Annotated in this window: 91 protein-coding genes, 9 tRNA genes and 2 rRNA genes (2 of these 102 only partly in view); 19 read left to right on the top strand and 83 right to left on the bottom strand. The window is 53.4% G+C overall.

Going from position 1 to position 115,343, the window contains the following annotated elements; all coding sequences use genetic code 11:
• The 7 genes from QMO62_RS19370 to QMO62_RS19340 form a co-directional block, all read right to left on the bottom strand.
• Nucleotides 1-234, bottom strand: the 5' portion of a protein-coding gene (locus QMO62_RS19370; protein ID WP_284643427.1) for a hypothetical protein. The gene continues 582 nt to the left of window position 1, outside the view; only the first 234 of its 816 coding nucleotides appear in the window; its start codon is at nt 232-234; its stop codon lies beyond the left edge, outside the window.
• Nucleotides 235-402: 168 nt separating this feature from the next.
• Nucleotides 403-2,181, bottom strand: coding sequence for a stalk domain-containing protein (locus QMO62_RS19365; RefSeq protein ID WP_284643426.1), 1,779 nt, complete (start codon nt 2,179-2,181; stop codon nt 403-405).
• A 176-nt stretch (nt 2,182-2,357) separates the two neighbouring features.
• The gene (locus QMO62_RS19360) at nt 2,358-2,627 is read right to left on the bottom strand and encodes an HPr family phosphocarrier protein (protein WP_010500412.1); all 270 of its coding nucleotides are present in this window, start codon (nt 2,625-2,627) and stop codon (nt 2,358-2,360) included.
• Nucleotides 2,628-2,848: 221 nt separating this feature from the next.
• Nucleotides 2,849-3,778 (bottom strand): DNA-binding protein WhiA, encoded by a 930-nt coding sequence (gene whiA, locus QMO62_RS19355; protein ID WP_284643425.1) that lies wholly within the window; start codon nt 3,776-3,778, stop codon nt 2,849-2,851.
• 6 nt (nt 3,779-3,784) lie between these two features.
• Nucleotides 3,785-4,765 (bottom strand): gluconeogenesis morphogenetic factor MgfK, encoded by a 981-nt coding sequence (gene mgfK / locus QMO62_RS19350; RefSeq protein WP_284643424.1) that lies wholly within the window; start codon nt 4,763-4,765, stop codon nt 3,785-3,787.
• Complete coding sequence (gene rapZ, locus QMO62_RS19345) at nt 4,762-5,661, bottom strand: RNase adapter RapZ (RefSeq protein ID WP_284643423.1); 900 nt, start codon at nt 5,659-5,661, stop codon at nt 4,762-4,764. The genes mgfK and rapZ overlap by 4 nt, the downstream gene beginning before the upstream one ends.
• Nucleotides 5,662-5,772: 111 nt before the next feature.
• A complete protein-coding gene (locus QMO62_RS19340; RefSeq protein ID WP_284643422.1) occupies nt 5,773-6,723 on the bottom strand; it encodes an ROK family glucokinase in 951 nt (316 codons plus the stop codon).
• A gap of 210 nt (nt 6,724-6,933) precedes the next feature.
• Here QMO62_RS19340 and QMO62_RS19335 point away from each other — a divergent pair, with 210 nt between their 5' ends.
• Nucleotides 6,934-7,107 (top strand): hypothetical protein, encoded by a 174-nt coding sequence (locus QMO62_RS19335; protein WP_284643421.1) that lies wholly within the window; start codon nt 6,934-6,936, stop codon nt 7,105-7,107.
• A gap of 80 nt (nt 7,108-7,187) precedes the next feature.
• On the opposite strand, the gene trxB is transcribed toward QMO62_RS19335, so the two are convergent.
• The 18 genes from trxB to QMO62_RS19245 all read right to left on the bottom strand — a co-directional run bounded on the left by trxB (nt 7,188) and on the right by QMO62_RS19245 (nt 25,185).
• Complete coding sequence (trxB, locus tag QMO62_RS19330) at nt 7,188-8,135, bottom strand: thioredoxin-disulfide reductase (protein ID WP_284643420.1); 948 nt, start codon at nt 8,133-8,135, stop codon at nt 7,188-7,190.
• A 90-nt stretch (nt 8,136-8,225) separates the two neighbouring features.
• Nucleotides 8,226-9,980 (bottom strand): tetratricopeptide repeat protein, encoded by a 1,755-nt coding sequence (locus QMO62_RS19325; RefSeq protein WP_284643419.1) that lies wholly within the window; start codon nt 9,978-9,980, stop codon nt 8,226-8,228.
• Nucleotides 9,981-10,131: 151 nt separating this feature from the next.
• A complete protein-coding gene (locus QMO62_RS19320; RefSeq protein ID WP_284643418.1) occupies nt 10,132-11,082 on the bottom strand; it encodes a ribose-phosphate diphosphokinase in 951 nt (316 codons plus the stop codon).
• 121 nt (nt 11,083-11,203) lie between these two features.
• Nucleotides 11,204-12,016, bottom strand: a complete 813-nt coding sequence (gene hisJ, locus QMO62_RS19315) for a histidinol-phosphatase HisJ (RefSeq protein WP_284643417.1) — start codon at nt 12,014-12,016, stop codon at nt 11,204-11,206.
• Nucleotides 12,017-12,027: 11 nt separating this feature from the next.
• A complete protein-coding gene (gene hisIE / locus QMO62_RS19310; protein ID WP_284643416.1) occupies nt 12,028-12,708 on the bottom strand; it encodes a bifunctional phosphoribosyl-AMP cyclohydrolase/phosphoribosyl-ATP diphosphatase HisIE in 681 nt (226 codons plus the stop codon).
• Nucleotides 12,705-13,463 carry an imidazole glycerol phosphate synthase subunit HisF gene (hisF, locus tag QMO62_RS19305; RefSeq protein ID WP_284643415.1) on the bottom strand — a complete coding sequence of 253 codons (759 nt, stop codon included), beginning with the start codon at nt 13,461-13,463 and terminating at the stop codon, nt 12,705-12,707. Before hisF ends, hisIE begins: the two co-directional genes overlap by 4 nt.
• Before the next feature lie 42 nt (nt 13,464-13,505).
• The gene (gene hisH, locus QMO62_RS19300; protein ID WP_284643414.1) at nt 13,506-14,129 is read right to left on the bottom strand and encodes an imidazole glycerol phosphate synthase subunit HisH; all 624 of its coding nucleotides are present in this window, start codon (nt 14,127-14,129) and stop codon (nt 13,506-13,508) included.
• 2 nt (nt 14,130-14,131) lie between these two features.
• Nucleotides 14,132-14,743, bottom strand: a complete 612-nt coding sequence (gene hisB / locus QMO62_RS19295; RefSeq protein WP_284643413.1) for an imidazoleglycerol-phosphate dehydratase HisB — start codon at nt 14,741-14,743, stop codon at nt 14,132-14,134.
• Nucleotides 14,736-16,025 (bottom strand): histidinol dehydrogenase, encoded by a 1,290-nt coding sequence (gene hisD, locus QMO62_RS19290; protein WP_284643412.1) that lies wholly within the window; start codon nt 16,023-16,025, stop codon nt 14,736-14,738. Before hisD ends, hisB begins: the two co-directional genes overlap by 8 nt.
• Nucleotides 16,026-16,055: 30 nt before the next feature.
• A complete protein-coding gene (gene hisG / locus QMO62_RS19285) occupies nt 16,056-16,706 on the bottom strand; it encodes an ATP phosphoribosyltransferase (protein WP_284643411.1) in 651 nt (216 codons plus the stop codon).
• Between the two features lie 15 nt (nt 16,707-16,721).
• A complete protein-coding gene (locus QMO62_RS19280; protein ID WP_284643410.1) occupies nt 16,722-17,924 on the bottom strand; it encodes an ATP phosphoribosyltransferase regulatory subunit in 1,203 nt (400 codons plus the stop codon).
• Nucleotides 17,925-18,433: 509 nt separating this feature from the next.
• Entirely contained in the window at nt 18,434-18,940 is a 507-nt protein-coding gene (locus tag QMO62_RS19275) for an acyltransferase (RefSeq protein WP_284643407.1), read from the bottom strand.
• Nucleotides 18,937-19,590 carry a pyrophosphatase PpaX gene (gene ppaX, locus QMO62_RS19270; RefSeq protein ID WP_284643406.1) on the bottom strand — a complete coding sequence of 218 codons (654 nt, stop codon included), beginning with the start codon at nt 19,588-19,590 and terminating at the stop codon, nt 18,937-18,939. Before ppaX ends, QMO62_RS19275 begins: the two co-directional genes overlap by 4 nt.
• 17 nt (nt 19,591-19,607) lie before the next feature.
• Entirely contained in the window at nt 19,608-20,600 is a 993-nt protein-coding gene (gene lgt, locus QMO62_RS19265; protein WP_284643404.1) for a prolipoprotein diacylglyceryl transferase, read from the bottom strand.
• 15 nt (nt 20,601-20,615) lie between these two features.
• Entirely contained in the window at nt 20,616-21,557 is a 942-nt protein-coding gene (gene hprK, locus QMO62_RS19260) for an HPr(Ser) kinase/phosphatase (protein ID WP_284643402.1), read from the bottom strand.
• 294 nt (nt 21,558-21,851) lie between these two features.
• Entirely contained in the window at nt 21,852-22,976 is a 1,125-nt protein-coding gene (locus QMO62_RS19255; protein WP_284643400.1) for an ABC transporter ATP-binding protein, read from the bottom strand.
• A gap of 90 nt (nt 22,977-23,066) precedes the next feature.
• Entirely contained in the window at nt 23,067-24,203 is a 1,137-nt protein-coding gene (locus QMO62_RS19250; protein ID WP_284643398.1) for a PucR family transcriptional regulator, read from the bottom strand.
• Nucleotides 24,204-24,333: 130 nt separating this feature from the next.
• The gene (locus QMO62_RS19245; protein ID WP_284643397.1) at nt 24,334-25,185 is read right to left on the bottom strand and encodes an NlpC/P60 family protein; all 852 of its coding nucleotides are present in this window, start codon (nt 25,183-25,185) and stop codon (nt 24,334-24,336) included.
• A 424-nt stretch (nt 25,186-25,609) separates the two neighbouring features.
• Between QMO62_RS19245 and QMO62_RS19240 the strand changes: the two genes are divergently transcribed.
• Nucleotides 25,610-26,863, top strand: a complete 1,254-nt coding sequence (locus tag QMO62_RS19240; protein WP_284644984.1) for a nickel-dependent lactate racemase family protein — start codon at nt 25,610-25,612, stop codon at nt 26,861-26,863.
• A 98-nt stretch (nt 26,864-26,961) separates the two neighbouring features.
• On the top strand, nt 26,962-27,267 hold the full coding sequence (locus tag QMO62_RS19235; protein ID WP_284643395.1) for an MTH1187 family thiamine-binding protein: 306 nt from the start codon (nt 26,962-26,964) through the stop codon (nt 27,265-27,267).
• Between the two features lie 69 nt (nt 27,268-27,336).
• Here QMO62_RS19235 and QMO62_RS19230 read toward each other — a convergent pair.
• The 15 genes from QMO62_RS19230 to QMO62_RS19160 all read right to left on the bottom strand — a co-directional run bounded on the left by QMO62_RS19230 (nt 27,337) and on the right by QMO62_RS19160 (nt 39,298).
• Nucleotides 27,337-27,409 (bottom strand) — tRNA-Lys (locus tag QMO62_RS19230).
• 9 nt (nt 27,410-27,418) lie between these two features.
• Nucleotides 27,419-27,504, bottom strand: a tRNA-Tyr gene (locus QMO62_RS19225).
• A gap of 35 nt (nt 27,505-27,539) precedes the next feature.
• Nucleotides 27,540-27,615, bottom strand: a tRNA-Phe gene (locus tag QMO62_RS19220).
• Between the two features lie 23 nt (nt 27,616-27,638).
• Nucleotides 27,639-27,715 (bottom strand) — tRNA-Asp (locus tag QMO62_RS19215).
• Nucleotides 27,716-27,733: 18 nt separating this feature from the next.
• Nucleotides 27,734-27,806 (bottom strand) — tRNA-Thr (locus QMO62_RS19210).
• A gap of 13 nt (nt 27,807-27,819) precedes the next feature.
• Nucleotides 27,820-27,895 (bottom strand) — tRNA-Val (locus QMO62_RS19205).
• A 10-nt stretch (nt 27,896-27,905) separates the two neighbouring features.
• Nucleotides 27,906-27,979: transfer RNA gene (locus QMO62_RS19200), tRNA-Met, on the bottom strand.
• Nucleotides 27,980-27,989: 10 nt separating this feature from the next.
• Nucleotides 27,990-28,077: transfer RNA gene (locus QMO62_RS19195), tRNA-Ser, on the bottom strand.
• 139 nt (nt 28,078-28,216) lie between these two features.
• A 23S ribosomal RNA gene (locus tag QMO62_RS19190) occupies nt 28,217-31,125 on the bottom strand.
• Nucleotides 31,126-31,349: 224 nt separating this feature from the next.
• Nucleotides 31,350-31,425 (bottom strand) — tRNA-Ala (locus tag QMO62_RS19185).
• Between the two features lie 99 nt (nt 31,426-31,524).
• Nucleotides 31,525-33,059, bottom strand: a 16S ribosomal RNA gene (locus QMO62_RS19180).
• The 16S and 23S rRNA genes sit together here with 9 tRNA genes alongside, the layout of an rRNA operon.
• A 373-nt stretch (nt 33,060-33,432) precedes the next feature.
• Nucleotides 33,433-35,448 (bottom strand): NAD-dependent DNA ligase LigA, encoded by a 2,016-nt coding sequence (ligA, locus tag QMO62_RS19175; RefSeq protein ID WP_284643393.1) that lies wholly within the window; start codon nt 35,446-35,448, stop codon nt 33,433-33,435.
• A 38-nt stretch (nt 35,449-35,486) separates the two neighbouring features.
• Entirely contained in the window at nt 35,487-37,802 is a 2,316-nt protein-coding gene (gene pcrA / locus QMO62_RS19170; protein ID WP_284644983.1) for a DNA helicase PcrA, read from the bottom strand.
• Between the two features lie 40 nt (nt 37,803-37,842).
• On the bottom strand, nt 37,843-38,538 hold the full coding sequence (pcrB, locus tag QMO62_RS19165) for a heptaprenylglyceryl phosphate synthase (protein WP_284643391.1): 696 nt from the start codon (nt 38,536-38,538) through the stop codon (nt 37,843-37,845).
• Nucleotides 38,539-38,707: 169 nt separating this feature from the next.
• The gene (locus QMO62_RS19160) at nt 38,708-39,298 is read right to left on the bottom strand and encodes a hypothetical protein (RefSeq protein ID WP_284643389.1); all 591 of its coding nucleotides are present in this window, start codon (nt 39,296-39,298) and stop codon (nt 38,708-38,710) included.
• Between the two features lie 126 nt (nt 39,299-39,424).
• Between QMO62_RS19160 and hlpB the strand changes: the two genes are divergently transcribed.
• Nucleotides 39,425-39,733, top strand: a complete 309-nt coding sequence (gene hlpB, locus QMO62_RS19155; protein WP_284643387.1) for an HNH nuclease-like protein HlpB — start codon at nt 39,425-39,427, stop codon at nt 39,731-39,733.
• A 57-nt stretch (nt 39,734-39,790) separates the two neighbouring features.
• Here the strand turns inward: hlpB and QMO62_RS19150 are convergent, their stop codons facing one another.
• Both QMO62_RS19150 and QMO62_RS19145 read right to left on the bottom strand, forming a co-directional pair.
• Complete coding sequence (locus QMO62_RS19150) at nt 39,791-40,918, bottom strand: spore coat protein (RefSeq protein WP_284643386.1); 1,128 nt, start codon at nt 40,916-40,918, stop codon at nt 39,791-39,793.
• Nucleotides 40,919-40,943: 25 nt separating this feature from the next.
• The gene (locus tag QMO62_RS19145; RefSeq protein WP_284643384.1) at nt 40,944-41,189 is read right to left on the bottom strand and encodes a hypothetical protein; all 246 of its coding nucleotides are present in this window, start codon (nt 41,187-41,189) and stop codon (nt 40,944-40,946) included.
• A gap of 151 nt (nt 41,190-41,340) precedes the next feature.
• Here QMO62_RS19145 and QMO62_RS19140 point away from each other — a divergent pair, with 151 nt between their 5' ends.
• Complete coding sequence (locus QMO62_RS19140) at nt 41,341-41,799, top strand: DUF4871 domain-containing protein (RefSeq protein ID WP_284643382.1); 459 nt, start codon at nt 41,341-41,343, stop codon at nt 41,797-41,799.
• A gap of 60 nt (nt 41,800-41,859) precedes the next feature.
• Here QMO62_RS19140 and QMO62_RS19135 read toward each other — a convergent pair whose 3' ends face one another.
• Both QMO62_RS19135 and QMO62_RS19130 read right to left on the bottom strand, forming a co-directional pair.
• A complete protein-coding gene (locus tag QMO62_RS19135; RefSeq protein ID WP_284643380.1) occupies nt 41,860-43,626 on the bottom strand; it encodes a glycosyltransferase family protein in 1,767 nt (588 codons plus the stop codon).
• Entirely contained in the window at nt 43,626-44,585 is a 960-nt protein-coding gene (locus tag QMO62_RS19130) for a UDP-glucuronic acid decarboxylase family protein (protein ID WP_284643379.1), read from the bottom strand. The genes QMO62_RS19135 and QMO62_RS19130 overlap by 1 nt, the downstream gene beginning before the upstream one ends.
• 157 nt (nt 44,586-44,742) lie before the next feature.
• On the opposite strand from QMO62_RS19130, the gene QMO62_RS19125 reads away from it, so the two are divergent.
• Nucleotides 44,743-47,592 (top strand): hypothetical protein, encoded by a 2,850-nt coding sequence (locus QMO62_RS19125; protein WP_284643377.1) that lies wholly within the window; start codon nt 44,743-44,745, stop codon nt 47,590-47,592.
• The gene (locus QMO62_RS19120) at nt 47,589-49,046 is read left to right on the top strand and encodes a TPR domain-containing glycosyltransferase (protein ID WP_284643375.1); all 1,458 of its coding nucleotides are present in this window, start codon (nt 47,589-47,591) and stop codon (nt 49,044-49,046) included. Before QMO62_RS19125 ends, QMO62_RS19120 begins: the two co-directional genes overlap by 4 nt.
• Before the next feature lie 59 nt (nt 49,047-49,105).
• Here the strand turns inward: QMO62_RS19120 and ilvN are convergent, their stop codons facing one another.
• Entirely contained in the window at nt 49,106-49,585 is a 480-nt protein-coding gene (ilvN, locus tag QMO62_RS19115) for an acetolactate synthase small subunit (protein ID WP_284643373.1), read from the bottom strand.
• Nucleotides 49,582-51,318, bottom strand: a complete 1,737-nt coding sequence (gene ilvB / locus QMO62_RS19110) for a biosynthetic-type acetolactate synthase large subunit (protein WP_284643372.1) — start codon at nt 51,316-51,318, stop codon at nt 49,582-49,584. Before ilvB ends, ilvN begins: the two co-directional genes overlap by 4 nt.
• A gap of 139 nt (nt 51,319-51,457) precedes the next feature.
• Here ilvB and QMO62_RS19105 point away from each other — a divergent pair, with 139 nt between their 5' ends.
• The gene (locus QMO62_RS19105) at nt 51,458-53,518 is read left to right on the top strand and encodes a LuxR C-terminal-related transcriptional regulator (RefSeq protein WP_284643370.1); all 2,061 of its coding nucleotides are present in this window, start codon (nt 51,458-51,460) and stop codon (nt 53,516-53,518) included.
• A 50-nt stretch (nt 53,519-53,568) separates the two neighbouring features.
• Here QMO62_RS19105 and QMO62_RS19100 read toward each other — a convergent pair whose 3' ends face one another.
• The 7 genes from QMO62_RS19100 to QMO62_RS19070 form a co-directional block, all read right to left on the bottom strand.
• Nucleotides 53,569-54,507, bottom strand: a complete 939-nt coding sequence (locus QMO62_RS19100; RefSeq protein WP_284643368.1) for a DUF4340 domain-containing protein — start codon at nt 54,505-54,507, stop codon at nt 53,569-53,571.
• Nucleotides 54,504-55,892 carry a GldG family protein gene (locus QMO62_RS19095; protein WP_284643366.1) on the bottom strand — a complete coding sequence of 463 codons (1,389 nt, stop codon included), beginning with the start codon at nt 55,890-55,892 and terminating at the stop codon, nt 54,504-54,506. Before QMO62_RS19095 ends, QMO62_RS19100 begins: the two co-directional genes overlap by 4 nt.
• 20 nt (nt 55,893-55,912) lie before the next feature.
• Complete coding sequence (locus QMO62_RS19090) at nt 55,913-56,626, bottom strand: ABC transporter permease subunit (protein ID WP_284643364.1); 714 nt, start codon at nt 56,624-56,626, stop codon at nt 55,913-55,915.
• Complete coding sequence (locus QMO62_RS19085) at nt 56,619-57,611, bottom strand: ABC transporter ATP-binding protein (protein ID WP_284643363.1); 993 nt, start codon at nt 57,609-57,611, stop codon at nt 56,619-56,621. Before QMO62_RS19085 ends, QMO62_RS19090 begins: the two co-directional genes overlap by 8 nt.
• Before the next feature lie 187 nt (nt 57,612-57,798).
• Nucleotides 57,799-58,452: a tetratricopeptide repeat protein gene (locus QMO62_RS19080; protein ID WP_284643361.1), complete on the bottom strand. Its 654-nt coding sequence runs from the start codon at nt 58,450-58,452 to the stop codon at nt 57,799-57,801.
• An 84-nt stretch (nt 58,453-58,536) separates the two neighbouring features.
• Complete coding sequence (locus QMO62_RS19075) at nt 58,537-61,839, bottom strand: S-layer homology domain-containing protein (RefSeq protein WP_284643359.1); 3,303 nt, start codon at nt 61,837-61,839, stop codon at nt 58,537-58,539.
• A gap of 289 nt (nt 61,840-62,128) precedes the next feature.
• On the bottom strand, nt 62,129-64,642 hold the full coding sequence (locus QMO62_RS19070) for a U32 family peptidase (protein WP_284643356.1): 2,514 nt from the start codon (nt 64,640-64,642) through the stop codon (nt 62,129-62,131).
• Between the two features lie 151 nt (nt 64,643-64,793).
• Here QMO62_RS19070 and QMO62_RS19065 point away from each other — a divergent pair, with 151 nt between their 5' ends.
• The gene (locus QMO62_RS19065) at nt 64,794-66,296 is read left to right on the top strand and encodes a GGDEF domain-containing protein (RefSeq protein WP_284643354.1); all 1,503 of its coding nucleotides are present in this window, start codon (nt 64,794-64,796) and stop codon (nt 66,294-66,296) included.
• 53 nt (nt 66,297-66,349) lie between these two features.
• Here the strand turns inward: QMO62_RS19065 and QMO62_RS19060 are convergent, their stop codons facing one another.
• Nucleotides 66,350-67,030: a hypothetical protein gene (locus QMO62_RS19060; protein WP_284643352.1), complete on the bottom strand. Its 681-nt coding sequence runs from the start codon at nt 67,028-67,030 to the stop codon at nt 66,350-66,352.
• A 191-nt stretch (nt 67,031-67,221) separates the two neighbouring features.
• Between QMO62_RS19060 and QMO62_RS19055 the strand changes: the two genes are divergently transcribed.
• The 5 genes from QMO62_RS19055 to QMO62_RS19035 all read left to right on the top strand — a co-directional run bounded on the left by QMO62_RS19055 (nt 67,222) and on the right by QMO62_RS19035 (nt 74,216).
• A complete protein-coding gene (locus QMO62_RS19055) occupies nt 67,222-70,539 on the top strand; it encodes an FG-GAP repeat domain-containing protein (protein ID WP_284643350.1) in 3,318 nt (1,105 codons plus the stop codon).
• Nucleotides 70,540-70,606: 67 nt separating this feature from the next.
• The gene (locus tag QMO62_RS19050) at nt 70,607-70,864 is read left to right on the top strand and encodes an acyl carrier protein (RefSeq protein ID WP_284643348.1); all 258 of its coding nucleotides are present in this window, start codon (nt 70,607-70,609) and stop codon (nt 70,862-70,864) included.
• 6 nt (nt 70,865-70,870) lie between these two features.
• Complete coding sequence (locus QMO62_RS19045; RefSeq protein ID WP_284643346.1) at nt 70,871-72,067, top strand: class-II aminoacyl-tRNA synthetase family protein; 1,197 nt, start codon at nt 70,871-70,873, stop codon at nt 72,065-72,067.
• Between the two features lie 22 nt (nt 72,068-72,089).
• Complete coding sequence (locus tag QMO62_RS19040; RefSeq protein ID WP_284643344.1) at nt 72,090-72,986, top strand: hypothetical protein; 897 nt, start codon at nt 72,090-72,092, stop codon at nt 72,984-72,986.
• Between the two features lie 78 nt (nt 72,987-73,064).
• Complete coding sequence (locus QMO62_RS19035) at nt 73,065-74,216, top strand: MBOAT family O-acyltransferase (RefSeq protein WP_284643342.1); 1,152 nt, start codon at nt 73,065-73,067, stop codon at nt 74,214-74,216.
• 380 nt (nt 74,217-74,596) lie between these two features.
• Here the strand turns inward: QMO62_RS19035 and QMO62_RS19030 are convergent, their stop codons facing one another.
• Complete coding sequence (locus tag QMO62_RS19030; RefSeq protein ID WP_284643340.1) at nt 74,597-74,887, bottom strand: hypothetical protein; 291 nt, start codon at nt 74,885-74,887, stop codon at nt 74,597-74,599.
• Between the two features lie 285 nt (nt 74,888-75,172).
• Here QMO62_RS19030 and QMO62_RS19025 point away from each other — a divergent pair, with 285 nt between their 5' ends.
• The gene (locus QMO62_RS19025) at nt 75,173-76,141 is read left to right on the top strand and encodes a sugar phosphate isomerase/epimerase family protein (protein WP_284643338.1); all 969 of its coding nucleotides are present in this window, start codon (nt 75,173-75,175) and stop codon (nt 76,139-76,141) included.
• Nucleotides 76,142-76,224: 83 nt separating this feature from the next.
• On the opposite strand, the gene QMO62_RS19020 is transcribed toward QMO62_RS19025, so the two are convergent.
• Complete coding sequence (locus tag QMO62_RS19020) at nt 76,225-76,431, bottom strand: DUF2759 family protein (protein ID WP_284643336.1); 207 nt, start codon at nt 76,429-76,431, stop codon at nt 76,225-76,227.
• Nucleotides 76,432-76,693: 262 nt separating this feature from the next.
• On the opposite strand from QMO62_RS19020, the gene QMO62_RS19015 reads away from it, so the two are divergent.
• Entirely contained in the window at nt 76,694-78,313 is a 1,620-nt protein-coding gene (locus QMO62_RS19015; RefSeq protein WP_284643335.1) for a nitrite/sulfite reductase, read from the top strand.
• 55 nt (nt 78,314-78,368) lie between these two features.
• On the opposite strand, the gene QMO62_RS19010 is transcribed toward QMO62_RS19015, so the two are convergent.
• The 3 genes from QMO62_RS19010 to uvrB form a co-directional block, all read right to left on the bottom strand.
• Entirely contained in the window at nt 78,369-79,298 is a 930-nt protein-coding gene (locus QMO62_RS19010; RefSeq protein ID WP_284643333.1) for an alpha/beta hydrolase, read from the bottom strand.
• 86 nt (nt 79,299-79,384) lie between these two features.
• Nucleotides 79,385-82,267, bottom strand: coding sequence for an excinuclease ABC subunit UvrA (uvrA, locus tag QMO62_RS19005; protein ID WP_284643332.1), 2,883 nt, complete (start codon nt 82,265-82,267; stop codon nt 79,385-79,387).
• A gap of 37 nt (nt 82,268-82,304) precedes the next feature.
• Nucleotides 82,305-84,299: an excinuclease ABC subunit UvrB gene (uvrB, locus tag QMO62_RS19000; protein WP_284643331.1), complete on the bottom strand. Its 1,995-nt coding sequence runs from the start codon at nt 84,297-84,299 to the stop codon at nt 82,305-82,307.
• 249 nt (nt 84,300-84,548) lie between these two features.
• Here uvrB and QMO62_RS18995 point away from each other — a divergent pair, with 249 nt between their 5' ends.
• On the top strand, nt 84,549-85,337 hold the full coding sequence (locus QMO62_RS18995; RefSeq protein ID WP_284643330.1) for a flagellar motor protein: 789 nt from the start codon (nt 84,549-84,551) through the stop codon (nt 85,335-85,337).
• On the top strand, nt 85,324-86,088 hold the full coding sequence (locus QMO62_RS18990; RefSeq protein WP_284643328.1) for a flagellar motor protein MotB: 765 nt from the start codon (nt 85,324-85,326) through the stop codon (nt 86,086-86,088). Before QMO62_RS18995 ends, QMO62_RS18990 begins: the two co-directional genes overlap by 14 nt.
• A gap of 54 nt (nt 86,089-86,142) precedes the next feature.
• Here QMO62_RS18990 and QMO62_RS18985 read toward each other — a convergent pair whose 3' ends face one another.
• From QMO62_RS18985 to ftsE, 5 genes are all read right to left on the bottom strand, one after another.
• Nucleotides 86,143-87,447, bottom strand: coding sequence for a PDZ domain-containing protein (locus tag QMO62_RS18985; RefSeq protein ID WP_284643325.1), 1,305 nt, complete (start codon nt 87,445-87,447; stop codon nt 86,143-86,145).
• A gap of 139 nt (nt 87,448-87,586) precedes the next feature.
• Nucleotides 87,587-89,035 carry a S41 family peptidase gene (locus QMO62_RS18980; protein WP_284643323.1) on the bottom strand — a complete coding sequence of 483 codons (1,449 nt, stop codon included), beginning with the start codon at nt 89,033-89,035 and terminating at the stop codon, nt 87,587-87,589.
• A 95-nt stretch (nt 89,036-89,130) separates the two neighbouring features.
• Complete coding sequence (locus tag QMO62_RS18975; protein WP_284643321.1) at nt 89,131-90,354, bottom strand: murein hydrolase activator EnvC family protein; 1,224 nt, start codon at nt 90,352-90,354, stop codon at nt 89,131-89,133.
• Between the two features lie 14 nt (nt 90,355-90,368).
• Entirely contained in the window at nt 90,369-91,286 is a 918-nt protein-coding gene (gene ftsX, locus QMO62_RS18970) for a permease-like cell division protein FtsX (protein ID WP_284644982.1), read from the bottom strand.
• Nucleotides 91,276-91,962, bottom strand: coding sequence for a cell division ATP-binding protein FtsE (gene ftsE / locus QMO62_RS18965; RefSeq protein WP_284643319.1), 687 nt, complete (start codon nt 91,960-91,962; stop codon nt 91,276-91,278). The genes ftsX and ftsE overlap by 11 nt, the downstream gene beginning before the upstream one ends.
• 343 nt (nt 91,963-92,305) lie before the next feature.
• On the opposite strand from ftsE, the gene QMO62_RS18960 reads away from it, so the two are divergent.
• Complete coding sequence (locus QMO62_RS18960; protein WP_284643318.1) at nt 92,306-93,832, top strand: VanW family protein; 1,527 nt, start codon at nt 92,306-92,308, stop codon at nt 93,830-93,832.
• A 52-nt stretch (nt 93,833-93,884) separates the two neighbouring features.
• Here QMO62_RS18960 and argH read toward each other — a convergent pair whose 3' ends face one another.
• The 19 genes from argH to QMO62_RS18865 all read right to left on the bottom strand — a co-directional run.
• Complete coding sequence (gene argH / locus QMO62_RS18955; protein ID WP_284643317.1) at nt 93,885-95,300, bottom strand: argininosuccinate lyase; 1,416 nt, start codon at nt 95,298-95,300, stop codon at nt 93,885-93,887.
• A 177-nt stretch (nt 95,301-95,477) separates the two neighbouring features.
• Complete coding sequence (locus QMO62_RS18950; protein ID WP_284643316.1) at nt 95,478-96,713, bottom strand: argininosuccinate synthase; 1,236 nt, start codon at nt 96,711-96,713, stop codon at nt 95,478-95,480.
• Nucleotides 96,714-96,749: 36 nt separating this feature from the next.
• Nucleotides 96,750-97,706: an ornithine carbamoyltransferase gene (gene argF, locus QMO62_RS18945; protein ID WP_284643314.1), complete on the bottom strand. Its 957-nt coding sequence runs from the start codon at nt 97,704-97,706 to the stop codon at nt 96,750-96,752.
• A 13-nt stretch (nt 97,707-97,719) separates the two neighbouring features.
• Nucleotides 97,720-98,910, bottom strand: a complete 1,191-nt coding sequence (gene argD / locus QMO62_RS18940; protein WP_284643312.1) for an acetylornithine transaminase — start codon at nt 98,908-98,910, stop codon at nt 97,720-97,722.
• Nucleotides 98,911-98,949: 39 nt separating this feature from the next.
• Nucleotides 98,950-99,732, bottom strand: coding sequence for an acetylglutamate kinase (argB, locus tag QMO62_RS18935; protein WP_284643310.1), 783 nt, complete (start codon nt 99,730-99,732; stop codon nt 98,950-98,952).
• A gap of 18 nt (nt 99,733-99,750) precedes the next feature.
• Nucleotides 99,751-100,971, bottom strand: a complete 1,221-nt coding sequence (gene argJ / locus QMO62_RS18930; protein WP_284643309.1) for a bifunctional glutamate N-acetyltransferase/amino-acid acetyltransferase ArgJ — start codon at nt 100,969-100,971, stop codon at nt 99,751-99,753.
• A gap of 15 nt (nt 100,972-100,986) precedes the next feature.
• On the bottom strand, nt 100,987-102,042 hold the full coding sequence (gene argC / locus QMO62_RS18925; protein WP_284643307.1) for an N-acetyl-gamma-glutamyl-phosphate reductase: 1,056 nt from the start codon (nt 102,040-102,042) through the stop codon (nt 100,987-100,989).
• A 92-nt stretch (nt 102,043-102,134) separates the two neighbouring features.
• Complete coding sequence (locus QMO62_RS18920) at nt 102,135-104,009, bottom strand: FAD-dependent oxidoreductase (protein ID WP_284643305.1); 1,875 nt, start codon at nt 104,007-104,009, stop codon at nt 102,135-102,137.
• A 142-nt stretch (nt 104,010-104,151) separates the two neighbouring features.
• On the bottom strand, nt 104,152-105,180 hold the full coding sequence (locus tag QMO62_RS18915) for a YitT family protein (protein WP_284643303.1): 1,029 nt from the start codon (nt 105,178-105,180) through the stop codon (nt 104,152-104,154).
• A gap of 125 nt (nt 105,181-105,305) precedes the next feature.
• A protein-coding gene (gene prfB / locus QMO62_RS18910; RefSeq protein WP_284643301.1) for a peptide chain release factor 2 occupies nt 105,306-106,428 on the bottom strand; the annotation gives its coding sequence in 2 pieces (ribosomal slippage) (nt 105,306-106,355 and nt 106,357-106,428; 1,122 coding nt in all).
• Between the two features lie 100 nt (nt 106,429-106,528).
• On the bottom strand, nt 106,529-109,027 hold the full coding sequence (secA, locus tag QMO62_RS18905; RefSeq protein WP_284643299.1) for a preprotein translocase subunit SecA: 2,499 nt from the start codon (nt 109,025-109,027) through the stop codon (nt 106,529-106,531).
• Nucleotides 109,028-109,216: 189 nt separating this feature from the next.
• A complete protein-coding gene (hpf, locus tag QMO62_RS18900; RefSeq protein WP_284643297.1) occupies nt 109,217-109,771 on the bottom strand; it encodes a ribosome hibernation-promoting factor, HPF/YfiA family in 555 nt (184 codons plus the stop codon).
• Between the two features lie 208 nt (nt 109,772-109,979).
• Complete coding sequence (locus QMO62_RS18895) at nt 109,980-110,177, bottom strand: cold shock domain-containing protein (protein WP_079914265.1); 198 nt, start codon at nt 110,175-110,177, stop codon at nt 109,980-109,982.
• A 291-nt stretch (nt 110,178-110,468) separates the two neighbouring features.
• Complete coding sequence (fliT, locus tag QMO62_RS18890) at nt 110,469-110,804, bottom strand: flagellar protein FliT (RefSeq protein ID WP_284643294.1); 336 nt, start codon at nt 110,802-110,804, stop codon at nt 110,469-110,471.
• On the bottom strand, nt 110,797-111,186 hold the full coding sequence (fliS, locus tag QMO62_RS18885) for a flagellar export chaperone FliS (protein WP_284643292.1): 390 nt from the start codon (nt 111,184-111,186) through the stop codon (nt 110,797-110,799). The genes fliT and fliS overlap by 8 nt, the downstream gene beginning before the upstream one ends.
• Nucleotides 111,187-111,213: 27 nt before the next feature.
• On the bottom strand, nt 111,214-112,731 hold the full coding sequence (gene fliD, locus QMO62_RS18880; RefSeq protein ID WP_284643291.1) for a flagellar filament capping protein FliD: 1,518 nt from the start codon (nt 112,729-112,731) through the stop codon (nt 111,214-111,216).
• A gap of 17 nt (nt 112,732-112,748) precedes the next feature.
• Nucleotides 112,749-113,156, bottom strand: coding sequence for a flagellar protein FlaG (locus QMO62_RS18875; protein ID WP_284643289.1), 408 nt, complete (start codon nt 113,154-113,156; stop codon nt 112,749-112,751).
• A gap of 120 nt (nt 113,157-113,276) precedes the next feature.
• Nucleotides 113,277-114,905, bottom strand: a complete 1,629-nt coding sequence (locus QMO62_RS18870) for a flagellinolysin (RefSeq protein ID WP_284643287.1) — start codon at nt 114,903-114,905, stop codon at nt 113,277-113,279.
• A gap of 34 nt (nt 114,906-114,939) precedes the next feature.
• Nucleotides 114,940-115,343: the end of a DegT/DnrJ/EryC1/StrS family aminotransferase gene (locus QMO62_RS18865; RefSeq protein ID WP_284643285.1), read on the bottom strand. It continues 703 nt past the right edge of the window; only the last 404 of its 1,107 coding nucleotides appear in the window; its start codon lies off the right edge, out of view — the gene reads right to left on this strand; it ends in the stop codon at nt 114,940-114,942.

Genomic DNA, 115,343 nt, shown 5'->3' with positions numbered 1-115,343 from the left:
AAGTCCCTGCTTTACCGACCTTGCAGCTGCTCGCTTGACCGTTTCAGCCCCTATTATACAGAGGAGCCCACCCAATACTGTAAACGTGCCCCACAGCCCGATCTCCGCCTCCTTCACCTCACCGAGCAAGTACCATGGCACGCTCGGAACGTAGAGGCTGCCGATTGCAATCGCGGAAATGCCCGCAATGCGAATCCATTTTTCCGCTGATGCTTGGATCCCGCTGTTTTCCATCCCCTAATGGCCCTCCTTATACACGTATCATCTATTCAATTGGATAACGCTTTTCAGCGCTGCAAAGTTCCGCCACCGAAGAACATTGTCAGTCGTTTATCAGCAGCATATCAGGAACGCAAAAAATCCCCTCCAGTCACGAGGACCGGAAGGGATGAAGCTTACACCTTATTCTCTTTCATCCAACGGATAAAAAATGAGATCAATCGGAAAGGCCGAACCTGCCGGAGGACTAAACTCGATGTCCAGCGATTCCTCCTTGCCTGTCGTACGGGCCAGAATCTGCATGCCGTCGAACGCGGTCATGACACCGGACTCCGGCACCAGACGGATGTCGCCGTTGATCTTGAACGGCCCTTTGAACACGCCGCCCTTCGGCAAAATCATCACCGCCATCTTCCTCGGCTTATCGGCATGGATTTTGTAGACCACGCCGTAGTTTCCTTCGTTCAGCACGTTCTGCTTGCGCATCGGGTCATAGCCGGAAACAAACGGATCTTCCTTCCCATCCCCGATGATGAGTCTTGAAGCCTTATCGAAGTTGGTCGCGTCAATCGTCCAGTTCACCTGGGATACCGGGAAGGATCCGCGCACGTGGCCGTTGAACGCCAGAAGCGGCAGCCGCTGCAGCGTATCCGATGTTACCTTATCCGTAGCTACGAAGGAGAACTGTACCTTACCGTCGGTCTCCACATCGTAGAACAGGTTCACGCCTTGCCCCGGATAAAACTCGGGAAATTGCTTGTAAGTAAATGTCTGCCCTGCCGGTACCGTCAAGCTTTCCGTCAACGGATCATTCAGCAGGAAATCCACCGTCGCCTCGCTGCCGATGAGATTCGCATAAACGGACGGCCATACCTCGCCGCGGTTCGTCGTTTTGATCGTAACGGGCTTATCCGTCATGTTTTTCGCGAGGATCGCCAGCGTTACCTTTTCCTTGGTTCCGTTAATGTGATCCGCATACAAGCGTCCCTTGCCGTTGACCTCGTCCTGATACAGAATCCCCTTCTCCGTGAATTCCTCCGGACTATCGCTGACCAGCAGCAAGCGGGATTTATCCTCCTCAACCTGCTTAGGCAGCTGCGGCAAGTCCCAGTAATGGCCGTAAAGTATACTCCAGTCGGTCTTAATGAAGCTGCCGACCGGCTTCTTATAAAGAGGGTATTCCACCTGGCTCAAGTACGTTGTATTCTCAATGACGAGATTTCGCGTATATCGTGCACTTTGATTTCCATGGCGATCCGACACGGTCAGAGTAATCGGGTACGTTCCCGGCTCGAAGTAGACATCTTTCTTATTTTCCCACTTCCAGTCCGCGATGCCCTCCGCATCCGGGTCGTAGCTCAAGTCCACATACTTGATCGTTTCCCCGATTTGGTAGGTCGATTTGGCGAAGGTAAACTTGGCCACCGGCTTGGAATTGCCGGAATTCGGATTAACAATGCCGCTAGGTGATTTCACATGGATGATCTCCACACGACGGAGCTCATCGTTGTACTCATATCTCGCACCCATGTAATCTGCGAGCCAGGTCAGCTTGATCAGCAGACGCCCGTTTGCCGTAATATGAGCGACCGAATCGAACGGCACCATGACGCCATTGATCCAAACCGATTTATTATCGCTGTCGAGCGTTATTTTCGTTCCTGGAGGCGTCATTTCGATTTGTCGGGTTGCCGCATTCCATTCCACCTTCACACCCAGGGCATCGCCCAGGAATTTGGCAGGTACGAACATTTTGTCCTGAATGATCGTCGCCGGTGCGTCCAAAGTGATTTGCGTGTTGTTGTAGAACGCCTCCGCCTTATCCACATAAAGCAGGATATGCGTAGTACCGGACGATACCGGCACCTCTTGCTCTGCGGCTCCCGCCAGCGGGGCCAGGCATAACGTGAACAGCATACCGATGATCAACAATAAGGCCAGTTCTCTTCTTAGCGGTTTCATTTCCGTTTCTCCTCTTCTCTCTACATCCTTCGTTGCCCATGCCAAAAAAACCTCACTGCACAGACAAACACGTCATCTTAGACGCATGTCATAGCAAAAAGGTTTCGTTGGGACACCGCGGAATTGAACAACCCGAGGAAAAGAAAAAGCTTCCTTGCGGAAGCAATGGGACCGGGCTATTGGTTCTCCAATTCCTCTTTACTAACCAATGTGACTAAAGCGTTTACAGCCTGCTCAGCGTCCGAACCTTCCGCACTAATGTGTACTTCTGTGCCTGTGCTGATCGCCAAACTCATAATCCCCATGATACTTTTGGCATTCACTTTCTTCTCGTCCTTTTCCACAAAGATCTCAGAAGAAAATTTGTTAGCCTCCTGAACGAAAAGCGCCGCCGGTCTGGCATGAAGACCTGTTTTCAACTTGACGACTACTGGGCGTCTCGACATGCAACCAATACCCCCTACAATCTTTATAATGCAAAATGATGAAGGACTTTCGCCCCAGATTCGATGGATCTTACCGGTCCAAGAGTGACGAACCATTCCATGTACAGACAGCTGTAATCTTGCAAAAAAAGCGATTTTTCAACCATTATATCATTTTTCGGTAGATTGCACTAGAAAAATTGAAAATTTACACAAAAAAATGAAAAACAGTGATGAACAATTTATGACCTGCGTAATTTTTCCGCCATCTCATCAATTTTGCGAAGACGGTGATTTACGCCTGATTTGCTTACTTGGCCTTTCAAGAGATCGCCGACTTCCTTGAGGTTCATATCCGGATGCTGAAGGCGAATTTCCGCGACCTCCCTCAGCTTCTCAGGTAAATTCCCAAGGCCGATTTCCTTTTGCAGCAGACGAATGTTCTCGATTTGCCGCACGGAGGCGCCGATCGTTTTGTTCAAATTCGCTGTTTCGCAGTTGACCAAACGGTTCACGGAATTGCGCATATCCTTCATAATCCGTACGTCTTCAAAACGGAGCAGCGCCTGATGAGCCCCAATCAAGTTGAGGAACTCGATGATTTTCTCGCCTTCCTTAATGTACAGCACAAAGCCCTTCTTTCGTTCAATGCAGCGGGCATTGAGATCGAATTCATTGGCCAGCTGACACAGCGCCTTGCAGTGCTCTTCATACATGGACGAAATCTCCAGATGGTACGACGAGCCCTCCGGATTATTCACCGACCCGCCCGCCAGGAAAGCGCCGCGCAAATAAGCTCTTTTGCAGCAGGTGCGGCGAATGATCTTGGACTCAATGCCGGGCGTGAACAGGAAGCCTTCCGAAACGATACTGAGCTTCGCCAAAATTTCCTGTACTTGGCTGGGTACCCGAACAATGTAGACATTGTTCTTCTTGAGACGCATCTTCTTCCGAACCAATAGCTCGGTATGCACCTTGAACTTCTTCTTCAGGAGAGAATAAATCCTGCGCGCGATCGCCGCATTCTCCGTAGAGATATCCAGAACCACACGCTGGCTTGTCAGCTGAACGCTGCCGTTCATACGAATCAGTGCCGCCAGCTCCGCATTCTCACAGCAGTTGTCCGCTTCGATCATCGTCAATTCTTTTTTCGTTTGTGCGGCGAAGGACATGGAACATCACCTCTTCTTGAACATCCAGCTCTCCACCAGCTGATAAATATGCTGACTTAGCCGCTCGGCATCGTGGCGTAAGTACGTGCGAAACAGCACCAGCTGGTCAGCAATAATTTGGTAGCTTTTGCCGGAGATTTTGTCTTCATCCACGGGTACTACTTTGGCACCCTTCTCGGCGTATCGATGCTGTACCTCTTCCGGTATTTCCCCGTTATTGATGATGACATAATCGAACAGATCATGTCCAACGTGCTCGTAGATCGCATTAATGTGATCGCTAACCGTATAATTGTCCGTCTCCCCAGGCTGGGTCATCACATTGCAGATAAACACCTTCAGGGCCTTGGACTCCACGATCGTTTGAGCAATTTCCGGAACCAGCAGGTTGGGAATAATACTGGTGTAAAGACTGCCGGGACCGACGATGATCGAATCCGCCTGCCGAAGCGCTTCCAACGCCTCAGGCAGAGGCTTCACATCCGAAGGCTCGATAAACACCCTGCGGATGACGCCTCCGGCTTTGGGAATCTTCGATTCCCCCTCCACAATCGTACCGTCCGTCATTTCCGCTTTGAGAATGATGGCATGGTTGGCAGTCGGAAGCACCTGACCCCGTACCGCGAGCACGCGGCTGAGCTCCCGCACGCCGGTCACGAAGTCCCCAGTAATATCTTTCATTGCAGCCAAAATTAGGTTACCCAAACTATGACCGGCTAATCCGTTCCCTCGATCAAAACGATATTCGAGCATCTGCCCCAGCAGCGGCTCTACCTCGGATAACGCCGTTAGCACGTTGCGGATATCCCCCGGAGGAACCATCTCAAGCTCCGAGCGCAGAATGCCGGAGCTGCCTCCGTCATCCGCCACGGTAACGATCGCCGTAATATCGACGGGCATCTTCTTGAGACCTCGAAGCATGACGGAAAGACCTGTTCCGCCGCCAATAACGACTACCTTAGGGATGTAGCTGTCAGCCGGGGTCATCTCCTCACCTCAACCCGATCCCGCTCCGAATCCCGATGCGTTACCCGGACAACCTCAGTTTCACTGTTGCCCATGACTTTCCCCAAGTATTCGGCAATCGCTACGGAGCGGTGCTTCCCTCCGGTACAGCCGATTCCTACGACAACCTGGCTCTTGCCTTCCTTCTTGTACTGCGGAACAAGGAAATGAAGCATATCCAGAAGCTTCGCCAGAAATTCCTGCGTCTCGTTCCACTTCATCACGTATTCGTATACGTCAGGATCCTGCCCTGTATTGGGGCGAAGCGTCTCTACATAATGCGGGTTCGGCAAGAAACGAACATCGAAAATCAAATCTGCATCAATCGGCACGCCGTATTTAAAGCCGAAGGAGATCACATTTATAGATATGCTGCTCGAGTCCAAATTGGTGAATCGGGAAATAATTTTCTCTTTGAGCTGCGCCGGTTTGATGCTGCTGGTGTCGATTACCTGTGTAGCCAGTCCCTTCAGCTCCTCGAGCAGCTTCCGCTCCTGTTGGATGCCTTCGAGCGGAGCCCCTGTCGGTGCAAGCGGATGCTTTCGGCGGCTTTCTTTATATCGCTGGACTAGGATCGAGTCGGTCGAATCCAGGAACAGGATTTCATACGTCAGTGTATAGTTATCCTTTAAATAGCGGAGCGATTCCGACAGCGACGTGAAAAACTCACGGCCGCGAAGGTCAATTACTAGAGCTACCTTGCCGATCCGGCCCTTGGATTGCTCTATGAGCTCTGCGAATTTCGGGATCAGCACAGGGGGCAAATTATCCACGCAGAAAAAGCCCAAATCCTCCAAGCTTTGCACCGCGATCGTCTTGCCCGCACCGGACATTCCCGTGATGATAACGAGCTTGCCTAGGGTATGCATCTCTTCCATGGCTGTAGCGGCCTCCCTTTTGCTTCCCATGCAGGAACGATTTACTATCTATACCCCTATACTGCCTACGGGCGGTTCCAACTGGAACCGCCCTGGATAGGTCTAGGTTGATTAGCCGCGCAGATTCAGGCCTGCCGCGCCGACTACACCGGCGTCGTTACCCAGAACGGCAGGAACGATATCCACGCCTTCCTTCGCCGTTTCTTGCGCACAGCCGTAGTAATACTTGCGAATCGCTTCGAAGAGTATATCGCCGGCCTTGGATACGCCGCCCCCTACGATGAATCGCTGCGGGTTAACGACCACGGATACGGTCGCCATTGACTTGCCAAGATACATGGCTGCGCGGTTAATAATTCGGAGCGCTACCTCATCGCCGGTCTTTGCAGCGTCGAAGACATCCTTCGCCATGATATTCTCTACCAGCGCTAGGGACGTATGCTCACCGCGCTCTACCGCTTCCTTCGCCATCCGGATAATGCCTGTCGCTGAGGATACCGTCTCCAGGCAGCCCTTACGGCCACAGCCGCACGCAATGGACTCGAGGTCCGGTACAATAATCATATGCCCCAGCTCGCCTGCCATGCCATTAAAGCCTTGGTATATCCGACCGTTAATGATAATGCCGCCTCCGACACCCGTACCGAGCGTATAGCACACTACGTTCGGTACGCCTTTGCCCGCGCCGGCCCATGCTTCACCAAGCGCAGCGACGTTCGCATCGTTGTCTATTTTTACGGTTTTCCCGAGCTTCTCTTCGAGGATCTTCTTCACTGGCACATTGCGCCAGCCGAGGTTGGGAGACAGCTTGATAAAGCCCTCCGGAATGTCCATAAAGCCAGCGATACCGGCACCGATTCCGGCAACCTGCTCCCATTCGTAAGGTGATTCTTGTACGAGCTTCCTTACATATTGAGCGATGTTCTCAAGCACTACGTCCGAGCCGTGCTCGGTTCCCGTTGGCCCCTCGTATGTCTGCAGCAAATTCCCCTGCTCGTCACATAACCCCACCTTAATGGCCGTACCGCCTAAATCCACTCCTACGTAAACCTTATCCGCCACTGACTCTTCACCTCATAAGAAATAATGTTCCCTGGATTAACCGATATGCACTCTTTATGACCAATATTAAGCTAACGGTCTCCATTGGTCAAGATGAGTCGCGGCAGTAGGGCCGATTTTCCATTCATAGGTACTACGCGGATAAACCGATTCCGTTTCGGGTCATATTATGGGCGAAGACTTATTCTTGAGGAAAAGGAGGTGAATCCCATGGCACTTCATGGCACCCCTGCCGAGGACCGCACGACCAAGAAGAACCGTACCGCTACGGACCGCGATATCGCGAATGCGCAGGAATATACGGCGGCTCTGGCCCAAGAGGATCAGCTGAATGCTGACGCGGCAGAGCCGGTGGCTTCCGTGCAGCAAGAGGAGCTGCAGTAAGGACCCTTCTTCTAAAGTTACAACAAAAAAGCTGTCCCCGCTAGGCAACCATAGCCCTGTGGGAACAGCTTTTTGCTTTTTTACAGCGATTGGCTCCAGTCATGCACCATATGGCCTTCGAGGAACTTCTCGCAGTCCAGCGCCGCCATACAGCCGCTGCCAGCCGCCGTAATCGCCTGGCGGTACTTGCTGTCCTGAACGTCGCCGCAGGCGAAGACGCCCGGAATGTTCGTCATCGATGTGCCTGGCTTCACTTGAATGTAGCCTACCTCATCCGTTGTGATCTGACCTGCCAAGAAATCCGTGTTCGGCTTATGACCGATGGCTACGAAGATCCCGTCGGTTTCAATGATTTCCTCCGCACCCGTTTCGTTGTCACGCACCTTCAGACCGGTTACTCCTTTGTCGCCGGAAACGACGGCAAGAGGCGTCTTGTTCAAGCTCCAGCTGATCTTTTCATTCTCGCGGGCGCGATCCTGCATGATCTTCGAAGCACGCAGCTCATTGCGACGGTGTACCAGCTGAACCTCTGTGGCAAAGCGAGTAAGGAAATTCGCCTCCTCCATCGCAGAGTCGCCGCCGCCGACCACGATAATCTTCTTGCCGCGGAAGAAGAAGCCGTCGCAGGTAGCGCAGGTGCTTACGCCGCGGCCGATCATTTCCTTCTCGTTCTCGATGCCTAGCAGCTTCGCAGATGCGCCGGTAGAGATGATCAACGTTTCCGCTTCGATCTCTCCCATGCCCTCTACCGTCAGCTTGAATGGGCGCTTGGACGTGTCCACGCTGTTCACCCAGCCGGTCTTGAACTCCGCGCCGAAGCGCTCCGCTTGCTTTCGCATATTGGCCATTAATTCGGGTCCCATGATTCCTTCCGGAAAGCCGGGAAAATTCTCGACCTCCGTCGTTGTCGTCAGCTGTCCGCCTGGCTCCGGCCCTTCGATAACCAACGGATTCAGGTTCGCACGCGCCAAGTAAATGGCCGCTGTCAAGCCGGCAGGGCCGGTCCCGATGACGATCGTTTTGTACATACGGATAATTCCTCCTCCAACATGCTGCCAAACCAAAATTTATTAAGAAAAGCTTCTATCGAAAAGAAAACCTCATAGTAGAAGTTTATCCTATCGCTCCGATTTTGAATCAGTTCTAGGCAGCTTGGAGAAAATCGCATTCATCTTCTCTTTCAAGCCGCAGGCCTCGTCAATCAGCTTCACATTCTTGCTTACGGTTGCGACCGACACACCGTAACGCGCGGCTACCTCATGGAAGGGAACCGGCCGGCGATGCATTTTGGCGGTCAAATATTCCAGCGCTGCCGCCCAGCCTTCCACCTTCGTGATCTTCGGCACCGCCGGAAACACTCTAGTTACGTATTCTACCCATAGCGTTTGCAAATCGTACTGCTGCACCAGCTCGTATCTGCGACTCATGTGCGACAAGGCGCAGTCCATGACCTGCTGCCACTTGCGGTCCCAACGCGGTAAGCCTGGGGAAAACGGCGAAGGAGCCACGGTAACCTGACGTCCGTCCAGCACCGCTTTGACCGTGTCCTTATAGCCGATGCTTCGGAGGACGAAGAGAGCCATTTTCTTCAAATAGTCGTCTTCCTCCGGCTGCTGGATAAATTCGAGCAGCGTATCCTTCACCTCATCGTCGCCGATCAGGCTGAACGCTTGAATGACCTGCAACTTCGTGTCCATATCCCCATGACGGAGCGCCCAGAAGAACGAAGAGCGAACCAGCGGATCCTTCTTCAGATGCTCCGGAAGCCCATTCTCGGACCGCTCCAAGCCGCGGAACTGCTCCTCGAACGGAAGGTGGTAATGATAGCTTACCGAAGGCTTTACCGCTTCATGACGATACCTGCGCAGCAGATTTAAATAAAACCGGGGAATTTCCGAGCCCGGGTCAAACTTCTCCGCCTGCCGCCACTGGCGTTCCGCCTCATCGTATCGCTTGGTTTGGTAAGCAGCCACCGCCGTATAGTGGAACAGACAAGGGTCGAAGCCCGCTTCTCCTGTTTTCAGCAACCGCTTGAACAAATGATATGCCGCCTCGTGCTCGCTAAGAATGCCCATCGTGGTTGCCAGCTTAAACACATGGTCCTGATGGAAAGGATACATCTTGCGCAGCAGCATCAGCAGCTCATTCAGATTGTCGCGGTCACCGAAATGCTGATAGAAGATGGCCAGGTTGCAAAGCGCGTGCAAGTTGCCCGGCTCCAGCTCCAGCACCTGTTTGATCATATCGACGGATTTATCGAAATGCCCCATGTAATAATAAGCAAGCGCCAAATTGTTCCGGGCCGCCATGAAATCGGGGTGCTTCTTAATCAGCTTCTCCATAATCCGAACCGCTTCCGCGAACTTGCCTTCCTCCAGCAGCGAGCGGGCGCGGTCATGCTCGAAGAGACCTTCCCGGGACTTAATCGTAGCCAGCTTCGTCGGACGGTCGAGCTCGTAGCTGAGCAGCTCCATCATCTCTTCCGATTCCTCGAGAAACTGCCCGTTCGGATCATTCTCCAGATAATGCACAATCGCCTTCTCGGCCGATTCATAATTCTCCATATTGGCAAAATTATTGGCCATATAGAAATAACACTCGGTCATCGAGGGATCAATGACATCGAGCACATTTTGCAATATCTTGTTGGACTCCTCATAATTGCCCATCTCCGACAGCAGTCCTGCCAGATTGCAGTGGTTTACAGGATTCTCGGGTTCGTATTCGGCGGCACGTTTAAAATACTTCAGTGCCTTATCATATCGATATCGGTCCATGGACTGAACGGCTTTCTCGAAAAAGAACGTAGCGTCCAGTTTCATCGGGATAATATTCGTAGTGGGCTTAAGCTGTACGCGTTTTTTCTTCTCCATGCAAGGCACCTCCGTGGTCCGTCCGGAACTCGCTCAGAAATCCGGGGTAATCTTAATGTACCTCTATAGTAACATACTCCGGCCCAAAATCGTAATCGATTCCTGAGCCGGAGCACGAAGTGTCGCAATATTTTAATTGGAAATAGGGAATCTATACGCCGCCGTACTTGAACAAAGAGCTGATCGAGCCGCCGGATTGGATGATGCGGATAGCATCCGAAAGCAGATGAGCTACGGAGAGCACCTTAAACTTCTCAGGATGATCGTCCGGAATCGCAATCGAGTCGGTAATAATAACTTCCTTAATGTTCGGATGGTTCAAGCGCTCCAAGGCTGGCCCGGAGAATACCGCGTGGGTGGCAAGAATGTAAACGTCCTTGGCGCCGCGTTCCTTCAGCCCTTCCACGACGTTGACGATTGTCGTACCCGTATCAATCAAGTCTTCGATGATAACAGGCGTTTTGCCCTCCACATCCCCGATAACGTGAGTAACGACAGCTTCATTGTGCGCATAACGCTTCTTGAACATCATTGCGATCGGCGCTTCGATCACGTTCGCCAGGTTCTCAGCTCGCGTTACGCCGCCGGCATCCGGGGAAACCACGATCAAGTCTTCGATATTCTTCTTCTTGATGTAACCGCTGAGAAGATCCAGTGCGGTCAAGTGGTCTACCGGAATATTGAAGAAGCCCTGAATGGCCGGAGCATGCAGATCGATCGTAATGACGCGGTGTGCGCCTGCCGTTGTGAGCAGATCAGCTACCAGCTTAGCCGAGATCGGTTCCCGTGGAGCCGCCTTGCGCTCTTGGCGGGAATACCCGTAATATGGAACGACAAGATTGATCGTCCGTGCCGATGCTCTCTTCGCCGCATCCATCATGACGAGCAGCTCCATGAAGTGTTCGTTGATCGGGTGAGAGAACGTCTGCACCAAGAAGACGTCACAGTTCCGAATGCTTTCCTCATAGAGGCAGTAGACCTCGCCGCTTTTGAATCGGGACAGTTTGATGTTACCCAGCGGAACCCCCAGCTCCCGGCAGATCCGCTCTGCCAATTGGGGATTGGATGATCCCGAGAATATTTTCACCTTGTCGCTGTGCATGATAACCTCCGCATATTATCTTAGATTCCTTAGTCCATGTTGACATGTTTCTACATCATCAGCCCTGTGACGATTTACACAATATTTAAAAAGTCCGACATTCCCATTATACATGAATTCGTCAAAATCCAATAGGCACCATCGTGCGTTTCCGACCCTTAAATGTGGCTAAATCGGTAAAACCGACGTCCTTCAGCAGGGCCACCGCTTGATCGAGATATTGCGCGAGCCGTTCCGGCTGGTGGCAGTCCGATCCAATCGTTATAGGTATTCCCAATTGCAGGGCATATTCAAGCATGCGGCGGCTTGGAAACATTTCGTTTACGGGCATGCGGAGTCCCGATGCGTTCAGTTCAATGGCCAACCCGGCCGTCTTCACGGCCTCCAGCGCTTCCCGCTCCAGATGCTCAGTAGGCTGCTCCGGCTTGAAGCCGAAGCGTTTGATGACGTCAATATGACCGAGGTAGTCGTAGAAGCCCGTCCGGGCCGCCTTTTTCACCGCGTCATAATATTGAACGTACACCTCGTAGGCGTCGCGCTCCTTCCATCCGTCCGTCTGCCGGTAATCCGTGATATCCCATTCCCCGAGAAAATGCACCGAGCCGATCACGTAATCCCACGGATACGCCTTCACAATGCGCTCGATGTCCCGCTCATAGCCTTCAATGTAATCCCCTTCCAAACCGACTCGGATGTCGATCTGCCGCTTGTATTTCTCCTGGAGACGGAATGCCTCTTCAACATAGTTCGGCAATTCCTCCATCGGCATCGCCATACCCGGGAGATATGTTGCCGGGTCTACATGGAGCAAGGGCATGTGATCGGACAGCCCCAATTGAGTGAGTCCGATCTCAATGCCCTTCAGCACGTATTCCTCCAGCTCGCCCGACGCATGACCACACCTAACGTGGTGGGTATGATAATCGATCAGCATGTTGGAGCTCCTTACTTTTTGGTATTGTGGCGGCGGTCCAGCTCACGCATAACCTCATCCAGCGGCAGCTTCTGCTCGCGCAGCAGCACCATCAGATGGAAGATCAGGTCGCTGGCTTCATAGCGAAGCTCGTCGGCATCGCGGTTCTTCGCGGCGATGATGACCTCGGCGGCCTCCTCGCCGACCTTTTTGAGGATTTTGTCGACCCCTTTTTCGAACAGGTACGTAGTATAGGCGCCCTCCGGACGCTCGGCATCCCGCTGAGCGATAACCGATTCCAGCGCATTCAGAATGGCGAAGCGATCGTTGCCTGCAGCTTCGACGCCCTGAACCGCGCCAAGCTTCACTTCATTGTAGAAGCAGCTGTACCGGCCGGTATGACAGGCAGCGCCCGCCTGGTCGACCAGCACCAACAGCGTGTCACCGTCGCAGTCGTAACGGAGCGCCTTGACCTTCTGCGTGTGTCCGCTGGTCGCGCCCTTATGCCAAAGCTCGCCGCGCGAACGGCTCCAGAACCACGTTTCTCCCGACTCGATCGTCAGCTTCAGCGACTCTTGATTCATATAAGCCATCATGAGGACTTCCTTGCTTACGGCATCCTGCACAATCGCAGGCACCAGGCCGTTAGCGTCCCATTTGATCGCTGCATTCAGCTCTTCCCCGTTGGTGATTCCCCCAGCTTGCTCACTCACCGTACTTCCACTCCTCTGCTTCGGAGGTCCTGCTTGACCTCACCTATCGTCATTTCCTTATAGTGAAAAATCGTTGCGGCCAATCCTGCATCCGCTTTACCTTCGCTAAACACATCGTAGAAGTGTTCTTTCTTTCCCGCTCCGCCGGAAGCAATCACCGGAATGCTGACCGTCTCCGATACCGCCCGGGTCAGCTTCAGGTCAAAGCCGTCCTTTGTGCCGTCCGCGTCCATGCTGGTCAGCAGGATTTCCCCCGCGCCGAGCTCCTCAATCCGCTTGACCCACTCCAGCGCCCTAATTCCCGTGCCGTTACGGCCGCCGTGGGTGAATACTTCCCACTCGCCCCATTCGCTATTAAACCGGGCATCCACTGCAACAACGATGCATTGGGAGCCGAATCGGCGGGCACCGTCCGAGACGAGCTGAGGATTTCTCACCGCCGCCGTATTGATCCCGATCTTATCCGCACCCGCGCGCAGCAGCCGCTTCATATCGTCCACGCTGGCAATGCCGCCGCCTACGGTAAAAGGAATCGTGATTTCCCCCGCCGTCTGCTTGACAACCTCGATCATGGTCGCTCTGCCTTCATGGGAAGCCGAAATGTCAAGGAATACCAGCTCGTCGGCGCCTTCGTTATCGTAAATCGCCGCCAGCTCGACAGGGTCTCCTGCATCCCGAAGGTTTACGAAATTCACACCCTTTACGACACGGCCGTCCTTCACATCAAGGCAAGGAATGATTCGTTTAGCCAACATCTCTTGTATTGCCCCCTCTCCCTATCGAATCATTATTTGAAGTTATCCCTTAACAGAAGCTGCATTGACACACATAGCTAGAAAATTCCCCAGCAGCTTCATGCCGACGTCTCCGCTTTTCTCCGGATGAAACTGCATGCCGAATACGTTGTCTCTTCCCACAATCGCCGTAACCTGTTGGAAGTAATCCGTTGTGGCCAATAGGTCCTCTTTACGTTCAGGCAGTACATGGAAGGAGTGTACGAAATACACATGGCCCTCCTCCAGATCACGAAAAAGCGGGCTTGCCTGCTTAAACTCCAACCGATTCCAGCCCATATGCGGGATTTTGTATCCGCCTTGGAAACGAACCACGCTGCCAGGCAACAGGTTCAAGCCTTGATTGTGTCCGTGCTCCTCACTGCTGCCGAACAAAAGCTGCATCCCAAGGCAGATGCCCAGCAGCGGCTTGCCCGTCTCGGCATAGTGCTTCACGGCTTCGTCCAAATGAGACGCACGCAGATGCTCCATAGCGTCGCCGAAGGCACCGACGCCCGGCAGAATCGCACCGTCCGCCTCAAGCAGCACCCGCTCCTCCGAGGTCACAACGGCTTCGTAGCCGAGACGCTCCACGGCCTTCGCCACGGAGTGAAGATTGCCCATACCGTAATCAATGATTGCGATCATGCTTACAGCACTCCCTTCGTCGAAGGCACGCCTTTCACACGGGGATCGATTGTAGTTGCCTCGTCGAGCGCGCGTCCGAGTGCCTTGAATACCGCTTCCACCATGTGGTGCGTGTTGTGCCCGTAGTGTACGATAACGTGCAGCGTAATCCGCGCCTCGAGCGCGAACTTATGCAGAAACTCATGCACAAGCTCTGTCGTGAAGCTGCCGACCGTCTGGGACGGGTACTGGGCACGATATTCCAGGTGAGGACGATTACTGATATCGATGATCACCTGTGCGAGCGCCTCATCCATCGGAATGAACACATTCGCGTACCGCTTGATGCCCTTTTTGTCGCCGAGCGCTTCTCTGACCGTCTGCCCGAGGCAAATCCCGATATCCTCTACCGTATGATGATCGTCAATCTCCACATCGCCGATCGCCTTCACGTTCAGATCGAACTGACCGTGCTTCGTGAACAGATCCAGCATATGATTGAAGAAAGGTACATCCGTATCAAGCTCCGAAATCCCTGTTCCATCGATGGCAAAAGAAAGCTTAATATCCGTTTCGTTCGTTCTTCTTACTACCTCTGCCGAGCGTGCTTGCTGCTTTTGCTCTTGTTCAGCCACGAGTGTTCCCTTCCTTCTCCAGTCGAATTTGGATCGCGCGCGCGTGAGCCTCGAGCCCCTCATGACGGGCAAGAGCGATAATTTTCTCGCCGTCGCGCAGCAGCGCTTCCTTGCTATAGTAAATGACGCTTGATTTTTTCATAAAATCGTCCACGTTCAGCGGCGACGAGAACCTTGCGGTTCCGTTCGTCGGCAGCACATGGTTCGGACCGGCAAAATAATCCCCTACCGGCTCCGAGCTGTAAGGACCGAGGAACACGGCGCCGGCGTTTTCGATTTTGCCGAGGTACTGGAACGGCTCCCGCACGATAACCTCGAGATGCTCCGGCGCCAGCTGATTGACGACGCTCACGCCCTCGTCGAGGCTCGCTACGCGCAGGATCGCACCGTAATCGCGGATCGACTGCGCCGCGATGTCCCGCCGCGGCAGCGCGGCGAGCTGGCGGTCCACCTCGGTGCGGACCGCCTCGGCCAGCTCCGGCGATGGAGTCACCAGAATCGCCGAAGCCATCTCGTCGTGCTCCGCCTGCGAGAGCAGGTCCGCCGCCACGTAGGCGGCGTCCGCGCTCTCATCCGCCAGCACGACAATCTCGCTCGGGCCGGCTATGCTGTCGATGTCGACGGCGCCAAACACGTAACGTTTGGCTAAGGCGACATAGATGTTCCCCGGCCCTACGATCTTGTCGGCCGCCGCGATCGACTCGGTGCCGTAAGCGAGCGCCGCTACGGCCTGCGCCCCGCCGACGCGGTAAATCTCCCGCACGCCGGCTTCGGCTGCCGCTACGAGGATGTGCGGGTTAATGCCCTCCACGCCCGCCGTCGAAGGCGGCGTGACCATCACAATCTCCGGCACGCCGGCCACCTGCGCCGGGATCGCGTTCATCAGCACCGACGAAGGGTAGGCTGCCTTGCCACCCGGCACGTACAGCCCTACCCGGCGCAGCGGACGGATGACCTGGCCGAGAATACTTCCATCCGGCTGCAGATCCATCCAAGACGAACGCTTCTGCTTCTCGTGAAAGCGGCGAATGTTCACAGCCGCCTCGCGAATCGCTTCAAGGAACGAAGCGTCTACATGCTGATAGGCCGCTTGGATCTCCTCTTCACTCACCCGAAGATCCTCTACCTTCATTTTATCCAATTCGAGCGCCAGCCGACGCAGCGCCGCGTCGCCGTTCACCCGAACGTCTTCGATAATTTGCTTGACGCGCTCGTTTTGCTCCGGGGAGCCGTATTCCACTTCCCGCTTCAGCGAGAAGTCGTTTGCATCCATGATTCTCATCGTTCTTTCGTCCCTCCCATATCGGCCAGGCTAGGCCTTCGCAACTGGTTCCAGCTTCGCTGCAATGACCGGCTGCAGCTTGTCGCACAGCGCTTGAATCGCCTCGTTCTTCATCCGGTAGCTTACCCGGTTCGCGATCAGACGGCTTGTGATCGGGAAGATCACTTCGTGCTCCGCCAGCCCGTTCTCCCGCATCGTCGTCCCGGTTTCCACCATATCCACGATTCGGTCCGCCAAGCCGATCAGCGGCGCGAGCTCGATCGAGCCGTTTAGCTTGATGACCTCCACCTGCTGCCCCTGCTCCCGGAAATATTGGGAGGCTACGTTCGGATACTTCGTCGCTACCCTAGGGTTCAATACCGGCTTCCAGTCCGGAAGGCCGATTACCGACATGCGGCAGCGCGCGATCCCGAGATCCAGCAGCTCGTACACGTTGCGGTTCTCCTCCATGAGGACATCCTTGCCAACGATTCCGATGTCCGCCACCCCATACTCGACGTAAGTCGGTACGTCCACCGGCTTCGCCATGATGAACTCCATGTTCGCCTCCGGCACCGCTATGATCAGCTTCCGCGAATCATCCATATCCTCCGGAATCGTGTAACCCGCTTCTCTCAGCAGCTTCGATGCCTGCTTATAGATACGCCCCTTGGGCATGGCTACCTTCAATAGGTCTTGCATCCGATTCGCCCTCCTTTACAAGCCGAACTCTATTACATCTTGATAAATGACGCCGTTCACACGATACGTTTCATCCGGCTGCAGCTCCGCCCGGAAGCTCCCTGCCTCATCTAACAGCCTCGTTTCCACCATCACGCCTTCACGATGACGCATGTCTGCTGCCGTTTGCAGTGCTTCCTGACGTTGTGCTGCCGTATAAGCAATAAGGATGCGGTATGGCGCTTCCGGCGTTCCGTACTTGCTGACCGCCTCCAGGATGCGATTCGTCTTCAATGCAAAGCCCGTTGCCGGCGCCGGACGCCCGAATTGGGATAGGAGGTTGTCGTACCTGCCGCCGCTGCATACCGGGAAGCCCAAATCTGCCGCATAGCCTTCGAACGTCATACCTGTATAATAGGAGAAATCCCCAATCATCGTTAAATCAATCACCACATGCTCGCTTACTCCGTACGCCTTAAGGACATCCCACACCTCGCACAGATGGCTAATCGCCTGCTGCGCCGTCGGATCCTGCGTTACCTCTCGCGCCTGGCTGCAGATCTCTTGACCGCCGCGGAGCCGTAATATCCCCTCGAGCTCCGATTCCACCGCTTGGGATAAGCCCAGGTGACGAATCGTTTCCCGATAGCCCACATAGTCCCGTCCCAGAAGACATTCCTTCAGCGCAACCTGCGCTTCCGGACGATCCGCCAACGTTTCACGGAACAGCCCGTTCAGGAAACCCACATGACCGACAGCCATCTTGAATTCCTTCACTCCAGCCGCTTGCAAGCCGGCAACCGCTAGAGCGATTACTTCCGCGTCGGATTCCGAGGAGGCATCCCCTACCAGCTCCACACCTGTCTGGAAAAACTCCGCATCGCGTCCTGCCTCCGCCTCAATGGCGCGAAACACATTCGCGTGGTAGGAAAGTCTCAGTGGAAGCGTCTCCTCCTTCAGAAGGGAGGAAACCACCCGCGCAATCGGAGCAGTTACATCCGAACGAAGCACCAGTGTGGTGCCCTTGCGGTCCAACAGCTTGAACAGCTTCTTATCTTCCGTGGAGCTAGCTACCCCCACAGTGTCGTAATATTCCAGCGTCGGCGTTAAAATTTCGCGATAGCCCCAGCGCTCCATGCATTGAAGCACATTACGCTCAATCCTGCGCAGCTGCGAGATCGCTTCCGGTAAGTAATCCTTCACGCCTGACGGCTTCTCAAACACCTTCGGTTTGGACATTGTTCTACACCTGCCACGTTTATAATTATCGTTACGAATAGGGATGCTCCGCCGCTGCTTGAATTCAAGTTTTCATAATGGAACGAGTCGGTATATACTTGATTCCAAAGGCGGCCGTTACACTTTTCGCACCCAACCCTTACTTTCCACTATTGATATTCCTATAAGCTCTCGGGACCAACCCGACCCTGGGCGCTACTTCCGGAAAAACGGCAATATGCATGAAATATAACTGTATAAATTACAGGTAACCTTCGCGCGCACTTCTAACAACACCTTCTCCGAGCTCAGCTTACAGCCATTACCCAAAGCCTTACGCAGAGTCCCGCAGCATCCAGCGACAGCCCCTCAAGCAAACTTACTTCTCAACTTATTCGCTTTAGTTCGCTAATATGTTACCATGCTACCAAAATAAAGAATGTAATCGTAAGTTTACCACGGAAACCATTGACCGGTCAATGGATTTTCCATGGTTTTTCCGCGCCGGCACTCACTTTTTCCGCTACGGGTCATCCCTCGTCCGATCCTGTTCGAACATCCTCACGGATGACCCGCAGAGGGTTGCCTGCAACAAAGCTGTACGGCGCAACATCCTTATGTACGACCGAACCCGCACCAATCACAGCATGATCCCCGATGGTAACCCCCGGCAAAATCGTCGTATTCGCACCGATCATCACATGGGAGCCGATCCGTACATTCCCGAGCCGATATTCTTTAATCAAATACTCATGGGTCAGGATCGTCGAGTTGTACCCGATAATCGTGTTCTCGCCTACCTCAATTCGCTCCGGAAAGAACACATCCACCATGACCATTAAAGCAAAGGAGGTATGCTCTCCCACCTTCATCCCTAACACGCGCCGATAAATCCACCGCTTGAGGGGCAAAGATGGGGCATACCTTGAAATTTGAATGAACACGAAATTTCGTACCGCTTTCCATCTCGAAATCGTGTTGTACATTTGCCATAAGGAATTCGGCCCTTCTACCGGGTACCGTTCCGTTCGTCTCAACGAGCATCACCTTGAATGCCGACAACCTGCAGCAGCTCGCGCATGTCATCGATAATATGAGTCGGCTCATAGCCCTTCAAGTAATCCATTCCCTTCAAGGACCAAGCCACGCCGACGGATACAACACCTGCGTTCTTACCCGCCTCGATATCGTAATGGCTGTCCCCGACCATCGCCGCGGAAGAGGCATCTCCGCCGAGCTCGCGCAAGGCCCGCTGAATCCCCTCTGGATGCGGCTTCGGGTTCTCCACATCCTCTACGGTTACGATCGTGCCAAAATAATCATACAATCCGCACAGCTTCAAGCCCATCTCGGTGGTAAGCCGGATTTTGCTGGTTACGACTCCAAGCTTCACACCAGCTGCGTGCAGCGCAGCCAGCGTCTCCTTCACGTGAGGGAACTCCTTCACGAATTCATCATGACGCGTTACATTAAATTCCCGATATTTTTGCACCAGATCATCCACCTGCTCGCGGCCGGAAAAATGCACCATCTGCTCCACCAGAGGACGCCCCATGTTTGGGATGATGAACTCCCGCGTCATCGGCGGATCGACAATCCCTTCGAACGTATGCAGGAAAGATTGAATAATCAGCTCGTTCGTGTCGATTATCGTCCCGTCCAAATCAAAAAGTACCGTTTGAATCATGCTTCAAGCTCCTTTGTCTAGCTGTCGATTGTACGTTCGTTTTTTTCCTCGCTGCCCTGCTGCTCAGCCTTGGCTTCGTTCTCCGGCTCCATAACCGTTTCGCCTTGGCGTACGATAGGGTCCGCATATCTTACCGATGCTGCCCCTGTTTTCCGGCGTATCGCTATGAAAGCAATCCCACCCAAGAAGATCAAGATCGCAACCAGCTGAGATATTCTCACATTGCCGCCGTATGTTAACGTACCCTGGGTAAAGCCGAACCACGTCATCGGCGTCCATAACCAATTAATAAACCCTGCAAGCCACTCCGGTCCCGTAAAGTCCAAACTGTCCGTACGCAGCGCTTCTACAAAGAAGCGACCGATGGAATACCAAAGGAAATAGCCTGCGAACAGCTCTCCTGCCCGTAAAAACGGTCTACGGCGCAACCAGAGCAGAAGCAGCAGCCCGACAAGGTTCCATAGCGACTCATATAAGAAGGTCGGATGGTAATATGTGCCCTCGATGAACATTTGCTGCACAATCCAATTCGGCAAATTCAGCGTCTCCCGCAGGAATGCTTCATCGACCGGACCTCCATGAGCCTCTTGGTTCATGAAGTTTCCCCAGCGGCCGATCATCTGCCCCACGATTAACCCTGGAGCGCAAATATCCGCAATACGCCAAAAGTTGTAGCCTTTTTTCCTCGAGTAAATGACGCCTGCTGCGACCGCCCCGATCAGTGCCCCATAGATGGCAATTCCACCGTGCCAGACGGCAAATATCTCCAACCAATTATCCCGATAATCTTCCCATTTAAAAGCGACGTAATAAATTCGAGCCCCGACGATCGCCGAAGGAACGCCAATAAGAATCAAATCCATGAAAAAATCGGAAGGAATTTTGAATCGTTTTCCTTCCTGAACTGCCAGCAGCAGCCCAACGAGAACGGCTGTTCCCAGAATGATGCCGTACCAATGAACCTTGATTGGTCCTAAGGCGATTGCGATAGGATCTATTGCTAACGTCATACCGCCATCCCTCCCTTATTCGATATCATCCATATCCTCGGCGAGCGATTCCGTCAGCTTGTTCGTAAACTGAAGGGCCGCGTTATACCCCATGCGCTTCAACCGGTAGTTCATGGCGGCCACTTCGATGATGACCGCAAGGTTCCTTCCGGGACGGACGGGCACCGTGACTAATGGGATATCGGTATCGATGATGCGTGTCGTCTCTTCATCCAGTCCCAGCCGGTCATACTGCTTGTCCTGCTGCCAGGTTTCCAGCTTGCACACGACGGATATTTTCTTGGCCGTGCGCACGGCTCCCGCACCGAAGAGCGTCATTACATTGATGATACCGATTCCGCGAATTTCCAGCAGATGGCGAATCAGCTCCGGTGCGTTGCCAATCAAAGTGTGATCGGCCGTCTGGCGGATTTCTACCGCATCGTCGGCAATTAATCGATGCCCTCTTTTTACAAGCTCCAGCGCCGTCTCACTTTTACCAATCCCGCTTGATCCCGAAATGAGCATACCAACGCCATAAACATCTACTAATACCCCATGAATCGTTGTCGTCGGAGCGAGACGGTTCTCCAAGAAACCTGTTAACCGGCTCGTAAAGATCGTTGTTGCCGTCCCTGTTCGCAGCACGGGAATCTGATTGTCATTTGCCGCGGCCAATAGCTCAATCGGCGCTTCCAATCCACGGCTCAAAATAATACAAGGCGTTTCCTCCGGCTTACACAGTCGGGCCATTCGATCCATACGCTCATCCGAAGAAAGCCCATCGAAAAAGGTTAGCTCCGTCTTCCCCAGAATCTGTACGCGCTCTCTCGGATGAAACTCGAAATACCCGGCGATTTCAAGTCCGGGTCTATATAAGTCCGCTACTGTAATAGGGCGCTTTAAGCCGCCTTCCCCACAGATAATCTCCAAATGAAACTCCGCTACCAAATCTGATACTTTTACCTTCTTCGGCATAGATGAGGTCGTCTCCTTTTGTTATCCCAATATTCTCATCCTAATGGAATTAATCGGGGAAAGCAAGCATGTTGGACTACTTCTCCGTCTCCGATTCCTAAGGGTGGGCCTCAACTCAAACATCTTATCCTTCGATCCCTTTAAATAAAAGTGGATGGATGGGATCGAAGGATAAAACTCGCGGCCCAACCCTTAGGATCCTACGACTGTCGAACAAGTCCAACATGTTGCGAAAAAAAAGCAAAAAGAGACCGTCCGAGTTATTCGGACGGTCTCTGGGCGGGTAAGATAATATTAGTTGTTCACGAAGATGGACAGAGTCGTTTCTTTATCGAAGAAATGAACTTTGTTCATGTCGATAGCAAGCTTAACGCTTGTGTTTTCTTTGAAGCCTGCGCGGCCGTCTACACGAGCAACTACGCCTTGAGTACCGATGCCAGTCAAGTGCAAGAGCATTTCATGACCGAGGTTCTCGGACACTTCAATGTGAGCATTCACGATGGAGTTAGGGGAAGCTTCCATGAAGATCGCCTCATCGTGGAAATCCTCAGGACGAACACCCATAACTACCTCTTTACCGATATAGCCTTTGTCACGCAGAATCTTTGCTTTGCCTTCAGGCAATTCTACATTTACTCCGTTAGCCTTGAAGTACAGGCTGCCACCTTGCTCTGAGAAAGTACCGTTAATAAAGTTCATGGATGGAGATCCGATAAAGCCCGCAACGAACATGTTCAGAGGGAAGTTATAGATCTCTTCCGGTGTAGCCGCTTGCTGAATGATCCCTTTATCCATAACGACGATACGATCGCCCATTGTCATCGCTTCTGTTTGGTCATGCGTTACGTAGATAATTGTTGTTTCCAGACGCTTGTGAAGCTTACCGATCTCAGCACGCATCTGTACGCGCAGCTTCGCATCCAAGTTGGAAAGCGGTTCGTCCATCAAGAATACTTGCGGTTCACGGACAATCGCACGGCCCAAGGCAACACGCTGACGCTGACCGCCGGAGAGAGCCTTCGGCTTACGATCCAGCAAGTGAGTGATGTCGAGGATACGAGCAGCTTCGCGAACGCGAGCGTCGATATCGGCCTTCTTGAACTTACGAAGCTTCAAACCGAAAGCCATGTTTTGATACACGTTCATGTGCGGATACAACGCGTAGGACTGGAACACCATCGCGATGTCGCGGTCTTTCGGAGCAACGTCGTTCACAAGACGGTCGCCGATGTACAATTCGCCCTCTGTGATTTCTTCCAAACCTGCGATCATACGAAGCGTTGTGGACTTACCGCAACCGGAAGCGCCTACCAATACCAAGAATTCTTTATCTTTAATTTCCAAGTGGAAATCTTTAACCGTTGCTTCTTCTGCACCCGGATATTTCTTTACGATATGGTTTAAGCGTACGCCTGCCATGATTCATTCCCCCTACGAGATAGTATCAACTTATAGATCCATCTTACCTTACAGACACGCTTATGACTATGCACAATCTTCACAAAAAAATCACTTCCTTTTCGTTACTTTGTACAATAGCATGGCAATCTTCACAAGAACCGCGTCGTTGAAGGTCCGCACGTCCAAACCCGTCTCCTGCTTAAACTTATCGAGTCGGTATAAAAGCGTGTTTCGATGAATATACAGCTTCTTGGCCGTCTCGCTGACATTGCAATCCAGAGCAAAAAACTGCTCCAGCGTCGTCATGGTCTCCGAATCGAGCACCACATCCAGCCGCTTCAGCACCCTCTCCAGGAAGCCGCTTTTCTCCGCCTCGGGAATATGATGTATCAGCTTCTCAAGCTGCAAGCTCCATGGCAAATGCATATTACTGCCCACGTGATAAGTGCGTCCAAGCATGATCGTCTCTCTTAGCTGCAGAATCGCGCTGTATAACGATTTGGCCGGTTTGATCGGATAATGAATGGCCAGATGGCACTCTCCCACCCATTCACTCTCCAGCATTTCGTGTAACCCGTAGCCAATCGCGGCAAGTTGATCCTCCAAGCTTTCCTCATCCTCGGAATCGCGTTCATCCAACGTATCAGCGGACAGGATCTTTTCCGGACCAAGAATGACCCACTCATTATCCGTTAGAGGAACAAGTGTGATCTCTGCGTCGAAGAAGCTTTCCAGCAGCTTTTTCAGCTCTTGAAATTGCACCCTGCGGGAAGTAGTCGAATCACCGTAAAGCAGCAGCGGGATTTTACTCGAATATAGAGACATCTGGGAGACAAGCGTGTCCGGCATCTCTGCCTGATGGAATCCCAGCTCCTGCTGCTGACGCACCCAATCGCGGACAAGCGCCGCCTTGCGCTCCTCGTCGCTAAGACCTGAGCCTGCACTCTTCTTGTCACCGCTGCGCTTGAGTCCTGACGTTATCGTTAATGAAACCAGTTGCCGCTCTACAGCCGTTACACCTGCCGAAGGGAGCTGCAATAGATGCGCCTCTTGACCTTCCTTTTGTACAAGAAAAAAGAGGCTCTCCCCCTGCTCCATGCTTCGACCCGGCATAACCGCTTGGTCCGCTTCCCGATTACTACTTTGCTTTACGGCCTGAAGCCAATCGCTCCAAGGCCATCGGATCCATTGTACGGGCACATTCAGAATTTGCTGCAGCTTCTCTCTCAACTGTTCCCAATCCATTCCGAGGCTCCTTACTCTCTATATAATAGTGATCACCGTATGAATACTACCTCTATTGTATCACAACCGTATCTAATTTTATGGAAAAAAATAAACCCTGCCGTTTCGCAGGGTTCGGATAACTTCGAAATTATAGAACGCGGCGGGCCGTTACATAATGCTCCTTCCACCAACCGCTTTCGATTGTACTGTATTTTACCCCGCCTTCGCCGTAGGTATGAATCATCATGCCGTTGCCGACATACATACCGACATGTCCGATTTTACCTCCGGAATCCTTGGTTGTGAAGAATACGAGATCCCCGGTTTCCAGGTTGCTCTTGCTTACATATCGGCCTTCCTTCGCTTGGTCTCGGGATACACGAGGGAGCTCAATGCCATGCTTGTTATAAATCCACTTCATAAAGGAAGAGCAATCGAAGGTCCGGGTTTGCCCATATTTTGCCCCAAAATCATAAGGAGTGCCCAAGTATTGTCTTGCTGTCAGCACCAAGCCGACTTTCTTCTGGTCATCACTGCTAAGTACGCGTCGTGCTCCGATAAACTGACTCTTATACAGATCGACATCACGAGTAATTACCTCGTCCTTCGCTTTGGACGCCATGACCATTTTATCATTACCGATATAAATTCCTGAGAAGCTTGGGCTGCTGCCGGAGCCGAAGAAAAGCACATCGCCAGGCTTGACACTGCTTAGCGTTTTTATGAACGGCTTGTTCATCTTGTATTGAGCATCCAGGGAACGAGGCATATTATAATCAATCTTTTCAAATACATAATGGATCAGACCGGAAGCATCAAACCCGTTGCTCATGCTTTCCCCGCCGACGGTATACTCCTTGCCAACCGTCTTTTTAGCCAAGGATACAGCATCCATATCATCATAGGCGGCAAAGGCCGAGCCCGCAAAAACCCCTGTCAACATAACCGTCATCGCAGCAGTCAGCCCTGCCGTACGAATTACAGCGCTTTTCTTCAACATGAAACGCTTCCTCCCAGTTCGTGTAGTATTCTCCATGTTTGGGTATTCACTGTACCCGCATTCACAGATTACCATGGGAGGAAACGGGTGCGCATTCCTCAAACTTTTCCTCTATACGAGAGCTAATGGGAGGGAAACCAGAATAAGCCAAACCCCTACCAAGCAAGGAGTTTGACTTGTAATTGATTTATTATGTAGGTATGGTGCATAAGCCGCGTCACTACTGGATTTTCGTAGGTTTGAGGACCGGCCTTTTTGGGGTTGGAGCACCTTCTGCTTCCGGTCTTAAAAGATCAACCAGGAGCATTTCCCTCACTTACCATAATATTGGCCTTAAAAAATGACCCCTACCGTAATAAGGATATTTTCACTTTTGGTGGAAAGAATGTTAGAAAGTTAGAATAAAAGAGAGGAGAAGTCTCCCATTTATCATCTTAGATATGGAACCGCGTCTGTAACCTTCCAGCTTCCCTCATCTGTCTCCGCCAAGGTGGTTACTTATCGGGACAAGCCTGTTTACGAGGAGGATTCCTCCCCTTCCGTATTACAGCGAGCCATGAAACAGCCTATTGGCAGTAAGCCATTGAATGAACTGGCCCACGGTAAAAAAAGTGCGGTTATTCTCATAAGTGACGGGAGTCGCTTGGCCCCAAGTCATCTGATGCTTCCGGTTCTGCTGGAGGAGTTAAATGCCGGCGGCATTCCCGACGAAGCGGTTGATGTCGTTATTGCACTGGGCCTCCATCGTAAGCATAGCCTGGAGGAAATCGAACATCTTGTCGGGTCTAGCATTTACCGCCGCGTCCGTGTACATAATCATTCCTCTTTGTCGGAGGACTGTGTTTTTGTTGGGACCACTTCCGCAGGCACGCCGCTGGAAATTAATCGAATTGTAGCTACCGCGCCTTTGCTTATTGCAACAGGCAATATTGAACCGCATGCGCTGGTCGGCATCTCCGGGGGAGTCAAGGCTATGGTGCCGGGAACAGCCTCACACCGGACCATTGAGCACAATCACGGTCTCTCGCTTAAGTACAAAGCTGAACCCGGCAAATCCGATAATCCCATTCATCGTGATTTGGAAGAGGTGCTCCGGTTTGTGCCGATCCACTTCTTGCTCAATACGATCGTCGACATCGATAAGAATGTTCTAGAGGCCGTTGCGGGCGACGTCATGGAAGCCCACCGAGCCGGTGTTGCTTTAGCTTCCCAGCGTTTCGTAGTCCCGACTGAGGAAGAACTCTATGATGTTGTCATTGCTTCTCCGGGAGGTGACCCCAAGGATAAGCAGATGTATCAAGCTATTAAATCGATGAAGAATGCCGCCGCTTTTACAAAGCCGGGAGGTACGATTATCATTGCCGCCCAGTGCAGTGAAATGCTAGGCAACGGAACTTTGCAATATTGGGTCGATACGATGCCGAGCCGGGATTGGATGGTTCGTAAGCTGAAAGAGCAGTTTGTTATCGGCGCCCATAAAATACTGCATATCGACGAGCTGCTGCTGCAGCATCAGGTCTACCTGTATTCGTCGCTGCCGAGCTATTTACCCGAACTTCTTGGGTTGCACGCGGTAGAGGACCTTCAGCAAACGATAGATACAATACTTACGCCTGGGATGAAGGTCGGAATCATGCCGTATGCTTCATTAACTTTTGCAGGGCAGGTATCTATTTAACGCAGACTTGTCTTGTAATGTTGCTTTTTTGGCTCTATTCTTAGATAGGATCTATTGGCAACATAACTTCATTTTGGGATTAGGGGAGAGAAAAGGCATTGGCGATTATTGAAATTACAGTCATCCCCATTGGGACGGCGAGCACCAGCTTAAGCTCTTATGTCGCGGATCTTCATCGGCTGCTGGAGGAGGCCCCGGAGACAATCCAATTTCAAATGACACCCATGAGCACTATTATCGAAGGTGAGTTGGATGTTCTTCTTTCCGTCGTACGCCGTTTGCATGAAGCCCCTTTCTTGCGAGGCGCCAACCGCGTCAGCACATCGATTAAAATCGATGACAGGCGTGATAAAGCCGCTTCCATGGCGCAAAAGCTTAAATCCGTCGAAGAGAAGCTGCGCTAGCTTCTCTTGCATGCAGAGAACAAAAAAGAGACCACCCAGGTGGTCTCTTGCTATTTTTGTATAGAAAAGTGAGCCATGTAGGACTCGAACCTACGACACCCTGATTAAAAGTCAGGTGCTCTACCGACTGAGCTAATGGCTCAAAGCAAACTGGTGGAGGCTGATGGATTCGAACCACCGAACTCGTACGAGAACAGATTTACAGTCTGCTGCGTTTGGCCACTTCGCTAAGCCTCCAGGTTGTGGTGATCGCTGCTTAGCAGGATAACCTATGGTGGCTCGGGACGGAATCGAACCGCCGACACGAGGATTTTCAGTCCTCTGCTCTACCGACTGAGCTACCGAGCCATATGCTTGTATTAGATTATAAATGGCGGAGCCGACGGGATTCGAACCCGCGGTCTCCTGCGTGACAGGCAGGCATGTTAGGCCTCTACACCACGGCTCCACACATTAAGTAAAACAGTGCCGCCGAGAGGACTTGAACCCCCAACCTACTGATTACAAGTCAGTTGCTCTACCAATTGAGCTACAGCGGCATAAATAAACATATGGTGGAGGCTGACGGGATCGAACCGCCGACCCTCTGCTTGTAAGGCAGATGCTCTCCCAGCTGAGCTAAGCCTCCATATAATAAGTAGCGGCAGAGGGGATCGAACCCCCGACCTTACGGGTATGAACCGTACGCTCTAGCCAGCTGAGCTACGCCGCCATATGAGAAACGGAGAGAGAGGGATTCGAACCCTCGCACCACTTACGCAGTCTAACCCCTTAGCAGAGGGTCCCCTTGAGCCACTTGGGTATCTCTCCAAGATCACTTGGATGCAGCAAGTTGCACCCTAAAAACTGGATTCGAAACAACGCTCCGACAATCTCATTTTATCACTCCGTTGTGCTTCGCACAAAGTCGCTCCCAAACGAGATGTCTTCGCTAGCAATTTGTCTAATGTAGGATAAGCCCTCGACCGATTAGTATTCGTCAGCTCCACACGTTGCCGCGCTTCCACCCCGAACCTATCTACCTCGTCGTCTACAAGGGGTCTTACTAAATTGGGAAATCTCATCTTGAGGGGGGCTTCACGCTTAGATGCTTTCAGCGCTTATCCCTTCCGTACTTGGCTATCCAGCCGTGCCTCTGGCGAGACAACTGGTACACCAGCGGTACGTCCATCCCGGTCCTCTCGTACTAAGGACAGCTCCTCTCAAATTTCCTACGCCCGCGACAGATAGGGACCGAACTGTCTCACGACGTTCTGAACCCAGCTCGCGTACCGCTTTAATGGGCGAACAGCCCAACCCTTGGGACCTACTTCAGCCCCAGGATGCGATGAGCCGACATCGAGGTGCCAAACCTCCCCGTCGATGTGGACTCTTGGGGGAGATAAGCCTGTTATCCCCAGGGTAGCTTTTATCCGTTGAGCGATGGCCCTTCCATTCGGTACCACCGGATCACTAAGCCCGACTTTCGTCCCTGCTCGACCTGTTTGTCTCGCAGTCAAGCTCCCTTATGCCTTTGCACTCTTCGAATGATTTCCAACCATTCTGAGGGAACCTTGGGGCGCCTCCGTTACTCTTTAGGAGGCGACCGCCCCAGTCAAACTGCCTACCTGACACTGTCCCCGCACCCGATCAGGGTGCTAGGTTAGAACTCCGATACGATCAGGGTGGTATCCCAACGGCGCCTCCACCGAAGCTGGCGCTCCGGCTTCCTAGGCTCCCACCTATCCTGTACAGATCGTACCAAAGTCCAATATCAAGCTGCAGTAAAGCTCCATGGGGTCTTTCCGTCTTGTCGCGGGTAACCTGCATCTTCACAGGTATTAAAATTTCACCGGATCTCTCGTCGAGACAGCGCCCAAGTCGTTACGCCATTCGTGCGGGTCAGAATTTACCTGACAAGGAATTTCGCTACCTTAGGACCGTTATAGTTACGGCCGCCGTTTACTGGGGCTTCGGTTCACAGCTTCGGATTGCTCCTAACCGCTCCCCTTAACCTTCCAGCACCGGGCAGGCGTCAGCCCGTATACTTCGCCTTGCGGCTTCGCACAGACCTGTGTTTTTGCTAAACAGTCGCTTGGGCCTTTTCACTGCGGCCCCCTCGGGCTATTCACCCTACCGAGGCACCCCTTCTCCCGAAGTTACGGGGTCATTTTGCCGAGTTCCTTAACGAGAGTTCTTCCGAGCGCCTTAGCATGCTCTGCTCGCCTACCTGTGTCGGTTTGCGGTACGGGCACCTTCTCCCTGGCTAGAGGCTTTTCTTGGCAGCTTGAACTCATGACCTTCGCTACTTGAATTTCGCTCCCCATCACAGCCCAGCCTTAACGGTTAGCGGATTTGCCTACTAACCAGCCTCGCTGCTTGGACGGACATCCATCAGTCCGCGTCACTATCCTTCTGCGTCACCCCATTGCTCATAACGGTTCACGGTGGTACAGGAATTTCAACCTGTTGTCCTTCGACTACGCCTTTCGGCCTCGCCTTAGGTCCCGACTTACCCTGAGCGGACGAACCTTCCTCAGGAACCCTTAGGCTTACGGCGGACAAGATTCTCACTGTCTTTTCGTTACTCATACCGGCATTCTCACTTGTAACCGCTCCAGCTGTCCTCACGATCAACCTTCACTGCTGTTACAAACGCTCCCCTACTGCCCAAAATTTGGACTCATAGCTTCGTGGTGGTTTAGCCCCGTTACATTTTCGGCGCAGAGTCACTCGACCAGTGAGCTATTACGCACTCTTTCAATGGTGGCTGCTTCTAAGCCAACATCTGGTGTCTTTGCAACTCCACATCCTTTCCACTTAACACACACTTGGGGACCTTAGCTGATGATCTGGGCTGTTTCCCTCTTGACAATGGATCTTAGCACTCACTGTCTGACTCCCGGGTTAAAGTCTGCGGCATTCAGAGTTTGACTGGACTTGGTAACCCTTGGCGGGCCCCGCACCCAATCAGTGCTTTACCTCCGCGACTCATCACCCGAGGCTAGCCCTAAAGCTATTTCGGGGAGAACCAGCTATCTCCGAGTTCGATTGGAATTTCTCCGCTACCCCCACCTCATCCCCGAATTTTTCAACATTCGTGGGTTCGGGCCTCCAGTGCGTGTTACCGCACCTTCACCCTGGACAGGGGTAGATCACACGGTTTCGGGTCTACGTCTACGTACTTATTCGCCCTATTCAGACTCGCTTTCGCTGCGGCTCCGGCTTCTCACCTTAACCTTGCGCGTAAACGTAACTCGCCGGTTCATTCTACAAAAGGCACGCCATCACTCTTTAACGAGCTCTGACTTCTTGTAAGCACACGGTTTCAGGTTCTTTTTCACTCCGCTCCCGCGGTTCTTTTCACCTTTCCCTCACGGTACTGCTTCACTATCGGTCACCAGGGAGTATTTAGCCTTGGCAGATGGTCCTGCCGGATTCCGACGGGGTTTCACGTGTCCCGCCGTACTCAGGATCCGTCTAGAGTCTCGGTTGCTTTCGGTTACGGGGCTGTTACCCACTTTGGCCGGCCTTTCCAGACCTGTTCGCCTACCAACCTGCACTCACATTGACGTCCTACAACCCCAAGGGGCAAGCCCCTTGGTTTGGGCTGTTCCGCTTTCGCTCGCCGCTACTGACGGAATCACTTTTGTTTTCTTTTCCTGAGGGTACTTAGATGTTTCAGTTCCCCTCGTCTGCCTCCTATGTAGCTATGTATTCACTACATGGTACGTGAGTATTACCTCACGCGGGTTTCCCCATTCGGACATCCCCGGATCAAAGCCTGCTTACGGCTCCCCGAGGCATTTCGTCGTTCGCCACGTCCTTCTTCGGCTCCTGGTGCCTAGGCATCCTCCGTGTGCTCTTTTTAGCTTAACCTGTCGCTCCATACGCTATTTCTTCGTTCCGTTGTGCTTCGCACAAAGTCACTCCTAAACAGCATATTTCGCTAGTAGCTTTTAAAACATCAAGGATGTTTCGACATTTTGCTTTGTTTCGATATCCAGTTTTCAAGGAACAACTACTTTCTTCGCTAAAAACAGCAACGAAAGCTATATTACCACATTGACGGATGTCTTTCAAGAGCTGTCAAAAATTATATTTGGTGGAGCCAAGCGGGATCGAACCGCTGACCTCCTGCTTGCAAGGCAGGCGCTCTCCCAGCTGAGCTATGGCCCCGTACAGCACTTAATAAGAAAGCTCCATCAAAACTGAACAAATGAGTGTCGAATGTTATAATGCTTGTCCGATGGCCTGCAGCCATCATGGACTCCATAGAAAGGAGGTGATCCAGCCGCACCTTCCGATACGGCTACCTTGTTACGACTTCACCCCAATCATCTACCCCACCTTCGGCGGCTGGCCCCTTGCGGTTACCCCACCGACTTCGGGTGTTGTAAACTCTCGTGGTGTGACGGGCGGTGTGTACAAGACCCGGGAACGTATTCACCGCGGCATGCTGATCCGCGATTACTAGCAATTCCGACTTCATGCAGGCGAGTTGCAGCCTGCAATCCGAACTGAGACCGGCTTCTAAGGATTCGCTCCGGATCGCTCCTTCGCTGCCCGTTGTACCGGCCATTGTAGTACGTGTGTAGCCCAGGTCATAAGGGGCATGATGATTTGACGTCATCCCCACCTTCCTCCGGTTTGTCACCGGCAGTCACTTCAGAGTGCCCAACCTAATGCTGGCAACTGAAATCAAGGGTTGCGCTCGTTGCGGGACTTAACCCAACATCTCACGACACGAGCTGACGACAACCATGCACCACCTGTCTCCTCTGTCCCGAAGGCCTACGATATCTCTACCGTATTCAAAGGGATGTCAAGACCTGGTAAGGTTCTTCGCGTTGCTTCGAATTAAACCACATACTCCACTGCTTGTGCGGGTCCCCGTCAATTCCTTTGAGTTTCACTCTTGCGAGCGTACTCCCCAGGCGGAGTGCTTACTGTGTTTACTTCGGCACCAAGGGTATCGAAACCCCTAACACCTAGCACTCATCGTTTACGGCGTGGACTACCAGGGTATCTAATCCTGTTTGCTCCCCACGCTTTCGCGCCTCAGCGTCAGTTACAGTCCAGAAAGTCGCCTTCGCCACTGGTGTTCCTCCACATCTCTACGCATTTCACCGCTACACGTGGAATTCCACTTTCCTCTCCTGCACTCAAGTCTCCCAGTTTTCAGTGCGAACCAGGGTTGAGCCCTGGGCTTAAACACCAAACTTAAAAGACCGCCTGCGCGCGCTTTACGCCCAATAATTCCGGACAACGCTTGCCCCCTACGTATTACCGCGGCTGCTGGCACGTAGTTAGCCGGGGCTTTCTTCTCAGGTACCGTCATTTCCAGGGCAGTTACTCCCCGGAACGTTCTTCCCTGGCAACAGAGCTTTACGATCCGAAAACCTTCATCACTCACGCGGCGTTGCTCCGTCAGACTTTCGTCCATTGCGGAAGATTCCCTACTGCTGCCTCCCGTAGGAGTCTGGGCCGTGTCTCAGTCCCAGTGTGGCCGATCACCCTCTCAGGTCGGCTACGCATCGTCGCCTTGGTGAGCCGTTACCCCACCAACTAGCTAATGCGCCGCAGGCCCATCTGTAAGCCACAGCTTGCGCCGTGTTTCCAAGCTCCTCCATGCGGAGAAGCCATCTATCCGGTCTTAGCTACCGTTTCCGGTAGTTATCCCAGTCTTACAGGCAGGTTGCCTACGTGTTACTCACCCGTCCGCCGCTAGGGTCCGAAGACCCTCGCTCGACTTGCATGTATTAGGCACGCCGCCAGCGTTCGTCCTGAGCCAGGATCAAACTCTCCAATAAAGTTGAGTTGATTTAAAGCTCAAAAGTCATTGCTGACTAGTTTATTTCGTTCATTCGAACTCATTTGTTCAGTTTTCAAAGAGCTTTCGTCATCGATGTTGTTTTTGTCGTGACAAGAATATATCTTATCACTTTCACTCGAACTTTGCAACATCTTGTTTTTCCCAGCGTCACCTGTCTTTCGCGGCGACAAGCAATAATGTAGCACAAATCGACTATACTTTGCAACCCCCATTTTTTTAGCCCAGAAAAAACACCTAAAAGACCAACAGGCATTGAATTTTAGAATGCGTACCATTCCTCTTATTTATCCCAAAAAACATGAAAAGTCCCCGCAGAGACACCTGCAGGGACGATTAATGATACGTTAGGGTTATTCTCCGATAAGTTCTAAAAGCTCGGCTTCATCATCAATGATGCGAATCCCCAGCTCCTGGGCCTTGGTAAGCTTACTGCCGGCCGCTTCTCCGGCAACGACGATGTCCGTCTTCTTGGAAACGGAGCCCGTGACCTTAGCACCCAGCTTCTCGAGCTTCTTGGTCAGCTCATCCCGACCCATAGCTGTGAAGGAGCCGGTGATGACGACAGTTTTGCCAAAAAAGAGACTGTCGGTATGGACGATCTCCTCCTGCTCTTGAGCCGAAGGTGTTACACCAACAGCCAGCATTCGCTCAATACTGCGCTGCATCGCCGGATCGCGGAAGAAGCCGACGATGCTGTCTGCCACAATACCCCCAATGTCCTGCAGGGTGATAAGCTCCTCCTGCGTGGTCTGCATCAGCTTATCCAAGCTGCGGAAATGATCGGCGAGCACTTTGGTCGTCGTCTTGCCCGTATTCGGAATACCTAAGGCATAAAGAAACTCCGCGAGATCGCAGGTTTTGCTTTTCTCAAAGGCGGCAATCAGCTTCGTAGCTTTCTTCTCGCCGAAGCGCTCCAGCTTGATCAGGTCCTCAAAGGTTAAGTAGTACAGATCTGCAGGGTCACGAACCTGGAGCTCGTCGTAGAGCTGCTCTGCGGTCTTTTCGCTGAAGGTTTCAATATCCATCGCATCGCGGGAAGCGAAATGCGCAATACGGCCGATCAGCTGCGGACGGCATTCATACTTGTTCGGACAGAACAGATGTGCGCCGCGGAGCTCCACAGGGGTACCGCAAGAAGGACAATGCGTCGGCGCCGTAATCGGCTGTCCGTCCTGCTCCTCCGTTACTTTGCCGAGAATCTCGGGAATCACGTCATTGGAGCGGCGGATGTACACCAGGCTGCCGAGGGCGTTCTTCAAATTTTTCCGTTCGATGTCGTCCATGTTATTGAGCGTACAATTGCTAACGGTTACTCCGGCAATATCGACCGGCTCTACTTGAGCTACCGGTGTGACCTTGCCCGTGCGGCCCACGTTCCAGATGACGCCCACGATGCTCGTGACCGCTTCTTCCGCCTCGAACTTATAGGCTACCGCCCAGCGTGGAAATTTATCGGTATAGCCAAGCACTTCGCGCGTACGCATATCTGTAATTTTGATGACCAGGCCATCGATCAGGAAGTCCAGTTCGCCCCGCTGCGCCGCCAGCTTCTGCACCTCCTGCTCAACCTCGCTGATATCCTCAAAAAATTTGACATAGGGACTGACACGAAACCGGTTCTGCTCCAGGAAATGCACCATTTCTTGATGGTTCGTGAACTGGATGTTATCCGAATAACCTACATTATAGAAGTAAGCATTCAGGCGGCGCTCAGCCGTTACTTTCGGATTCAAGTTGCGGAGAGCGCCTGCCGCTGCGTTGCGCGCGTTCTTCAGAGGCTCCGCCGCTGTCTTGTTGTACTCCTCCAGCACCGACAGGTTCATTATGCCTTCGCCTTGGATTTCAAGAATTCCGTCCTTGTATGGGATAGTTAGCGGGATGGACTTGATCGTTTTGACATTCGCCAGAATGCCTTCGCCGATAGCCCCGGTTCCGCGTGTCGCCGCTTGGACCAGCTCGCCGCCGTCATAGGTCAGATTCAGCGTCAGCCCGTCGAATTTGAGCTCCAGCACGAAAGAAAGCGGAGGTAGCGGGTTCTCCGGATGCCGTCCGTTATAATCGTTCACGAGCTTCACGGCGCGATTGTACCAGGCCATGAGGTCGTCATGGTTTTGCGCCTTATCCAGGCTCCAGAGCCGGGCCAAGTGCCGATGCTCGTCGAAGCCCTGCAGCAGCTCCCCGCCCACCCGCTGGGTAGGCGAGTTCGGAAGCACGGTGCCGGTTTCCTTCTCCAGCTGCACCAGCCGATCGTACAGAGCATCCCACTCCGCATCGGTAATGGCCGGCTTATCAAGCGTATAATAATTGTAATTATGCTGGTTAATCTCTTCGATGAGGGCTTTCATGGTATCCAAAGCATTGGACATTGGGCTTCCGTCCCCTCTCCTGAATCAATAAAATAAGGTTACACTTTTGTAATCGGCGCGAACTTCGCCAGCAGACGCTTCACGCCGGTAGGGGCCGGGAAGGCGATTTGCAGCTCGGTATCGTCCCCCGAGCCCTTGATCGCCACCACGGTGCCCGTGCCCCACTTGCCATGGGAGACCTTGTCGCCCATGGCGTAGCTGACCGCGGCCCCGCCGGAGGCCGCGGCAGCAGGTGCAGCCCCCGCACCGGCGGGGCTGCGGAACATCGGCGCGCGGCCGGCCGTGGCGGCACCTGCGGTGCTGCCCGCGGCGCTAGTCGCGCCAAACCCGCCGGCGCTGCCGAAGCGGCGGTCTCCGCCGCCGCCGAAGGCGCCGGCGCTGCGGCCGGCGAAGCCGCCCGGCCGCGTGGCCTCGACGAGCTCCGTCGGGAGCTCGCTGAGGAACCGGGACGGCGCGTTGGACGCCGTCCGGCCGAACAGCGTGCGGCTGCCCGCGCACGTGAGGAACAGCTCCTCCTCGGCGCGCGTAATGCCGACGTAGGCGAGGCGACGCTCCTCCTCGAGCTCCTCGTTGTCCATCAGCGCCCGGGAGTGCGGGAACACGCTCTCCTCCATGCCGATGATGAACACGACCGGAAATTCGAGGCCCTTGGCGCTGTGCATGGTCATGAGCGTGACGCCGCTCTTCGCCTTCTCCTCCGGATCGTCGTTCATCGAGTCGATGTCCGCGATCAGTGCGAGATCCGTCAGGAAGGAAACGAGCGACTTATCTTCATTGCGCTTCTCGAAGTCCTGCGTCACGGACAGGAACTCGTCGATGTTCTCCAGACGCGCTTCGGATTCGAGCGTCTTCTCACGCTTCAGCTCGTCACGGTAGGCCGACAGCTCCAGCATTTTCTCCGTCAGCTCAGTCACGGACAAGTACTCGACCATCCGGTGAAGGTTCTCGATCATGTCGCGGAACTCATACAGCGCCCCCCGAGCCTTTGCCGTTATATCTATCATATCCGCATTTTCCAGCATCGCAAACATGGACACGCCATAACGGCCGGCCATTTCTGCAATGCGGTCTACCGTTGTATCCCCGATGCCCCGCTTCGGCACGTTGACAATCCGTGCGAAGCTGATGTCATCATCCGGGTTGGAAATCAGACGCAGGTAGGCGAGGATGTCCTTGATCTCTTTGCGATCATAGAACTTGATGCCTCCTACGATCTGATACGGAATGTCCGATTTGATCAAAATTTCCTCGATCACCCGGGACTGGGCATTCGTTCGATACAGAATTGCGTGATCGCTGTAGCGCCGGCCTTTGTCTACATTTTTCTTAATTTCACTTGTAACGAAATAGCCTTCCTCATGCTCCGTAGCCCCTTGGTACAGCCGGATCTTTTCCCCTGCTCCCTTGTCGGTCCACAGGTTCTTCGCCTTGCGGCCCATGTTGTTGCCAATGACCTTGTTCGCGGCGTTCAGAATGTTCGAGGTGGAACGGTAGTTCTGCTCAAGCAGGATCGTTGTAGCGTTCGGATAGTCCTTCTCAAAATCAAGGATGTTCGTAATGTCCGCACCGCGCCAGCGATAAATCGACTGGTCGCTATCCCCTACGACGCAAATGCGCTTGTGCTTATCCGCCAGCATCCGGCAGAGCATATACTGTGCCCTGTTCGTATCCTGGTACTCGTCGACGTGCAGATACAGGAATTTGTTCTGGTAAAACTCCAGCACCTCCGGCACTTCCTTAAAGAGCTGGATCGTCGTCATGATCAAATCATCGAAGTCAAGCGAATTGTTCGCTTTCAGCTTCTTCTGGTATAAGGCGTACACCTTAGCCACGATCTCGTCAAAATAGTCCCCGATCTTCTTCTCCAGCTGATCCGGTGTCTGCAGCTGATTCTTGGCGTCGCTCATTTTCGCCTGAACGGCCTTCGGCTCGAACTTCTTCGTATCGATGTTGAGCTCCTTCATGCAGTTCTTGATGACCGAGAGCTGATCGCCCGAATCCAGAATGGAGAAGCTTTGCGAATAACCGATCCGTCCGATATCCTTACGCAAAATTCGTACGCACATGGAGTGGAACGTAGATACCCAAATGTCCCGCCCCTGCGGGCCAACGAGAGCGCTGACACGCTCCTGCATCTCCCGTGCGGCTTTGTTCGTAAACGTAATGGCCAGAATGCTCCAAGGAGCTGCCTTCCGCGTCGCAACCAGGTACGCGATCCGGTGCGTCAGCACCCGCGTCTTGCCGCTCCCCGCTCCCGCCATAATGAGCAGCGGTCCGTCAACGGTCTCTACAGCCTTCCTCTGCTGCGGGTTCAGCTTCGTGATCGCCTTCATAATATCTATCGGTTGATTCATTGCCATAGTGCTTGTTCCTTCCTCTCCCCATAATCCGGCTCTAGACAGCGGCCTTCACAGCCTCCACCGTAGCAAGAGCCTGCTCCAGGTCTTCATAAACAACGTTCCCGACAACAACGGTATGCGCCGCTGCCGCCGCTTCCTTCGCCTTCTCCGGCGTGTCAATGCCGCCCCCGTAGAACAACCGGCCCTCCTGCAGCAGACCCTTGGCCTTCGCCACCAGCTTCATATCGCCGAAGGAGCCGCTGTACTCCAAATAAACGATCGGACAGCGAAAAAGCCGATCCGCCATACGCACATAAGCCTCCACATCTTTCGTATCCAGCTCGGTTTGCGCCTTCGTCACCTGAGCTACCGCGGAGTTTTCATTCAGCACGATATATCCCTCCGTGAAAATTTCTCTCCAATCCAGCATGGCCCCATATTCCTTGAGCGCCTGATGATGCTGTCCGACGATCCATTGCGGATCCCCGCTATTAAGCACGATCGGAATCAGGAACATGTCGAAGCCCGGCACAATCGCCTCCTGATGGGAAATCTCGAGGATACAAGGCACCTCGTAGCGGCGGATTCTCGCCAGAAGATCCACTGTGTTCTCAAAGGTGACGCCCGTCGAGCCTCCGACCATAACGGCATCCGTCCCGGATAGACACAGGCGTTCGAGAGCCTCATCGGACAGCTCGCGGTCGGGATCCAGCTTAAAGACATGCTTCCATTGTTCTATCGACACCAGCAAAGGGAAATCCTCCTTGTTCTTACCTAACATGACTCTACTAAAAAATAGTCTAAGCTACTGTGCCGGGCGTGTCAAATGAAAAGGGGAAAATATGTTCGATCATTTTCTGGCATAAAAAAACAGAACGGAAGGGAATCCCCTAGCGTTCTGTCAGTTTGGAAAGCCGCCCTTAGGAGTGGGTTGTAAACTCCTTGATCACGAGCCTGTCTCCCTGCACCTGATACACCGAAATATGCTGCATGACCGACTCGCTTACGTCATGCTGCGTGCGTCCGGTAAGCCGAATTCGATATTGGTCTCCGCTTGGCTTTTCCTTCCGAAGCTGATAGCTGCCCCATTCGCTTCTCATGCCCAGCATGGCATCCGTGCTGTTAGCCTGATATGTGCCTGTGCGCAGGTCGCGCCGATAGAAGTAGTCGATGAGCTTGTCTGCGGCGTCCTGCGTATAAACCTGAGTCAGGTGGTTGCGTATCTCCATCGCGGCCGCCTGATCCATCTCCCCCGTAACCGGAGCCGACAGTACTTGATGCGTCCAGGCATCAACCGATTTGATCCAAGCGATGATTTCCGTGTCGGACTTATCCATGATGCTCTTATCCATCGAAGGGTTGGCCACCTGTGTCAACGTCATCGATATGCGCTCCTTGCCGACCGTTTTTTGCAACGACTTGATGTCCAGCTGCGTATCTCGATCGGCTCTGGATTGACATCCGGCACTCAGGGCTACGACGGCCAGCATCAGAATGATAATACCTCTCATGGTGCGCTCTCCTCCTGTCGCATTTCCTGCTTTTCCGTATTATTGATCAAAAGTGAAAAAATATACTTCGGCCTTATGGAGGAAACTACTCATAGCTAAGATTTTGAAAAGAGGGCCGGTGAGAACATGGCAAAGCTGAAGCAGCTGGGCACCTGCGAGCTCTGCGGCAGGGAAGGACTGGAGACGACCAAGCATCATCTTACCCCCAAGGAGCTCGGAGGCACCTTCCTGCCTACAGCCGACTTATGTATCGCTTGTCATAAGCAGATTCACGCCTTATACACGAACGAGCAGCTGGTGGGGCAGGGCCTGACAACGATTGAGGAACTGCAGCGCGAAGAGCGTATGGTAAGCTACCTCCGGTGGGTTCGGAAGCAGCCGCCTTCCCGTTTGCCTCGGGTACGCAAGTCTCAACAGGTGCGGGGACAGCGTTAGTGATGAATGAAAAAAGCCCCGCGGATGCTTAGTCTGCTCCGCGGGGCCAGCCCTTGCTTACATTAGGTACGGTTTTTGATTACCCTGGTTCGTGTATTGCTGCTGCGACTTGGCTCCGGCTTGCTCTCGGGAAGAGCCGCCTGCCGACTCGGACCCTTGCTGCGAGGAGCCGAAGCTGTAGCCGCTGCCTTGGCGGTTGTAGGCTTGGTCCTGGCCGCCTTGTCCGGATTGCCCGGATTGTCCGCTTTTCGAAGCGGAGCTTTCCGCACCGTACTTGGCGCCGTAGCTTCCGGTACCGTAGTTGCTTGTGCTGCTGTAGCTGCCCCCGTGGCCGATGCTGCTGGGGGAGTTGTCGCTGCTGTAGCTTCCGGCACTGTAACCGGAATTGTTCTGCTGTCCGGCATAGCTGCCGCTTCCGGAAGCACTGTAGCCTCCGGTGTTATTGCTGCCGTAGCTTCCGGTACCGTAGCCGGTGGTTCCTGAGGCATACCCGCTGGTTCCCACCCGATATTCATCGGTGCTGTCGGTGCCGGAAACAGAGGACTTGCCGTATTCTCCGGTCGTACGAAACTGGCTTGCGCTGCTGGGATTGAAGCTGTACCCTTGCGCTTGCGCTTGACCTTGCCCTTGATTCTGAGAAGCGGACTGAGGATAGCTTGCATTCATCCCCTGCTCCCAGTTGCCGGATTGGTTGTACTCCTGCTGAGAGGAGCTATACCCGCTTGTATAGGAAGGCTGGTATTGAGCTTGCTGCTGTTGCTGATAAGAAGCCTGCTGCTGTTGTCCGTAGCCGTAAGCTTGCGCCACGTTCGCCCCGGCATAAGCATTATGAAGCACCTGCTGTACCATGCCCTGCAGCTTTTCCACGCTTTGAACCTGCTTTTGCATCTCCTGCTGTACTTCCTGCTGCGTAGCCATCAGCACTTTGCCGTAATCCTTCATTTGAGCGATCACATGATACAGCTCCGCTTGATCCTGAAGCGTCTTGTTCGCCAAGCTCACGAAGGTTTGGCGAATCGCAGGATGCGTCGCCTCCAAAGCCGCAGTGGTATACTCACGTGCCGCCCGCTTCAGCTCCGAAAGCAGCAGATTGGCGATATCCTGCTCCTGCAGGTGCATATGTTGCTGTTGTTGCTGCTGGTCTTGCCAGCTTTGCTGTCCACTCCATTGGTTTTGCTGGTACATCCTTACCGCACCTCCTATGTATGTCTTAATGCGTCCATTGCGTTTGCTGCTGCAGCGCCCTAAGCAATTGATCCGAATTTTGCAAACGATCCTGCGCGATCTGGGTAAACTTTTGCTTCAGCTGGGGCGTTTGTGCCTCGACTACCCCTTGGAGGGCTAGCTTGGCAAGCAAATCCTCATTCTTCAAGCTATCCGTTATGTATGCGAGTTCCTTGGAGCTGACGGCGTTCGCTCCTTGCTGCTGCTGTTGTTGCTGTTGACCGGTAAACATGCATACTCCTCCTTTCGATTGACTTTATTATCCTTTCCCTTCTGAGGAAAAATATGTGTGGAAGTCCATTATTTTTTTCGAATCAAATTATGATATATTGGAAATATAGGCAGCTTGGGCCTTGACCTGACATGGGGGGTGGAGATCATCTATGAGAAATCAATTGATTGCGCTTACGCTCGTAATTACCGTGTTTGTCACCGGCATTCATTATACGGAACGGTCTCTGAACCCCGACCCGTCCATATGGCAGGTGAGCCCCACCTTCACCATGTTCAATACGACGCTTCGCGGAAACCCGGAGCAGATCGGCGTAACCGCCGGTGCTATGGAGGCGGGAGTCTCCGGCCTGTACCAGTGGTACTTCTGGAATCAGGAGCAATCCCTCTTCGGACAACCGTTTCAGGTCATGGCCACAAACCGCAAATCGGCTAAGCAGCACCTCGTGTTCGAAGGCAATATCGCACTGCCGAATCGACGCCCGGGTATGGGGCCTCCGCGCGTTATTCGCACCCCCTCCACGTTCTCCCTGCCGACGAAGGGCATTTGGCGCTTGGAAGCAGTGGTTGACGGAAAGAAGCTGGGCAGTGTCGTGGTGGAGGTTTTTTAACCAAACGAAAAAAGCACGGCGAAGGGAGCATCGCGCTTCCTTTTCCGTGCTTGCTACAGATTATACATAGTCGGACAACCGTTCCCGCCATACCTCGTACACAGACATGGCTTCGATCACATCCATATACTCTAAAGCGAGCCCCTTGGCCCTTTCCTCCTTGCCCGTTGCCCGGTACAGCTCACACAACCGCATAACTCCCTGCCAGTGAAAGGGTGCAAAGCGCAGAAGCAGCTCCAAGTGTGTCCGCGCCTCTTCCCAGCGGGTCAACTGAGCTGCCGCCGAAGCAAGCAAATAACGAGACTCTATATTATTCGAACGAAATTCCACGCTTCTCTTGAAAGAGGCATACGCTGACTCCCACTCGTTAAAGTTCAAGTGCGCCTTGCCTTTATATTCATAAGCTTCGCTTAAGAATAAAGCGTTCAGCTGAGCGGCAGCCCGCCATTCGAGCTGCTCGGTGCCACCGAGAATCCGCTCCCGCTCCACACGGAAATCATCATAGGGGATTGCGAACAGCAGCCCGTCCCATGCACCGATACCCGCTTGTGCCGAACGGCTCAGGAAACGGTCGAAACGATCAAGCACAACCCGGTGATTGCCGCTGGCGGACATCGCGCTAAGCAAGTTGAACAAGGGAAGCGCGCTTTCCGGTTCAGCCTCAGCCGCCTGCTCCCAGTCTCTAACGGAAAGCTGAAGGAGCGCCGTTTTATGCTCCGTTCCAAGCGACGGTTCTCCCAATAGAAGCAGCCGAACGCAGGCTTGGGCATTTTTCCGCCGGGCTTCAGCTCCTCCCGCACGGTTCAGCAACAGTTCCATCAGCTGTGACGATCGGCCTTGAGAAGCATAGTACACTTGGGTAAGATGAGCGAATGCCCGTTCCTCCCGCGCGGCATCGGACCTTGGCGACCTCCCCGCCTCCAGGATCCCCTTGCTCTGCAGAAGTCCCCATATTCGGTCCATGTGATGCGTGTAGCTGTCGGTTTCCACAATCTTCGTGTGCCCTGCTGCCGCTATCGCCTCCCGGCCCGCAGGGTCCGATAAGTAGTGAAGGATCAATTGTTCATAATTATTCTCATGGTACGGAACATACTCCTCGAAGGGGACCAGATGCTCCTCAACCTCTCCGTTGCCATCCTCCAGCATCATCAGAGCACCGGCAGCAGGAGCTTCGTATGCCCGCAGATTCATTTCGGATCGGATCGACCGGTTGAATACGATCTTGGAACGGTTCATGACGTCGTTATAGTCTGCGCCGAACAGATTCGTGTCGATCCGTACCCGAACCCCCTTACGGCGCAGTGTACATAGCTTTTTAAGCCAAAGCGAACGCTCCTCCTGCACCTCGTGATTCAAATTCCCGACGATGGAAACATCGATATCCTTTACTGCCGAAGAAACTGGGAAGTGGATGGCCGGGTCATAGCTGTACAGCGGCGCATACGCCGCCTGCCTCAGCCCCCTTCTGCGCAGAAGCTCTGCCCCCCTTTTATCGGTGAAAATCGCATCATATTCGGGCAGCGTACCGCAAACCGTCCCGTACCCCAAATTCCAATCGCTGATTAGCGCTACAAGAGGGACGCGTTCCTCGAACAGGCCGGCAGGATTGGCATGGAACTCGGGAGACCACACCCAAACCAGCTCCGGCTCCCATCCCTCCGGAAGCTGCGTTCGGACCGCCTCCATCGTATGACATCCGGCATTCAGCCTGATCCGGCAGTTCTCTTCCCAGCCGACGGTTATTAACCGGTCGGGGTCATAATGCTTGCCAAAGAAAGCTTTCGCAAACGCATTCGTAAAATGCAAGCAAATCGCGCGCGGCAGCATTACCGGATCCCTCCCCGTGCATAGGCCGCAAAATAATCCAGCGTCCGGCGCAGCCCTTCCTCGAGCCCGATAGCGGGCTCCCATTTCAACAGCCGCTTGGCCTTGGAAATATCCGGTCTGCGACGCTTCGGGTCGTCCTCCATCGGAGGCAAATGCTCTATGGTTCCTTTGTGTCCGGTCAGCCTTAGAAGAATATCCGCCATGTCCCGAACCGTATACTCCGCCGGGTTGCCCAAATTCATCACCTCGCCGATGGCCTGAGGTTCGGTAATGCTGCGTACAATCCCCTCGACCAAGTCGGCGATATAACAAAAGCTGCGCGTCTGGCTGCCATCGCCGTATACGGTAAGCGGCCTGCCCTCTAGGGCCTGCATCGCGAAGTTCGGAATGATCCGGCCATCCTCCGGATTCATCCGGGGCCCATAGGTATTAAAGAAGCGCAGAATGACCGTATCCAGCCCGTATTCCCGATGATGCGCCATTACGAGCGCTTCGGCGAACCGCTTCGCTTCATTATATACAGCCCGGGGCCCTACCGGATTGACGTGTCCCCAGTAGTCCTCTCGCTGCGGGTGCACTTCAGGGTCTCCATAGATCTCCGACGTAGAAGCTAACACATACCGTGCTTGATGCCTTCGGGCCAAATCCAGCGTATGGAAAGTCCCCAGACTGCCTGCCTTCATCGTTTCGACGGGGTGCTTCAAGTAATCTCTCGGGGAAGCCGGGCAAGCCAAATGCAGCACCGCATCCACGGGACCGAGCCTGGACTCCGGCAGCGGAAGACTGACATCGGAGTCGTAGAAGGCAAAGCACGGGTGCGCCATCATCTCTTTCAGGTTGTCTTGACGCCCCGTGATGAAATTATCAACCGCCGTAACTTTCCAGCCGAGCTCTATGAATCTTTCGGCAGCATGCGAGCCGACGAACCCCGCAGCACCGGTAATATAAATATGAGGCATGTTGATTCTACTCTCCTAACATGAATGCTCCTATACACTTACTATAGCAGAAAAATAGGTGAGAACGTGGTACTTTTCACCTAATCTGTCGTATTCAGCCTTCCAACCGCATGGTAGAATAGAAGTACTAGTTTGCGGAAAAACGAGGTGTACGATTTTGAAGAAACGGATCCATTCCAAGTCAACAGCCCCATGGCAAAAGGCAAACGCGCTTCTAGCCGCCTCCTTGTCCGTCGCTCCGGCGTTATTTCCATCCGCCGCGGCTGCGGCTGTGGACACCGTTCCTATTCCGATTCAAGACGTAATCGGTCTGCCGGGAGAATCACTAACGCTCAATCTGGACTATCACTTCGGATCCAGCAGCGGGACGTACCGTCTTGCAGCAATGGACGGCGATACGGCGAAAGCCGTCGTTTCCGGTTCGAGGCTAAATGTATATTTGCAGCATCCGGGGCTGACTACTTTCACAGTGACGCTCGATGGTTCCAGCAAAAGCGACGTATTCCAAGTACGTGTTATGGACATAGGATCAGACCATCGCTACGACGTCGGCGATCTGGTGAAATTTATGTTTGATAACCCCGGCGTCGTCCAAGACAGGACTGCTGTTACTAGACTGACCGGCCGGATTTCGGGTCAAACCGCACATGAAAACCACCCTCCTGTGCCGGTCCAAGCACAATACATAGTGAATTCATACAACGGCTCGTACTTCAATTCGATCAGTTCATGGTTCCAGGATGCCGATGGGGATACACTGCAATACGATGTTAGTGTTGTGGCGCCTTCCAGCGGCCTGGATGCTTATATTGCCGGCGATAGTTTATTTGTTAACGGAGCATTAAGTCAGGATGGAGTGCTGCTCATTTACGCGAGAGACGGCAAGGGTGGGTATTCGCAGGTGATGCTGACGTTAAAGCCCGTTGTGACTTCACCTGTAAACCATCCGCCGACGGTTACTAATGTAACTTACAGCGTTTACGCTCCTGCCGGTGAGGTCCCGGCGCCTTTCCATCTGATGCAGCTGTTCCATGACGCAGATGAAGATCCATTAACCTTCAACGTAAACAGTTCTACACCGGGGGCCCCGCCGGCTTCGATTTCCGGCAGCTATCTGACCTTTAGCGGTGCGGTTTCCGGGGTCGCCACCTATAGCATCAGTGCCACAGACGGCAAAAGCGATCCGGTTACCGCCAGCCTGATTCTCACCCCGGATTCCGCTGCCAATTTACCGCCGGTGGCTGCGCAAAGCTCTATTTCCGGATATTACACAGTCAATGAAACGGCAAGCCAGTCGATCCTCTTGTACAGCAATTTCAGCGATCCTGAGCACGGCTCGCTTACCTTTGAAGTTAATCCTCCTACATCTAATGGCGTATCGGCCTTTGTCAGCGGAGGGATGCTTAGCTTAAGCGGGCCAGGATCCGCTGGGGCGACAGCAAGCTTCCTGGTTACGGCGACGGACCCCGTCGGCCAATCCGTAAGCGCAGACTATCACTTTAAGGTCAACCGGAAACCTACTGTGACGCAAAGCACCTATGAGGTTTATTTGCCTTCGCATCTTAGCGTTCCTTCGACTGAGCTCGATCTGACGGAGCTGTTTGCCGATCCGGATGAGGATGGTTTAACGTTTGAAATCGATTACTCGAATTCCTATCTCCCTTCGAGCGGTTTCGGCGCCTACGTGGACGGGGGCAAGCTTTCATATTACGGTAAATTGAATGGCGCTACTTACTATGCCCGGATCCATGCCAGTGACGGAAAAGGCGGCGAAATCTACAGCGATTACATCTTCCAGCCCAAACCGAACACAGCGCCTACATTTCACTATCCGAATTCGTCGCAAAATATTTATTATACGGTAGGCGACGAGGTAACCTTTGGGATTGCCGGGGATTTCACGGATGAAGACGGCCAAGCTCTGGAATACTCGGTGAGCCTTCCAACTTCAAGTGGCATTACTGCAAGCATTAACGCCAGCAATGAGCTTGAGCTGCACGGCGATACCAGCAGTCCTACCGTCGATATGACCATTACAGCGACGGATCCTTTCGGGCTGCAGGCTACAGGAAATTACACCGTATATGTCAATCATGCGCCGACAGTCAGCGATGATGAGGAGGCCGTTTATTATAACGGAAGCTTGACTACCTTTGATTTATTCGGTTATTTTGCCGATGCGGATGCGAGCTACGGTCAGGCTCTTACCTTTACTGTAACCCCAAGCAACTCCTATGGGGTTAGTGCCTCCATCCATTCGGGTGTGTTGTACTTGAATAACGAGCCGACTCAAGCCGCTACCTTTACGGTAACGCTGCAGGATGCTTCTCCTTTCAACAAACAGGCATCCATGGATTTCACGCTGCTGCCGAACCAGACTCCTGTTTTGAAAATGGCTTCTTCGTATAAGGTCGATACGGACGGAAACAATTGGCCTGCCAACGGTACGCTGCCGCCGACGGGGTATATCGTCGATCTGACGAATGCTTTCGCCGATCCGGATAGCGGAGATACACTCAAATATTCTGTATCTGTTAAGGAGCCTAAAGTGACGACCAATAACGGCCATGATTGGCTTACAGTGACAGGGAACGCGGATCATCCGGGCCTCTATGTAATCAGTACGGGATCCGTCAACACAGGTACGGCTCAAATCGAGATTACCGCGACCGACAGGGACGGAAAGGGGAGAGCGGCCACAGGCACTGTTTCTTTCATCAAAGACGCACTCCCGGTGAAGCCTGCGAACGAGCAAAATATGGCGTCCATCGAGGAAAAACTGATCACGAATTTGGCGGGGCAGTACGGATTCCCTCCGGATACGACATTTCAGGTAATTTCTTCGAATTCGAGCCTTGTTTCCGCTACAATGGTAGGAAATGATCTCAAGCTGAAAACTATCGGCGGTACCGGGACTGCTTATATTACCATTGTTGGAACAACCGGAAACCTAGTCCTTGGCTTCATTGATGAGATTACCGTTATCGTGGGGTCCGGCTCGTCATGACAAGGAACCGTATGCACGATAGAAAACTGGCAGAACAGCACTATGAAGCGATGATCCGGGCTCTGCAGGAGAAGCGATTCGGGGAAGCGGAAGGTCAAGCATTGACGGAGATCCGTAAATCTCCGCTGATTCCGCAGGCTTGGGTGCTTCTAGGTGAAGCCCTGCTGCACCAGGGTTTCGGCTCCGCAGCACGTAAGGTGTTTCACCGGGCGTGGCTTCTCGATCCGGAGGCGGAATGGATTACTGCAGTGGAGCAAGCCGTCCGGCAAGCTCCCGCAGGGCAAGATAGAGCGGATATCGACCAGCTGCTGCATGTGAAGAAGGTTACCGTCACCATCGGCATCATTGCCCGCAACGAAGAGAGATCCATCGCACGCTGCTTAGAAAGCCTCAAGGGAGCGGCCGACGAGATTGTCTTGGTCGATTGCGAGTCGACGGATCGCACAGCGGAGATTGCCGGCTCGTTTCCCGGGGTTCGCATTGTCCACGCGACATGGGAACAAGACTTCTCGGCCTTGCGCAATACGGGACTGGCTCACATGAAAACGGATTGGGTGCTCTGGGTGGATGCCGATGAGGCCCTGCACCCCGAGGATGTGGATGCCGTGAGGGAAGCTGCCGGACTATTCGATGATTTCCCGATCCCTCCCGTGCTCTATATTTGGCAGGTCAACTCCATTAACGGCGCGGTTCGGCACGAGATGTCGCAGACCCGCATGTTTCCGCTGCGTTACGGGTTAAAGTATTATGGGCGAGTTCACGAGCAGGTCGGCTCGGGAAGCGGCGGCGTCTTCTCCGGGCAAAGCTACCGTAAGCCGGTACGAATCCGCCTCCTGCATGACGGGTATGAGCCGACGGTGATTCAGGCCAAGGATAAGCTCGCGCGAAATCTATCATTGCTCAGAATCATGGTGGAGGAAGAGCCGGACAACCCCGGCTGGTGGCTGTTCTACGGGCGGGAATCGTTATCAGCCGGATTGCCGGAGCAAGCCGAGGAGGCGCTTCGTAAAGCGGAGGCCCTCGGAAGGGACAATTCCGCTTTCGCACGGATGCTTGATGTCTACATGCTTCAAGCTAAGCTTTATCTCGGTAAGCGGGAGTGGGATCTCACGGAGGGCGCTGCTTTAAGAGCCTTGGAGCTCCATCCGCAATTTCCGGACGCGAAATTTTACTTGGCTGCAGCCAAGCTGCATCGGGGCTACGCCCTGTTTCATGAAGCGGAGGGGCTGCTCCGGCAGTCTAAAGCTGATTTCGCCTGCTACCGCGGAACGGTTACTCCCGACCATGAAATCGCCAAGTGGAAGGCGGACGTATCGCTCGCCGATATCGCCCGGTCCGTGGGCAAATTCGGCGATGCTGCTCAGATCTACAGATCGGTGGCGGAACGCTACCCTTATGCGGCAGAGCTGCAGAAGCCACTCAGGCTGATCGAGGAACAGCGGCAGAAGCTGTGATCAACGAACGCTAGGGATCTTACCACACTTCAAGGTAAGATCCCTTTTTTTGCTTTCGCTTAATCCCGCTCCATCGCCGTCTCTCCTGTACGGGTGATCTCGATGATCCCATACGGCTCGAGCAGTCGTAACAGGGCATTATTTTTACCCTCGTCCCCCACGATTTGAATAATGACAGACTCCATGGCTACGTCGATGACAGCGCAGCGGAACGTTTCTACCATACCGAGAATCTCCTGCCGCTGATGCGGCTTGGCCGACAGCTTGACCAGGAGAAGCTCCCGCAATATGACGACATCGGGATTTAGATGGACTACCTCAATCACATCAATCAGCTTCGCAGCCTGCCTGCACATCTGGATCAGCTCGGCGGACTCCCCGTTCAGTATCACAACCATCCGAGAAATCCCCTCTTGCTCAGAACCCCCTACCGTGATGCTGTCAATGTTGAAGCCTCTCCGGCTAAGCAGCCCGGCTACCCGCTGCAGCACTCCCGGGGAGTCGTTCACAAGGAGTCGAATCGTGTGTCTCCGTCTCATGGGCGGCTCACCTCCAAAATCATATCCCGCAGCGCCATCCCCTGGGGTACCATCGGCAGGACAAGCTCATCCTTATCGACAACGAACTCCACCAATGCCGCCTCCTTCGTCTGCAAAGCCTGCTGCCAGACTTGCTCCGCCTCAGCTGCGGTAGACGCTCTCCAAGCCTTCACCCCGTACGCTTCGGCAAGCTTTACAAAATCCGGACTGCCTGACAGATCGATATGGCTGTATCGACGATCATACACAACCTCCTGCCACTGCTTGATCATGCCGAGATTCTGATTGTTGATGACGACAATCTTAACCGGAAGCCGATGCAGCGCACAGACGGCAAGCTCTTGAGCACACATCTGCATGCCGCCGTCTCCGTTAATGGACACCACAAGCCGATCCGGTCGGCCGATCTGGGCGCCTATCGCGGCTGGGAAGCCGAAGCCCATGGTCCCGAGTCCCCCGGAGGTGATGAGAGAGCGCGGATGCTTGAAACGGTAAAACTGTGCCGTCCACATCTGGTGCTGCCCGACATCGGTGGTGATGATGGCCTCGCCGTCGGTTGTCTTGGAGATGAGTTCGATGACGTATTGCGGCTTCAAGCTGTCTTCGGATTGCTTGTACCGCAGCGGCTTCTCCTCCTTCCAGCTTGCACATTGGGTAATCCACGGACCGAAGGCTTCCCGACGGTTGTACGCCTCTTGAGAGATCAGCTCGTTCATCGCAGCAAGCGCCTGCTTCGCATCCCCGCGTATCGGAAGCAGCGTCGGAACCAGCTTACCGAGCTCCGCGGCATCGATATCCACGTGCGCAATCCTTGCGTTAGGAGCAAAGCCCTCCAGCTTCATGGTGACCCGGTCATCAAATCTTGCCCCTACGGATAACAGCAAATCGCAGTGAAGCAAAGCTTGGTTGGCCGCGTACGTGCCGTGCATCCCCGGCATTCCGAGCCATAAGGGGTGATGGCCAGGAAATCCACCCAAGCCTAGCAGCGTAGTCGTAACGGGAATCTGCGCCTGCTCTGCCAACCTTAGAAGCTCCTGAGAGGCATCCGCCTGCACCACCCCGTTTCCCGCCAAAATCAGGGGACGCTCCGCTCCTGCCAATGCGTTCATGAGTTCTTCCAAGGCCGTCCTGTCGAGGGGCGGTATCGGCTCATACCCACGGACTACGACAGAGTCAGGGTAATGAAACACCGCCGTATCGGCGGAAACATCCTTCGGAATATCAACAAGAACAGGTCCCTTCCTTCCGGTGCCGGCGAGGGAGAATGCTTCCTTGAGCACACCGGCCAGCTCCTCTACGTTTCGGACAAAGTAGCTGTGCTTCGTAATCGGCTGCGTGATGCCGATAATGTCCGCTTCCTGAAAGGCATCGGTACCAATAAGTGAGGTGGCGACATTCCCGGTAATGACCACGAGTGGTACCGAGTCCATATACGCCGTGGCAATCCCCGTAACCAGATTCGTCGCCCCCGGACCTGACGTTGCGAGGCATACTCCCGTTCGGCCGGTGGCCCTAGCGTAACCGTCCGCCGCATGAATCGCCCCTTGCTCATGTCTTGTAAGCAGATGATGAAAGTCAGGGTTGCCGTGCATAGCGTCATAAATGTAAAGGAGTGCTCCGCCCGGATAACCGAACACGCATTCCACCCCCTCCAGCAGCAGCGATCGCAGTAAGATCTCCGAGCCGGATATTCGTTCCGGCTTGCTCCAGCGTTCCTGATTCGATTGTTGCATTCTTACCTCATCCCTCCCGGCCTGCGCCAATGATCTAGATCTATGCTAGCATTCGGGGCGCTAAGAGGTTACTACCCAATGGGATAGTTTCGTAGTATACTTTCTGTTAAAAACGGACCGGAATAAAAGGAGGGATCGCATGATGGAGTCCAAGGACGGGGCAAAGGCAAGTTCAGCGCCTGCGTCTGAAAACCTGCAATCCTTGCTCGAGCGGCTTGAAGTTCAGAGCTTCACAGGCAGAGTCTTCGAGCTTCAATTGTTTGAACACTTCCTCCTTCCTGTCGAGTCCCGTGCAGAGAAAATCATCAACGTCTACGGAATTGGAGGTATTGGCAAGACGTCCCTGCTGAACCGTTACCGCAGCATCGCGGAAGCCAGAGGCGCTCTGTACCTTCATGCAGACCTGTCCGAGCTGCGCGGCAGTCAAGAGGCTTTTGGTACGTTGTTTGCCTCCCAGCTCAAAGCAAAAACGCAAGCTTCGGATTGGTCCGGCTGGGACCCCTGCATGGAGCAGCTTCATACTGAAGCAAGCCGCCGGAAACTCATTATCGCTTTGGACCATTATGAGGAGGCGGGGGGTCTTGATGCTTGGCTCCGCGAGTGGCTCTTTCCTCAGCTTCCGGTAAATTCGCTTCTCATCATCTCCGGCCGGCAGCCGCTGCAAGGCCCTTGGCGGCTTTCCCCTGCTTGGCGAAGGCTCATTCTACCTCTTCGTTTGGACGCGTTAGACTACGAGAGCATAAAGCAATTTCTCTCAGGGGAGGGAATTACGGAGGAGCAGGTCGTAGATTCTATTTGGCTGCGAAGTCTGGGCCACCCGCTTCTGGCCACCTTGCTGGCGGAAACCGTAAGCCGGCAGGAAGCCGGCCCCATGTCCAATACCAAACAAACATTCGATATGGAGGAGCTGCTGCAGAATTGGTGGAGGGAGACGCATGGTGACGAGCTGCGCGACCTTATCATGGCCGCTTCGGTCGCCCGGTCCTTTCATCAGGAAATGATTTCAGCCATGACCGGGCATGAGCTGCAGCCGGCTCTGTTTGACCGTCTTGTTCAACTGTCCTATGTACGACGTACGGATAAAGGCTGGCAGCTCCATGAGCTGGTCCGCGAGTCCGTACGCAGCAGCTTTCGGGATCGCTCTCCGGAGCTGTTCGATCAGTACAAGGAACGCTCAAGCCGCTATTTGCTGGAACGAATCTCGAGAGCACTAGCCATGCATCGGGATGTAACTTGGGAGGTGGCAGAGCTGCTTGGGCTGGGAGGGAACGCTGTCCTTCGGGCGCATTTCCGTCAAAATGCGGGAATGGACTACTACATGGAATCGGCGGATGAAAGCAGCTTGGAGGAATTGGAGCGGTATATGGCATTCCGCAAGGAAACCCCAGGAGCAAAGCGAATCCTTTGCGCCGATCCTGAAACCGGAGCCCAGTTCAAGTATACGCTTGCGGCAGAGGAGAGCTGCTTGTGGTTAACCTCGACCGATGTTCGGGAGTTATACCGTCACTGCCCCTCCTCCTTAACGCTCATGCGGTCGGCCGACGGGGCGCTTGCCGGCTTTCTGGCGCTTTGTCCGATTTCGGCGGCCACACTGCCGTATCTCGAGCTCCATCCCTTGTCCTCCGCTTACTTCAGCCAGCTAAAAACGGAAGAACGGGAACGATATACCTCACCGCCGGAAAACCCGGCAGGGTATTTTATCTTGATGAGAGATGTCGCCGAGATCGAACGACCGGAGCAGCGGTCGGCCATACTCCAGCCTTTATTCGAATATATGCTGAAGGGGAGTCTGCTCTTTTCCTCTCCGCCGCCTTTGCCCTATTTCAAGGACGGTCATCTTAGTCTCGGTTTTGAAGAGCTTCCCGGGGTCCGCCATACGTTCTATGGGGAAGCTGGGGAAGCGCCCATCTATGTTCTGGACACCCGCAAAGGCAAGCTGATGTCCTACCTGGAAAAGGAAACAGCGCTAAAGCCACCACCTTCGGCAAAAGTACATCAGACAGACCCGCCGCTTCCCTTTACGGACAGAGAACGGGAGGTGGCGGAGCAGCTTGTCCAGGGCTATACGAATCCCGAGATTGCAGTAGCTCTGTATATTAGCGAAGCCGCGGTGAAGAAACACGTCAACAGCATGCTGCATAAAACCGGCTTGAAGAACCGGACGCAGCTCGCCAAATTGATCATGGAGCACCGCGAATAACTCAACAAAGCCGGCCTCTCTTCCATGAAGAGTGACCGGCTTTCGACTTCCTATTGTGCTTTCTCCTCTTGCTTCTTCGGCAGGTCCGCCAAGTCTTGAATCGATTGCAGCGGCACGGCGTAAGCCCATTCTCCGCCCTGCTTGGCGATCCAGACAAGGTCTCCCTCGCTTTTTCCGGTATAGACCGACACAGCTTCCTTGCCTGCCGCATCCGCTTCCTTGATCTCAAGCTTCAAATCCGGCGGGTCAAGCTTTACTTCCGACGCCTTTTTCACTAACTGCTCTGTTGAAAGGAACATGGTCTGGTCAAGATATTGGCTTGCATCCGTCCCCTTTAGCTCCTTCTCACCCAGCTTCCAGTTCGCTTCATGAGGCTTTTTATCCTTATCGGCCTCCGCCCGCACGATCGACCATTTCTCACCTTTCCAGTCTAAGCTCATGCTTTGGACCTGATCATATTGAAGCTTCACCGGACTCTTTTCCATAAAATCGATCGGCTGCTTCGCCAGCGGCGTAACGGAGGAATCACTGATCCGGAATACCTCCGGAGAGCCGCTGAATTTGGCATAAGAATAGCCTTGGATGGCTACCGGGTCCCCGATCGAAAGCGTATGCTTCGTACCGTCCGTAAGCTGAACCGTAAATTCCCGCTTCGGTTTATCGAGCCCGAATTGTGCGAGATCCGTCGGGTTCTCATCCACCGTCTTCTCCTTCGTTAACGCGGCGAACGAATCCACCCAACCTTGAGGGCTGTAGTTGTTCAGCGGCAGATCCGACGGCTTCAACATCGACCAATTGCCTCCAGATTGCTGCATTTCTACCGTACCCTCCTGCGTTATAATGGTGTACGAGACGACTTCCTCCTTTTTCACCGCTGCCAGTGAAGGGCCCGCTTCCTTCTTTTCTTTAAAAAAGTCCTTGCTGGAGGCATACCAGAATCCTCCGATACAAAGCACCACCAGCAGGAATGTGGGGATGAGCCGCTTCATCCTTTTCTCCTCCTCCACCAGATGGTTCCGCCAACAAGAAGGAACAGCAGCGGGAAAATCAGTACCGTACCGTAGAAAATCCAATTGGCATCGCTGCCCACGATCAACGCCTGCTGCAGCTTATCCCCCTCACGCGGACGGATCGTTACCTGATCCTTCTGCTCCTGCAGCCAGCCTACGCTGTTGAGGGCGAAATCACGGTTCCCCTGCAGCTGAATGAATTCATCCGCCAAGAAAATCGAGCCGCCCAGCACGACAGCCTTCGGCTTGGCCTCCTTGTTCTCCACCACATAACCAATGTTGAACGGACCATTCACGTCATTTGCATCCTTGTTGGTGCGATTGCGGACCAGCTGCTCCAGGTCGGTTTCTCCGTATGCGTCAGACGTCGTTCTAAGCACTGCCGTTGCCGGGAAATCCGTATTCGGGTTTTCTGTAGTCAGTGCGATGGTCTGGCTGATAACGGTCAGCAGATCGTACTCCTGCAGCTTCTTCGTAATTTCGTGGTAGCCGTAATCCGGCACGATAGCCAGCGGCCCTAGCATTGGGCTCTGCTTCGGATCGATGGCCACCGCATGCTGATCCTTGATGCCGTATTGCGCCATGATGGCGTCGATATTTTTCCACTTCGTCTTCATGTCCTTGTTGAAGCCTAAAGCGAGATACAGCTTGCCTTTGCCGTTCAAGTATTCCTTAATGACCTCGGCTTCCTTATCCGTCAGGTCGTTCTGCGGCCCGATGATGAACAGCGTCGCCGCATCCTCCGGCACCTTGCCGTCACGCAGCAGGTTCAGATCCTTAATCTCGTAGTTGTCGCCTTCGAGGCCGCTCCGCCAAATGCTCATCTGCTGCAGCGGAATCTCGTTGTGCCCCGACAAGAAGTACACCTTGCGCTTCTCCTTGTTGTTCAGGTTGACCAGCGCCTGCGTCAGCTTCTCTTCCCCGCTGAATTTGTAATCGCCCTGTTGCTGGCCAAATTGGAACATGTCGGCGTAATAGACCGTTTTCTTCTGCGTACCGTTATCCACCACTAGCGTACCGGAAGGATCCACATCGTACTGCTTGGCGACGGTCGGATTTTTGACAATATCGTATTCCTCAAACACCAGCTTGCCGCTGCGCTTCTTGTACTCCTGCACCAGCTCATTCACCTGACGTTTGATGTAAGGATCAGTCTGGTCACTCGTCAGCGAAATGAGGCGCACCTCTTTATCGAGGGCCTGAAGCGTTTGTACCGTTTGATCGGAAAGGGTGAACTTCTTGTTCTCCGTGAGGTCCACCTGCATGCTCTTCATGGAATTCAGAAATATGGTCAGAACGATGAAAATCCCGATCACCGCGAGCGACAGCACCGCTGCATTCGTTCCGCGTATCCACTTGTTCAATGGTCTTCCCCCTTCTCGGATTATCTCCAGCGCTTGCGCTCCAGCACCTGAATGCTAAGGACGATGAACACCAGAATCAGCGTGATATAAAAGAGCACATCCGTAAAGTCGAGCACGCCCTTCTGCAGGTCATTCGCCCGTCCTACGATGGAGAACATGCCCAGAAAGTCTTTGATTTTGCCGCCGACGGTGTCGCCGAGCCATTCGATCGTCCAGAACACGAGCAGGATCGCAAACGCCGCAATGCCCGATACCATCTGGTGCGACGACAGCGAGGAAGCGAACAGGCCCACGGACATCATCGCCGCGCCCATCAGGAACATAGCCAGGTAGGAAAGCCACAGCTGAGGCTGATCCAGCGTTCCGTATAAGCTCATGATAAGCGGATAGAGCAGGCTGCCTACAACCAGCAGCAGCTGTACCGTCAGCGCCGCCAAATACTTGCCCGTGACAATCTCCGTAATGCTGATCGGCGAGGTCAGGAGCAGCTCGTCGGTCCCTTGGCGAAGCTCATCGGATACCAATCGCATCGTGAGCAGCGGAATGATAAACAGGAACACGAAGCTGATCGTCCCTACCACCGGGCGAACGTCGATAATGTTCGGCGGGTAGAGAAAGTTCGCGCTGAAGAAGTATCCGGCAATCAGGAAAAAGAACGCGAAGCCCGCATATGCGACCGGCGAGTAAAAGTACATCTGCAGCTCTTTCTTCGTAATCGCGAGAGTTCTACGCATGTGGAGTCACCTCCTCTTCTTGCTCTGCCGATGCCGGCTGCTCAAGCGACTCATTCGTCGTCAGCTTGAGGAAGATCTCCTCGAGACTGAGGCTCTCCTTCTTCATGGAGAGAATCGGATATCGCTTCTCGGCCATCCGATAGAAGAGAGCTTCCCGAATATCATTATGCTCCGCCGCGGTGACGAGCACCTTGAGCGGCTCCTCCTCTTCGGCCGCGGCTTGCGCCTCAACCTTCGCAATCTCCGGCATGGAGCTCAGCTCGCTCAGGATCTCCTCTCGCGGTCCCTTGATTTCCATGGACACCTCGAAGGATTCGCCCATGGAGCTTGCCAGCTGATCCGGATGCCCGTCCATCACGATGCGGCCCTGGTTAATGATCAGCACGCGGTTGCAGAGCGCGTTGATCTCCGGCAGGATGTGCGTGCTGAGCAGCACGGTATGGTTCTCGCCGAGCTCCCGGATGAGCTGACGGATCTCGATGATCTGCTTCGGATCGAGACCGGAGGTTGGTTCGTCCAGAATCAGCAGATCCGGGTTGTGGAGGATCGCTTGCGCGAGACCGATCCGCTGCTTATATCCTTTCGACAGGCTGCGGATGATCTGCCTCTCACGGCCTTGCAGCCCGAGGCGGCTGATGACCTCCTCAATGCGCTTCTTCTGCTCCCTCACCGGGATGCCCCTCAGGTCGGCGATAAATTGAAGGTACGCGCGAATGGACATCTCCGGATAGAGCGGCGGCGTCTCCGGCAGGTAGCCGATCTTCTGGCGCGCCTTTTTCGGATGATCCGCCATGGATAATCCGTCGATGGTGATACTTCCATGCGTCGGGTTCAGGTAACCCGTGATCATCCGCATGGTCGTTGTTTTTCCCGCTCCGTTCGGGCCCAGGAAGCCAACGATCTCGCCGCGGCTCATGGAGAAATCGATGCTCTGCACCCCTCGCTGGTTCTCATACAGCTTGCTGACTTGTTTGACCTCAAGCATGTAACCCAAGCCTCCCTTTTCCATCTTTTGTAGGAGTTTAACAGAAATTAATATAGACAGAAAAGAATAAGCCCAGCTTAAGCAAAGCTTAAATTGGGCTTAAAAAAATGTGGCGGAATTGTGAACTATCGACCGGTAAAAATAGTTAAAACCATTCGGTAGATATTACTACGAGATGGTCTTCACGTTATTTCTTGAGCTCTTGGAGGAGTTTTTCTATTTCTTGAGACCCTTGTGTTGTTGCTTGTACCTTTTGCAGATACAACTGAAGTGCCTCTGCCGCCTGTTCTCGCTTTCCATCTTTTACGTATGATAAGCCTATGAAACGGTAAGCATCCACATATTCCGGGACTGCTGTTAACGGCTGTAGCACTTGAATCGCATCGGAATAGGTTCCCTTCATGAAAAGAATTTGACCCTTCTTGAACTGCAGGTCCTTAAAATCCGGCTGCTTAGCTAGCCCATCATTAATAGTATTTAGCGCTTCGTCCAAACGGTTGTCCAGCATGAATATAGCTGCGATATTATTATATGCTTCCGGTAAAGACGGAGTTTTCTTTATCGCTTGGTCGTAATACAGTAAAGCATTCTTCATATCTTTTTCTTGTCTGTATATGTTGCCTAGGGCGAAGTCGTATCTACCGTCAACGGGATATTTCTCTTTGCCCAACGATAACACTTGCTTAGCCTCAGTTATTTTGCCTTGACGAATGAGTGCTTGCCCTTGACTATAGTAGTCCGTCGTGGGCTCCAAGTCGGGAATGGCCACGGCACGGTATATTAAAAACCCTGCTATCAGCAGCAGAGGAGTTAGCAATAGGAGGAGTTTATTTTCTTTCATTCCGGTCACACCTTCCACTTTTCAAGTTGCTTTTCAAAAGGTTGTACTGAAAAAGGAGTCAACCCTAAGGTTGACCCCTATTCTCTACTCTTGATATACCCAGAACGTAACCGTGGAAATCGGTACATTGTCGCTGGCGAATTTCAGCCCAGCCAATTCAACTCCATAGGTATGTCCTTGTTGTAAGGCAAGATTCGATCTTACAGAAACGTAAACTGCATCCTGAACAGCAGTTCCTTGGCTGTACACATCGCCTGTTACTGTCTTGAAGGTTACTTTCGCCTCTACTGGGACAGCGACATCTTCAGAGAATGTTACGATGATGTATTCCAAGCCAGCTGGAATCTTGTAAGGAGCAGTTGCACCATTTCCTGCACTCGCAGGATTTCCATACACGCTGTTAGCAACAGAAGCAGTTGCACCATAGTTGAAGTATACTGCTTGGGTTACTGCCGTTAACTGAATATTGTAAACATTCGCACCTACCGTCACATTCACTAGTGCAGAATAGTCGGCAAATCCAATACTCACAAGATTGCTCACAGAAAGCTCGTGTAATCCAGGTGTTACATTGGCAAATACAAATTTACCATGAAGGTCAGCTGTTGCAGTAGCGGAGCCAAGCTTCACTTGTACGCCATTTTGCAAACCAACCCCATGACGCCCGTAAACATAACCGGTTACTGTACCAGTAGTAGCTGCAGCTTCAACCAGTTCGAAGTTGCGCGTTACAGTTTGCCCGGCACTTACAGCTACCACTTGACCAGTCAACGAATTATAACCGTTCTTCGAAACTTCCAGGGTGTGATCGCCGGCAGGAAGGTTGCTGAGGGTGTACTTTCCGTCTGTATCTGTAGTAGCAGTATAAGTTGTGCCCGTTACTGTAACCGTAGCACCGCTGATAACATTTGTTGTTCCAGCAACGTAGACAACCCCTGTTACCGAGCCTTTCGTAGCAGCCGACAACTCAATTGGACCAACTTGCTGAGAGTAATACTTGCCATATGGCAAATCAACTACAGTCGTGCTGCTAGTTGTAACATCTTTGCTTGCATACTGAGAACCATGCATAAGCTTGATAGTATAAGTACCGTTCGGAACATCTACCGAATACTGCAGCTTATTGGATCCTGTTTGGACAAGAGCTGCTTTACCAACAGAAGTCAATACCCCTTCTTGTCCGTAGGTAACTGTAGCTACAGTAGCAGATGTTGCCTTGTTCGTTACGATCAGTGTTACATTTTCTTTAGTAGCACCATTAACAAGGAATACGTCACCGAACACATGATAACCAGCTACATTTCCAGGTTGTTGGAAGGAAGCAAGCCATTGAAGCGCATGAGTCAATGCAGCATAATTTGTAATTTGGTTTTGAGGAACTCCAAATTGCTCGGCAATTCTAACTTTGTTTTGAGCAAAGCTGATTTTCGTCTCAACTTCCTTGGAATACTCGTTAGGCAATTGACCGATTGCATCGATCGCATCGATGGCCTTCTGCTTAGCATTATCCTTAGCCGTTTGTGAAGGCTGAACCGTATTGTCAACGGAAACCGTAGCATTACCGGAAGTCTTGACATTCAAATTGACGATCTTGTCTGCGTCACCTTTTACTTTGAACGATGCGGCAGCGTCAACGCTTTGAACGTTGGATTCAGCACTGAATTCAAGCGAAGAATCGCCAGCGTTAGCATCAACTACAACGTTGCTTACCGTACCTTGACCTTGGAAAGATACACTGGTGTTTGGTGCACCAACATAAACAGAAGACAGGGTAGTGCCGTTACCAGCGATGATTTTGGCATTTTTGTTAAGCGTCAGCTTGCTTAAAGCTGTTGCTCCATTTCCATTGGTTGGAGGGTCCAGCTTAATCTCGGCGTCAGCAGCTTCGGAAGTAATCTCCCCAGTGATATTGCCGCGAAGGGAAATCGATTTACCTGAAGCAGCAGAGGTTAAAGTGATCTTGGACAGTTTTCCTGTAGAAGATTCGGATTCCACGATAGCATCCGAACTAACCTCAACGCTATCTACCGTTGTGCCTTCCTGAGCAGCGATCCTAACCGTTTTACCACCGTTGTTTACAGCGTTAACTCTAAGCTGTTTAACAACGGTTTGCTGCAGCTTGATCGAAGTGGGAGCACCGGATAAAACTTCAATATTATCTGCGTTTACGTTTTGAAGCGAAACTACCCCTGCACTACCAGGGTTCAGCGTAAGAGTACCGTTAACAACTACATTTCTCAATGTAGCGTTAATGTTAGTGCCAGTACCTACAAACAAATTGCCATTTACCGTAGTTGTTCCACTTTGTGGACCGAATGTATCGGAAGACGCTACGGTTAATGGGCCGGAGACAGAACCACCCGCGTTAATTTTTTGGGCATCAGTCTGAGCAGGCGTTGTTGCAGCAGCACCGCCGCCACCGCCACCAGTGCCGCCAGGGTTACCGACAATAGATTTCCCTGTGTCTTTGCCTTTGTAGCTAAGCTTGTATGTAGTGTTCAGAGCTTGGGAGCTGGTTGTCAGGACAACAACCTTTTTGTTGCTTGCCTTCAGCTCGGCGTTTGTAACGGTCAAGTTGTTGTCAAACTTGAAATCGTCCTTGCTAACGGCAGTAAGCTCTTGGTTGAAGGTTACTTCAACGGAAGTGTTGCTTACTGCAGTAACAGCCGTAATTTCAAGAACTTCTACGGCAACACCTGCCGTTTTACCGATTGCCTTCGCCTTGTCGATAAACTTCGACTTGTTCGTCTTGAACTCGTAAGCCAGACGAGCAAGGGCTTGACGCTCGGCATTTTCCTTCGGAGCGAACTTCAGGGAACCGTCGCCATTCCCGATTCCGTTAACGAAACCGATTTTGAAAGCAAGGGATACATGTCCCTTCGCCCAGTCCGAAACCTGGTTCAGGTCGCTCAGCTCAGCATCAGCTTTTAGCTTCGCAGCAGCCTCGTCCAAACCGAATCCGCGTAAGAAGAATACGACAAGCTCCTCACGAGTAACATTGGCATTTGGAGAGAACGTTGTACTGGAAGTGCCTTGAGTAATACCGGCCTCCACCAACGCACCTACGTAACCGCGGTACCAGCTTGTAGCGTCAACGTCTTTGAACGGAGCCGCTTTGTCTGGATTTTCTTTCAGGCCTAGGGACAAAACAATGATTTTGGCTAATTCCGCACGCGTCATAGCTTTACGCGGCTGGAAAGAGCCATCCTCGTAACCGGAAATCACGCCCGCATCAACCAAGGCTTGGATTTCCTTCTGCGCGTAAGAGTCAGCAACGTCCTTGAGCTGAACCGAAGCGCCGAATGCCATTACCGGCATCAATGTGCTTAGGAGCAGAGCAAATACAAGCAGCGCGCTGATCTTAGAGCGAGTTACTCTGGAAAGCATGGATCTTTTCCTCCTCTGTATATAGTTGTCAATGAACATGGTGTATTCCAAAGCAACGCTGGGTCTTAAGCATCACCCCGGACATCGACACTGTTTCGAATTATACTACATAATTCGTTGATAGAATATTAGATTTTTCACATTTTACATAAAAAAAGTAAATTATAAATGAAATTTTATTTATTATTCTACATAAAAAGACAAAAAACGACATACATGCGAATAAAAAATCCCCCTCCATCTTACATGAAGGGGGATCATTTCATTGGTCACATGACCGATAATATCTCTATTTCACCAGCTGCCCGCGCGTTACGCCGAGCTGGTTGGTGGCCTTCAGCGACTTCCACACCTGGGTGCCGCTGATCTCGCCGCGCAAGGCGCGCTCGTACAGCCCGAGCACCTCGTGGACCTTATCCGGTGTTTCCTCGAGGAACTCCACGCGATACCGCGACACGCCAAGCTCCATGAAATGGGCCAGGTACTCGGCCCCCGATTGATCGATGGCGTTGTAGACGGTATTGCGGCAGCCCTCGTCCACCCGCACCGGATGGGAGAAGCCTACGCGGTCCTGCAGGGACACGCGATGCTCCTCGCACGGACGACCGCAGTTCGTGTAGTCCGTGCCGGGGCTCATAAACGTGCAATAGACACAATGCTCGGTATGGAACATCGGCAGATGCTGGTGGATAACGATCTCGAGACGGCTCGTGTCGGTACGGCGCAGCAAATCCACCATCTGCTGGATGTTCAGGTCGTACGACGGCGTGACCCGGTCGAGGCCGGCATCGGTGAACAGCGCAGCCGCCTTGTGATTGGCGATGTTCAGCGAGAAATCGCCGATGAGCTCGCGGCGCGCTTCCGGGTTCTCGGCGAAATGCCGCAGGAACCAGTACACCGCGCCGGTGTTGCGCACCAGAACCGCGTCCGGCGCCAGGTTCAGGATGTTCTTGAAGTAGCCCGTCTCGCCGGGCATATGGATCCGCGGCGTAGCCAGCGCGATTCGTTTGCCCGCAGCGCGGGCAGCGTCTACGGCGGCGGGGAACTGCTTGATGAACTCGAAATCGGCATAGATAAGTTCAACGTCCCGCTCGCACGCCGCCTGCACCTGCTCAAGGCTCCTGCACAAGGCCGTGAGCCCCGAGCGCGCGGTGCCGCCCGAAGGCAGCGCGGACGCCCCAGCAGCCGCGGCGTCGTCGTACGCCCCGAGGCTGCGCTTCACGTAGGCGCGCGGCCGGCGGCGCGCCGACTCCAGCTCCTCCGCGGCGCGGCGGCGCATAGCGTTCAGCTCGCGCATCGGCACGATGAGGTCGCCGTTCAGATGCACGTCGACCGACTCCAGCGCAAACACGGTGCCGCCGAGGCGCCCGAACTGCTCCTCGAACAGCGCCGCATCCATCGGACGCTTCTCGGCAGGAGCCAGCGGCAGCTCCGATTCGATCACGACAGTGTGCCCGGCTTCCACGTCGGTCCATACGCTCTTCAGCGGCTGCCCTGCCGTTCCGGTCACCTTCACCCGCACTGGGAACACGCGGTACGGCTTGTCGGTTTCGTAGGTTTGGCGAAGCCTTTTATCCAAATGAGGGTCGTTGGTCTTCCAAATCCGGTCGCCCACATGCACACGGCCCAGGTTCACATCGTTGCGTCCGGGTACGATCTCAATCGCGCCGCCCTCTGCCTCGCCTTCGAGCTTCACGCCCTTACGACGCAGGTCATACACTCGGCCGCCCTCTTCCTTCTTCGTCGGATCGCCCGCATCGAACACGATGCCGTCTCCGCGCTTCAGGGGCGCCTCGAGCTCACAGACCACGCCGTCACGAAGCACCTGCTTCACCCGGCCCAGGAAGACGCCGCGGCTCTTCGGATACGTTCCCTCCACCAGCTGCTTGTTGTTCGTCCCCTTCAGGAAGCCGTGCGTGAATCCGCGGGAGAAGCTTTGTTCCAGCTCCCGCAGCTCCTCCTTCGTAGGCTTCGCATCCTTCCCGTCGAAATAGCGGTCAATCGCAGCACGGTATTTGCTTACTACGTTCGCCACATACTCCGGGCTTTTCAAACGGCCTTCGATTTTGAAGGAGGTGACTCCCGCCTCGATCAGCTCCGGGACGAGCTCCAGCGCAGCCAAATCCTTCGGCGACAGCAGATAGGCGACATCCCCCATCGGCTTCTGTACCCCGTCCACCATGAGGTCGTACGGCAAGCGGCACGCCTGAGCACATTCCCCGCGGTTCGCGGAACGGCCGCCCCACATCTCGGAGGTCAGACACTGGCCCGAATAAGATACACACAGCGCTCCGTGCACGAACACCTCCATCGGAAGCTTGGCCTGATCGCCGATTTGCTTGATTTGCTTCAGATTGTTTTCCCGGCCCAGAACAACCCGCTCTATATCGAACGGCTTCGTGAACTCCACCGCCTCCGGCGAGGTGATAGTCATCTGTGTGGAGCCGTGAATCGGGAAGTCCGGCGACAGCTCGCGGATCATCCGCACCAATCCCAGATCCTGCACAATCACCGCGTCGACCCCGGCGTCAATACAAGCCTCAATCAGCTGCTTGGCGTCCTCCAGCTCCTCCTCGAATACGAGGATGTTAAACGTCAGGAAGCCCTTCACTCCATATAGATGAAGAAAGGACATGATATCCGGCAGCTCGTCCATCTTAAAATTGTGCGCACGGGCGCGAGCATTGAATTTTTCCACTCCAAAAAAGACCGCATCGGCGCCATTGGCCACTGCCGCCCGCAAGCAATCCCAATCGCCGGCCGGAGCCAGCAGCTCTATATCTGATCTGCGTAATTCGCGCATGAAAGGTTCCTCCGATTTCAAACGTACTCTTCTATATAGTGTACCAGAAGGCGCCTGGCAACGCGAATTGGAGATGAGTGGAAAGAGGATTTTGTCAAATCGTGACGAATAATATATCTATATATTTTTCGCGAATCGCGGTGAGCTGACGATGCTAAAGGATTTCATCACCAACGCCTCCCTTTTAATAGCATCACTACTAATCATTGTATACTCGTTCAAACGCTGGCCTGTGCAGGAACAGACCGGCTTGGCCCTTCGAGCTGTAGCAGGCATACTGTTCGGGCTCCAAGGGATATTGTTGATGGTCTATAGCATCCGTATAACGGAAACCGTCATCATAGATCTGCGCCACATCCCCGTGCTCCTTGCCGCCCTGTATGGAGGCTGGCCGGCAGCCGTCATTTCGGTGCTGATCGTCGTCATCGGCAGAATGGGGCTCTACGGTATTACCTTCTCCTCGCTTGCATCAGGGGCAGGAATGCTTTTGGTGGCCGCACTCTGTATGCTGTTCGCCGGCAGGAGGGGGGTAAGCCTCATCCGTTTCTTATGGCTGCTGATCATGTCGGAATCCATTTTGTCCGTCGTCATCTGGTCAGGACTTCAGCGTACAGGGGCGACATCCATGCTTCCTTCTGTTATCGGCGCTCACTGGGCGGCTTCCTTGTCCGTCGGCCTGCTGACTGCGTATGTTTTCCGTTCCATGATCCGGGCCAATGAGTTCAGCCGGATTCTTCAGGAAAGCGAGGAAAATTACAGGAAGCTGATCGAAAATTCTCCTGATGCGACCTTCGTGCATAATGAGAAGGAAATCCTTTTTGTTAATGATAAGGGACTGAGGCTCCTTGACGCGGCAAGCCCTAAAGAAGTGCTGGGGAGATCGGTTTATGATTTTATCCACCCGTCCCACCAGAAGGAAGCCCGGAGGCAGTGGAGGCTGATTTTACAAAAGAATGGAGCTCTTCGGCTGGACCAAAAATACTTGACCCTAAGCGGAAATGAGCTGGATGTAGAGGTTTCCGTCTCACCGATTAAGTACAATGAGGAATCGGCCTATTTGGCCATATTCCGGGATATTACGGAGCGAAAGCAGACGGAGCGAAAGCTCCAGGAGGCGATGGACGCCTTGCAGAAGCTGTCCGATCTGGACGGGCTGACGGGGATTCCTAACCGGAGGAGATTCGACCGGTTCTTGGCAGAGGTTTGGCTGGCGGCTGCGGAGCGGTCACAGCATCTGTCCCTTGTGTTCTTCGATGTGGACTACTTCAAGCTGTATAACGACACCTACGGTCATCAGGTAGGGGACGTCGCGCTGCGGAATATTGCTTCGGTCATCCGCGACATGATGGAGGGAACCGCCCACCTGCCGGCTCGATATGGCGGCGAGGAGTTTGCGGTCATCCTGCCGAATACACGAATTCAAGTAGCGAAGGAAACCGCCGAACGGATCCGGGGACGGATCGAGCAGCTGCACATGGCGCACACGGCATCCAAGATTGCCGATCATGTCACCGTCAGCTTGGGCGTAGCTTCGCTGATTCCCGGCGCGGGAATGCCGCAGGAGGTACTGCTTCAGATGGCGGACCGGGCACTGTATCAGGCAAAAATGGAAGGACGCAATCGCGTCATGGTCTATCATACGACCGAAGGCTGATCCCTTGGCACTTGGCAGGGGATCAGCCTTTTTATTGCCGCCAACCGCTCACCTTAAGCATACCAGCCCCAAAGCAGCAGCGAAGTGCCGATCACGGCGATAAACAGCTCTGCGAGCGCGATCGACCGCTTGGATAAACGCACCATGAACAGGTTGAAGAAGCTGTGGACCGGGATGAGCAGCAGCACCAACCAAGCGGATTTCGCCAGCAGAAGCGCAGCCCCGATATGGAAAAAGCTTGCGAAAACCCGCTCCGGCACACCCCACATCGGATGGGTCGGCCTGTGCCCCTGCACCGCGAGCATCTCCTTCGCCTCCATGGCCTTCTCGTCGGTCTTCTCATACAGCGACATCATAGCGATACCGGAGACGATCGCATAGATGACCTCAATAGCCGCCCAGCCCTGTCCGAAGGAGAGCGAATAAGAGAAGGCCGTGGAAAGCAGCAGCAGCATGACGAGGCGGACGCCCTCCTCCATCAGACCGGAGGAAAGAACGACCAGCGTTTGCCCGCGCTGTTCACCCAGTTTGCGTGCAATCAGGATGACAGGAGTGCGCAGCATAAGCGCGATAACCCAGCCGGCGGCGCCAAGTCCGAAGGCACCCCATTCTACAGCATAACCAAGAGCTTGGAATAAGAAGATAAGAGCCGCGGGTACGGCAAGCAGCAGCGGAATGGCGATAACCAGACCTCGCTTCATGGATCGGATTTGTCCCGGAGATATGTCTTTCATAGGAAAAGGGACTCCTTTCAAATGGAGATGATTTGTCCTCATTCAATATTATCATTTTTGATAATAATAGTTTACCGTTTGGGACAGCCGGGTGTCAAGTTCGTGTCCAAGGCTCGACAAAAGTTAACAAAGCCTGCTATCCGTGCTATAATGGCAAGGTAGTCCAACCAAGCTATAATTGAGGGATTTTTTTGAAACGGATCAGGCACCGCAAGGCCTCCCGGGTTCTCGTTCTGATCGGACTGCTGCTTCTCGCATCAGTCCTTGCCCTGCTGCTTATAGCGGAGAAAAAGCTATCCGTGCGCATGCTGTACTTGACTTCGGAGACGAGCTTCGATACAGCCGCCTATGGGCAGCTGCAGCAATCGCTGGTTGCGAACCTCGAGCTGGAGCGCCGGGCATGGGATCAAGAGCTTACGGAGAAACGTCTTCAGACCTATCATAGCATCTACTTGGACCCGTCCCTCCATGAGCGTTTAACCGAAGCGCAGCAGAAGCTGCTTGAGGGTTACGTAGCGAAGGGCGGGCATTTGTTCCTTGAAAACACATTCGCCGCAGATTTTCCTGCGGAATTCCTCGGCGCACAGGCGATCGTCGATGTGAAAGCTCCCGACGAAGGTCCGCTTACGGCAGCTCGCCTTAATGCGCAGCAGAGCGGCACCGCAGCCGGAACGGAAGGCAAGGAGCTCCGGCCGGACGCCGGGATCTTCTTTACGTTCCCCGAGCCTGCGGTCAATCTGCGCTCGTTGCAGGAGCTTCTCATTAGCGCCGCGGACCATCTAGTGAAGCATGATACGGAAAATTCATGGAAGCATTTTTCCTGGGGGAAGGGCATGATTCCTTCCACGGCTCAGCCGCTCATGACCCTAAAGGGGACGGATATCGCCCTCTACTCGCTGAACCGCTTCGGCAAGGGCACCGTGTTCCTCAGCGGCACGCTGCTGCCGAACCGCTATTTCCCGACCGGTTATGACTTGGCCGGGGGCATGGATCCGAAGCTCGGCTTCGACCGGTACGCCGCGGTGAAGAACACGGCAAAAGGGCCGGTGCAGGGGGCGCTTTATTTCGATCGATCCCAGCTGCCGGTAGAGCCGTTCTTCCATTTCACCTTCGCCGCTGAGAGCGCCCTATTCCGCAGCGAATACGCCGCTTTCGTGGCGAAGGAGCTGTACGGCTACAGCGTGAAGAAGGTGCTCGGCCCTTATGGCCGTCCGGCGATGGCGCATCAGAATCATTTTGAGGCGTGGGAAGCGATTCGCGACGGAGAGGGCATCCGCTGGGCCGAGATGCTTCGGGAGTACCAGCAAATTCCCTCCTTCTCTCTCGTCCGCTCCGCCTTTCGCTGGGGGCAATGGGTTGAAGGCGTCGCCGTGCATCTCAACACGGGAACGCAGGCCGCTCCGGCTTTCGCCGGAGAATCGCCGAGCTCGCATTACTCCAGCGGCCTGCGGCTGATGACGACGGACGGTCCTCTGCGGCTTGCGCCGTATCCGACCTACCGCTCGCTGGGCGATCGCATCGAGCTGCCGTACCGCGCGTACCCCGCGCTGGCAGACTTGAACGGCGACGGTCGCGCCGACCTGATCGTCGGCTCCGGCGACGGCAGCCTGCAGGCCTATATGAACGCGGGCACAAGTGCCGCCGCGTACGAAGGCCAGCCGCTGCCAGCCGGCATCCAGGCGCCGCCGTTCGTCTTCGGCGCGCCCGAGCCCCTGCGGCAAACGGACGGCACGCCGCTTGCCGTAGGCTCGTACGCCAGCGTCGCGGCGTACGACCTGAACGCCGACGGCCGACCCGACCTGATCATCGGGTCGGCCGACGGCACGCTGCTGGCCGCCTACGGCGAAGCCGGCGGCCGCTACAGCAAGCCCGCGCCCCTTCGGGCAGGCGGGCAGCCCATACGCGCCGCCGGTCCCGTAGCGGCGGCTGTCGGCGACGTCACCGGAGACGGCATCCCCGACCTAGTGGTCGGGGATGGCGGCGGCCAGGTGACGCTGTACAAGGGCCAGCGGAGCACCTCCGGTGCGCTGGCCTGGTTGGCGGGCACCCCTCTCGTGAGGGTGCCTGCGCCGTTTGCGGCGCCGTCCGTCCGCGATATGGACGGCGATGGGCGGGCCGACCTCGTGGTCGGCAATCTCGAGGGCGACCTGCGGGTGTACCTGCAGACCGCCCAAGGCGATTTCCGCGAGGCCGGCACACTGCAGGGCGCGAGCATGAACCAGCTCGGCAGCCATGCGCTCGTCGGCGGGCACAATTCCGTACCGCTATGGTACGATGTGAACGCTGACGGCAAGGACGATCTGATCGTGGGCCAGCTCGAATTCGGACTGGCGATGCCGATCGATCACCCGCAGTTCCCTTTGAAGGAGCAGCTAAACGAATTTATCCGGTACACCAAGGAGCATTACCTTGAGCTGTACCCGCATATATTTGTTCATAACTATACAAGCAATGAGCAGGAGAAACAGGAGATCGCGCTGCATCGAGAGGCATTCGAGAAGCTCGGGATTCCGTGGAGAATGACCGGTACGAATCAGCATACTTGGCGGATCAGCCATCCGGACCGCCTCCAGACGCTGCGTAATGAACGGGAAGCGGATATCTGGTTCAACTTCGGATTCCGTTCGCCCTATGCACCGAACGACCCGCGGTTGGGATTCGAGTATGATGTCAGCCTGCCGTTTCTTATGACCGACAGCGAGGGGCTGCCCGAGCTGCAGCAGCCGATGCTGCTGCATACGCCCGCTCCCGTGCTCCGTACCCGGCAGAAGCAGCCGATGTACTCGACGGAGGATCTGTTCGAAACGTACACCGCACTGGACCTGCCGATCGATTATTTTGAGCACGTGGAGTACCAGACGATCGCACACCCGGAGAATCTCCTCGAATTCGTGCGGTACCTGGACAAGCTCCGCGACACGCACGATTATAATTTTATGACGGAGCAGCAGATGGCCCGCTCCTTCTTGAACACACTTACCACGAAGGTGGAGGTGTACCGGTCCTGGGGCACGGTCCTCGCCGACCGTATCAAAAAAGCGCTCCATCTACCGACTAGCCCAAGCTTCCTGATCCGGCAGGACACAAGCCGCGTGCCGGATCAGGCGGCGGAATACAAAGGAACGCTGGGACTCGTCGTAGATCCCGGAGGCTTCTATATGGGCCGGACGGCGGCCACTAACGCCGAGGTGCATGATACGAAGGCAGGCAAGCTGTACTTGGGAGCAGCCGCTGGCGCTTCCACCTTGGTCAGCTTCGAACAGCAGGCCGAGCAAGCCTCGGATATGCATCTGATTCGTGTGAATGTGCCGTACAAGCTTAACGCTCAGAAGAACCGCTGGACGCTCGAGCTTAACGCGCCGGGCATGCAGCAGGTCAAGCTTTACAGTTCTGCGCCTCTTCAGTTTGAAGGTCCCGACGGGATGACGGTGGAGCAGGACAAGCAGCAAAACACCTATACGATCACCCATTTTGGCGATAGAACGACCATCACCATGACCATGCCTTAACTGCGAGGACGGCTTCCGGCCGTCCCGCTTCCATGTCACGCCCTAATCCAGAAGGAGGAGCTGTACTATGTCACTACAAGAGCTCATCGACCAATTGGAAGCTCATATCAAGAGCCGTTACGAAATCGAAGAGGACGATGACGATTTCAGTACGGACGTTCACCTTTTTGACTACGGCTATATTGATTCCATCGGTGCTACCGCGCTCATCGCTCACATCGAAAAAACCTACGGTATTCAAGTAACCAATCAGGACTTGATGCTGTATCCCATGAACACCGTACGCGAAATCGCGCAATTCATTCACCAAAAGACTGCGAGGTAATCTCTCATGGAATGTGTAGTATCCTTGGAAGGTCTGGCGGCCAGCCAGCACGGACAGCTGAAATACGCTGCGGCCTTCATCGATGAGCGGATCCAAGACATTCGTCTTGAGAACGGAAGCATTCATATCCGCCACGAATCCCCCAAAGGAAACGAGGCGATCGCCGAGCGCGTGCGCAAGCTGATCGACCGTTTCTCGCAAGGCGATTTCGGCTTTAAAGAGAACATCCTGTTCAAGCATCGCACAGCGACGCCGTACAATCAGGATATCATCGCGGAGCTCACCGAGCGCAAAATCATCAAGGTGCTGGAGCCGGGCCTTTTTATTTTCCGGGAACCGTTCTCCAGCTTGATGCGTTTTCTGGATTACTCGTTCGTCACCAAGATAGGCGGGCGCTTCGAGGGTATGAAGGAAGAGCATTACCCTGCGGTGATTCATGCGGAAACATTGAACAAAACGAATCATTTCACCTCATTCCCTGAGCATATCCACTTCTTGTCGCATCTTCGCGAGGATCTTGATGTCATTGAAGCCTTCAGTCAATCGATCCGCGACATCGGCGGCTGGAAGGACGAGGCGCCGTTGGATCAGGACGCTAACCTGGCAAAGCCACGGTTCACGATGAACCCTTCAACCTGCTATCACTGCTACGAGGGATTACAGAACGAGATTCTGGAAGGGGAAGGCGTCATCGTAACCGCCATCTCCAAATGCCATCGCTTCGAATCCCGCAACCATACGGACTTCGGGCGTTTGCTCGATTTCAGCATGCGCGAGATTATTTTTGTCGGCAAGCCGGATTTCGTGAAGGAGAACCGCCTGCGTGCCATCGAGTACCTGAAGGAGCTCGCCGTGGAATGGAACGTGGACAGCATGCTGGAGATCGCGAACGATCCGTTCTTTACGAACGACTTCCAGGTCAAGGCTTCATTCCAGCGAAACCAAGAAATGAAGTACGAGCTTCGCCTGACCATTCCTTATATCGATAAGTCGATCGCCTGCAGCTCGGTCAATTTCCACAGCAATACCTTCGGTAACGCCTTTAATATCAAAATGGGCAAGCGCAACGCCGTAACGGGCTGTGTCGGCTTCGGGATCGAACGCTGGGCATTCGCCTTCCTCTCTCAGTACGGCTTGGACGAGTCGAATTGGCCTGCCGCTTTCCGGGAGCAATACCATGCGTGGCAGCAGAAGTCACTCTAGAAAGCGTAGGACGTCTGCAGCCATGGTCGCTTTTTTACGTAAAAACAGCTTTGTGCTTCTACTCTTAGCCGCATTCGTGCTGTCGGATCTCGCCCTTGCTTACTGGGATCCGATGGTCACGTCGCGGCGTTTTTATAAGAACGATTTTACTAAAACCTTATACCACCACGGCTGGCAGGATCACGGTCCGGTATTCTTCGGCAATTCGGCCGTCACTGGCGCTTACATCGAGCAAGACTCGAAGTCCAAGCTGATGGAAATGGGCTTGTCCTATGGCAGACCTACCGATCTGAAAGCCATTCTCGAGCAGCAGCGCTTCCGCGTAGAGGACGAGCTTGTGATCGGGATTGACGTGCATACGATGCTTAACGTGCTGCCGACGGATCCGACCTACCCATGGTTTAAGCCTTGGTACCAGCCTTATGTCTATGCCTATCGGGATTATTTCCGCGACAGCGGTACGGAGCTTGTGAAGAATCTTGCGCTTAAGATGAGCCTTGAGTATGAGCCTCGCTGGATTGATAAGGAGCTGTACTTCGGCCGAAAGACCGATGAGGAGCTGAAGAAGAAGTGGGACGAGTACGAGGAGAGATTCGGCTGGAGCGCTCAGCCCCAGTACAAGGAAGACGTCGAAGCTCTACAATGGATTACCGAGTACTGCCGGACAAACAACATTGCCATGCGTGTGATTTGGATGCCTTGGAATCGCGCATACCCTCTTCCTCGCTACATGTCAGGGCTGCAGGAGGACGTAAATGCAAGACTGAAGGCTTCCGGAGTGCCCGTACTGGACTTGTTGACCGCCTACGATCCCAAGTATTTTCATGACCTGGTGCACCTAAGCCGTCAAGAGGGCGCTCCCGTATTCACGAAGGAGGTGGACGCATGGCTCGCATCGCTCGCAAAGTCCTCGAAGTGATCGTTTATCTCGCCATGCTGATCATGGTGCTCATTTATTTTACCGGCAAGGGCTTATTCATTTACGAGGGGTTCTAATATGTGGTATTTAAATATGAACGCCGTGCTGGCGATGATCGGCATGTCGCTGCTGCTCGGCCTCACCCGCTGGTGGACCCCGAATAAGCGCTACCTGCTGCTCGCGTTCAATCTCGGCTTTCTCGTCATCTTCAGTCAAAAGCTCTTTGTTTTCTACCTCGCCTACACGGCGCTGAATTACCTGGCGTTCCTGATGCTGTGCCGCACCTCCCGTTTTCGGCAGGGCTGGTTCATCCTTCTGATCGGTTTGAATATAGCAATCGTCTGCGGATTGCGGATTCTCTTCATGGAAGAGTTTACGCACCCGGTGTTGGACGCGGTGATCACGCTTGGACTTATCTATAACGTGCTGAAGGTGATTGACGCGCTCTACTTCGCTTATTTCTTCGGTAAGGACGGCGAAGCGAAGGTCATCGATTATTTCAATTATATTTTATTCGTACCGACCTTTACTTCCGGACCGATTCTGAAGTTCCGCGATTTTATGGCGGATACCAAGCAGCCCTATCAGGTTAACGCAGCGCAGGTAGAGGAAGGCGTCAAACGCATTATTCTCGGGATGTTCAAAAAAATCGTGCTCGTCACCTGGATGACCGATGTGTTTACCAAATTATCCGGTCAGGAGCTGCACACGCACGAATCCTTGTTTTTAATGGTGTGGTTCTACGCACTCATCTATTTCGATTTTTCCGGTTATTCGGATATCGCCATCGGCTTCGGCCGCTTGTTCGGCTACAATATCCCGGAGAACTTTAAGAAGCCGTTCCAGTCTCCTACGCTCACGCAATATTGGCGCAACTGGCACGCTACGCTAGGCGATTGGTTCCGCGATCATATCTTCATGTTCTTCTCCCGCCAAACGCCGAGCAAATGGACGGCCGCCGGCTTGTCGGTGCTGATCATGGTTCTAATCGGCCTTTGGCACGGCTTCTCGTGGCTGTACCTGCTCTGGGGCGTGTATCACGGGATGCTGCTTGCTTTGGAGAACCTTCTGGGCAAAACCATTGTCAACAAGAAAAAGGTTTCCAAAGGCTGTTTCTACGCGCGCTGCGCCTTAACGCAATTGTTCGTAACCGCAGCTGTTATCGTCTATGGCGGCAGCCCTGAGGTTGTAGTGAAAATTTATCGCGGCTTGTTGAACTGGCCGTTCTGATGTAATAAAGCAGCGGTTGCTCCTCGGATCCCCATAAGGGGGGAGCAACCGCTGCTTTTTGCTTATGGATCGTATCCCGAATGCTCAGGTCCTCTGGTCCAGAGGGCGGTGTCTGTTCGCAGCTTCTAAGCCTTATCCCCAGCGCTCAGTCCCTATGAAACTTTCGGCAGCACACGATGACCGTTTTCTCGAATTTCCCGTGCCGTGAAGGAGGAAGAAGTATTGTTTCATTCCCCCCCCCCTGTAACCATTCGTACTGAGCCATGGGGATAAGCTCCCAACACATCGCCTGGACCCTGCTTCCCGTCCATTAAAAAAGCAGCCTCCCCGGCCTAAAATACAACCGAAATGCTGCCTTTCTGTGGATAGGGAATCCCCTTCTAACTCGCGTCCGACTTATCCATCAACATTTCCATTCGGTCGGCATAGCCGTGTGATGAAACCGAGCACTGAAGCTGATTGCCTGATGAGGAGATGAATAGCTCCCCGATAGGTTGGTACACATTGTTCGCATCCCTCTTATGTACCTGAACGCTGCCCGACTTGATGTTAATGTTGAGTGAGATCTGGCTCGTGAGTTCAACCAGACAATGAAACTTTTTAAAGCTGTTCGGAAAGCGAAGCCAACTGCCGGATACCGTTTCTACAATATGAGTCTCCCTTAGATTCAATTCGATCCGCCCTCTCTTTAAAAAGTTTACCACATATTTCCGATTTGCAAGCTTATTGTATACGATGCGTATCAAAAAGAAACAGGAACGGTGTCGAGAGGTTATGTCGAAAGATCTTTTTTTAATTTACCATCGTACAACATGTCGATGGTTGTCCGAAACTCATACTTTGAGATGCGTGCAAGTAATGCTATAATTTGGTTTGATGCGTGTTAGAAAAGCCGTCGTTGAAGTGTATCTCTACTGTACACGCGTACATTTAATGAACCCTTATGGAGGTGTCTTATGAAGTTAGGCGTTTTCACTGTCTTGTTCCAGCAAAAGCCTTTCGAAGAAGCACTGGATTACATCGCATCCAAGGGCCTTGATGCTGTTGAAATCGGCACCGGTGCCTGGCCGGGCAACGCACACTGCAATCCTGACGTTCTCCTTTCCGACGAAGGCAAGCTGAAGGCGTTCCAGAAGGCCGTAGAATCCCGCGGACTTACCATCAGTGCACTCAGCTGCCATGGTAACCCTCTGCACCCTCAAAAGCATATTGCGAAGGAATACCATGAGACGATTATTAAAACGGTAGACTTGGCTCAGCGCCTCGGCGTGCCGGTTGTCAACACGTTCTCCGGCTGCCCGGGAGACTCTGAAGACGCCAAGTACCCGAACTGGCCTGTCGCTCCATGGCCTCCGGAATTCCAAGAAATTCTCGCTTGGCAGTGGGACCAGAAGGTCATTCCTTACTGGAAGGAAACCGGTAAGTATGCATCCGACCGCGGTGTGAAATTCGGCTTGGAGCTTCATGGCGGCTTCTCCGTACATACTCCGGCTACACTGCTGCGTCTGCGCGAAGCAGCCGGTGAAGTGATCGGCGCGAACCTAGACCCAAGCCATATGTGGTGGCAGGGGATCGATCCGGTACAGGCCGTGCAAATTCTGGGCCGAGCCGGCGCCATCCATCACTTCCATGCGAAGGATACGACGATCGATCCGATTAACGTGAATCGCTACGGCGTAACCGATATGCAGCCATACACCAACATGCTTGATCGTGCTTGGCAGTTCCGCACAGTAGGCTACGGTCATGACCTCAAGACCTGGGCTGACATCATCAGCGCACTGCGTCTTGTCGGCTACGACTACGTTGTCAGTATCGAGCACGAGGACGGATTGATGTCCGTCGACGAAGGCTTCACGAAGGCGGTTCAGAACCTGCAGCAGGTACTGATCAAGGAGCCGCTCGGCGAAATGTGGTGGGTGTAGCCCGCACGGCACGCGAAAAAGCCCTGACTTTACAATTCGTAAGGTCAGGGCTTCTTTTTGTCCCCCATAAGTAAACGATACGCTTAGCTAACCCAGCCCTTGATCATGACGACTGTCACGAACATGAACACGAGCAAGCTTACCAAACCGAAGCCGATCGCAAACGGGTTCTTCTTCGGCGCCTTCAGCAAGCGGAATACACCAATCGCAATGATCAATGTAAACAAAATTACAAACGGGTCAAACCCGGTAAATTTGCTAGCTGTAGCTGCTCCTTCAGCCAAAAACATTGGAGAGACCTCCTTCAATATACGAAAAATACTTAATTTCTATCTTAGCCTGTGACGATTGGAAGTGCAAGGGGTTTGCCCAATCGTAACAAGTTTGTCACGTTTGACGGGAAGGAATTGCAAGTATAACGGAAATCGCAAATTCGTATAACAAAACATTATAGGTTGTATCCCCCTGCCGATTTACGCCTAGCCTCAAAAGTGGTACTATGAATGTAGATATTTCATATTAAGTTTATCGGAATTAGGGAGGCACTACAACATGGCATACGAAGCCGTTTGGACGAAAGACCCGTCCAAGCTAAATAAGTTCGAGTTCGTCAAGCTGGAAAAGGACGGACTGGACGTCATCCGCACGATCATTGAAAAATATGCTCACGAAGGTTATGACTCCATTACGGAGGACGACATGAACCGCTTTAAGTGGGCCGGCGTATACGAGCAAAAGCCGAAAGACGGCCATTTCATGATGCGCGTACGCATCAACTCCGGGATCATGACTTCGGATCAAGCCCGCGCTATGGCTGAGATTGCCAAGGATTACGGTCGCAACCTGGTGGACGTAACCACGCGCCAGGCCATTCAGTTCCACTGGCTGCGCATTGAGAACATGCCGGATATTTTCAACCGTCTGGAGAAGGTCGGCTTATACTCCTTCGAAGCATGCGGCGATTGCCCTCGTACGGTTGTCGGGAACCCTCTTGCCGGTATCGACAAGGACGAGCTGATGGATACGACGGATCTGGTGAATGAAGTCAATGACTTCTTCCTGATGAACCGTGATTTCTCTAACCTTCCACGTAAATATAAAATGTCCATTTCTTCTAATATTTATAACTCCGGTCATGCGGAAATCCAATGCCTTGCCTTCACGCCAGCTACTAAGGTGATTGACGGTCAAGAAGTCGTCGGTTTCCATGTATGGGTGGGCGGCGGTTTATCCGCGAAGCCTCATTTGGCTCAGCAACTTGATATGTTCGTGACACCGGGCGAAGTGCTGAAGGTAGCAACGGGCGTTACAACCATCTATCGTGACTACGGCTACCGCGAGAAGCGCCATCACGCGCGTCTGAAGTTCCTTGTTGCCGATTGGGGCGCAGAGAAGTTCAAGGAGAAGCTGGTCGAGCTGATCGGCGATATGCCATCCCGCGGCGAAGAAGGCGTCATTGGCTGGAAGGCCGCCTATTTCGACGGTGTTCATCCGCAGAAGCAAGAGGGCTTGAATTATATCGGTCTTAGCTTGCCTGTAGGTCGTTTGAGTGGAGATGAGCTGATTGAGCTCGCTCGCATTGCTGACCAGTACGGCGAAGGCAAGCTGCGTACAACTGTTTCCCAGAACATCATCATCTCCGGAGTGAAGAACGAGAACGTAGATAAGGTGCTTGCTGAGAAGGTGCTTGAGCGCATTACTCCGAATCCGAAGCATTTTATGAGCCGTACCGTTTCCTGCACAGGGAATGAATTCTGTAACCTTGCAGTTGTAGAGACGAAGGAAAGAGCGGTCCGCGTAGCGGAATACCTCGATTCCAAGCTGGAGCTGGATGAAGAGATTCGCATTCATTTTATCGGCTGCCCGAACGCTTGCGGACAAAAGCATATTGCTGACATCGGTCTGCAGGGTGCTCTTGTGAAAACGCCGGAAGGTATGGTCGACGCATTCGATATCGCTGTAGGCGGTATTCTCGGGCCTGGCGCTCAGTTCAACCAAGTCATTAAAGGACGTGTGAAGGGCGACGATGTCGGTCCTGTTCTGGAGCAGCTCATCTTGTTCTATAAAGAGAACCGCAGCCCTGAAGAAACGTTTAATCAGTTCGTGAACCGTGTGGGTGTGTCCGCATTCCAAGACAAGCTTACTTCCGTTCTTGCTGTTGCTGCATCCTAATTCGTTTAAAAAAGCCGAGGTACATCTTATCCGATGTGCTTCGGCTTTTTCGTTATTAGCTATGTCTTTGCAGCCAGTCGATGACATCGACGGTTACTTCATCCCGGTTGATTTCATTCAACATTTCATGTCTTCCGCCGGGATACAGCTTCATCTCAATCTCCCTAAAGCCCATGAGCCGGAGCATCGTTGCCAGCTTCTTGACTCCCTTCCCATAGTTACCTACCGGATCGTCGTCCCCTGAGAACAAAAAGATAGGTAGATCCTTTGAAATTTGCTGCAGACGATCCTTCCGGTACGAATCCTTTAACCCCTTGAAGAGCTCATAAAAGAAGCGCACTGTAGGTACTCCCCCGCAATGAGGATCCTGCAGATAATGGTCAACTTCAGATGAATCCCGTGTCAGCCAATCAAATTTCGTTCTTCGCGTTTTAATTCGCCTATTGTAGGGGCCAAACGCGAGTTGGTCGAGCAGCTTGCTGCGATGACGTTCTCCTTTCAACCAGATGATTACCTTGGTTAAAGCAATACCGATATCCAGCTCCGGTCCCTGCTCTGCCTTAACCCCGGAAAGCAGGACTCCCTTGACTTTGCTCGCATACCGAACCATGTAATGCTTCGCCAGCATCGAGCCCATGCTGTGACCTAAAAGAAATACAGGAAGCCCCGGATGACGATCATGGATGAGGCTTGTTATGCCGGCTACATTGCTAACCATATGACGGAAAGCGTCCTTCGGCAGATGTCCGAGCTCTTCCTCAGAATTTGCCGTACGTCCATGACCAAGATGATCGTTCGCATACACCCCATAGCCTGCCTTTACTAGCGCTTGTGCGAACCGCTCATACCTTGCGGCTGTTTCCACCATACCATGGACTATCTGAACTATGCCTCTTATCGGTTGACCCGGTTCGGGCAGCCAGCTGTAAACATAAATCGACTGCCCCTCGTAGTCCTGCCAAGTGAAAGTCTGTTTTGTTACCATAGCCTAGACCCCCAGTATCGAAAAAGCCCTGAACCACACATCTTCACCGGTTCAGGGCTATCTCCTGCTGTTCTATATCTATGCAGCTAGACTGCCGCGTCTTCCATTTCCTTCACCCGTTTGGCATAATCGGCCGAACGTGCCTTATCCCGCTCCAAAATCGGCTTCAGGTACTTGCCTGTATAGGAACCCTCCACCTTCACCACTTCTTCCGGAGTACCGGTCGCCACGATCGTACCTCCACGGCTGCCGCCGTCAGGTCCCAGATCGACAATGTAGTCGGCTGTCTTGATCACATCGAGGTTGTGTTCAATGACCAGAACGGAGTCGCCGTTCTCCACCAAGCGATGAAGCACCTTCAACAGTCGGTCAATATCGTCGATATGCAAACCGGTAGTCGGCTCATCTAAAATATAAATCGTCTTGCCTGTGCTGCGACGGTATAGCTCTGCTGCGAGCTTTACACGCTGTGCTTCGCCGCCGGACAAGGTCGTAGCCGGCTGCCCCAGATTCATATAGCTAAGTCCTACATCCATCAAGGTTTGAAGCTTCCGATGAATTCTCGGGATGTTCTTAAAAAACTCCGTTGCATCCTCAATCGTCATCTCCAGCACGTCCGCTATGCTCTTGCCCTTGTATTTAATCTCCAAGGTTTCGCGGTTGTATCGCTTGCCCTTACAAACCTCACAAGGCACGTATACATCCGGCAGGAAGTGCATCTCGATCTTAATGATGCCGTCCCCGCGGCAGGCTTCGCAGCGTCCGCCCTTGACGTTAAAGCTGAACCGGCCTTTCTTGTAGCCTCGCACCTTCGCTTCGTTCGTTGCCGAATATACATCGCGAATGTCATCAAATACTCCCGTGTAGGTAGCCGGATTCGAACGCGGAGTACGGCCGATCGGCGACTGATCGATATCAATGACCTTGTCGACGTGCTCCAGGCCCTTAAATTCCTTATACTCGCCAGGACGAACCTTGGCACCGTTCAGTTCCTTAGCCAGCGTCTTGTACAAAATCTCGTTGATCAACGTACTCTTGCCCGATCCGGAAACCCCGGTCACGCAAGCGAACACGCCTAACGGGAACTTAACGTTTACTCCGCGCAGATTGTTCTCCTTGGCGCCTCGGACCTCCAGCCACTTTCCGTTCGGCTTGCGTCGTTCGGCTGCCACCGGAATAAACTTCCGCCCGCTCAAATACTGCCCCGTTAAAGATTTCGAATCCTCCATAATTTCCGCCGGCGTTCCCTGCGCAATGACCTGCCCGCCATGAATCCCCGCACCGGGACCAATATCAATAATATAATCCGCGGCCATCATCGTATCCTCATCATGCTCTACCACGATCAGCGTATTGCCGAGGTCCCGCATATGCTCCAGGGTTTTGATCAGACGGTCGTTATCCCGCTGATGCAAACCGATACTCGGCTCATCAAGGATATAGAGTACGCCCATCAGACTAGACCCGATTTGCGTGGCCAGACGAATTCGCTGCGCCTCTCCGCCGGATAAGGTGCCTGCGGCGCGATGCATGGTCAAGTAATCCAGCCCTACATTCACCAGGAAGCCCAAGCGAGATTTAATCTCCTTCAAGATCAGGTGGGCAATCTGCAGCTCCCGATCCGTCAGCTCCAAGGAGTCGAACCAGTCATGCGCTTCACCGATGGAGAGCGACGTGACGTGAGCTATATTTTTCGAATTGACGGTAACCGCCAGCGATTCCGGCTTCAGCCGCGCGCCTTTGCATTTACCGCATGGCTTCGCGCTCATATAAGACTCGATGTGCTCGCGGATCCCGTCGGAGAACGTCTCGCGATAACGTCTCTCCAAGTTATTAATAATCCCTTCGAACGCAACCATCGCATCTTTCTTTTGGCCGAACTCATTCTCGTATTTAAAACGGATCTTCTCTCCGCCCGTACCGTTCAACAGCTTGCTCATCTGCTCCTTCGTCAGCTCGGATACCGGTACGTTCTGCGGTATGCCGTAATGCTCACAAACGGAGGACAGGAACTGCGGATAATAGTTGGAAGTGCTGCCGGCCCATGCCTCAAAGGCTCCCTCCTCGATGGACAAGGACGGATTCGGTACCAGAAGATCTTGGTCGACAATCATCTTCTGCCCCAAACCGTCGCAATCCGGACAAGCGCCGAACGGGCTGTTGAAGGAAAACATCCGCGGTGCCAGCTCCTCGATGCTGAAGCCGCATTCCGGGCAGGCGAGGTTCTGGCTGAAGAGGAGCTCTTCTTTATCCATTACATCTACAATGACCCGGCCTTCCGCCAGCTTCAGAGCCGTCTCCAGCGAATCGGCAAGGCGTGTCTGCACATCATCCTTCACCACGATCCGGTCCACAACCACTTCGATGTTGTGCTTCTTGTTCTTCTCCAACTCAATCTTCTCCGACAGATCCATCGTTTCGCCGTTCACGCGTACACGAACGAAGCCCTGCTTCTGGATGTCGGCCAGCAGCTTGGAATGCTCACCCTTACGTCCGGAGACGATCGGCGCGAGAATCTGCAAACGTGTCCGCTCCGGATACTCCATAATACGGTCTACCATCTGTTCGACGGTTTGGGAGGTTATCTCGATACCGTGCTGCGGACAGTGCGGCCTGCCGACACGTGCGAAGAGCAGACGTAAATAATCGTAAATTTCCGTTACCGTTCCTACGGTTGAGCGCGGGTTACGGCTCGTCGTCTTCTGGTCGATGGAGATCGCCGGCGATAAGCCCTCGATCGAATCGACGTCAGGCTTGTCCATCTGGCCGAGGAACTGCCGCGCGTACGCGGACAGCGACTCGACGTATCTGCGCTGCCCCTCAGCGTAGATTGTATCGAAGGCTAGCGACGATTTCCCCGAGCCGCTAAGCCCGGTAAGCACGACGAACTTGTCGCGCGGTATCGTGACGTCGATATTTTTCAAATTGTGCGCTCTCGCGCCTTTGATAATAATGTTATCTCTTGCCACGTGAATCCCTTCCCGTCCTTCCTGGAGACGCTTCTCCTTACAGCTCCGCCCTCAGCTCGAGAATCGCATCGCGGAGCTCCGCGGCGCGTTCAAACTGCAGGCTCTTGGCTGCTTCCTTCATCTCTTGCTCCATCCGCTCAATGAGCGACATCCGATCCTTCTTGGACATCTTCGTCTTCACGTCCGCCAAGTAATCGGACTTCTCTTCCGCCACCTTCGTAGCCTCGATGACGTCTCTAATCTTCTTCTGTATGGTCTGAGGCGTAATGCCGTGTTTTTCATTGTAGGCCAGCTGGATTTCGCGGCGGCGGTTCGTCTCCCGGATCGCCTTATCCATGGAATCCGTCACTTTATCCCCGTACATGATGACCCGGCCGTTGGCATTCCGTGCGGCGCGTCCGATCGTCTGTATGAGGGACCGCTCCGCCCGGAGGAAGCCTTCCTTATCGGCATCCAGGATGGAGACAAGCGATACCTCCGGAAGGTCAAGGCCCTCCCTCAGGAGGTTGATCCCGATGAGAACATGGACCACGCCAAGCCGAAGCTCACGCAAAATCTGCATCCGCTCCAGCGTCTTGATATCAGAGTGAAGGTACTTGACCTTGATGCCGACTTCCTTCAAGTAATCCGTCAAGTCCTCCGACATCTTCTTCGTCAGCGTCGTAACGAGCACACGTTCGTCCTTCTTGATGCGGTCATGAATCTCACCAAGGAGATCGTCGATCTGTCCCTTCGTCGGCCGCACCTCAATAATCGGATCAATCAAGCCGGTAGGCCGGATGATCTGCTCGACCATCTGAGGGCAATGCTCCAGTTCATAAGGTCCCGGAGTCGCGGAGATAAACAGCAGCTGCCCCGCCTTTTCCTCGAATTCCTCGAAACGGAGCGGACGGTTGTCCATTGCCGAGGGCAGGCGGAAGCCGTGCTCGACCAGAACCTCCTTACGAGCCCTGTCCCCGTTGTACATGGCGCGAATCTGCGGCAGTGTCACGTGCGACTCGTCGATCACGATCAGCATGTCATCCGGGAAATAATCCAGCAGCGTATAAGGCGTCGCGCCTCGCTCCCGGAAGGTCAGCGGTCCGGAATAGTTCTCGATCCCCGAGCAGAAGCCCATCTCCTGCATCATCTCAATGTCATAGCGCGTCCGCTGCTCCAGCCGCTGCGCCTCCAGCAGCTTGCCCTTCTCCCGCAGCTCGGCCAGACGCTCCTCCAGCTCCCGCTCGATGTTGACGAGGGCGCGCTTCATCGTATCCTCATGCGTTACGAAGTGGGACGCGGGGAAGATCGCAATATGATCGCGTTCGCCCAAAATCTCGCCTGTGAGCACATCAATCTCGGTGATCCGCTCAATCTCGTCTCCGAACAGCTCGATCCGCACGGCATGCTCGCTGTGAGAAGCAGGGAAGATTTCCACGACATCCCCGCGGACCCGGAATGTGCCCCGCACGAAATTCATGTCATTGCGTTGATACTGAATATCTATCAAGCGATGCAGAATCTCGTTGCGGGAACGCTCCATTCCTACCCGAAACGACACGACCAAATCCCGGTACTCCATTGGGGAACCGAGACCGTAAATGCAGGAGACGCTCGCGACGATAATCACGTCCCGCCGTTCGAACAAGGCGCTGGTCGCCGAGTGCCGCAGCTTATCGATCTCGTCGTTGATGCTTGAATCCTTCTCTATAAACGTGTCCGAGGACGGGATGTATGCCTCCGGCTGATAGTAGTCATAGTAACTGACGAAATATTCGACGGCATTGTTCGGAAAAAACTCCTTGAGCTCGCTGCACAGCTGTGCGGCGAGCGTCTTGTTGTGTGCAATCAGCAAGGTAGGACGATTCAGCTGCGCAATCACCTGAGCAGCTGTAAACGTCTTCCCCGTTCCTGTAGCCCCGAGCAGCGTCTGATACCTGTTCCCGGACTGAATCGATTGCAACAGCTTCTCAATAGCCTGCGGCTGATCCCCCTGAGGCGTGTAGTCGGAAATCAGTTCAAACTTTCGGTCGCTTACCACCACTTCATTCACTAAATTCACCTCTTCTTTTCCAAAACATTCCTGTTCTATTCAAATTCACAGCCCTGCAACCGATAATATATATGCATCATTCGTAGTTGTTTGACGTTATTCGACGTACCTATACATAAGATCTGGATGTTATAGGAATATTTGTTCCCATATATTATACCTTTTTTCGAACATGGATGCAAACGAGAAATCGTTTCCTTCGATGCCTTATTCAGGCTATTTATTAGAAAATGTTAGGATGTGGCTGATGTGGATTTCATAACGGTGCTTGGTTTACTTATCGGGGCGGGAGCCTTGATCGGAGGTTACTTATGGGACGGCGGTCACATATCCGCCCTATTCGTGCCAAGCGCTTTGCTGATTATTTTCGGCGGAACGATCGGAGCGGTGGTGGTCAGCTTTCCGCGGTCGCAGCTGAAGGAGCTGGGAAAAGCACTCAAAATGGCGTTCGCATCCTCGGAGCAAAATCCTGAGGCTATTATTGAAGAAATAATCGATATGTCGACCGTTGCCCGAAGAGAGGGCGTCCTTGCCCTCGAGCAGCGCGCACATGAACACCCGAACCCTTTTCTCAGCGAAGGCATGGTGATGGTCGTCGATGGGACGGACCCGGAGCTGACCCGCCAAATATTGGAGCTGGAGATGGACTCGCTCTCCCAACGTCATGAGGGCTGGGCCAAAATCTTCGAAGCCGCGGGGGGCTACGCTCCTACCATGGGGATTATCGGTACGGTGATGGGGCTGATTCACGTACTTGGCAATCTCTCGGATCCGGGCAGCCTGGGACCGGCCATCGCCGTCGCCTTCTCCGCTACCTTATACGGTGTCGCATCCGCGAACCTGATTTTTCTCCCCATCGCCAGTAAAATCAAGGTCCGTAGCGGCCAGCAGCTGGACGAGATGGAGTTGATGCTTGAGGGCATTCTTGCCCTGCAGGCCGGAGAGAACCCAGCGCTGATCAAAAAGAAGCTGACTTCCTTCATCCATCAGCCGGGCAGTCGGAAACAGAATGAAGGTGAAGCGCGTGGCCAGGAATAGAAGAAGACGGCAAGAAGGTCATGCGAACCACGAACGCTGGCTGCTCAGCTATGCCGACTTTATTACGCTGGTGCTGATTTTCTTCATCATCATGTATGCCATGAGTAAAATCGATGTCGCCAAGTATGAAGCTTTGGCGCGATCCTTGCATATGGAGTTCGCGAAGGCAGAATCGATTATCCCTATGGGCGAGGGCATTCAGGGCTCCGCTCCTTCTCCTTCCAAGCCGGCCGAGGAGACGAAGAAGGAAGACCGGGGCGAGAAGGATTTGCGTGAGAAAAAGGATAAGGAGCTGGCCGATCTGCTTCAGCAGGTTCAGCAATATATCGATAAGAACAACCTGCAGACGCAGGTCTCTGCAGCCAATACGCAGCGCGGAGTTGCGGTCACCTTGAACGATTTGTTCCTGTTCGACCTCGGCAAGGCGGATCTGAAGCCAGGCGCAAATCCGGTGCTCGAACAGCTTGCCAGCCTGTTTCCAACGCTGACCGACGCTACGATCAGCATCGAGGGTCATACCGATGACGTACCTGTTGCCACCGGCTCCCCGTTCCGCGATAACTGGGGCCTGTCGCAGGCACGCTCCTTGTCGGTTCTGCGGTATTTTGTCGATACGGCCGGGCTTTCGCCGAAGCAGTTCATTTCGACCTCCTTCGCCGATACGCGGCCTGTCGTGGAGAACAGCAGTCCCGAAAACCGAGCCAAAAACCGCCGCGTTGAAATTGTCGTCCTGCGGGAAGCCTCCCACTGAACAAACACAAAAGCTGTCCGGTGCGCTGGGAAGAAGCGCAGGGACAGCTTTTTTTTACAGTGACTTCGTGCCTGTTGAGCCGGGACCCGAGCGATTGCTTAACAGTCCCGTCAGCTTGCGGCTGAAATACGCTAAGATCGAGTTCTGCTGCTCCTCGGCATAGAATGGCGCGTTCTGATCCGGAGCCAGCAAAATTCCCAGCTGATGGTGCTCGTCCGAGAAGATCGCCCGCTTCACAAACTTGCTCTCCCCTGCCAGGTTCAACACCTCCAGCTTGCAAAAAGCCGGATTCAGCTGCATCGCCTGATGAAGCTCATCCTTCGTCCGCACAGGCATTCCATTGACCTTGTGAAGCACTTCGCCCACCTGAAGCTCCAGCTCTTCCGCCGCGCTTCCCGGCAGTATGCCCAGAATCTTCAAGCCCTTGGAGCTGTGCACATAGTAAGGAGTGCGATTCGTTTCCTCCCAGCGGCTGTATAGGATGATCGCCTCGTGCAGCCCGATACTGAGCATCGCCCCCAAGAGCGTCAATGCCGGCCACAGATGAGCCAAATAAGCAAAGCCCAGCAGCACCACAGCATACCCCATTAAGAGCTTCGAGCTGATCTTCACTTTATCCTGAGGCAGTCTCGACATCGTCATCTCCGTGAAGCCGATCATAACCGGAAAGCCGATGATCGTCCAGCCGCCGCTCCACAAATCCCCGCCAAGCAGCGGGGTCCAGGGTAAGGAAGCTCCACCGCCGCCCTCCAGCGGGACAATCAGGAATAGGGCCATCGGCCAGAAGCCTTGCAGATGATATCCGCCGACGATTTTCCCCCGCTTACTCTCGAAAAACAAAGGCATTCCCAGCCGTGTCCCTTGCCGCCTTACATAGATCGCCTCGACGAAATGCAATATCGCCACCAGCGCCAGCATAGCCGGTATACTCAGCTCGAGCAGCGGACCGCTAAGCCATTGGAGCGCCTCCGTCTCCTTCAGACCGGGAATGGTCTTAAACGCCACTTGAAGCACACCGATCACGCCGACGGCATAAGCCCAGCATAAGTACCGGACGCGGATGAAAATAAGCAGCAGCGACAAGATCCAAAGAAGGATCACCGCTTCCGCCTGAATCGTTGCCCCTACCAGCGCCATGAGCACCGAGGCCAGCAGGCCTCCGACCCAGCCCCATAGCACTGCTCTCCAGGTTTCCGGGAGCAAGGAATGGAGCTTCGTGGAGAAGAGCTTCCGCTCGAAGGCAATATGCCTCCGATACTGCAAAATGATGAACAGAATGCCAATGTAATAAAAAGGATGCGTCAATAGCTGCAGCAAAGCCTGCACAAACCGGTAGGCCAATTCCGTTACCACGATCATAAGCCGCTCCTCTTCGATAGAACAGATTATTGGTACAAAAAAAGAAGGCTGAGCCCTGAACCTCAGGCCCACCTTCTTTATTCATTCGACACCGGAATTTTATTTCCTGCTTAAGCAAGCAACTTCCCAGATATCGACATTATTTGATGACGCTCTGCATGTATTGCACTGCCGCCTTGAGCTGCAGGTCATTCTTCGGATCCCGGATCTCTCCTACGATCGCTTTCTCCAGCTTATTGGCCGTCTCCACGTCCACCTCTCCGTTCACCGGAAGGCTGTGCATCCGTTGGAACGACTTGACCGCTTGTGCCGTTTTCTCGCTGAAATAGCCGTCGGTCCGGTCCGGGTTCAGGCCCAGTCCTTGAAGCATGATCTGGAGGTTCTTCACTTCCTCGCTGTTCATATCCTGCTTCAGCGTCGCTTTCTTCGTAAGTGGAGCGACCTTGAAGAACGCAGGCTGCTCTACCGGAAGATCAGGTGCGATGCCCTTCTTATGGATCCAAGTACCGCTTGGCGTCAGCCACTTGTAGACGGTCATTTTGATGTTGCTGCCGTCTCCCATTTCCTTCTCGAAGGTAACTTGAACCGTCCCTTTGCCGAACGTATTTTCCCCGATCAGTTTGCCACCGGCCGAATCCTTGAGCGCGCCTGCCAGGATTTCCGATGCGCTCGCGCTGCCTTTATTGATAAGCACCGATACCGGATAAGGCTTACCCGTTCCGTTCGACGGCGTCGCTTCCTTCTCGCCTTTGCGGTTCTCGATCTGCACGATGCTTTTCCCTTTCGGTACGAAAGGCTCCACAATCTCTACAACCGAGGACAACAACCCGCCCGGATCGTTGCGCACGTCGATAATCAAACCCTTCATGCCCTTGCCCTCAAGAAGCTTGAGTTCTTCTGCGAAACGCTTCGAGGTGTTACTGGAAAATTGGCGAATTTCGATCTTTCCGATATTGCCCTGCAGCATCTCGGCATGCACGGTCTCTACATCGATATCGTCGCGGACGACAATCACCTCGATCGGCTCCGGCACGCCGGACCGTGCAATCTCGATCTTCGCCTGGGTCCCCTTCGGCCCGCGAATTTTCATAATCGCCTGATTCAGCGTTAAGCCATCCAGCTTCTCGCCATTCACGGAGAGGATGACGTCATTGGCATGTAGTCCTGCCTTCTCCGCAGGAGAGCCCTTGATCGGCGCTACGATAACCACCTTGCCATCCTCGGAGCTGACCTCGGCCCCAATGCCTTGGAACGAGGAGGTGATGTTCTCATCAAATTGCTGTGCTTCCTTCTGGTCCATGTACACGGTGAACGGATCATCCAACGCCGAGAGCATGCCGTTGATCGCTCCGGTCATGACCTTCTCGTGGTCCACCTCGCTAAGAAACTTGCTTTCGATCAGCTGATACGTAGTCGCCAGCTTGTTGATGTCCTTCGTGGTCAGCCCCGACTTCACCGAAGCGGACACCTCGCCATTCTTGCCGAGGGCCGAAAGCATCGACGGCTGCACGATCGTTAAGGTCATGATGCTGCTTGCAAACATGGACAACAAAATGAAAGCCACTACCGTACGTCCTTTAAAATTCATAATTCCTCGTTACACCGCCTTTGCTGCTGGCTGATAAAAAAAGACTTGTCTGTGTAGTGTATGACAAGCCTTGGTAAAATATGAACGTCGGCGGATTATCGCAAGTACGGCTTCGGATCGACCGGCTCCTCATTGATACGAACCTCGAAGTGCAGATGATTGCCCGTCGAGCGCCCGGTAGAGCCTACCTCGGCGATCTTCTGTCCGCGCTTAACGACATCGCCCTTCTCCACGACAATCCCATCATTGCGTATATGTCCATACAAGGTCCAAACGCCCTTGCCATGATCTATTATAACGGTATTTCCGTATCCGCTCCACCAGGAGGCCACAATTACCACTCCAGCCTCGGCTGCTAAGATGTCGGTACCTGCCGGTGAAGGAAGGTCGATCCCGCTGTGCGAAGCGCCTTTGCCGGTAATCGGGTCCTTCCGTCCCCCGAAGTCGGAAGACATATTGACGACCCGCTCGAGCGGATAGCCGAACTTGCCGCCGCTGTAAGAAAAGACCGGCTTCGGGGCCTCCCCCTTCGCTTTAGCTGTGTTAGCCGCCTTCTCTTCGGCAATTCTCCGAAGAATGACGGACTCCTGGGAAGCGAGCTTCACCTGCGCCTTCACTTCGTCTTCGCTAATCTCGGCAAACTCACGCTTTTGCTTCGAGAGACTGGCGATCTTGACTTCCTTCTCCTTTTCTTTGACCGACAAACTTGCCTTAGTTGCGTTCCGCTCCGCAATCAGCTGATTGAGCTCCGCCGCCTGCAAGGCGATTTGCTCCTGCTTCTCCGCCTTTAGATCACGGTCACGCTTGTTGGCATCAAGAATTTCCTTGTCCTGATTTACTATCGCCTTCAGCGCATTCATTCGGTCGAGGAAATCCGTAAAGCTCGTTGAGCTTAGGAGCACCTCCGCGTAGGATACGGTGCCGCTCATATACATTAAACGTACACGGGAACGCAGGATTTGGTCGCGCGAGGCCATTCTTTCCTCGGCTTCGGCCAGCTGCTTCTCGTTTTCCGTTTTTGCCGCCTGAATCACGGTTTCTTTTTCCCTCAGCTTATTCAGCTCCAGGTTCACGGAATCGATCTGACTCATAATCGTGTTGAGCTCAGCCATATTCTGCTGTTCCTGCTGCTCCAGCTTTTCTGCTTGCGCCTTAGCGTTTGCGGCATTTTTCTCTGCTTCCGCCTTCTGACGCTGCACATCCTTCAGCTGCTGCTCCAGCTGCTTTTGCTTATCCGTTGCGGCAAATCCCGCTTGGGAGGTAAGCAAGGTTCCCAGCAAACTTAACGTAACGACGATGGACACGGACGACTTGTTCAAATTCCCGATCCTCCCTACACCCGTAAAAATTTACGAACCGATAATGTGCTTCCCCAGACGCCGATCATGATGCCGATCCCGATGAGCAGCCCGGCTGTTTCGTAGCGGATCGCTTCAAAGGGCAAAAGCTTGATAAGCAAGAGGCTCATATCCACCTGAATCAGCCTCATCATCTGCCAGTAGCCGTACAGCAATATCGCAACCGGGATGATCGAACCGATTAGACCCAGCAGCGCACCTTCGATAAAGAACGGCCAGCGTATGAATGAATTCGTCGCACCCACCAGCTTCATGATGGAGATTTCGCGGCGGCGGGCGACAATCGTAATCTTAATTGTGTTTGAGATCAAAAACATGGCTGTCAGCGCCAAACCGGCTACAAGCACTAGGCCCACATTGCGCACGATTTCCGTCACCTTAAACATCGTTTCGACGGTTCCTTGCCCGTAGCTGACCCGATAGATCGGCTTCATCGGCCTGGTATTGTTCAGCTCGCCGATTTTCTGGGCAACACTGGCAACCTCACGCGGCTCCGCCACCTCTACGGTGTAAGAGTCGTTCAACGGATTGTTGCTTCCGTCAAAGCCCTCGAGCAGCTGTTTCCCGCTTTCCCCCAGCTTTTCCCGCAAATATTTAAGCCCCTCTTCCTTGGAGACGAAGGTCACCTTCGACACTTGAGGTATGGCGGCGATTTCATTTTGAATTTGCTGAATTTGGTCCTGCGGCGTATTGACCTCCAGGTATACTTTAATTTCCACCTGCTGTTCAATCTGCTGGGCTAAGAAATTCACGTTCAAAGTCAGCAGCAGGAAGACGCCCAGAATGAAGAGCGAAATCGAGATGGAGCTGATCGAGGCAAAGGACATCCACCCGTTTCGCGCAACATTCTTGAAGCCTTCGCGAATATGGCGACCGGCCGTACTAATCCTCATAGCCGTATTCACCCCTTGCTTCATCACGGGCGATCTTCCCGTTCTCGATTGCGATGACCCGCTTGCGCATCGTGTTAACAATTTCCTTGTTGTGTGTGGCCATAACGATCGTAGTGCCCCGGAAGTTGATTTCTTCCATGAGCTTCATGATCCCCCAGGACGTTTCCGGGTCTAAGTTCCCGGTCGGCTCGTCCGCGATAATCACTGTGGGATTATTGACAATTGCCCGGGCAATGGCGACTCGCTGCTGCTCTCCTCCGGACAGCTGCGTTGGCAGCGAGCCCGCCTTATCCTTCAAGCGAACCAGCTCCAGCACCTCTTGCACGCGCTTCCTGATGATCTTCTTGGGAGCTTCGATAACCTCCATCGCAAAAGCGACGTTCTCATACACGGACATCTTCGGCAGCAGCCGGAAGTCCTGGAAAATAACCCCGATATTCCTGCGTACATAAGGGATTTTGCGCTGCTTCAGCTTCTCCAGATTAAAGCCGTTGACAAAAATCTGCCCTTTCGTAGGCCGTTCTTCTCTATACATAAGCTTCATAAAAGTCGATTTGCCGGCGCCGGACGGGCCTACCACGTAGACGAACTCGTTGCGGTCTACCTTCACGCTGATGCCGCGGAGGGCATGGTTGCCGTCTGGATACGTTTTCCATACGTCCTGCATTTCGATCACGTCATCACATCCTGATAGTTTCGTTTTGTCGTTTTCTGTCATCTATATCGAACGATCGGCTCGTTCTTCCGGTAATGGTAGTGCCGGTCAATCCCAGCCTATTAAACTTCGACATAAAAGGGGAAAATCCTTTGCACGTCCAACATTTTCTACAGCTTTCACGCAGGTTTGGTGGAGAAATGGTGAACGGTAGCTGAATGTAAGTTGAAAATGGGTCTGCTCGGCCCTGCAGTCGGATCATTCGACAAATCCCAGCGAACCAAGAACTATAGGAAAGTTTCATGGCTTGGCCGCATATATATCGGAGTAGTACAAGCGTGGAAGCAAAAGGAGATAAACGGTGATGCAGCTTCGAATCCCAACCTTCTGGACAAGTATCGCATTGACCACGATTGTGTTTGCCTTGTCCGTTCTTCTAACGATCAGCTGGTATGGCTCAAAAACCACATTACCTTCAAGTGTTACTGTGGAGGATTGGTCTGTCGGAGGCATGCCGATACAAGAGTTTGAACGTCAGCTTGCATGGAAAAAGGAGCTTTTGCTCGGTCAAAAGGTGCAGCTGGTCGCAGCAGTGTCCGGCGGTCAGCCGCTGATCGTAGAACGCACCTTGGGCCAGCTAGGACTCGTGGTGAGTGATGGGGACACGGTGGAGAAATTGAAGCCGCTGAAGGAAGGCTCGTTGTTCCGGCGGGCTGTGTACCGATGGCAGCAGCGGGGAGGCGCTTGGACACTCGAACGGACGATTGCCGAGGACAAGCTGAAGGCTTCGCTGCAGGAGGCCCTGCAGACGCTTTACACAAAAAAGCCGGTCGATGCGAAACGCTTCGTCCGAGGAGACGATACGATCGGATACACGCCGGAAGTGAAGGTCGAGCGGGTCGATGAAGGCAAGCTGCTGACGCTCCTGGGAAGCCTGCTGCCAGTGTGGGGATCCGCCGAAATGCAGGCGGGAGTCGAACGCTGCCGGGGCGGGGAAACGGGCTGCGGGGAAGAAGGCCAGCCGGTTACAGTGCAGGTCCCTCTCTATTGGCTGGAGCCCCAGGTAACCGTTGCTTCGCTGCAAGCGCAGGGGATTGTGCGTAAGCTGACGGAGTTTTCGACAAGCTATCCGCCTGGATCGGCGGCGGTCAGCAGTGAAGGACGCATTCACAACGTGCGCTCCACCGCAGCAAGCATTCACGATGTGGTGCTCAAGCCGGGAGAGGTATTCGATTACGCCACCTATATTGAGCAGACGGAGAAAAAGTTCGGCTTCCGCGAGGCACCCGTCATTCTTAACGGTAAGCTGGTGCCCGGGATCGGCGGCGGCATCTGCCAGGTGTCATCGACCCTGTACAATGCCGTGCTGCGTGCCGGCTTGGCCATTGTCGAACGGCGCAACCATTCCCTTCCGGTCAGTTATGTGCCTCTAGGTCAGGACGCCACCTTCGCCAGCGGACATATCAACTTTAAGTTTCGCAACAGCACGCAGCACCATTTACTGATTCGAACGGAGTCGGATGATGTTCAGGTGACAGTTAAGCTGTTCGGCCAAATACCGAGGGATGTTACGTATGAAGTGGAGTCCAAGCTCCTGGAAACGCTTCAGCCGCCGGTCAAGTATGTGCACAACCCCACCTTGCGGGTGGGCAAGCAGGAGATCATCACGCAGGGGAAAGCCGGCTACGTGGTCGAAACGTACCGGATCAAGAAACAAAACGGTACTGTAGTAGGACAAGAGCGGATCTCCAAGGATACGTATTCCGCCCAGCCGACCGTCGTTGCCGTGAATAACGGCGGCGATGGGGCTAAATCGGGCGAACCGGCTCCGAATGCCGACCCGCGGGGGCCGATGATTGAGGACGGAGTGAAGGGACCGACGTTCCGTTAAACCAATACAAAGCCCGGGTACACTTCATTTCTGAAGGACCCGGGCTTCTCTGTTATCTGCTTTTGTTGTAGAACTCTTCAAACCAAGCATTGGTACTCTCAAGCACTTTACCGGCCCGCTCGATGGCGCCGCTCACCTGATTCGTCGCGGTTCCGCCGTACACATTGCGTGCGTTGACTACGCGCTCCGGCTGCAGCACCTCGTAGATGTCGCTCTCGAAGAGCGTCGAAAACTGGTGGTACTCCTCCAGCTTCAGGTCCAGCAGAAATTTCTGCTGCTGAATGCAGTACAGCACCGTTTTGCCGATGACCTCATGCGCTTGACGGAACGGGAGCCCCTTGTTCACAAGGTAATCCGCGATATCCGTCGCGTTGGAGAAGTCCTGGTTCACGGCTTGGCGCATCCGGTCCTTGTTCACCTTCATCGTGGCTACCATCGGAGCGAACAGCTGAAGCGCCCCTTGCAGCGTACGAACGGTATCGAACATGCCTTCCTTGTCTTCCTGCATGTCCTTGTTGTAGGCAAGAGGAAGCGACTTCAGCACGGTCAGCAGACCGAACAGGTTGCCGTAGACACGTCCGGTCTTACCGCGCACCAGCTCCGCCACGTCCGGGTTCTTCTTCTGCGGCATAATGCTGCTGCCCGTACAGAAAGCATCGTCCAGCTCGATAAAATGGAACTCGGTGCTCGACCAAAGCACAAATTCCTCGCACAAACGGGACAAGTGCATCATGATAATCGATGCGTTCGACAAGAACTCCAGGATGAAATCACGGTCGCTTACCGCATCGAGCGAGTTCTCGTACACCGCGTCAAAGCCGAGCTGCTTCGCCACGAAATGGCGGTCGATCGGGAACGTCGTGCCGGCCAAGGCCCCTGCGCCGAGAGGCAGCACATTGATCCGGCTGTAGCTGTCCTTAAGACGCTCGATATCCCGCTGGAACATCGATACGTACGCCATCATATGATGCGCGAACAGAATCGGCTGGGCACGCTGCAAGTGGGTGTAGCCCGGGATGATCGTATCCAGATTCTGCTTCGCCTGCTCCAGAAGCGCCTCCTGCAGCTTGCTCAGCATCCCGACGAACTCGACAACCCGCTTCCGCAGCCACAGATGCATATCCAGCGCCACCTGGTCGTTCCGGCTGCGTCCCGTGTGCAGCTTGCCGCCGACCGGACCTACCTCATCGATCAACGCCTTCTCGATGTTCATATGGATGTCTTCATCGCCGATGTTGAACTCCAGCTCGCCGCGGCGGATCATGCCCTGCACCTTCAGCAGCCCGTCCTTGATTTTCTCAACATCATCCGCAGGAAGAACCCCTTGCTTGCCCAACATCGTCACGTGCGCCAGACTGCCTTGAATATCCTCCTCGGCCAGCTCCTTATCGAAAAGAATCGAAGCCGTGTATTCCTCTACCAATTGGTCGGTTTTCTTCGTAAAACGCCCACCCCAAAGCTTAGACACATCACTTGCTCCCCTCTAACGTAACTTCATTTCCATCACTATACCATAAATAGCCTGTCAGCGTCTCGATTGCGGCTGTTGCCGCCGGCCGCAGCAGGAAGGCGTCCGCCCCTTGCGTGCGACCAAGAAAATAACCCGCAGCTCCGAAGCTCGGGTTATTCTCAGGGACACAGCAGCTTACTTCTTGCTTTGCTCTACACCGGCAGCAACACGCAGACGCAGCGCGTTCAGGCGGATGAAGCCTGTCGCATCGCCTTGATCGTATGCCTTCGTCGGATCGGCCTCCATCGTTGCGATGTGCGGGTTGTACAAGCTCACAGGGCTTTGTACGCCGGCGCCGATGACGTTGCCTTTGTACAGCTTCAGGCGTACTACGCCGGTTACGTTCTTCTGGCTCTCGTTTACCAGAGCTTGCATGGCCAGACGCTCCGGAGCGAACCAGAAGCCGTTATATACGAGCTGAGCGTATTTCGGAATCAGGGAGTCGCGAAGCAGCATAACCTCGCGGTCCATCGTCAGGGACTCCATCTTGCGGTGAGCGGTGAACAGAATCGTACCGCCCGGCGTCTCATATACGCCGCGGCTCTTCATGCCTACGAAGCGGTTCTCCACCATATCGACGCGGCCTACCCCGTGCTTGCCGCCGAGCGCGTTCAGAGTCTCCATGATTTGCAGCGGAGCCAGACGTTGGCCGTTCACGGCTACGCAGTTCCCTTGCTCGAACTCAAGCTCAATGTATTCGGCCTCGTTCGGAGCATCCTCCGGGTCTACGCTCAGCACGAACATGTCTTTGTTGGAAGTCGCGCTAGGATCGAACCAAGGATCTTCCAGCATACCGCTTTCGAAGCTGATGTGCAGCAGGTTGCGGTCCATGGAGTAAGGCTTGGAAGCGGACGCCTGCACCGGAATGCCGTGCTTCTCCGCATAGGCGATCATCTCGGCACGTCCCGGGAACTGCTCGCGGAATTCCTCGAGGCGCCATGGGGCGATGACTTCGATATCCGGAGTCAGTGCAGCAGCCGTCAGCTCGAAGCGGATTTGGTCGTTACCTTTACCTGTTGCTCCGTGAGCAATCGCCGTAGCGCCTTCTGCGCGTGCGATCTCTACCATACGCTTGGCAATCAGCGGGCGAGCGATACTCGTACCGAGGAGGTATTGACCCTCGTACAGCGCGCCTGCCTGGAACATCGGGTAGATGAAATCCCGCGCGAATTCTTCACGGAGGTCATCGATGTACACCTTGGATGCGCCGGTGCTCAGCGCTTTTTCCTCGAGGCCGTCGAGCTCTTCTCCTTGCCCGATATCAGCGGTGAACGCGATAATCTCCGCATCATAGGTTTCCTTCAGCCATTTCAAAATGACGGACGTATCCAAACCGCCCGAATATGCCAATACGATTTTTTGCTTCGCCATGGTTTCCCTTGCTCCCTCTTCTAATGGAATCTATCGCTACATGATGGCGGCCATAACCGCTTTTTGCGCGTGCAGACGATTTTCCGCCTGATCGAAAATAATCGAATTTTGCCCGTCGATGACGCCCTCGCTGACTTCCTCGCCGCGGTGCGCCGGCAGACAGTGCATGAACAGGTAGTCCTTCTTCGCGTACTTCACCAGCTCATCGTTTACCTGATAGTTCGCGAAGGCCGCTTCCCGCTCCTTCTGCTCCGCTTCCATGCCCATGCTCGCCCATACGTCGGTATAAACGACATCCGCGCCGTCGATCGCTTCCTTCGGATCGTATACGACCTCGATCGTGGAGCCGTTCAAAGCAGCTACCTCCTTGGAAAGCTGTACGACCTCGGCATCCGGTTCATAGCCCTCCGGCGTCGCTACCGTGAAGTTCACGCCGAGCTTCGCCGCGCCCATCATCAAGGAATGCACCATGTTGTTGCCGTCGCCGATAAACGCCATTTTCAGCCCTTTCAGGCGTCCCTTGTGCTCAAGGATCGTCTGATAATCCGCCAGCGCCTGGCACGGATGGGACAGGTCCGTCAGCCCGTTAATGACCGGAATGGTCGCATTGCGGGCCAGCTCGATCACCGTGCGGTGGGCGAACGTACGGATCATGATGCCGTCCAAATAACGGGACATGGTCTGAGCCGTATCGCCGATCGTTTCACCGCGGCCGATCTGCAAGTCGTTCCTGCTCAGGAAAAGTGCGTGGCCTCCGAGCTGGTACATGCCCACTTCGAAGGAAACGCGGGTCCTGGTGGACGATTTTTCAAAAATCATGCCGAGGGTCTTGCCCTTCAGAGGCTGGTATACCTCACCGGACTTCTGCTTCTTCTTCAGTTCGATCGCTAGATCGATCAAATATTGAATCTCTTCAGACGTGTAATCGACCAGACCGATAAAATCGCGTCCTCTGAGCTGTGCTGCGATGTCTTGCTTCGTTACGTTACTCAAGTGGTTTCCTCCTCTATACCGCCGCTGCAGCCTTCTGCGCCAGAACGGAGCAGATGACCTCAATGCCGCGGTCAACGTCTTCCTTCGAAATCAACAGGCTCGGCGCCAGACGAATGACATTCGGTCCGGCTGAAACCACCAGCACACCCTCACCGTGGATGGCGCTGATCGGCTCCGCCGACGGTCCCGTCAGCTGGATGCCGATGAGCAGGCCGATCCCGCGGATCTCCTGCACCAGCGGATTGTCCGCCAGCTTCGAGCGAAGCTCTCTGACAATGTAGTCGCCCATCTCCGCCGCACGCTCCGGCAACTTCTCGGCCAGCATCGTCTCCAGTGTAGCAATCCCTGCCGCGGTGGACAAATAGTTGCCGCCGAAGGTGGAGCCGTGGCTGCCCGCGCTGAACGCCTGGCGCAGCTTCTCCTTGCCAAGCAGCGCGCCGATCGGCATCCCACTGCCAAGACCTTTCGCCAGCGTGAACAGGTCCGGCTCGATGCCGTAATGCTCATAAGCGAACAGCTTGCCTGTGCGGCCCATGCCCGTCTGGATCTCGTCAATGATCAGCAGCAGGCCGTACTTCTCGCACAGCGCAGCTACCTCGCGAACGAACTCCCGGTCCGCCGGGTTGACACCGCCTTCGCCCTGTACCATCTCCAGCATGACGGCGCATGTCTTTTCACTGATCAGCGCTTCTACGGAAGCTGTGTCGTTATAGTTGGCATAGACGAAGCCTTCCGGCAGCGGGGCGAAGCCCTCTTTTACCTTATCCTGGCCTGTTGCCGTTAAAGTCGCTAAGGTCCGTCCGTGGAACGACATGTGGAACGTAATGATCTCATAACGCTCTGGCTGCCCGATCACCTTCTGGAAAAAACGGCGAGCCAGCTTGATCGCCGCTTCGTTCGCCTCCGCCCCGCTGTTGCAGAAGAACACCGCATCCGCACAGCTATGGTCTACCAGCAGCTGCGCCAGCTTCTCCTGATTCGGAATGTGGAACAGGTTGCTTGTATGCCATAAAGTATCGATCTGCTCCTTCAGGCGTTCCGTTACCTGCACCGGGGCATGCCCCAAATTCGTAACGGCGAGGCCGCACATCAGATCCAGGTACTCGCGTCCGTTCTCATCCCAAAGTCGGCTGCCCGCCCCCTTAACAAACGTTTGCGGATAGCGTGCGTAGTTCGGAAACAATGCGTTCTGAGACTCTCCCATGTCGTTCACTCCTTCTTATTCTCGATTGATAGTCCACATCTATTTGACAATCCGGGTACCGACCGCGCCCTCCAGCGCTTTGCTCAATACTTCCGGCTCTGCCCCGTTCACAATAACCACTTCTTGGACGCGGCCCTGAATGCACTGCACGGCTGCCCGCACCTTCGGGATCATGCCGCCGTAAATTTCGCCGCTCGCGATCATTTCGTCGATCTGCGCCACCGTAACGGAAGGCAGGACGACCTTCTCCCCATCCACGACTCTCATAATACCCGGCACATCCGTTACGACGATCATGCGCTCCACCCCAAGGTGGGACGCTACCGCGCCGGCTGCCGTATCCGCATTGATGTTGTAGCGCTGACCGCCGTCCGCACCGATCCCCACCGGAGCAATGACCGGCATGTAGCCCATCGCAACAATGCCCTCGATCAGCGATGCATTCACGTTCGTTACATCGCCCACCAAGCCCACTTCATGTGCATTCGCCACCGGCTGGGCTTGAATGAGATGACCGTCCACACCGCTTAGGCCCAGTGCTTGAGCGCCGGACAGCTGGATTTTACGGACAATCTCCTTGTTGATCTGACCCGCCAGCACCATCTCCACGACATCCAGCACCGCTTCATTGGTCTTGCGAAGTCCGTTCACGAACTCCGTCTCGATGCCGAGCTTCTCGAGCGTACCCGAGATCGCCGGACCGCCTCCGTGCACGATGACCGGGATGTTGCCCGACTCCTGCAGCTTCTTCAAATCCGCGAAAAAAGCGTCCGGCAGCGCCGCCAGCGTACTGCCTCCGCATTTCATAACAAAACAGCTCATCGTCCTACTCCTTCGCCCTTAAGTCCGATACGCCGCGTTGATGCGGACGTAGTCATAGGTAAGATCGCAGCCCCAAGCCGTAGCCGAAGCCTCGCCCATATTCAGATTGACATGGATGTGCACGAAGTCGCCCTTCAGGTACTCCAGCGCCTTCTCTTCGTCGAACTTCAACGGACGGGACTGCTCCAGCGTCACGATGTCGCCGAGACGAATGTCTACCGTTTCCGTATTCACCGGCTGCCCTGCACGCCCTACGGCCGCAATTATGCGTCCCCAGTTCGCATCGGCACCGAAGCAAGCCGACTTCACCAGGCTCGAGCCGATGACCGTCTTCGCGATCGCGCGCGCCGCATCGCGGGACTCCGCACCGCTTACCGTCACCTCGATCAGCTTCGTCGCTCCCTCGCCGTCGCGGGCAATCGCCTTGGCAAGGTATGCGCCTACGTATTCAAACCCGGCGCGGAACGCTTCCCAGTCCGGGTGCTCCGGTGTCAAGGCATCGCCGCCGGCAAGGCCGCTGGCCATAACGACAACCATATCGTTCGTGCTCGTATCGCCGTCTACCGTAATCATATTGAACGTGGAATCCGTTACATCGTTCAGCAGCTTCTGCAGATGCTGGCTCTCAATGTTCGCATCCGTTGTCATAAATCCGAGCATCGTCGCCATGTTCGGATGAATCATGCCCGAGCCCTTCGCCGCTCCCGCAATATGTACCGTGCGTCCGCCAACGGTTACGCTTACGCAGGTTTCCTTCTTCACCAGATCCGTGGTCAGGATCGCCTGGCAGAAATCGTCGCCGCCCTCGACGCTGACCCGTGCAGGCAGCTTCTCAATGCCGCCCAGTACCTTCGGCATCGGCAGCAGCTCGCCAATCACGCCTGTGGAGGTAACGCCGGCCAAGTGCTCCTTCACGCCGAAGGCCGCAGCCACAGCGGCACGCATAGAACGTGCGTCGTCCTCGCCCTGCTGTCCCGTACAAGCGTTCGCGTTGCCGCTGTTGACCAGCATGACCTGCAGACGGCCTTCCGCCGCAATGCTCTCCTGGGTCACCTTCAGGGGTGCCGCCTGAAATTGATTCAGCGTGTACACGCCCGCCGCTGCTGCAGGAACCTCACAATAGATGACGCCGAGGTCATGGCGCTCCGTTTTTTTCAAACCGCAATGCAGTCCGCCTGCTTGAAATCCCTTCGGCGTCGTCACTGTGCCGTCCGGCACTACGATATAATCCTTCCCCACCGCGTTCGCTCTCCTTTATGGATATACCGGGGTAAACGCAAGGCCTGTCGCCTCGTCCCAGCCCATCATCAAATTCAAATTTTGTATTGCCTGACCGGCAGCGCCCTTCACTACGTTGTCGATGACCGAAATGACGGTCAAGCGGCCTGTACGCGGGTCAAGCGAAACACCGATATCGCAATAGTTGGAGCCCCATACTTCCTTCGTCGCCGGCCATTTGCCCCTGTCGCGGATCCGAACGAACTTGCGTCCCGCATAGTACGAACGGAACAGCTCCAGGATCTCGTCTTCCGTCCGCTGCTCCTTCAAATTGACATAGATCGTAGACAAAATGCCCCGCGTCATCGGTACCAAATGGGTCGTGAAGGTCATGACCACCTCTTCGCCGGCAAGGCGTCCCAGCACCTGCTCGATCTCCGGTGTATGCTGATGTTTGTTCACTTTATAAGCGAGGAAGTTCTCGTTGATTTCCGAATAATGCACGAGTAGGCTTAAGCCGCGGCCCGCGCCGGAAACGCCGGATTTGGCATCGACGATGATCGATTTCAGATCGATCCAGCCGTTGGCTGCCAGCGGAGCCAAGCCAAGCAGCGTCGCTGTCGGATAACAGCCCGGATTGGAGATAAACTCCGCTCCGTGTACTTCTTCACCGAATACCTCCGCTAACCCGTATACGGCACGCTCTACATAGGCCGGATCGGCCGGCTTATGCTTATACCATTGCTCATACGTCTCTCCGTTCGTTAAACGGAAATCCCCGGAAATATCGATGACCTTCAAGCCCGCATCCAGAAACTTGGGAGCCAGCTCCGAAGCTACGCCATGCGGTGTAGCCAGGAAGACAACGTCCGCCTTTCCCCGAATCAGCTCCACATCGATAGCATCCAGACGGTCGGTAAGAATTTGATTCAGATGCGGATATCCGTCCGCAATCGGCGCTCCTGCGCTGGAAGAGGAGATTACCGAAGTAATCGCCACATGCGGATGTGCCAGCAGAAGCCGGATCAGCTCCACTCCGCCGTAGCCTGTAGAACCGATAATCGCCGCTCGTAAAGTTGTTGTTGTAGACATGGCCGTTCCCTCCGATTTGAAAAACTATGTATTATTATACATTCGACGGTATATTAATTCAATAAAAATTTCCTAAGAAAAGGAGCCCTCTCTCAGGGAGAGCCGGGCTCCTTCTTCGTCAGCGCCGCGACCCAGGAAGCCTCATCCCACTGCAGCTCGTACCCGAGCAAATCAGCGGCCCGCTTCAGATCCACTAGCGCAAAATTATTCAGCACATGCACCGGTACCTCTGCCACGAGCGCCTCTTCGCCTTCCTGCCGAGACAGCAGATAGCGAACCCGCTTCCGTTCTACATCGTACCGCACATGATGCGCTCCGAGCAAGTGAAAAGTCTCCTGCAAGGGGGCCCACGGCTTCCCTTCGATAACCAGTGGCTTCAGCCCGCCGAATTTGGCCGGCTTCCCGTCAACCGTCATCCGCATCACCGGCAAATGCCTCGCCACGACATGACCCGGCAGCAGCGTCACCTTCCCTGCATTCAACTCCGCCCGCTGCTCCTCGTTCATCCATTCGATCTTGTTTTTAGCCTCTCGCGGCGCGACTTGAATATGATATTTCGACGCCAAATACTGATGCAGCGACTTCATATCTTCCTCCGTGACCGATTTCAGGCTTCGGCCTCCGAGCCGTCCCATCAGCACTCCGATCGATTCCGCGGCGAGGGCGCCGTTGGGCTGAATCCGCGTGCTGCCGTAGGCAACCACCGACGACCCTACCAGCTTGCCGGCCGTGACGACATTATCGTAGCCCTTGAGCAGGTAGCTTCGCAGCGGCAGACCATATTGGTCCGGCTTCCCTACCGCCAGCCCCTCCCGATTGGAGCGCGAGCCTTGAATGTCCATGAAATAACCGCCGATGCTTACGTTATCCCAGAACATTCGTCCGCTCATCACATCCGTCGACTCCATAACATATTCCGTCGGATAATGAAGATATTCGCGCACATACAGATAAGCCGGCTCCCCGTTCAGCTCCGCCTTCTCGAAGCCGACGATCGACTTCCGCAGATGCTCCAGAATGTGGGGCACTTCCTCCCGCGCCGCCTGCATGCCGCGCTCCACCGTTTCCGGCTTACTCGCATCCACATCGTACACCTGCAGCGCGTTAATGATCAGCTCCCCATCCCCTTGATTCAAAATATTCAAGCCGCGCAGGTTCAGCATCTGCGGATTGCGAAGCTCGTACTTGTTTACAATCGGCGGAAACCCATAGGCGATGTTCGAATCGACATACGTTTCCGGTCCGTATAGACTGGCACGCTCTACTTTGTCCAGCTTCCAAAAGTGGCTGTAGAACTGATGCCAGTCCACATTCTTGAACTTCATCATATAGGTGCCGCTCATAAACTCGTGAGACCCCTTGGAGCCGTACAACGATTCGAGCCCCGGTAGCGGTTTTACCCCTTCCAGCCTGCTTATGAAAGCGGCATCATCCGAATTGTCGACTACGTATCCCGGCTCCACCCGAACGAGGTCCCCATTTTTTCTCGTGTATGTAAACGCCGTTATGCGTCCTTCCTGCGTCTCAATGTCCTCTATCACGATACCCTTATCGATGGGGATGCGATGAATCAGCCGGTGGAAATATTCGGCGAACTGCGCCTTCTTGCGGATATCTCCTTTATCATACCGGTCAAAAAGGTCCTTCATGCCGCCCTGCACCAGCGAGTCGCCGTTGTCGTTGTACACGCCGTCCAGATACAGCATTTCCCCTTGGATCAGCTGACCGCCGAGGCGTTCCTTCGTTTCCAGGATGAGCACCTTTAGCCCCTCCTGCTTCGCCCTTCGGGCCAGATACATCCCCTCCAGCTCCGTCCCGATCACCACCACATCCACCTGCTTGGCAAAAGGGTTTTGAAGCACGAAGCCCCCGTCGCTGTCCCGGGCCGTCAATTCGTATGCGCTGGCGGCACTGCTCATGATTGTAATTAGGATGATGACACTCACCATGATCCACTTTTTGCTCATCGTTCGACCCAACGCTCCCCTTCCGGCACCCGCACCGATCCGCTGCCGCTACGAATGAATCGTACCGGATTCCCGGGATAAATTCAATCCATTTCCGGGCGTACGAGCAACTTTTTTTGATAGAAAAAAGGTACTTCCCGGATTAAACCGTTCCGTACCGCTTGAAGCCTTCTCCCAGCACCTCATTCGTGTCGCTTAGGATGACAAAAGCCTTCGGGTCCGTCTGCCTTACAAGCTCCTTCAGCTTGGTCACCTCCGTCTGGCTTACGACAACCATAATGACTGTTCGCGATTCTCCCGAATAGCCCCCGGTTGCCTGCAGGTTGGTGAGCCCCCGGTCGAGCTTGAACAGGATGGCCTTTCTTATCGCCTCAGCATCTTCCGTAATAATAAAGGCCACCTTCGAATAGCTGAAGCCCAGCTGCACGATACCGATCGTTTTGGTGGTGACGAACAGGCCGATGAGGGCGAAGAGCGCCTTTTCCGGAGAAAATACGAACGCCGCCGTCATGATGACCAGCCCGTCCAACAAGGCAACCGACACCCCTAAACCGATACTCGTATATTTATTCACAATTTGCGCCGCGACATCCAAGCCGCCGGTGGAGCCGCGCGCACGGAACACAAGTCCCAGCCCCAAGCCGATGAGCATCCCTCCGTAGATGGTCGCCAGCAGCAGGTCATGCGTAAGGGACGGCAGGCCTCGCGTTAAGAGGACAAGTAAGGGCAAAACAATGGTTCCTACTAATGTTTTCAGCCCGAATTCTCCGCCGAGCAAATACATCCCCGCGAAGAACAGCGGAATGTTGAGCGCCCATTGGGTGATCGCTGGCTCCCAGCCGAACAATTCCTCTGTAATAATACTTATGCCGGAAACGCCGCCGGATGCCACCTGGTTCGGGTTCAAGAACATATTGAAGCTGACGGCGATCAGCAAGGAGCCGACCAGCAGCAGCGTGTAATCTCCGGCATGCTGCTTCCATGCAATCCGGGCCTTCGTTCCCCGTTCTTTACGCGACTGAAGGGCCGCTACCGAATATCCCCCGGTCCGTACAATCCCCTGTATAAGCTCACGCGATTCCGGTCGTTCCATCTCGGGCAGGACCCCGTCATCGAACGGCCACGGTTCGGTGTGTCCTACCAGCTGTTCTTCTTTCGTCGTTTCCGTCACCGCTGCTCTCCCCCTTTCCATAGCAAAAAATCCTACCCGTATCCGAATGCCGGGACGCTGTAATGCGCCCTGATTCCAATACAAGTAGGATTCGCCGGAACTGCTGAATTTATGTTGAACTGGCCTTATGCTTCCTTATCCGCAGGCTTCGCAATTTGCGCCCTGAGATAAGCATCGATGAACAGATCGAGATCGCCGTCCATCACGGCGCCGATGTTTCCTGTTTCCGCCGAGGTCCGGTGGTCCTTTACCATGCTGTACGGATGGAATACGTAGGAGCGAATCTGGCTGCCCCATGCGATATCGGATACCTCGCCGCGGATTTCCGCCAGCTGCTTCTCATGCTCCTCGATCTTCTTCTCGTAGAGCTTCGAGCGCAGCATCTTGAGGCATCGCTCCCGGTTCTTGATCTGCGAGCGTTCCGTCTGGCAGCTGACGACGATGCCGGTCGGGATATGCGTCATCCGTACCGCAGAATCCGTCGTGTTGATGTGCTGTCCGCCGGCGCCGCTCGCTCGGTACACGTCAACCTTCAGATCCTCCGAGCGAATCTCGATCTCGGTGTCGTCCTCGATCTCCGGCATCACGTCACACGATACGAACGACGTATGGCGTCGTCCCGAAGCGTCGAACGGCGAGATGCGCACCAGTCGGTGCACGCCCTTCTCCGCCTTCAGATAGCCGTACGCATTGTAGCCCTTGATGAGCAGCGTTACGCTCTTCACGCCGGCCTCGTCGCCCGGCAGGTAGTCGAGAACCTCGACCTTGAAGTCTCGTTTCTCGGCCCAACGGCGGTACATGCGCAGCAGCATCTCGGCCCAATCCTGCGATTCCGTACCGCCCGCTCCCGGATGCAGCTCCAGGATGGCGTTGAGCTTGTCGTACGGCTCACTGAGCAGGAGCTGCAGCTCAAATTCCTCGAGCTTGCGCACCAGCGCCGTGATGCCTCGCGTCAGCTCCGCGGCCATGCTTTCATCCGGCTCCTCCTGCATCAGCTCCTGCATGACCTCCAGGTCGTCATACTCCGACGCGAGAGCCTGGAACTGATCCACCACGCTTTTGACCGCGTTCGATTCGCCGATGATCTTCTGTGCCTTCTCATTGTCGTCCCAGAAATCCGGAGCCGACATTCTCTCTTCGAAATCCGCGATCTGCTCCAGCTTCAGATCTAAGTCAAAGAGACCCCCTAAGCTCAGCCAAGCGCTTGGCCGTTTCTTGCAAATCACGTTTCACTTCTGGATCCAACATCTCTACAACACTCCCTATACTGTTATCTTCGCGAAAAAGGAGACCGGAGCCGCATCAGGCCCCGACCTCCTTTTGTCTAAAGTCCTTGGCGTGCGTTAGCTTACGCGCCGTGACATTGCTTGAACTTCTTGCCGCTGCCGCATGGGCACAGGTCGTTCCGGCCGATCTTGTCGTCGTTCGTAACCGGTGTTTTCGGCGCATCGGCTGCAGACGGATCGATCATCTCGATCACCGGCTCACGCACCAAATTCGTTTCGACATGCGCCTTCATGATGTAAGTTGCGACTTCCTCCTGGATGTTCTGTACCATCTCTTGGAACATCTCATATCCCTCGAACTGGTATTCGCGAAGCGGATCGGTACCGCCGTACGCGCGGAGGTGAATCCCTTGACGCAGCTGATCCATCGCATCGATGTGATCCATCCACTTGCTGTCTACCGCACGAAGCACAACCACCTTCTCGAATTCGCGCATGAAGGTTTCGCCAATATGCTGCTCGCGCTCTTTATACAAGGTGCGGACAAGCTCCTGAATAAACTCAATGATCTCTTCTTTCTCTTTGCCCCAGAGATCGTCCTTGGTGATTTGGCCTTCATGCAGGAACGTTCCGTTCGCATAATCCACAATCGCCTGCAGATCCCACTCCTCCGGCACCAGATCATCCGAGCAATGCGCTTCAACGATACGCTCAATGACCGGCATAATCATGCCATGAACGATTTCCGTCACATTCTCCGACTCAATGACCTCGCGGCGCTGCTTGTAGATGATTTCACGCTGCTGGTTCATAACGTCGTCATACTGAAGGACGATCTTCCGCACGTCGAAGTTGTTGCCCTCTACGCGCTTCTGCGCGGATTCAATCGCCTTAGAGATCAGCTTGCTCTCAATCGGCTGGTCCTCCTCGAAGCCGAGGCGGTCCATCATGCCCATGATGTTCTCCGCACCGAAGCGACGCATAAGCTCATCTTCCAGCGACAAATAGAACTGCGAGGAGCCCGGGTCACCCTGACGTCCCGCACGACCGCGGAGCTGATTGTCGATCCGCCGGCTCTCATGGCGCTCTGTACCTATAATATGCAAACCGCCGAGTTCGGCTACTCCTTCGCCCAGCATGATGTCGGTACCGCGTCCTGCCATGTTCGTGGCGATCGTCACGGCGCCGCGCTGACCCGCTTGGGATACGATCTCCGCTTCCTCCGCGTGCTTCTTCGCATTCAGCACCTGGTGCTTAACGCCTTTGCGCTTCAGCATGTCGGACAGACGCTCCGAGTTTTCGATGGACACGGTACCTACAAGTACAGGTTGTCCTTTGGCGTGGCGTTCCACGATCTCGTTCACAACTGCGCGGAACTTGCTGCCTACCGATTTATATACGACATCCGGGATATCCTGACGGATCATCGGTCTGTTCGTCGGAACCACGATTACTTCGAGACCGTAAATCTTCTTAAGCTCTTCTTCCTCCGTCTTCGCCGTACCGGTCATCCCGGAAAGCTTGCGGTACATCCGGAAGTAGTTCTGCAGCGTGATCGTCGCCAGAGTCATCGATTCGTTCTGAACCTCCAGCTTCTCCTTCGCTTCGATCGCCTGGTGCAAGCCTTCGCTGTAACGGCGGCCTACCATAAGACGTCCCGTAAACTCGTCCACGATGATGATTTCACCCTCGGATACGACGTAGTCCACGTCCCGCTTCATGATCGCATGTGCCTTCAGCGCTTGGGTGATGTGGTGGTTGATCGTGACATTCTCATGATCGAACAGGTTCTCGATATGGAAGGCACGCTCCGCCTTCTGCACCCCTGCTTCGGTCAGTACAACCGACTTCATTTTCACGTCGATCGCATAATCTTCCTCATCCTTCAGCGTGCTCACAAACCGGTCCGCCTGCAAATACAGGTCCGTCGATTTGGCAGCTTGTCCGGAAATGATCAGCGGCGTACGGGCTTCGTCGACCAGGATGGAGTCCACCTCGTCAATGACCGCGTAAGACAACGGACGCTGTACCATTTGCTCCTTGTAGAGCACCATATTGTCGCGCAAATAGTCGAAACCGAACTCATTGTTCGTTCCGTACGTGACATCACATGCGTATGCCGCTTGCTTCTGGCTGTGCTCCAGATTCGGTAGGTTTACCCCTACCGTCATGCCAAGGAAATGATAGATCTGTCCCATCTCCCCGCTGTCACGCTGAGCAAGGTAATCGTTGACCGTAACAACATGCACGCCTTTGCCTGCAAGCGCGTTAAGATAAACCGGCAGCGTCCCTACCAGCGTCTTCCCTTCCCCTGTACGCATCTCTGCGATACGGCCTTCATGCAGCGTCATACCGCCGATGAGCTGAACGTCATAATGGCGCTTGCCGAGCACGCGCTTGCCCGCTTCCCGTACCGTAGCGAATGCCTCCGGCAGCAGGTCGTCGAGGTCCTCTCCTTTTTCCAGACGCTCGCGGAACTCTACGGTTTTGTTCCGAAGCTGATCATCCGTCAGCACCTCAAATTGCGGCTCCAACGAATTAATATATTCAACGGCCTTCCACATACGTTTTAATTCGCGTTCATTCGAATCGCCAAAAATCTTCTTCACGAGTCCTAGCATTGCTTGCTAATCCCCTTTCTATGTCCAGAACGGCAAGTCGGCAGACTTAGCCTATTTATTAGCTAAAGTAAATTGTAGCATTTTTGAACGCTATGCCGCAACAAATGTGAGCAATTCCCTTTAGTTTTTCCCCATTCTGCCAAGAAAAATGAAAAGCCCGCCCTTCTCGGGCAGGCTGTAATTTACGTGTTATTGGGCCGGCTCGATCAAGCCGTAGCGTCCGTCATTGCGCTTATACACCACGTTCACCTTGGAAGTGTCTGAATTGGAGAAGACGAAGAAGTTGTGCCCTACCATGTTCATCTGCAGGATCGCTTCCTCCACATCCATCGGCTTCAGTGTGAATCGCTTCGTACGGACCAGTTCAAAATCGTCCTCATCATCGTAGTCATAAGCAACCGCAACTTCGGAATCCATCCGGAACATATCCCGTTTGCCTCCGGCTACGCGAATTTGACGGTTCGCTTTCGTTTTGTGTTTGCGGATTTGGCGCTCCAGCTTATCCACAACCAAATCAATAGCTGCATACATATCGGAGTGCCGTTCCTCCGCCCGCAGAACGAAGCCGGTCAGTGGAATAGTCACCTCTACGGATTGCATGCCTTTCACCACACTTAACGTGGCATAAACTTCTGAAGTAAGGGGAGCTTCAAAGTACCGATCCAGCCTGCTCAGCTTTTTTTCAACATGATCTCTGAGTGCTTCTGTCACCTGGATGTTTTCGCCGCGAATGTTGAATTTCATTGTACAATTCCTCCCTTCAAACTACACTTATATATATTCGCGCTTTCTTCCTCAAATCCTGCTAAATTATCAGAATATTTAAAAAAATATTTAGAGAGTGTTCGTAGTTACGCAAAAAAGCACCCCGGATCTCTCCAGGGTGCTGTGGCTGCTAATCATTTGTTCAATTAATAACCATCTATACGGTCGGCTAAAGAAGCCGGGATGATTACAACTTGATCACGTTAGCTGCTTGAGGACCGCGTGCGCCCTCTACGATATCGAACTCAACCGCTTGGCCTTCTTCCAAAGTCTTGAAGCCTTCGGATTGGATTGCGGAGAAGTGTACGAATACGTCGCCGCCGTCTTCACGCTCGATGAAACCGTAGCCTTTTTCTGCGTTGAACCATTTCACTTTACCTTGCATGCACGAACATTCCCTTCATTGTCAAATAACTTTATGAAGCGTTTTCTTTTGCTCCATATTTTGACTATATCATCCCATTTTTACCCTGTCAATGCAGGCTTGTACCTGTTAGCGAAATATTTCGAAAATTCTAGTATTAACATTTGAGGAAAACTGTATACACAGACAAAAACCTTGCTGCATCAAGCTTTTCCGACATTTTCCGCAAAGTTATACACAGAGTTGTCCACATTGTCCACAGGGTCGTCCCCAAAAGAAAATAGACCCTTTTGGAATAAGGGCCTGTCCACATCATTTTTTACGGTCGAAGAATATACTATCCGGAGTGTATGCAACCTCGTATGCGCCACGTTGTACTTTACCTAAATTCACTTTTTGAAGCCCTGCTTGGGCCTCGACCTTTAATTGATTCATTCTGCTTAGAATAAGGCTGTCGAAGCCACTAATCATGTTAATACGTTCGAAATACACAGCTCGTTCTTCCAACGGTAATTGGATTGACACAATCCGAGAAATTAAGAAATCACGTTGGGTGACAAACTCCTCCATGTCCTCCATTTCCGCCAAAGATATCCTTTCCACAAGACCTTTGGTCATGGTCTCCAATTGGGTTATTAAATCATCCATGCTTCGCATGTTCATTATTCACAGCCTTAGCCGCTTCTACCCAGGTTTGTTTCAGATCTAGCAGGTATCCTAGAACTTCTTCCGCAGGCTCCGCCTTCTTCTGGATATTAGCCTCAATTAAACGAAAATTGAAGTATTCGTAAAGCTTAAGGAGATTTTCGGCCAGAAAGGATTCTTTATCTAACGTAATCACAAATTCGGATATGATGTCCTGGGTTTTCGTTAAATTGAAATTTGCTTCTTGATAGTTTTTTTCTTTAATTGCTGCTATGCCTTGACGACAATATCGAATGGCACCATCACAAAGCATGATTAATAATTGGGCAGGAGTGGCAGTTTGAATGGAATTCTCCAAGTACTTGTTGCGTTGCATCTGTAGCATGCCTATACCTCCAGTTTAGATATTACATCATTTGCTGAAATAGCCTGACAAGCTTGTTGACTGCGAATTATACATCGATATCGCTTTTTCCATTGCGGTAAATTGTTTATAGTATCGGGTCTCCAAATCCATGAGTCTGCTGTTCTCTCTATTGATTTGCTTTGAGAGAGTTCCCATTTGTTTACCAAGGACCGTTTCGTCCAAGAGTATGGAGGATAAACCCGTTTTCTTTTTGATTTGATCCATTGCTTTGTTAAGATCTTCATACATTCGCTCTGCGATCCCCATATCCGAACGATCGGATCTGCCGGATCCATTGGCCGTAAACAAGTCAAGAACAGCTTGCGGTTCCTCTTCCAGAGCCTTTCTCAGTTTGGATTCGTCTGTGATGTACAGTTTTCCGTTATCGGTGTAATCCGTACTTTTAATTCCTATTGATGACAATGTGTTATACTTGGAACCATTGTCCACCTTAGAGGATATTGACAATCTCATTCCACTTATTAGGGGGGAAAGCACAGAATCATTGCGCAGTAACCCGCTTTTGGCCTTTTCTTCCCAACGCTCAACCTCTTTATCCTTCATGCTTTCCTTCTGTTCGGTCGTTAATGGTTGGAAATCACGATAGCGGGTCTCTCCTACTTTATCTTGAAGAATTTTTAAAATCTCATTGTAATCATTAACGAAGCCCTTGATAGATTCCATAATCTTATCTGTATCACGTGAAATTGAAATTGTTGATCCAATGTAACTGTTAGGATTTGTGGCTACTCCCCCCAAATAAGGACTCTCCGCATTCAATGTGATATCTACGCCATTGACACGGAATGTGTTATTTTTTTGAGTGGTAAGTAAGTCATTAATGAAGACCTCAGCATTCTTGGCTGCCTTATGATTTGTTCCGTCATCATCTAACTTAAATGCTGTTGCTAAAGTCCCGCTAACCACGATTTTATCTCCCGTACCCGCAGCACCATTAATTAATCCTGTTTGCTTGGACATAAGAGATAATTTATTCGTAGACGTATCAAAGAAAGCAGATACATTAGTTTCCTTATTGATTTTACTGATTAAAGTATTTAGTGTCTCCGTCGCCGGGTCAAAGGTCACTGTCTTACCGTTAATGGTTATTTTATCTGAAGCCCCAAAACTAAATCCAAACTGCTGGTTTAAATTTGTCTTGCTCATATCTACCGGTACAACAGAACCTGAACTATTCGCGCTCGCTGCTGACGCCATATTCTTGACCTTTACGACGATGTTCCCTGGAACCGCATCACCTGTAGCCTTCGCACTAATCACTTCCGGACCGGTTATCGACGTTTTGGAGGCAGCTAACGTTCCTTCTAGCTTAAAGTTATATAGCTTATTATTCCGATATTCGTTAAGCTTTGTGTTCATATCCAAGTATGCCTGGCGCTGCCACTCTATCGTCTGCTTTTTTCCCGTCAGCTTGTCCACTTTCATTTGCTGCCCTGTAAGCATACCTTTAACGACACTATCAATATCCATGCCCGAGGCCAACCCTGTAATCCGTTGTACCATTATACGCCCTCCTTCCTCTATCTTTTTTCATCGACTAGAATACCGATGGTTTTCCACATGCTCGCAATAAAATCTAACGTTTTTTCAGGGGGAACTTCACGGATCAGTCTGCCAGTGTCCTTTTCCACGACTTTAACCATAACCTGCTTTGTTTCCTCGTGTATGGATAGCTGTAGACTAGTTGTTGGACCTTGAACCGCTTTAACGGCCTTCTCGATGGCTTTAATCAATACTTCATCGCTGATGCCAATTTTCTCCCCTTGCATCTCTAACTCTTTGATTTGATCTACCGTCTGAACGGACTGAATTACCGTAGATTCTATTTGCTGATCCAACGGTAATTCCTCCCTTATTTTTCTTGCCGTCACATCGGCCCCATGACGCTCAACAGGAAACGGGTTTGCTCCGATCGAAGAAAAATCCATCGCAATTCCTCCACCATCAATTTGTTACCATATATATCGGTTATCCCTAGCAGTTCCTTTAGTTTAATTAAAAAAAAGAGACTCTAGCCATAACTAAAGTCTCTTTCATCGTAATAATCATCAGCGAAGAAGCTGAAGTACCCCCTGCGGTGACTGATTGCCTTGGGATAGCATCGCTTGAGCGGCTTGAGAAAGAATGGAATACTTCGTTTGAGTCATCATTTGACTTGCCATATCGACGTCACGAATTCGGGATTCGGCTGCTGTGAGATTCTCATGTGAACCTAGGGTAACCTCCATGGCCTTCTCCAACCGATTTTGATAAGCTCCTAAACGAGCTCTCTCACCAGATACATATTCAATGGCTCCGTCAAACATTGAAATGTTGTCATCCGTCGCACTAAGGATGTTAACCATATCAATGCCTAGTGTCTTACTACTGACGTCAGATAAACTAATATGTACTGATGGTCCGACTCTTAATGGTGAAGAGGTAGCGGAATTAAATGAAGGCCAATTTTCTACAAAACCCGTAAGTGGATCCGTTAGAGTTCCGCTATTCACGGTATCAGGAACGGTAGAATTATCGTCTCCTCCACCAATGGCCCCCGTGTCTGAGTCGGCTAAGTTAATACCGGAATTCGCCAGTGTGGCATTTGCTTTAAAATCTGCAATAAAATCTGCAACACCGCCCGAATACCCTAGCCGGTCGTTTAAGGCCTGATTTAATGATTTTCCGGCTCCACCTAGGCTAACTAATTTGATATCGTCAAATAAAGCGCGAATACCAGGGGCCCCCAACTTGGCGTCCAGAAATTTAACCGCAGCATAAGCAGCCGAATAATCAGCACTGGTGCTGTTCCAAGCATCAATCTCATTCTTTAGCGTGGCAAAATCCGCTCCATTGTTTGAATCAACTGCAAGGCGTTCATCCGCACCCGCAATAAATTCAGCAGCACCCTCAACAAACCATGTAGGAAGGTCGCGCATGTTCGTAGTTCTTCCCATTACGGCATGAGTCATTTCGTGAGCGATGATCCGATCATTAGAGATCCATGAACCACCACCGTTCGGCATCGAAATCGGCGAGAAATCACTCATGTCGAGTACGAGCTTTTGATTAAAATATCTCCCGTCTGTACCCGTTGTATAGTAAGAGCCTTGAACCCATGCAACTCTGCCATCTCCCGAGTTTTGAATAAATTGAATGTCGAGCGGCGCACCATCAGCGGTTAGACCATAATGAGTCGTAATCAGATCTTCACTGTTTTTCAACCAATACTTCTGCAGTGCTTCCACGGCAAGCTTTTGGTCCTGATTCGCAGTACTAGAGGTAACATTCAGGAGGTTTATTGTATTAAACTCCGTCGTATTTGCGATGCGGTCCACTTCTTTAACAATTTCGTCGATTTCGCTCTGGATATGCTTACGGTCTTCTTCAGAAAGGGTATCATTCTTCCCTTGTACGGATAGTTCTCTGCCGCGCTGCAGTAAGGAATGTACTTCCCCCATCCCTCCCTCAGCAGTTTGAATCAAGGAGATACCATCTTGGATATTACGTTTCTCTTGTTCTAAACCCCTTATTTGCGCACGCATTTTCTCCGAGATTGCAAGACCAGCCGCGTCATCTCCAGCCCGGTTAATACGCAGCCCTGATGATAGTTTCTCCATCGAATTCTCTACTTGATAGCTATTAAAGGACAGCTGGCGATAGGAGTTCATTGCCATTAAATTATGACCAATTCGCATTATTTTTCACCCCCTCTCCCTTTAATAGAAATAGTTAGTACCCAAAATAAGCTTTAACCGCTGATATAACCTCCGATTGCGTGACTGCTGACATTAATGGCCACATTGGAAGACTCAGTACTTCTTCCGCAGCTTTTTCCGATAATACAAAGGACCAATGTTCCTCTTGATACACCGGCAGCCGATGAAGAGGTACAGGATAATAGACCATGGACCCAATGCCTTTATCCGCTAAGAATTGCTTTAATGGCTCACGATGACCGTTCTTGACCCGAATGGTAAACTGATGGTACACATGCTTTACATTCTCTTTCTCTTCAGGTAATACGATGTCTTGAATTTCGCACAATTCACGCCTGTACTCAGCAGCGATCTCTCTTCTCTTCTGATTCCACTCATCTATCTTAGGGAGCTTCACCCGCAAGATCGCCGCATGAA

It is taken from the genome of Paenibacillus silviterrae (assembly GCF_030167925.1).
Lineage (GTDB): Bacteria > Bacillota > Bacilli > Paenibacillales > NBRC-103111 > Paenibacillus_G > Paenibacillus_G silviterrae.
The sequence above is the reverse complement of the archived record's forward strand: the minus strand, read 5'-3'. Positions and strand labels throughout refer to the sequence as shown.

Coding starts and splice junctions, on each gene's coding strand:
- QMO62_RS19280 (WP_284643410.1), bottom strand. CDS start 17,924: ATGTCCAAACCGAAGGTGTTTGAGAAGCCGTCAGGCGTGAAGGATTAC.
- QMO62_RS19090 (WP_284643364.1), bottom strand. CDS start 56,626: ATGCGTAGAACTCTCGCGATTACGAAGAAAGAGCTGCAGATGTACTTT.
- QMO62_RS19085 (WP_284643363.1), bottom strand. CDS start 57,611: ATGCTTGAGGTCAAACAAGTCAGCAAGCTGTATGAGAACCAGCGAGGG.
- QMO62_RS18985 (WP_284643325.1), bottom strand. CDS start 87,447: ATGATCGTGGTAACGGAATTGGCCTACCGGTTTGTGCAGGCTTTGCTG.
- trxB (WP_284643420.1), bottom strand. CDS start 8,135: ATGTACAAAACGATCGTCATCGGGACCGGCCCTGCCGGCTTGACAGCG.
- lgt (WP_284643404.1), bottom strand. CDS start 20,600: ATGACGTTAGCAATAGATCCTATCGCAATCGCCTTAGGACCAATCAAG.
- QMO62_RS19325 (WP_284643419.1), bottom strand. CDS start 9,980: ATGGAGAAGAAAAAACGCGTACAGCTTAAGCCCACTACGAATATTATC.
- QMO62_RS19045 (WP_284643346.1), top strand. CDS start 70,871: ATGGAATGTGTAGTATCCTTGGAAGGTCTGGCGGCCAGCCAGCACGGA.
- fliS (WP_284643292.1), bottom strand. CDS start 111,186: ATGCTACAGATGCAACGCAACAAGTACTTGGAGAATTCCATTCAAACT.
- QMO62_RS19160 (WP_284643389.1), bottom strand. CDS start 39,298: ATGAGAGGTATTATCATTCTGATGCTGGCCGTCGTAGCCCTGAGTGCC.
- rapZ (WP_284643423.1), bottom strand. CDS start 5,661: ATGGAAGAGATGCATACCCTAGGCAAGCTCGTTATCATCACGGGAATG.
- QMO62_RS19365 (WP_284643426.1), bottom strand. CDS start 2,181: ATGAAACCGCTAAGAAGAGAACTGGCCTTATTGTTGATCATCGGTATG.
- secA (WP_284643299.1), bottom strand. CDS start 109,027: ATGCTAGGACTCGTGAAGAAGATTTTTGGCGATTCGAATGAACGCGAA.
- QMO62_RS19010 (WP_284643333.1), bottom strand. CDS start 79,298: ATGGTAACAAAACAGACTTTCACTTGGCAGGACTACGAGGGGCAGTCG.
- QMO62_RS19150 (WP_284643386.1), bottom strand. CDS start 40,918: ATGTACCAGCAAAACCAATGGAGTGGACAGCAAAGCTGGCAAGACCAG.
- ppaX (WP_284643406.1), bottom strand. CDS start 19,590: ATGATTCAAACGGTACTTTTTGATTTGGACGGGACGATAATCGACACG.
- QMO62_RS19335 (WP_284643421.1), top strand. CDS start 6,934: ATGGCACTTCATGGCACCCCTGCCGAGGACCGCACGACCAAGAAGAAC.
- QMO62_RS19060 (WP_284643352.1), bottom strand. CDS start 67,030: ATGAAAGACATATCTCCGGGACAAATCCGATCCATGAAGCGAGGTCTG.
- QMO62_RS19245 (WP_284643397.1), bottom strand. CDS start 25,185: ATGTTGAAGAAAAGCGCTGTAATTCGTACGGCAGGGCTGACTGCTGCG.
- QMO62_RS19035 (WP_284643342.1), top strand. CDS start 73,065: ATGTGGTATTTAAATATGAACGCCGTGCTGGCGATGATCGGCATGTCG.
- QMO62_RS18875 (WP_284643289.1), bottom strand. CDS start 113,156: ATGGATTTTTCTTCGATCGGAGCAAACCCGTTTCCTGTTGAGCGTCAT.
- ftsX (WP_284644982.1), bottom strand. CDS start 91,286: ATGAGGATTAGTACGGCCGGTCGCCATATTCGCGAAGGCTTCAAGAAT.
- QMO62_RS19360 (WP_010500412.1), bottom strand. CDS start 2,627: ATGTCGAGACGCCCAGTAGTCGTCAAGTTGAAAACAGGTCTTCATGCC.
- hisD (WP_284643412.1), bottom strand. CDS start 16,025: ATGAGAATCATGGATGCAAACGACTTCTCGCTGAAGCGGGAAGTGGAA.
- QMO62_RS19255 (WP_284643400.1), bottom strand. CDS start 22,976: ATGGCAGGCGTACGCTTAAACCATATCGTAAAGAAATATCCGGGTGCA.
- argD (WP_284643312.1), bottom strand. CDS start 98,910: ATGGGAGAGTCTCAGAACGCATTGTTTCCGAACTACGCACGCTATCCG.
- hisJ (WP_284643417.1), bottom strand. CDS start 12,016: ATGCTGATCGATTATCATACCCACCACGTTAGGTGTGGTCATGCGTCG.
- pcrA (WP_284644983.1), bottom strand. CDS start 37,802: ATGAATCAACCGATAGATATTATGAAGGCGATCACGAAGCTGAACCCG.
- QMO62_RS19050 (WP_284643348.1), top strand. CDS start 70,607: ATGTCACTACAAGAGCTCATCGACCAATTGGAAGCTCATATCAAGAGC.
- QMO62_RS19020 (WP_284643336.1), bottom strand. CDS start 76,431: ATGTTTTTGGCTGAAGGAGCAGCTACAGCTAGCAAATTTACCGGGTTT.
- QMO62_RS19015 (WP_284643335.1), top strand. CDS start 76,694: ATGGCATACGAAGCCGTTTGGACGAAAGACCCGTCCAAGCTAAATAAG.
- argC (WP_284643307.1), bottom strand. CDS start 102,042: ATGTCTACAACAACAACTTTACGAGCGGCGATTATCGGTTCTACAGGC.
- QMO62_RS19120 (WP_284643375.1), top strand. CDS start 47,589: ATGACAAGGAACCGTATGCACGATAGAAAACTGGCAGAACAGCACTAT.
- QMO62_RS19250 (WP_284643398.1), bottom strand. CDS start 24,203: ATGGATTGGGAACAGTTGAGAGAGAAGCTGCAGCAAATTCTGAATGTG.
- hisH (WP_284643414.1), bottom strand. CDS start 14,129: ATGATCGCAATCATTGATTACGGTATGGGCAATCTTCACTCCGTGGCG.
- QMO62_RS19320 (WP_284643418.1), bottom strand. CDS start 11,082: ATGCACAGCGACAAGGTGAAAATATTCTCGGGATCATCCAATCCCCAA.
- hpf (WP_284643297.1), bottom strand. CDS start 109,771: ATGAAATTCAACATTCGCGGCGAAAACATCCAGGTGACAGAAGCACTC.
- mgfK (WP_284643424.1), bottom strand. CDS start 4,765: ATGACCCCGGCTGACAGCTACATCCCTAAGGTAGTCGTTATTGGCGGC.
- ligA (WP_284643393.1), bottom strand. CDS start 35,448: ATGTCCAATGCTTTGGATACCATGAAAGCCCTCATCGAAGAGATTAAC.
- QMO62_RS19065 (WP_284643354.1), top strand. CDS start 64,794: ATGCTAAAGGATTTCATCACCAACGCCTCCCTTTTAATAGCATCACTA.
- QMO62_RS18950 (WP_284643316.1), bottom strand. CDS start 96,713: ATGGCGAAGCAAAAAATCGTATTGGCATATTCGGGCGGTTTGGATACG.
- QMO62_RS18895 (WP_079914265.1), bottom strand. CDS start 110,177: ATGCAAGGTAAAGTGAAATGGTTCAACGCAGAAAAAGGCTACGGTTTC.
- QMO62_RS19040 (WP_284643344.1), top strand. CDS start 72,090: ATGGTCGCTTTTTTACGTAAAAACAGCTTTGTGCTTCTACTCTTAGCC.
- whiA (WP_284643425.1), bottom strand. CDS start 3,778: ATGTCCTTCGCCGCACAAACGAAAAAAGAATTGACGATGATCGAAGCG.
- QMO62_RS19140 (WP_284643382.1), top strand. CDS start 41,341: ATGAGAAATCAATTGATTGCGCTTACGCTCGTAATTACCGTGTTTGTC.
- QMO62_RS19070 (WP_284643356.1), bottom strand. CDS start 64,642: ATGCGCGAATTACGCAGATCAGATATAGAGCTGCTGGCTCCGGCCGGC.
- hisG (WP_284643411.1), bottom strand. CDS start 16,706: ATGCAAGACCTATTGAAGGTAGCCATGCCCAAGGGGCGTATCTATAAG.
- ilvB (WP_284643372.1), bottom strand. CDS start 51,318: ATGCAACAATCGAATCAGGAACGCTGGAGCAAGCCGGAACGAATATCC.
- QMO62_RS19130 (WP_284643379.1), bottom strand. CDS start 44,585: ATGCCTCATATTTATATTACCGGTGCTGCGGGGTTCGTCGGCTCGCAT.
- QMO62_RS19145 (WP_284643384.1), bottom strand. CDS start 41,189: ATGTTTACCGGTCAACAGCAACAACAGCAGCAGCAAGGAGCGAACGCC.
- QMO62_RS19075 (WP_284643359.1), bottom strand. CDS start 61,839: ATGCTTTCCAGAGTAACTCGCTCTAAGATCAGCGCGCTGCTTGTATTT.
- QMO62_RS18920 (WP_284643305.1), bottom strand. CDS start 104,009: ATGAGCAAAAAGTGGATCATGGTGAGTGTCATCATCCTAATTACAATC.
- fliT (WP_284643294.1), bottom strand. CDS start 110,804: ATGGATGATTTAATAACCCAATTGGAGACCATGACCAAAGGTCTTGTG.
- QMO62_RS19105 (WP_284643370.1), top strand. CDS start 51,458: ATGATGGAGTCCAAGGACGGGGCAAAGGCAAGTTCAGCGCCTGCGTCT.
- QMO62_RS18870 (WP_284643287.1), bottom strand. CDS start 114,905: ATGCGAATTGGTCATAATTTAATGGCAATGAACTCCTATCGCCAGCTG.
- QMO62_RS19135 (WP_284643380.1), bottom strand. CDS start 43,626: ATGCTGCCGCGCGCGATTTGCTTGCATTTTACGAATGCGTTTGCGAAA.
- QMO62_RS18960 (WP_284643318.1), top strand. CDS start 92,306: ATGCAGCTTCGAATCCCAACCTTCTGGACAAGTATCGCATTGACCACG.
- hlpB (WP_284643387.1), top strand. CDS start 39,425: ATGGCAAAGCTGAAGCAGCTGGGCACCTGCGAGCTCTGCGGCAGGGAA.
- QMO62_RS19025 (WP_284643338.1), top strand. CDS start 75,173: ATGAAGTTAGGCGTTTTCACTGTCTTGTTCCAGCAAAAGCCTTTCGAA.
- QMO62_RS19100 (WP_284643368.1), bottom strand. CDS start 54,507: ATGAAGCGGCTCATCCCCACATTCCTGCTGGTGGTGCTTTGTATCGGA.
- ilvN (WP_284643373.1), bottom strand. CDS start 49,585: ATGAGACGGAGACACACGATTCGACTCCTTGTGAACGACTCCCCGGGA.
- fliD (WP_284643291.1), bottom strand. CDS start 112,731: ATGGTACAACGGATTACAGGGTTGGCCTCGGGCATGGATATTGATAGT.
- argB (WP_284643310.1), bottom strand. CDS start 99,732: ATGAGCTGTTTTGTTATGAAATGCGGAGGCAGTACGCTGGCGGCGCTG.
- hisF (WP_284643415.1), bottom strand. CDS start 13,463: ATGTTGGCTAAACGAATCATTCCTTGCCTTGATGTGAAGGACGGCCGT.
- QMO62_RS18980 (WP_284643323.1), bottom strand. CDS start 89,035: ATGAATTTTAAAGGACGTACGGTAGTGGCTTTCATTTTGTTGTCCATG.
- hprK (WP_284643402.1), bottom strand. CDS start 21,557: ATGCCGAAGAAGGTAAAAGTATCAGATTTGGTAGCGGAGTTTCATTTG.
- QMO62_RS19080 (WP_284643361.1), bottom strand. CDS start 58,452: ATGAAAGAAAATAAACTCCTCCTATTGCTAACTCCTCTGCTGCTGATA.